The sequence below is a fragment of the Stenotrophomonas sp. YJH_SMC_106-19 genome (assembly GCF_059368375.1).
In genome coordinates this window covers 452837-568179 of record NZ_JCAFRQ010000002.1, presented here as the reverse complement: position 1 = coordinate 568179, position 115343 = coordinate 452837, and the positions used below count along the sequence as shown (strand labels likewise).

Below are 115343 nucleotides of genomic sequence, written 5' to 3'. Positions count from 1 at the left end.
AAGCCGATGGCCTGCGCCTGACCGCCACACCCGGCCAGCACTTCTCCGGCCGCGGCCTGGGCGACAGCGACCGCAGCCTGTGGGCCTCGTGGGTCATCCAGGACGGCGACTTCCGCATCTTCTTCAGTGGTGACACCGGCTACTTCGATGGCTTCAAGGCCATCGGCGAGAAGTACGGCCCGTTCGATCTGACCATGATCGAAACCGGCGCATACGATCCGCGCTGGGCATTCGTGCACATGCAGCCGGAGCAGACGCTGCAGGCCCACCTGGACCTGCGCGGCAAGTGGCTGCTGCCGATCCACAACGGCACCTTTGACCTGGCCCTGCATGACTGGCAACAGCCCTTCGAGCGCATCACCGCGCTGGCAGCCGCGCACGATGTGCCGATCGCCACGCCGATGATGGGCGAGGCGCTGGACATGCAGGCGCCGCAGGCAGGCACGCGCTGGTGGGAACAGGTGGCGCTGCGCTGAGCTTGCCTGGGCGCTGCTGTCACGGGGCGCCGGTTCGTGCAGGCAGTGACGTTGCGGACGATGGCTGTCGCGACGCCTTGCAGGGCGTCGCGCCACGCGTCCGCACTCTCCCCTATTGCAGCGCGTCATGTAAACGATTACACCCCCTGCTAGCGTAGCGCCTGCCCGATCCTGGCCGAACCTCCAAGGCTGTCGACATGACGCTGCGTGCTGATCGCTTCCGCCCCTCCTGGGCATGCCTGCGCTACGTCGCGCGCGCTCTGCTGCCGCTGGCCGTGATGGCCTCCGCCGCGCAGGCGCAGACACTGCCACCGCGCAGCCAGTGGCAGGCCAGCAGCTCATCACAGCAGGTCCCGGCGATGGCCATCGGCCATCTGATCGACAACGACCCGAAGACGGTCACCGGCGGCGCCTTCAGCCCCGGACACTGGTTCCAGATCGATCTGGGCGCACCGGCCCTGCTCGGCGGTGCACGCCTGACCTGGGACGTCTCCAATCCCGAGGGTTACACGCTGCAGACCTCGATGGACGGCCGGCAGTGGCAGACCGCATACACCATGGCCGACTCGCTGGGCGATGTGGAGACGCTGTACTTCGAACCGCGCCAGGCGCGCTATCTGAGGCTGGCCAGTCCCCAGCGCACGTCGGACTGGGGGGTCTCCATCTTCGAGATGGAACCCTTGGACGCCACGCTCAGTGCACGCGTGCACGGACTCGACAGCGCACAGGCAGCCGCGTTGTGGCAAGGCGGTAGCGGCGTCGCCCTCCCTACCGATGGCAAGGGCAGCCATGTGCTTGAAATCACCCTGCCGCGCGCTCAGCCGGGCACCGGCCTGGCGGTGGAGTGGGCGGGCCAGCGTGGCGCCGCACGCCTGCAGGCCCAGGATGCGCAGGGGCGCTGGCAGCCGCTGGCGCAGGACACGCAGGCCGCCAGCCATGCCCAGAGTTGGTTGGCCAGCGATACGGTGCACGATGTGCGTGCCCTGCGGCTCATCGTCGACGGGCCCTCGCCACAGGTCACGCGCCTGCGCCTGCTCGGCCCAAAGGCCGTGATGACGCCGATGAAGCAGTACCAGATCGCCGCCAGCGGCGCGCAGCGTGGCTTGTTCCCGGCGTCGTTGCAGATGCAGCAGACGTACTGGACGGCCGTGGGCGTGCATGCCGGACGGCAGAAGTCGATCTTCGACGAATACGGCAACATCGAGGCATTCAAGGGCGCACCGCTGGTGCAGCCGATCTGGCGCAATGCCGATGGGCGTGCCGCCGGTGCCGCGGAACAGACCGTGCAGCATGCCCTGCGCGACGGCTGGAAGCCGATGCCCTCGGCCGCCTGGTCGCCGCAGCCCGGTCTGGAACTGCGCAGCGAAGCGTTCGCGATCGAACGCGACGGCCAGCCCGTCACCTTCCTCCGGCATCGACTGCGCAATACCGGTACCACGCCGGTCGAGGGTATGCTGAGCCTGGTGGTGCGGCCGATGCAGATGAACCCGCCGTGGCAGAACGGTGGCCTGTCGCCGATCCGCGACGTGGCCATCGACGGCCAGAGCGTGCGCGTCAATGGTCGTACCCTGCTGCACTCGCTGTCGGCGGTCAGCGCCTCCGGCGCGGCACCGTTCGGCCCGAACGGCGAAACCGAGATCACCTCCGCCATCGCGTCGGGCCGGTTGCCCGGCGCACGCCAGGCCACCGATGCGCGTGGGCTGGCGGCGGCGGCGCTGGACTACCGGATCACACTGGCGCCCGGCGCCAGCCAATCCGTGGTCGTCGCCTTCCCGCTGGGTACGGCGGCGGCCGACGCCAAGGGTGTACTTCCGGAGCCACCGGCACTGGACCTCGCGCGCCTGCCAGGCGATGCCGATGCCGGCTTCGAGACGCTGGCCGCCGAAGCCTCCGCGGACTGGCAGGCACGATTGGGCCAGGTCGGCCTGCGCCTGCCCGATCCGTCGCTGGTCGACATGCTGCGTGCCCAGGCCGCGTATATGCTGATCAACCAGACCGGCCCGGCCATGCAACCCGGCCCACGCAACTACAACCGCTCCTTCATCCGCGACGGCATGGCCACCTCGGCGGTACTGCTGCGGATGGGCGAAGCCAAGGTCGCGCGCGACTACCTGGCGTGGTACAGCGAACACGGGGTACATGCCAACGGCCTGGTGTCGCCGATCCTCAATGACGATGGCAGCGTCAACACCGGCTTCGGATCGGACATCGAGTACGACAGCCAGGGGCAGTACGTCGCGTTGGTGGCCGATGTCGCGCGCCTCGACGGTGGCCCCGAGTCCGTGCGTGCATACCTGCCGAAAGTGAAGGCCGCGCTGCGCTTCCTGCAGGAACTGCGTGAGCGCACGCTGGTACCCGGTTACAAGGCCGATCAACCGGCGCCGGAACGCTTTGCCGGCATCCTGGCACCGTCGATCAGCCACGAGGGCTATCCCTCTCCCACCCACAGCTACTGGGACGACTACTGGGGCCTGAAGGGCTGGCATGACGGCGCATGGCTGGCTGAATCACTCGGCGACCACGCCACCGCCACCTGGGCACGCGGGCAGTACAAGGCGCTGTATGACGCACTGCACGCTTCGATCCGCGCGACGATGGCGTGGAAAGGCATCGATTTCATTCCCTCCTCCGCCGATCTTGGCGATGGCGACCCGACCGGCGTCTCCATCGCGCTGGATCCCACCGGTGCGCAGAGCGTGCTGCCGGCTGATGCGCTGCGCACCACCTTTGCCCGCTATCTTGACGACGTCCGCAAGCGCAACCAGCCCGGTGCGCTGTATGCGTACACCCCTTATGAAATCCGCAACGTCCTGAGCTATGTGCATCTGGGCCAGCCCGCAGCGGCCGACGAACTGCTGCAGGGCCTGCTGCGCGACCGTCGCCCGCTGCAATGGCAGGTGCTGGCCGAAGTCGTGCACTCACGGCTGCGTTTTCCGCGCTACCTGGGCGACATGCCGCACACCTGGATCGGTGCCGAATACGGCCGCACCCTGTTCGGGATGCTGATGCGCGAGGACGACGATGCCCTGTCACTGCTGCCGGGCACGCCGCCCTCCTGGCTGGCCGGCGATGGCCTTGCGGTGGAGCGCCTGCCGACGGCGTACGGCACGCTGCGGATGCAGGCACAGCAACGCGACGGTACGCTGACCGTGACGCTCGGCGAAGGGCTGCGCAGCGCCACGGCCGTCAAGGTCTGGTGGCCCACGCGCACGGCACCGAAGCAGGTGCGCGTGGACGGCCGTAGCGTTTCCGACTTCGATGCCGAGGGTGTGCGGTTGGCGAAGCCGTTCAGGACGCTGGAGGCGCGTTGGTAGAGCAGCCGAGCATGGCTCGGCTCTACAGAAGCAGCCTTGATGCCGGGGCATGCCCGGCGTCAGAGATCCGGCAAGCCCGGCGGGTTGGTCTGCGACTGCGGCACGGCTTCCTCGGTCACGTTCCAGCGCGCCAGTGCCTGTGCGTAGGTGCCGCTGCCGATCTGGGTATTGAGCGCCTGGGTCACCGCATCGGCCAGGCCGCTGCCCTTCCGCGTGGTGACCGAGATCGCAGCAGCGTTCGGCCAACCGCCCGGAAACAGGCCAACGCGCCGCACCTTGCCATCGCGCGCGGAGTACGCGCCGGTGGCGTTGGGTTCGAACGACACATCGGCCCGGCCGGTGATCACGGCCAGGCGGCCGACCACCGAATCATCGAAGTACTGGTATTGCACCGGCTCCAGCCCGGCCGCGATGTTCTGTGCATCCCACTGCCGCAGGATCTGGTCCTGGTTGGTGCTGGCACCGACCACCACCTTCAGGCCAGCGACATCGGCCGGCTTCTCGATCTTCTGGATGGGCCCGTCGGTGCGCGTATAGATGCCGAGCAGGTCATAACGGTAGCTGGAGAAGTCGAACTTCTTCTTGCGCTCTTCGGTCACGGTTACGTTGGACAACACTGCGTCGTACTTGCCCGACTCCAGTCCCAGCGGCCAGTCGGCCCAGGCGACCGGCACCACCACCAACTTCAGGCCCAGCGCATCGGCCACCAGCCGTGCGATATCCGGCTCGATGCCGATCACTTCCTTGCTGTCGGCACCATAGTCGGCCAGCGGCAACTGACCGGGATGCGTCGCGACGGTCAACGTGCCCGGCGTCACGAAGCGGAAGTCCGCCGGAACCAGCGCCTGCGCTTTCGGATCCACGGTCCCCCGCAGCGCTGGCGCGCCGGCACCGGCCAGGCTGCTGGTCGCTGCGGGCACGGCCTCCGGTCCCTGCCGTGCACGGGAATAGACGATGCCGGCAATGCCGATGACCAGCACAGCGATGACCAGCAGGGTGCTGCTCGAGGGACGACGGGACGTTGCAGGACTCATGGGGGTCACATCCGGATCAGAGGGTCTTGGCGAGAAAATCGGCGGTGCGCTGCTGGCGCGGGTGTTCAAATATGGCCTCGGGCGTGCCCTGCTCGATCACCCGGCCCTGGTCCATCATCACCACGTGATCGGCAACGCGGCGGGCGAAGCCGAGTTCGTGGGTGACGATCACCAGCGTGGTGCCGGAACGGGCGAGCTCTTCGATCACACTGAGCACTTCGGCCACCAGTTCCGGGTCCAGCGCCGACGTCGGCTCATCGAACAGCAGCACCTTCGGCTGCAGGGCCAGTGCACGGGCGATGGCGATGCGCTGCTGCTGGCCACCTGACAGCTGGCGCGGGAACGCATCGGCCCTGTCCGCCAGGCCGACGCGCTCCAGCAGCACGCGCGCCTGCTGTTCGGCCTGCGTACGCGGCACACCGCGCACCGCCATCGGCGCCTCGATGATGTTCTCCAGCGCGGTCAGGTGCGGGAACAGGTTGAAGCCCTGGAACACCATGCCCACCTCGGCACGACGGCGGCGGATCTCGCGCTCCGGCAGCTCGTACAGGGTGTCGCCGTCACGGCGATAGCCGATCAGCTGGCCACCGACGCTGACGAAGCCGGTGTCGGCGCGCTCCAGGTGGTTGATCAGCCGCAGCAGCGTCGACTTGCCGGCACCGGACGGGCCGATCAGCACCGTTACGCTGCCGCCGCGCAGTTCCAGGGTGATGTCCTCCAGTACCGGCTGCCCGTCGAACGCCTTGCCGACACCGTGCAGCGATATCGGCGCTCCCTGTCCGGCCTCGGCCGCGCTCGCGATGCGCGGCCGCACCGCAACCGGCGATGCCGCACGCGGCGCGGGCGAGGATACCCGCGACACGCTGCGCTCACGCTGCAGCTGGCCACGCGCGAAGCGCTGCTCCACGCGCCGCTGCAGCAGCGACAGCACGGTCAGGATCACCAGGTACCAGACCGTGGCCACCATCAGCAGTGGCACCACCTCCAGGTTGCGGCGGTAGATCACCTGCACGGTGTAGAACAGCTCCGGCAACGCCAGCACGTAGACCACCGACGTGCTCTTGGCCAGGCCGATCACATCGTTGAAGGCGGCCGGCAGGATCGAGCGCATCGCCTGCGGCAGGATGATGCGCCGCACCTGGCGGCCGCGCGGCAGGCCCAGCGCGGCCGCTGCTTCATACTGGCCGTGATCGACCGAGAGGATGCCACCGCGGATCACCTCGGCCGAGAACGCCGCCTGGTTCAGTGTCAGGCCCAGCACCGCAGCCGTGAACACACCGATCAGCTGGGTGGTGGGATACGAGAACAGGCTGATGCCGGTGAACGGAATGCCCAGTTCGATCGTGCTGTACAGATAGCCCAGATTGTTCAGCAGCAGCAACAGCACCAGCAGTGGAATCGAACGGAACAACCAGACGTAGCCCCACGATACCGCCGACAGCAACGGCGAGCCGGATACCCGTGCCAGCGCCAGCAGCGTGCCCAGCGCGAAGCCCAGGCCGGTGCCGAGCGCGGTCAGCAACAGCGTGCGACCCAGCCCTTCCAGCACCGGGCGGGCGAAGAACCACTCGGCGAAGGTGCCCCAGCCCCAACGTGGATTGCCGAGTACCGACTGCAGCCCGATCAGGATCAACGCCAGCGCCAGGACCGTGCCGAACGCCTGCAGCGGATGCCGCGCCGGCACGATCTTCAATGCCGGTGCCGGACGCACGGCCAGACCCTCGATCGCGGTGGACGGCGTACTCATGCTTGGACTCCCTGCACGGCGGCAGTGCTTGATGCCGGCGGACGCGCCGGTGCCCGCAGCTGCTTCTCGAACGGCAGATGGGCGATCGATTCCGGGTCGGCAGACAGATCGAACAGTGCGGTGTAGCCATGGCTCAGGTACAGGCCGACCGCCTCAGGCTGACGGAAGCCGGTGGTCAGGTACACGCGGCGATAGCCCTGGCGTGCGGCCTGGTCTTCAAGCTCCTGCAGTACCCGCCGGGCGATGCCCTGGCGGCGCAGGCCAGGCAGTGTCCAGATGCGCTTGAACTCGGCCGTATCCGGGTCGCGGTGAGGCATGAACGCGCCGCCGGAAATGGCCACGCCCTCACGCAGCAGCAGCACGAACGCTCCCACCGGCGCAGCGAATGCCTGCGCCGGGTAGCGTTGCAGCTCCTCGCGCGCACTGCCACCGATGCGTCGCCGCACATCGGCGTAACGACTGTCGTACTCCTGTTCGAGACCATCGAACAGCGGCCGCGCCAGTGGATCGTCCACCGATGTGTAGAGGAAGCGCTCCTCGAATGGTGCCGTACTCATGCTGCGTCCTCCACCAGATAGTGTTCGGCCAGCCGCGCCCAGAGGCTGGCGGCAGGGGCGATGGCCGCATCGTTGAACACGTAGCGCGGGCTGTGCAGCGGCGCACTGTCACCGTTGCCGACGAACACGAAGCTTCCGGGCCGGGCCTGCAGCAGGAAGGCGAAGTCCTCGCTGGCGGTGCGCGGCGCGAAGGCATCCAGCACCTGCCCTGCGCCGAATCCCTGCAGCGCCACCTCACGGATATAGGCGGTCTGCTGCGGATGGTTGATCACGCTCGGGAAGCCACGCGGGAACTCGATCTCGGCGCGCGCCCCGAACGCGGCGGCGGTCTGCTCGGCAAGCTCGGTCACGCGACGGCGCAGCGTGTCGCGAACGTCGGGCAGATAGGCGCGTACGGTCAGGGTCAGCTCCACCACATCGGGAATCACGTTGGCCGCCTGCCCACCGTGGATCGAACCGACCGTCACCACGCCCATCTGCCGCGGGTCCACATTGCGCGACACCACACTCTGCAGTGCGGTGACGATGTGCGCGGCGGCGAGGATGGGATCCACGCTTCCCTGTGGTTCCGCACCATGCCCGCCCTTGCCGATCACCCTCAACCGTGCCCAGTCCACCGATGCCATCGCCGGTCCGTCGACGAAGCCGAAGTGCCCCACCGGCACACCCGGCCAGTTGTGCAGTCCGTAGATCGCATCCACCGGAAAGCGCTCGAACAGACCGTCGGCGAGCATCCTTGACGCACCGGAGCCGGTTTCTTCCGCCGGCTGGAACACCAGTTGCAGGGTGCCATCGATGCGCCCGTGCCGGGCCAGGTAATGCGCCGCCGACAGCAGGATCGCAGTGTGGCCATCATGACCGCAGGCGTGCATCCGTCCTTCGTTCTGGCTGGCATAGGGCAGCCCGGACGCCTCTTGGATCGGCAGCGCATCGATGTCGGCGCGAAGCCCGAGCCTTCGGCTGCCCTGACCCCGCTGCAGCGTTCCGACCACACCGGTTCCACCGACGCCCGTGGTCACCGTATAGCCCCACTGCTGCAGGAGTTCGGCTACGCATGCGCTGGTGCGATGCTCCTCGAAGGCGAGCTCCGGGTGTCGATGCAGGTCGTGGCGGATGGCGATGGCCTCATCGGCGCGTGCGGCTATTTCAGGCAGCACGCCCGTCGGCCCGGTGGGCGCCACAGTCAACGATGCCCGGCGCAGTACGTTCATCGCCTCACCCCACCTTCCGCGCCGGTTCGGCGGCCGTCGAATGACGGCTGGCCTTGTAGGGCAGGCCCAGGTGGTCGCGCAGCGTCTTCCCTTCCAGCTCGCGCTGGTGATACCCGCGCGCCTGCAGGATCGGCAGTACCAGGGTCACGAAATCGTCCAGCCCCTCGCGCTGCGCCGCAAACCCGAGAATGAAGCCATCGCTGGCGCCCGCCTCGAACCAGCGGATCAACTCGTCGGCCACGTGCTCGGGTGTACCGATGAAGTTGGGCCGCGGGCTCACCGCCTGCAACGCGACCTGGCGCAGGCTCAAGCCCTGCTCGCGGGCGTCCTGCTTGATGCGATCGGTGGTGGAGCGGAACGAATTGCTGCCGATCTCGCCCAGCTCGGGGAACGGCGCGTCGGGATCGTACTGGGTGAAATCGTGATGGTCGAAGAAGCGCCCGAGGTAGGCCAGCGCATCGTCCAGGCCTGCGAGTGCGGCAATCGCCTGGTACTTGGCTTCGGCCTCCTCGGCGGTGTGGCCGACAATCGGCCCGATGCCCGGAAAGATCTTCACGTCATTGCCGCTGCGCCCGTGGGCGATGGCCGAATTCTTCACCTTCTGGGTGAAGGCACGGGTTTCTTCCAGCGAGGGCGAGTGGGTGAATACCGCATCGGCATACTTGCCGGCCAGCGCGATGCCGTCGTCGGACGAGCCCGCCTGGAAGATCACCGGCTGGCCCTGCGCCGAGCGCTGGATGTTCAGTGGGCCTTCGACCTGGAAGAAGCGGCCCTTGTGGTCGAGGCGGCGGAACTTGTCGGCGGCGAAGAAGGTGCCCTGTTCGCGGTCGCGGATGAAGGCATCGTCGTCCCATGAATCCCACAGGCCCTGCACCACCTCCAGGTATTCGTCGGCGATCTGGTAGCGCAGCGCATGTTCCGGATGCGGGCGGCCGTAATTGCGGCCCGATCCTTCCAGCGGCGAGGTCACCACGTTCCAGCCGGCGCGCCCACCGCTGATCAGGTCCAGCGAGGCGAACTGCCGGGCCACGGTGAACGGATCGCTGTAGGAGGTGGACAGCGTGCCGGCCAGGCCGATCTTCTTCGTCGCCGTGGCCAGCGCGGACAACAGCGAGATCGGCTCGAAGCGGTTGAGGAAGTGCGGGATCGATTTCTCGTTGATGTACAGCCCATCGGCAACGAAGCCGAACGCGATGCCGTTGTCTTCGGCCGTGCGCGCGATGTCGATGTAGAAGTCCAGGTTCACGCTGGCATCGGCCGGGTTGGACGGATGCTTCCACGCATGCATGTGGCTGCCCGGTCCCTGCAGCATGATGCCGAACGGGATGGGGCGCGGTGTCTTGCTCATGGGTATCGCTCCTGCAGGTCAGGCCACCGCCGCGCGTGGCGCGGGCGACAGCAGTTCAAGGGATGCCAGGCGTGCGTCGAGGTCGGCCACCGGCGCATCGAGGATGAATTCGCCCACGCCGAAGCGGCGGTGCAGTGCGTCCAGTTCCCCGCGCACCTGCTGCGCGTCGCCCGACAGCACGCTGGGCCGCGTCTCTTCGATACGGAAGTCGGTCACGCCCACCTGGCGGGCATACTCGGCCGCGGCGTCCGGGCTGGGCAGGTTCACCGTCTGCCCCGGGCCGAGGTGCAGCTTGTAGACACGCAATGCGCCGACATGGCGCGCCGCCGCCTCGCTGGTGGGCGCCGCGAAAGCGACGGTGGCCAGCAACGGCGGCTGCGTGGATACGGCGCGATAGGCCTCGAACGCCGCTTCGATGTGCTTCGGGTCGCCGTCGAAATGGGCGGCATAGACGAAGCGCCAGCCCAGCTCCGCCGCCTGCCGTGCGCTCTGCGGGCTGGCGCCCAGCAGGAAACGCTCGGCCGCCACCTGCGGCACCGGCCGCGCCTGCGCATTGGCATGCGCATGATCTTCGGCCAGCGAGCCGGACAGGAATCCTTCCAGATCGCGCAGCTGCTGATCGAAATCGGCGAAGGCCGGCCGCCCCGCGGCCAGCGCTGCGGTGGACGCCGGCAGGCCACCGGGTGCCTTGCCCACCCCCAGGTCGACGCGTCCGGGCGCCAGCGCCGCCAGCAGGTTGAAGTTCTCGGCCACCTTGTACGGCGCATAGTGGCGCAGCATCACGCCACCGCTGCCGATGCGGATGCGCCGGGTCTGTGCCAGCACCCATGCCGCCAGCACCTCCGGCGCCGGACTGGCCAGGGTCGGTGCGGCGTGATGCTCGGCAAACCAGTAGCGGTGGTAGCCCAGCTGTTCGGCACGCTGGGCCAGCTGCAGGCTGTTGCGCAGCGCCTGCTCGGCGCCTGCGCCTTCGGCCACCGGGCTCTTGTCCAGCACGCTGATGAGGTAGCTCATGTCCGCGTCCTCGCTCAGGGGTGGGCCACAGGAATGCCAAGCAGGCCATTGAGTGCGGCCAGGATCGGCTCGGCACCGGTCACGTACTGCCGGTCCTGGTAGGCACCGTTGGCGTGTTCGCTGCGCACGCCCTGCGGCAGCACCAGCTTCGGCAGCGACTGGTCCTGCTCGCCCACCGCCGCGATCACCTCGCGGCGTGGCCGCGCGAAGCCGATGCGGCGCACGTCCAGCTGTGCATCCAGGCCGTCGATGCTGGACAGCGCGCCTTCCAGCAGCAGGCTGTGCCGGCAGAAGAAGCGCTGGCCCGGCAACTGGCCGTCGACGAACTCGCGATCAAGCAGGAACAGAATGGGTTTGGGGGAGGCAGCTGCAGCCACGGGTTCGTCCTCGTCTGGGCCGGCAATGAAGTGCCGTTTCGCTATCGATGCTAGAGAAGCTGTGCGCCGCGCCCGTACCTGCTGGCGACAATCGCCGGTCGGATCCGGCCACGCAGATGCAGGTTGGCAATAAGCAGACTGCTGGCCGTTATGGGCAGCTCAGGCGATGCGGCGCAGGGGCGCCGGCCCGCTGGCGGCATGCGGCAGCAGATGCCCGGCAGCGCGCTCGGCAGCCAACTGGATGCGCGCCTGCAACGCCGCGCTGTTGATCTGCTCGCCATCGAAATCGGCTGGTGTGGCGTACACGCCGATGGGCAACGTATGCGCCTGCAGGAAGCTGAACAAAGGTCGCAGCTGATGGTCGATCACCAGCGCATGCCGCTCGCTGCCCCCGGTGGCCGCCAGCAGCACAGGGGTGTCCACCAGCGCCTCGAGGTCGATGAAGTCCACCAGGTGCTTGAACAACCCCGGGTACGAGCCACGATGGACCGGTGCGGCCACCACCAGCAGCTCGGCATCCTCGAGGGTGGCCAGCGCCTGTTCCACCGCGGGCTCGGCCTCGCTGCGCGACAGCGTCTGCCCCAGCGCGCGTGCAATCGGCGCCAGCTCCACCAGTGTCACGCTGGCATGCAGGCGCTGCTGCAGCGCCTCCAGCAGGTGCCGTACCAGCAACAGCGTGCGCGAATTCACCGATGCCGTTGGCGAACCGATCAACGCAACAATCTTCAACCCAGATGACATGCCACTCTCCTCGGTAACGCCGGACGCTGGCCGGCGACGCCATGCCTGAACCTCAGAACCGGTAATTGACCCGCCCGTACCAGAACGCGCCGATCCTGCTGAGCACGTCACCGCTGTCCCAGGTGGTCTCGATGCTGGCCACGTCGGTGGCGCTGCGCGCGTACTCCGGCACCTTGCGGGTGCGCTTGTCGAACACGTTGTTGATGCCCAGCGCCGCACTCCAGCCCGCGCCCAGCTCCACACCGCCGGACAGGTTCGTCACCAGCACCGGTGGCTGCCTGTACTCCACGCCGTTGTTGAGGCGCTTGATCGACCCGTAGTAGGTAACGTCCACATTCGAGCGCCAGCGTCCGTTCTGCCAGCCCAGTCCGGCCACCTGGGTGTAGCTGGGCGTACGGAAGCGCAACGCGTACTCGCCGGACTTCGTCAGCAGGTTGATGTTGGGCAGCCCCTGCAGCGCCGCAGGAATGGCGCTGACGCTGCGGATCGTGGTGCGTCCGACGTTGGCGGCATAGCTCCAGCGCAGCTTGCCCCACGATGTGTCCTGGTTCGCCTCCAGCGTCAGCTCCACGCCGCGCGTGCGGGTGTCGCCCACGTTGGTGAAGTAGCTGGCATAGAACGCGTCGCCCGGCAGGATGCTGATGCCGGCCGAACCCAGCAGCGCATCGATCGTGTTCTTCTGCGCGGAGGTCAATACGGTGCCGCTGTTGTCGGTGATGCGCGCCGGATCCTGCGCGTTGTAGCCGATCTGGCTGGACTGGCCGAGCTGGCCGCGGATGTCGATCTGGTAGGCATCCACGGCCAGGTGGAAGGCCGGGCTCGGGTCCCAGGTCACGCCGATGCTGTAGTTGGTGGCCTTCTCCGGTTTCAGCGGGGTGGCACCCAGTGCCACCGCAGCGGGCGAGGACACCTGCGCCACCAGCGTCGTACCGCACGGGCAGCTGCCCGTGGCCTGGTAGAACTGCGCGCCCAGGCTTGGCGCGTGGAAGCCGTTGCTGACCGTCGCACGCACGCCCAGTGCGTCGGTGATGTCGAAGCGGCTGGTCAAGCGTCCGGTCGAGACGCTGCCGAAGTCCGAATGGTCTTCCCAGCGCGCGGCCGCATCCAGGTACCAGCGCGAGGTGACGTTGGTCGCCGCCCCCACGTACACCGCCTTGCTGTTGCGCGTGGCCTTCACCGCGTCGGCGGTGGAGTAGCCGACAAACGCAGCGGCACCGAATCCGGTGTACGACTCCCACTGCCCTGCCCCGCGCTCGTAGCGCTCGTGCTGGTACTCGGCACCGGCACTCACTTCCAGGGGTGAGGCAAAGGCCGCCACCTCAAAGCCCCGGCGCAGGTCCAGGTTGGCAATGCCCTGCTGGTAATCCAGCTTGCCGTCATAGAAGTCGGTGGGCGAGCCCGGGTACGGCAGCGAGTAGTTCACCGAGTTGCGGGTATAGGTGCGCACCGTGCTGCGGTTGCCGGTCAGGCTGGCGTCGTAGTCCCAGCCGGCCAGCTGCCCCTTCACGCCGGCGGTGCCGGTGTACTGCTTCTCCTTGGTCTCCAGCACCGGCAGGAAGCCGTCGGGAAACACGCTCAGCACCCCCGGTGTCCGGTACGTGGTGAAGATCGTGGCCGGCAGGCGGAAGTTCTGGATCGCCTGCGCGGTGCGGTCACTGGCAGTGGCGTTGGCGTAGAACTGCGCGCTCTCACCCAGGCCATGGCCCACGTTCACCGCAAACGCCTTCAGCGCATACGACGGTGAGCTGAGGATGGTGTTGGCTTCGGCATCGCGCGTGGCCTCGGCAGGGTCCGGCGTCGCACCGGCCGGCAGGCGGTTGTTCGGCCGCAGCGCGACCCGGTTGCCATTGGCATCGATCGCCGGATAGCTCAGATAGCCATCGATGTAGCGTCGCGTCCGGATCGCGTGGTGCTGGCGCGTGGTCTCGCCCGAGAGGTTGATGAAGCCGTCCTCGCCCCAGGGCAGGCCGACGTTGGCGCGCACGCTGGTACGCGTACCGTCGCCATCGATGCTCTGCCCGCTCTCCACCGACACCTCACCGCCCTGTGCCTGCGATTTCAGGATGACGTTGACCACACCGGTGATCGCGTCCGAGCCGTAGATGGCGGAGGCACCGTCGCGCAGCACTTCCACGTGGTCGATGGCCGACACCGGAATCAGCGCCAGATCCGCCCAGGCGTGGCCAGGAAAGCCACCGCCGTTGGCACCGCTCACATAGGCACTGGCGTTGCGGCGCTTGCCGTTGACCAGCACCAGCGTGTAGCCCGGTGAAAGATTGCGCAGCTGATAGCCGCGGATCAGGCTCTCCTGGTCGCTCTGGTAGCCACCGATCTGGCTCAGCGACGGCAGGCTGCGCTGCAGCGCTTCGAGCAGGTTGGCCTGCCCGGTCGCAGCAAGATCCTCGGCGGAGATCACGTCGATGGGCGTGGAGCTGTTCTTGACCGTGCGCGTGCTGGTGCGCGAGCCGGTCACCACCACTGCGTCCAGGGTGGATGCAGCGACGTTGGCGGCGGCCGCTGTGGTTGCCGGCTGCGCATCGGCGTCTGCCGCATGCACGGGGGCCGCTACCAGGGCGGCGGCGATCAACACAGCAAGAGGACTCAGGACGGGGGCGTAGGCGGCAGGCATGGGGGCTCGTGGGGTGGGCCGGAAACACGCTTCCATTCAAGGGCCTGTTCACCCGCCACGACAGGCGTGATCGCGTCACCCAGCCGTAACATCCGGCCACCCACATGACCGCTGGTAATGACGTTAGGCAGCGCGCTTGCATGGGGTCGGATCCCTTTCGAAGGAAACGGATCCGACCCCAGCCGCCATATATCCCGCAGGCATCACCTCATGACCGCATGCCACGCGGCGGCATGCACCATCACCGGTAGCATCAGGCCATGCCCATCCACGCTGCCGATCCCACCGCGCCGACCGTCGCCATCGTGGCCTGCCACGGCCAGGGCCTGTTCGAGTTCGGTTGTGCGGTGGGCCTGTTCGCACCGGTGCGTCCGGAACTGGGCGTGGCGTGGTACCGCACGCAGCTGTGCGCGGGCGAACCCGGCGCGCTGCGCATGCTCGGCAATACGCAGGTGCAGTTGCCGCATGATCTCAACGCGGTGGACGATGCGGACATCATCGTCATTCCCGGTTGGCGCGAACCCAGTGAACGCCCGCCGCAGGCGTTGCTTGATGCGCTCGTCCGCGCCCACGCGCGCGGCGCCCGCATCGCCTCGATCTGCTCGGGCGCCTTCGTGCTGGCCTGGGCCGGCCTGCTCGATGGCCGCCAGGCCACCACCCACTGGCGGCTCACCGAAACGCTTGCGCAGCAGTTCCCCCGCATCGGCGTGCGCGACGACGTGCTCTACGTCGACGCCGGCAGCATCATCACCTCGGCCGGTTCGGCCACCGGCATGGACATGATGCTGCACATGGTGCGCAAGGATTACGGCGCGCGCGTGGCCAACCTCGTTGCCGAGCGCCTGGTGCTGGCGCCCTGGCGTGATGCCGGGCGCAGCCAGCGCGTCAGCCGCGCCATTCCCAGCGGCGAGCCGACGCGCCTGGCCAAGCTGATGGAATGGATGCGGCGCAATCTGCGCGAACCGCACTCGCTGGGCAGCCTGGCCGAACAGGCCGCGTTGAGCCAACGCACCCTGCAACGGCAGTTCCTCGACGCCACCGGCCTGTCACCCATCGACTGGCTGATCCGCGAGCGGGTGGCTTTCGCCCGCGAGCTGCTGGAAACCACCGACCGCCCGCTGCACTGGGTCGCCGAGCAGGCCGGTTTCGGCTCACAGGAATCATTCCGCCGCCATTTCCGCGGGCTGGTCGATGCCAGCCCCACCGAGTACCGCAGCCTGCATCGGCAGGGCATCGAAGCCGATCGACTGGTCGGCTGCTGAGGGTAGGCCTGCGGCAACGTCCGCCTTTCCACTCCGCCATCGGACCGGCAAGATATCGCCATGTCCCGCAGGCCGATGGAACGGTGATGACTGACCGCCCTTACAGGAACTACCGCTTCGGGATAGGCGTGTCGCTGGTGCTGGCGGCGTTCATCGCCACCCTTTCGCTCATCGCTGTGGCCACCCCCAATCTGGGTTGGGGCGTTGTGGCGCTGGCCACCCTGGCGATCTGGGTGGGCGTACCGTTGCTGCTGGTGCTTGTGCTGGCGTGGCTGCGCTACATGGTACGGGACCGTGGCCAGGTGCCCGGCCGCGTGCACGCCGTGATGTTCGTGCCCACCGCCGCAGCCATGCTCATCGTTCCGCTGTGGCAGTCCCTGCAGAACACCTGGGACAGCCTCGCCGGCGGCTCGCGTGCCGCCATCGCGGAACTGCACGTCAATCTCAGCGGGCAGCCGCTGTGGCTGGACACCTCGTCGTATGCATCCACCGGCTCTGGCGCTGGGCCGGACCTGCCCATGCAGAGCGACACGCCCGAACGTTTCATCGCCTTCCACCGCTACCCCAACGCGCAGTCCGATGCAGACAGGGCATTCCCGTATGAAGGCGGACGCCTGAAGCGCTCGGTGGACCACTACCGCTACGCCACGCCCTCCGGAGATCGTGCCGTCACCGACGTGCCCTTGCTGCGCCACCCCTATCCGGACCTTGCGCCCTTCAACGCGTCATGGAGGCGCCCGGGCACGCCGGAACTGGTGCACCTCTATTACCACTACCGCGATCATGTGGAGGTCGCGCCCGCGCTCGCACGCCTCAGCGGCACTACCGCAGATGATCTGGAGCGCAGCCGCTTCGAAGGCCTGGTGCTGTTCAAGGTCCACAACTACGGCGGCGCGCCCATCGTGCGGATGGAGGTCAATGGCATCGCACTGGACATCGGAGACGGCGCCATCGCCAGCATCCGGACGCCGCCCGCGGACTGCACCGCGTACGGCTACCCGGACGGCGCCGCGCTGCTTCCGCTCGATCAGCCCCTGCAGGTCCGCTGGCAGACCAGCAGCGAGCCGATGCGCTGGCACAGCGCCCGCGTGCAGGTACCGGCGTTCCGCACGCCGCAGCCCATGGAGGGCCAGTCAACCCTGCAGCGCGTGCTGCTGTATGTGCTGCCTGATGACGCGCTGGCCGCCGAACGCTACGCGGAAATATTCGACCGCGATACGCGGCGCGGCATCCGCGCTACTGGCCTGCCCGCGGCGGCCGCTGCGGTGGCCACCTGCGGCAGCGCCTACGCCACCTATGGCGAAGACGCGCCGCCGCCGCTGGCAGACTGAGCAGCGTCGCCGCGGCGCCTGTTCTCAGCGGCGGCCACGCATCCGCCAGCACTGTGCGATGAAACCGAGCACGAACACCACGAAACACCCCAGCAAGGTCTGCAGCACGACCGGAGCCATCGGCGCGGCCGCAATCGGATGTGCCACCGGGATGCGGGTCAGCGTTTCATTCACGCCCGGCACCAGCGACAGCAGGAAGCTGAACGACAACGCGAAGGTGGACAGATACCGCGCCGCCCGCCCCAGGAAGCGCAGGCGCGCGGCCAGCACGCCGCCGAAAGCAACCAGCAGCACGATCACGCCAAAGGCGTGGCCGGGATTGAGTCCGCCCGTGCTGGACACGGTGAACGAGGTTGCCACCGACAGCACCAGGCCCAGCAGGTAGAGCTTGCCGGCACGCGTGGCCGGATCGATGGCGCGGTGGCGGACGAAGCCATAGAGACCGGCCACGATGGGAAGCAGGCTGACGGCAGTGTGGATGACGCCGAGGGCGGACAGCGGGTGTGGCATGGGAGTGCTCCGTTGGGATTGAACAAACCTACTAGTAGGTAGGCATGGTGGACAAAAAGAAGACCCGCGTTGCCGCAGGCCTTCCGCATACAGTTCTCAGGAGGCGCTCACCCGCGCGATCGCCAGCCGCGCCAGGGCCGCGAAGGTGGCCGCATCGCCAAACCCCCGCGCCGCCAGCATCGCACCATGCACGGACGCCATGAACGCCTTGGCTTCGTCGTCCGCCGGGCCCTGCAGGCGCAGCTGCCCCTGCGCAGCGCCCTTCTGCAGGGTGCGGGTCAGCCACTCGGTCAGGTCCTCGAAGTGGCCGCGCACCTCCTCGGCAATCTCCACCGGGATCATCGGTGCTTCCGCGGCCAGCATCGCGCAGATGCAGAACGACGCCGTTCCGCCGGCAATGCAGCTGGACCAGTAATCGACATAGGCGTTGAGCTCCAGCAGCGGATCACCCAGCTGCCGGTCCAGCAGCGCCAGTCCCTCGCGTGCCTCGGCCCGGTACAGCACCACCACCGTGCGCACCAGATCGGCCTTGCTGGGGAAGTGGTGATGGATGCTGGCCTTGCTGATGTTCACCCGCGCGGACACGTCCGCGTAGCTGAAACCGTTGTAACCACCGGCTTCCAGCAGGGAACGGGCCTGTGCCAGGATCTCCAGCGCCTTCGTGGACAGCGACTCTTTCATGGGCGCAAACCTACTAGTAGGTAGATCGCCTGTCAACGGGCCGACCCGCGCCGTTCAGTGGGAAGACACATACAGCGCACCGGCTGGCGCGGGTGGCACCGCGAAGCTGCGCCGCATCCGCGCCACTTCCGCCGCCGGCGGCAGGCCGAACAGACGCTTGAACTCCCGGTTGAACTGCGACGGGCTGGCATACCCCACCGCCAGCGACGCCGCCTCGGCGGTCATCCCCTGGCGCAGCATCAGCAACCGCGCCTGGTGCAGGCGCGTGGACTTCACGTACTGCATGGGCGAGGTGCCGGTGATGTCACGGAAGTGATCGTGGAAGGTCGCCACGCTCATCCCCGCCTCCGCCGCCAGGCGTGCCACGTCCAGCGCCGTGGCATAGGCCACATGGATCTGCCGCAACGCCCGGCCGATGCTGCCGAAACGGCCGCGCATGGCCAGCGCCTCACGCATCGCAGCGCCCTGCGCGCCGGTCAGCACGCGGAAGTACACCTCGCGCACCAGCGCCGGGCCCAACACCGCCGCTTCCCGTGTGTCGCCCAGCGCATGCAGCAGCCGTATCACCGTGGCCTGCATCGGCGGGTCCATCGGGCTGGCCATCATGCTGCGCGCGTGTGTCTGCCCCGGCGCCTCATGCGCGTCCAGCGCAAGCAGCAGCTCCGCCGCCAGTTGCAGGTCCAGGTGCAGGTAGATCGCCAGCAACGGCGCCTCCGCCGACGCGTCGGTTTCCATGGTGAACGGCACCGGCACCGACACCGCCAGGTAGTGCTGCGCGTCGTACTGGTAGACCTGCCCGCCCAGGTAGCCGCGCTTGACGCCCTGGCAGACGATCACGATGCCCGGGTCGTACAGCACCGGCGTGCGCGCCAGCGGCCGGTTCGAGCGCAGCAGGCGTACGCCCGGCACGGCGGTGAGCGTGTAGCCCTCCTCCGGCGCCAACGCCTGCAGCAGCCCCACCATGCGCGCCTGCGCATCCTGCTGCACCGGATCATCGCCAGACCGCACCGCACACCTCAGAGGAATAGGCAAGATCGGCCGAAGCTTAGGCCTGTAGGGCATCCCCCACAAGCACTACTGTGCAAGCCCGCTTTCCATGAGGCCATCACCATGTCCCCCTCCCGTCTGCTGCTCATCACCGGCGTCAGCAGCGGCTTCGGCCGCGCCCTCGCCGAACAGGCCCTGCAGGCCGGCCACCGCGTGGTCGGTACCGTGCGCAACGAACCGGCCCGCCAGGCGTTTGAATCCCTCGCCCCCGGCCGCGCGTTCGGCCGCCTGCTGGACGTCACCGACCACGCCTCCATCGACGCGCTGGTCGATGCCATCGAAAGCGGCATCGGCGCCATCGACGTGCTGGTCAACAACGCCGGCTATGGCCACGAAGGCATCCTCGAGGAATCCACGCTGGACGAACTGCGCCACCAGTTCGAGGTCAACGTGTTCGGCCCCGCCGCGCTCATCAAGGCCGTGCTGCCGCATATGCGCGCGCGCCGCCGTGGCCACATCCTCAACATCACCTCGATGGGCGGCTTCATCACCCTGCCCGGCATCGCCTGGTACTGCGGCAGCAAGTTCGCACTGGAGGGCATCAGCGAGGTGCTGGGCCAGGAAGTGGCCGCGTTCGGCATCCACGTCACGGCCGTCGCGCCGGGATCGTTCCGCACCGACTGGGCCGGCCGTTCGATGGTGCGTGCACCGCGCAGCATTGAAGATTACGACGCCTTGTTCGACCCCATCCGCCGTACGCGCGAGGCCAAGAGCGGTCATCAGCTGGGCGATCCGGAAAAGGCGGCGCAGGCCATGCTGAAGATCATCGACGGCGACGCACCGCCCAGCCACCTGCTGCTGGGCAGCGATGCCGTGCAAAGTGTGCGTGACAAGCTGCAGGCCATGTCCAGCCGCATCGACCAGTGGGAGGCCGTGAGCCGATCCACCGACGGCGGTTGACATGCAGGTATTTACCTGCCTATTCTGTCCGCCATGGATGCAGACAAGGTGTTCAAGGCCCTGGCCGACCCCACGCGCAGGACGCTGCTGGACCTGCTCTGCGCAGACAACGGCCAGACGTTGGGCCAGCTGTGCGAACACTTGGACATGGCCCGGCAATCGGTCACCCAGCACCTGGGCCTGCTGGAAGACGCCAACCTCATCAGCACGGTGCGCCGTGGCCGCGAGAAGCTGCACTTCATCAACCCGGTGCCGCTGCATGACGTATACGAGCGCTGGGTACGCAAGTTCGAGCAGCAGCGCCTGAGCCTGCTGCATGACCTGAAACGAGAACTGGAAGGAGAATGACGATGTCCGCAGCGTCCACCCGCTTCATCCACGTGGTCTACATCGCTTCCACGCCACAGAAGGTGTTCGAGGCCATCACCCGGCCCGAGATCGCCCGCCGCTACTGGGGCCACGAGAACGTGTCGGACTGGAAACCCGGCTCGCGCTGGCAGCATGTGCGCGCCAACGACACGCGCTCGGTCGAGCTGGTCGGCGAAGTGGTGGAAAGCACCCCACCCTCGCGACTGGTCATCACCTGGGCCGCGGCCTCGCAGGCCGACAACCGGGACAGCTACAGCCGCGTCACCTTCGAGATCGTGCCCTACCAGGACATGGTGCGGCTGACCGTCACCCACGACGATCTGGAACCCGGCAGCGGCATGGATACCGGCATCCGCCAGGGCTGGCCGATCGTGCTGTCCAGCCTGAAATCGCTGCTGGAGACCGGCAAGGGCTTGGATGTGTTTGCGAAGCCGAGCTGACCGGTGGGGTGTCTGGCCGCAGTCACTTCAACGCCGGGTCGATGACCGGAAGCAACCCGAGATCCACCAGGCTCATCTCAACCTGGTTGGCCTGTTGCACGGCATGCGGGTCGGCAAGATCGAGTACGTCGGTGGCGAGGATGAGCGTGCCATTGCCCCGTCGCTCAAGCTTTGCCGCAGCAGGAACCTGATCACGGGTGAGCGCCTCATCCACGTATCCCATCCAGCCCAGGAACTCACGATGGGGAAACGGTGCTCGATGCAGGCTGTAAAGCAGTAGATCAGCACCCACACGCTGTTTCACGTTCGTCTGTATCAAACACACATCGGGCCGCTTGGACATCGCATCCAGAATCGTCCACAGCACGCGCGATGGCCGCTCGAAGACCACCTCCACATCGCTGATGCTGATCCGAATCGAGCCAAAGCTTGGAGAGATCGCCAGCCCAACCCGTCCGCGCGCCCTCCAGCTCGCCTCATCTCCCGCGTTCGTCAACAGCAGACCGGGAGCGCCGGCATGCCGCAGCTCTGGAAACTCTGCCTCGTCCGCTTCCATTCGGGCGACGATCCTTGATCGCTCTACAAATGACACGAAGTGGTCCTTCGGCCCTTTCGGCATGCCCCACCATTGCCGGAAATCAGGCGTCAGCTCTCCGAGATCCTCGATCAATGCAGCCGAATAAGCGTATGCCCCTGAGAGGGACAGCCTCTGTGGGACGAACTTCACGGTCAATGTAGCGATCATCTCAACGTGCACGATGAAACCAAGGCGGTGTCGGCGACACTCAAGCCCCATCAGGCGGTGCAGAGGCAACAGGCATGACGCCGCGACCTGCCAAACCAATGAAAGCAAAGGCAATTTATTCCGCGTTGGCTGAGCAGCCGACCGCCATACCAAGCGCATTGCGACATTCGGCTTAGACTGTATGTATTCACTACCCACTCCGCTCAGAACCTCCCACTTCCCCCCATGCACCCGCACCTGGAAAAGATCGGCGACACCACCTTCCTGCGCGTCCATGACCAAGGCCCCGTGCTGGATGCCAACGGCCTGCGCGACCTCGTCGGCGACGCGCTGGGTCGCCCTGCCGAGTGGATCGTGGTTCCGGTGCAGCGCCTCTCGCCGGACTTCTTCGATCTGCGTTCGGGCGTGGCCGGGCAATGGGTGCAGATGCTGGTGAACTACCGCCTGCGTTTTGCCGTGCTGGGGGATGTCAGCGTCCACCGGGCGCGCAGCGAATCACTGGATGCGTGGATCACCGAGAGCAATCGCGGCCACGAGGGCTGTTTCGTGGCCGACTGGGATGCGCTGCGGGCGCGGCTAGCGGCGCCGGCCCGCTAGCGCGCCGTCCAGCCCCCGTCCACCGGCAGCGCCGTGCCGGTCATCTGCGCCGCCGCGTCCGAGGCCAGAAAGACTACGGTCTGCCCCAGCTGCTCGGGGGTGACGAACTGCAACGAGGGCTGCTTTTCGGCCAGCAGCGCACGCGCGGCGGACTCCTGGTCGATGCCCTCGCGCTCGGCCAACGCGGTGATCTGCTGCTCCACCAGCGCCGTGCGAACCCACCCCGGGCAGATGGCATTGGCGGTGATGCCGGTGCCCGCATTCTCCAGCGCGGTCACCTTGGTGAAGCCCACCACGCCATGCTTGGCCGCCACATAGGCCGACTTGTTCACCGAGCCCACCAGCCCATGCGCCGACGCGATGTTGATGATGCGGCCGGCGCCCTGCTGCTTCATGTGGGGCAAGGCCGCCGCCGTGGCATGGAACACCGCCGAGAGATTCAGCGCCAGGATCGCGTCCCACTTCCCGACGGGAAATTCCTCGATCGATGCGGTGTGCTGGATGCCCGCGTTGTTCACCAGGATGTCGATACGCCCCATCCTCGCGACGGCGTTGGCGATCATGTTCCGTACGGCCTCGCCCTGGGACAGATCGGCCCCGTCATGCGCCACCCGCACACCGAACTCCGCTTCGAGGTTGGCGCGGAGGCTCTCGATCTGCGCCGCATCGCCGAAGCCGTTCAGCACGATGTCGGCGCCCTGTCGCGCCAGCGCCGTGGCGATGCCAAGGCCAATACCGCTGGTGGAACCGGTAACCACCGCGACCTTTCCGTTCAACATGGGCGAGCTTCCATCACGTGCAGGGGGCCAGTGTAGCTCCGCAACTGCACGCCACGCGTGGATGCGCCCCTCTCGGCAGGAATTCATATTGGCTCTATAGTCGGCGCCATCCACCCAAGGATGGCTCGATGAACCCCAGCAAGGCCCTGCTGCCGGCGGCCCTCGCCGCACTGCTCGCTCCTGCCCTCAGCCAAGCCGCATCGCCCGAGCAGCTGGCAACGCCGCTCACCACTGGCAGTGTGCGCCTGGATATCGCCAGTGGCCGCGTGGAGGGCGATGCATGCCTGTCCAATCGCCCCGCCGACGCACAGGGCCACTTCGTGCTCAATGCCGGTCTGAACGTCGCACGGGTCACCGATGACGAGGGCAAGCCGGTCGGGTTCGATGGCTGGTACGACCCGGGCGTGGATGGCGAGGCGCGCGTCTACACTCTGGCCGAGCCCACGGCCACGCTCTGCGTGCAGTACGTGGGCGCGTTCCCGCTGTACCCGAAGCACGATGCCATGGGCGACTTCAAAGGCATGATGGCCTTCAACGGCGACAGCGCCCGTTTTACCGAGCAGTCTGCATGGCTGCCTCAGGCGTTCGACCCCAAGGCCCGCGTGCGCGGCAGCGAAAGCCGCTACGACCTGCAGGTGGACTGCCGCGGCTGCCGCTTCCTGTACCTCAATGGCAGCCCCGCCATCGAAGGCACGCAGGGCCGCTTTCGCAGCGACAACGCGCGGCCCATCCTGCTGTTCGGTGGCAGCGGCCCGATCACCCACACCGCGCAGGTCACCCTCCTCAACGAGAGCCTGCCCACGCCCAAGGTCGACGCGCTGTCCCGCGTCGTGCAGCAGGTGGCCGACGCGCACGCGCGCTACATGGGCGTGCCGCTGGCCGACCGCCCCACCTTCCTGCGCATGGTCACGCTCAACCAGGCCGAGCGCGACCGCGACGGCAGCGAATGGGGCTTTGCCACCTGGCCGACCATCGCCATGAGCGGCAGCATCGGCAACGTGGCCGATTCGCTGCTGGCCGGCGGTGAACAGGCCGAACGGCGCGTGCAGTACATCGCGCACGAAATGGGCCACTACTACTTCGGCACGCTCAACCGGCCGCAGGGGCCGTACTACTGGGTGCTGCTGGAATCCAGCGCCGAATTCCTGTCGATCAAGGCGCTGCGTCAGATCAGTGGTGACGCTGCGGCGGACCACTATGTTGCAAGGTTGCAGGCCACCGTCGATGCGCTCGATACGCCGCTGCCGGCGCTTGACGCCGTCGATGGCCACTCGGACCTGGGCGAGATGTATCGCTACGTCTATGGTCCGTTGCTGCTACTTTCGCTGGAAAAGCAGGTGGGTGAGGCGAAGATGCAGGCCTTCATGCGCGGGCTGCTGGCCGCGCCTTCACCGAAAGACTGGGCGGAGCTGCAGGCCATTGCACTGAAGGCCAGTATCGATGCCGAGGCCTGGCAGCACTGGCAGGCCAGCTGTGTGGCAGGGGGCAGGCCGAGGTGCCAGTAGATCCGCACCATGTGTGGACGGCCCTACCCCAACGCCTCATCACTTCCAGTGATCCGGCCCCAGAAACGGCAGGCTCAACACAAACACCGGAACCGCCACAGGAATCAAAGCGGCACCCAGCACCTTGCCCGCCGCTGCCCCCACGCCCGGCGTGTCCTCCCGCTCCGGCAGGATACGCTCGGCGCGCGCGTTGATCGGCTGCGCCAGCGTAGCCTTCTCCGCCAGCGCCGCAGCGTCCGGCAACTGCACGCGTTCGCCATCGCCCTCGAACAACGCGCTGTAATAGCTGCCACCCTTCTTTGAAAGGTCGCAGGCGCGATCAAAAGCCAGCGAGTAACGGCTCCGCTCCAGCGGCAGGTAGTAGCGCGCGCGCTCATCGACCACCTTGGCTTCGCGCGGTGTGACGTCAATCCGCTCCAGCCTGAACTGCACCGCCTGTTGCGGCGTCACCTGCTCCGGCCGCAGCAGCAGCGCGTAGCTGCCATGCACCTTGGCCTTGTTGGCCGGGTCGCGCCAATCCTCGTGGAAGTACATCTGCGCGCACACCACCGCCTCGCGCAGCGGGCTGTCCATCAGGGCGCGGTAGTCACGGAACGGCGCCGCGTCGAAGCGCATCGGTTCGTCGTAGCGCGGCAGCAGGTACAGCTGCCCATCGTTGGCCACGAAGGCACCGGTAATCTCGCGGATCGAGGTGTGCTGCTCCGGGCCGCTGGCGCACCCGGACAGCAGGCCCAGGCACAGGGCGGAGAGAATGAAGAAGGACGTTCGCATGTCGTGTCGAGGGCTTCCCTGGCAAAGGGCCTCGCCAGAACGCGCGAGGCCAATCCGCCATGGTGCCACGCCGGCCATCACACGCCCAATCAACCGGCTTACTTCAGCCGTTCAAGCAGCCGCTGCCCCACTTCCAGCGCCGAGGCCGGGTTCTGGCCGGTAATCAGCTCGCGGTCCACCACCACATGGCCGGTCCACGGCGTGGTGTTGCTGCTGAACTTCGCACCCGCCCGCTGCAACGCGGTCTGCGGGTAGAACTTCATCTCGCCGCCGCCCAGCAGCGGCTTGGCCTGTTCTTCTTCCTGGTTGCTGATCACCGTCATCCGGTAGCCGCTGTAGATCCACTTCGGCGTGGCCGGCGTGGCCGGCGTCGCCCCCGCGTCCAGCTTCGCCACGAAACCATCGGCGTCCGACAGCGTGGACAGCAGCGCGATCGGCCCGTGGCAGACCAGCGCGGTGGTCTTGCTGCGCTGGTGGAAGTCGGCCAGCAGCCGGCCCAGCGCCGGGCTCTTCAGGAGGTCCTGCATCGGCGCGTGGCCACCGGGAATGTAGACCGCATCGAAGCGCGCGTAGCCCTGCTGCTCCACACGCGCCAGGCTGACCACCGGCGAGGCGGTCGGCGAGGTCAGCGCCAGTTTCTCCAGCAGGTCCTTGTGCAGGGCCAGCTGCGCGGCATCGTTGCCGAAGTACGCCGCCGTCACCGAGGACGCATCCACCGTCGGCGCCCGCCCCTGCGGCGTGGCGAAGGTCACCGCGTGGCCGGCGTCCAGCAGCAGCTTGACCGGCTGCATCAGCTCATTGAGATAGAAGCCGGTGGACAGCACCTTGCCGTCCTTCAGGTCCAGGTGGTTTTCGTCGGACAGCACCACCAGCACGTTGGCGGCGTGGGCACCGCTGGCGGCCAGGGTCAGGGCCAGCGCTGCGGCCAGCCGGGTCATCAGGTTCATGGGGAGCTCCTGTTCGGGGAATGGCGGCCACTTTATTCATCGCCCCAGCGGCGATAAATTGGCCCCATCGAAAAACATCTGTTCCCCGGAGAGCCAAATGAGCCGCAAGTTCGACTACCTGGGCGATGTGGAGGTGTTCCTGGCGGTGGTGGAGCACGGCTCGTTCACGGCGGGCGCAGTGGCGCTGTCCACCACGCCGTCGGTGCTGAGCCGCGCGGTCACCCGTCTGGAAGCGCGGCTGGGCCGGCAGCTGCTGCAGCGGACCACCCGCCGCGTGGGCCTGACCGACGCCGGGCGGCTCTATCGGGAACAGGTGCGCACGGCCTTTGGCCTGCTGGACGACGCCGAGCGCGACGTACTGGCCCAGGACGGCGCGCTGGCCGGCCGTGTGCGCCTGAGCGTGCCGACCACCTACGGCCACTACCGGCTGCCGCCCGTGCTGGCGCGCTTTGCGCAGCAGTACCCGCAGGTGCAGGTGGAGCTGAACATCACCAACCGCAACGTGGACCTGGTGGCCGAAGGCTTCGACCTGGCCATCCGCCTGGGCCAGCTGCCGGACAGCGGGCTGGTGGGGCGGAAGCTGGAAGACGCGCCGCTGCTGCTGGTGGCCGCGCCGGACTACCTGCAACGCCGTGGCACGCCGCAGACGCTGGACGACCTGTAGCAGCACCTGTGCCTGCCCTTCGTGATGCCGCGTACCGGGCGGCTGGCGCCGTGGATCTTCCGTGACGACGGGCGCGACGTGGACTGGCTGCCGCGTTCGTCCATCGAGACCTCCGACGATGTGCTGGGCGTGGTGTCGCTGGCCGAACAGGGCATCGGCATCTGCCAGAGCTATGAGTTCATCGTGCGCGAGCGGTTGCAGCGTGGGCAGCTGGTGGAGGTGCTGCCGCAGTTGCGGGGAAGGTCGCGGCCGTTCTCGGTGATCTATGCGCCGCATCGGCGGCAGTCGGCGGCGGCGCGGGCGATGATTGAGTTGTTGGTGGGGAATGCGGGCGCGGTTGAGGGCGGCGTCGCTTGAGGGTGCGATGCCTGCTGGCCGTGTCGTGATTGAACCGATTTTTGAGGTGCGCGGGTGATCGGGCAGCGTCGCCAGCCGATTTTGAGCCGAAAGGGATGTTAAGAAGGCTGTCGCGCTATTCGCTTGTGGCGTGGGCGATTGCGCCAGTTTGATTCGCAATCAGCAGGGTGACTGCGCGAATGCGTCTGGCGATGTCGCGTGCTGCACGAATGGCGCGTGCCACAATAGTTCTTCGCTCTCGATTCCTGCGATTTCTTCGGGAATTTCTATTGGCATTCGGAGCGACGGCGTAAACACCATGGCGCGCCACCGACAACGGGTGGCTACGGGTCTGCAAACCCGTGACGATTGCTGTGCCTGTTGTTTACGCTTGCCCGTCGGCACCGTACTTGAACGGTGCCGGCGGGCAATCCGTCGGCCTCTATGGCGGGCGGTGCGTGGGGGTCTTCGGACCCACCGGTCATGGCACTACTTCGTCCCGGTTTGCAGCCACGCATCGTCCGCCACCCCGCCTACGCGGTGGCGCTGTCAAACACAGCCAGGGAAACCGACGCCATGAACGATTCCGAGAACTTCTCCTCGTATACATCCGTTGAGCCCATCAACGACGACACCCCGCCGCCCGACCTCAACTCCCTCATTGGCATCCTCAAGCGTATCCGTCGCTGCGAAGGCGCGGATGGGTTGCCTTGGCCGGAGAACGATGTGTCGCCTGGACGGCGCGTCAGTCTGGCCAGGAGCGAGCGCGCGATGGTGGGGGCGCTGACGGTGCTGGAGGTGCTGCACGCCGCGGACCGCTGCCGGGTGGCTGCGGACCCGGAGCGGCATTTGGATGAGGGGGTGGTGGATGGGCTGTTTCTAGCGTGCCGGGGGTTGGTTGAGTGGGCTTGTCGGGAGGTTAGGCCGGAATGACTAGCCCTAAGCCAAATTAAAGGTTAAGAGTCGAGTACTCCGACTGACCCCAGTAGGACGCCAGCCCCCAAACATTCGTGCAGTGTGCTCCAGAAATTGTTCTGGTCACATTTCCAATGCCCAGAGCCGACGGAAGACGAGATTGGACTGTACGCCCTGCATCTGCCGCTGCCTCCGCCGAATAGTTGCTAACCACAATCGATGCTCGCAAGAACGACTACACCCTTCACGTTTGCCTAACGATGCGTTACTGTTCCACGTCTGCTATCAGGGGGAAGAGATGTGGCGAAGGGAGCCAAGCAACCATCAGACGCAGCAATCTGGCCGTTGCTAGACAAGGATGTAGATCTTCGAAAAGAATTCAGACTTAGGTCGAAGAAATTTGATCAGAAGAGGGTGATCAGTGATGAGATCGCTGATAACCTCGATAATGGATGGATCATCCACAAGAAAGAGAAAGGCAAGGCATCTCTGCGCAAGGATAAATGCCTTGACGAGAGAGTAGAGAACATTTGGTGGACCCTTCTATATAAGATGGGCTATCGAGAGCTGAACTCCGGGCGCAATTTCAGAATTCTGACAAAGAAGCGGAAAGAAGAGGTCGTCGAGCGCCCCTTTTCCGTGTTCGCGGCGGATGATGAAACTGTTATTGTGACTCGCGTCAAGACCTCTGAGCGCCTCAAAAGAGCCAGCGTCTCGAAGGAGTTGGCAGACTTCACGTCCTGCAAGGGAGAGGTCGCTACAGCGGTAAAGAATTTTTATAGCGGATTCAAACCTAAAATTCTTTGGTTCTATCTAACCGAGAACATCGTCTGGTCTGAGTCCGACATTGAATTTGCCACCAAGCAGAATATTAAGAGAGTCACAGAGCAAGAGCTCCCTTACTTCACCCAGATTGCAGAGCTTCTGGGCAAGGCGGCTAGATTCCAGTTCCTAGCGGAGTTCCTGAAGGATCAGCCCATCCCAGAGATGACCGGGGTGACAGTCTCTGCCACGCGGTCAAAGTTGGGTGGGAGATATTTTTACTCCTTCGTATCAACCCCAAGACAGCTTCTAAAAATATCGTTCGTCAATCACCGAACGCTCGACGATCCGGAAGGCCACCCAACCTACCAGCGACTTGTTCAGAAAAGCAGGCTAAAGTCAATTGCCACTTACATTCTGAACGGAGGAATATTCCCCAACAATTTGCTAATTAATTTTAGCAAACCGCCGCGCTTTGATATCACCAATAAGGACACCGGAACCGAAGTCCATTTCGGGACACTCTATCTGCCAAACACTTACAAATCCGCATGGATTATTGACGGTCAGCATCGACTTTACGGCTACGCCTCCTTACCAGACCCTTATCTCGACCAACGACTTGTAGTGGTCGCCTTCGAGGGAATATCGAAGGAAGAAGAGGCTGAAATGTTCGTGACCATCAATCATGAGCAGAAGTCCGTCCCCAAAAACTTGCTTGATGATTTGGAAGGCCAACTAAAATGGGGATCGGATAACCCAGGAGAGCGCATTGGAGCCCTAGCGGCACGCGCGATTCAAACCATGAATAAGGATCCCTCCAGCCCCCTTCATGCGCGTTTCTCCGCGGAAGGCATCAAAGGGAGCAATCGTGCATGCCTGACCGTTCCTCAAGTGAAGATTGGCCTCAAGCGTTCCGGAATATTTGGGACTGCTCAAAAGGGAGACTATTTGCCTGGACCACTAGGCACCGGTACTGACAACGCCACTCTCCAACGGGCCACCAAGGTCCTTAACGGATTTTTGCGTCAGTTCCAAGAGGCGGACGTGGCACGATGGGAAATCGGCCGAACTGGAAAACTTTGCACAAATGACTCCATTCAGGCACTAAGTTTGTTGCTCGGTGAAATTACACGACATTTGCAGAAATCCGGCCAAGTAAAAGTTAAAGCTAGTGATACAGATCTCTTGGAGAAGGTAATAGACTTTGCTGCCCCCCTCCTAGACTATATAAAGGATAGCGCTCCAGACAAGGTCGACGCCACGCTCTCCGCTGGATATGGGAGCGGCGCACCCAGAACATTGTTCTTGCGCTTTTCTCAAATCCTTCGCCAGAAGCATCATTCCTTCTGTCCTGACGGCTTGGAAGATTGGGAGAAGACTCAATCGGAGGAACTGAAGAACACTGCAGATCAACAGGTTCAGCAGATCAATATTCTAGCAATCGACCATATATTTAAAGTTTTCCGAGCCAAGTTTGGCGAGGAAAACAACAACTATTGGGAAAAGGGAATTGTCCAAGGAAAGATAAAGACCTCTGCGTATAGCAAGTCGCAGGATGTTGAAGTTGGCGCCCGACTTCCTCTCGAGGCCTATCTCGACTTTATCGATCTAAAGCAAATTGTTGAAGAGAAATCAAGGTGGCCACTTTTTAAAGACGTCATGGATATTCCACTTGACGGCCAAAAGGGTCACGCCAAGAACGTAAAGTGGATGGATAGATTCAACGAGATTCGGCGAATCCCCGCTCATGCAGCACCAGGCCGGGGCTATAGCTTGGACGACCTCGACCTTTTGGAGCTTGTGGCAAATACCCTCCAGTCTCGGATTAGCGCATACGACTATGATCAAATCCAGCCAGAAGACTGAAGGACCGATAGTGCTGCCCTTTCTGAAGTGGGCCGGCGGCAAGCGCTGGTTGACGCGAGAGTCCGAGGTCATGCAAATGATCCCGGCGAACGCTCGGTACGTTGAACCTTTCCTTGGAAGCGCTGCGATGTTCTTCCATTCGCGCCCGACGTGCGCGCTCCTTAATGACTTCAATGCGGACCTAATCGCCACTTATCAAGCCATCAAGGATGACTGGGAAAGCGTCTTCACTCTGCTGCAGACTCATCAGCGAAAGCATCTGAAGGACGACAGCTACTATTATTCAGTACGCAGCTCCACGCCAAATGAATCAGCGGCGAGGGCCGCGCGTTTTATATATCTGAACAGAACTTGCTTTAACGGCCTGTATCGCGTAAATCGCAAAGGACAATTCAACGTTCCCCGCGGCACGAAAGATGCAGTAGTCATGCCCACTGATGACTTTGAATCGATTAGCAAGATGTTAGAAGGCGCCACTCTAACGCACGGCGATTTCGGAAAAGTAATAAAAGAATGTGGGCAGGGTGATTTTATATTCTGCGACCCACCCTACACCGTCAAACATAATCACAACGGATTTATTCTTTACAACGAACAATTATTCTCGTGGGCAGATCAGGTCAGACTTAGAGATGAACTCGCGGCAGCTGCTTCGCGGGGCGCATCTGTGATGGCAACCAATGCCGACCATCCTTCCATCCACGAGCTCTACTCAGACTTTGACATTTCAGTAGTTGAGCGATCAAGTGTGATGTCTTCTATCGCCACTAGGCGAAAGAAGACCACAGAAGTGGTCATCTCACTGAATCTTTAGCCGCGTCGTAGAACAAGCTACAGGCTCCGCGTTCTTCGGCCTTCGCAGCACGCTGAGTGAGGGAACATAGAACTTTTCAGCAAGCCCCCTCTCTATTGACCAGAAACAACAAGGGCGCCTCCCGGCGCCCTCGTTCTTTCAACTCATTCCCACTCAATAGTCGCCGGCGGCTTCCCCGAGATGTCATAAACCACCCGCGACACCCCCCGCAACTCATTGATGATCCGGTTGCTCACCGTCCCCAGGAACTCATACGGCAGATGCGCCCAGTGCGCCGTCATGAAGTCGATCGTCTCCACGGCACGCAGCGCAATCACCCACTCATAAGCGCGCGCGTCGCCCACCACACCCACCGACTTCACCGGCAGGAACACGGCAAACGCTTGGCTGGTCTTGTCGTACAGGTCGGCCTTGCGCAGCTCATCAATGAAGATGGCATCGGCCTTGGCCAGCAGTTCGGCGTATTCCGGCTTTACCTCGCCCAGAATGCGCACGCCCAGGCCCGGGCCCGGGAACGGATGACGGTAGACCATGGTGCGCGGCAGGCCCAGCTCGACGCCCAGGCGGCGCACTTCGTCCTTGAACAGCTCGCGCAGCGGCTCCACCAGGCCCAGCTTCATGTGCTCTGGCAGGCCGCCCACGTTGTGGTGGCTCTTGATCACATGCGCCTTGCCGGTCTTGCTGCCGGCCGACTCGATCACGTCCGGGTAGATGGTGCCCTGCGCCAGCCACTTGGCGTTGCTCAGCTTGTTCGACTCTTCGTCGAAGATCTCAACGAACAGGTTGCCGATGATCTTGCGCTTGGCTTCCGGGTCGCTCACGCCTTCCAGCGCCTTGAAGTAACGGTCGGCGGCATTCACGCGCACGACCTTCACGCCCATGTGCTCGGCGAACATCGCCATCACCTGGTCGCCTTCCTGCCAGCGCAGCAGGCCGGTATCCACGAACACGCAGGTCAGCTTCTCGCCGATGGCCTTGTGCAGCAGCGCAGCCACCACGGACGAATCGACGCCGCCGGACAGGCCCAGGATCACTTCGTCATCGCCCACCTGTTCGCGCACGCGGGCGATCTGGTCGTCGATGATGTTGGCGGCGGTCCACAGGGTCTGGCAGCCGCACACGTCCACCACGAAGCGGCGCAGCAGCGTCTGGCCCTGCAGGGTGTGGGTTACTTCCGGGTGGAACTGCACGCCGTACCAGCGCTTTTCTTCGTTGGCCATGGCGGCCACCGGAATGCGGTCGGTGGTGGCGGTGATGGTGAAGCCCGGCGGCGCAACGGAGACGTGGTCGCCGTGGCTCATCCAGACATTCAGCTTCGGCTCGCCGCCGTGGTCGCTCAGGCCCTTGAACAGCGCATCCGGGTTGATGACATTCACTTCGGCGTGGCCGAACTCGCGCTGGTCAGCCGCTTCGGTGGCACCGCCCAGCTGGGCAGCCAGAGTCTGCATGCCGTAGCAGATGCCGAAGATCGGCAGGCCGCTGTCGAACACTTCCTGCGGTGCAGCCGGGGCACCCGGCAGCGTGGTCGATTCCGGTCCACCGGACAGGATGATGCCCTTGGCGCCGAAGCCGGCGATCTCGGCCGGGTTGTGGTCCCACGCCCAGATTTCGCAGTAGACGCCCAGCTCGCGGATGCGGCGGGCAATCAGCTGCGTGTACTGCGCGCCGAAATCGAGAATCAGGATCTTGTCGTTATGGATGTTGGTCATGGCGCCCTGGCAATGCAGTAGGGAAAACGAAGTCGGAATTTGCGGCGGCAGATGGAGAAAGAGGAACGGGAATCAGCTTCCTCGTTCCTCTTTGCTCGGCCCGCGTCAGGCGCGGTAGTTCGGCGGCTCTTTGGTGATCGTCACGTCGTGGACGTGGCTCTCACGCTGGCCGGCGCCGCTGATCTTCACGAACTTGGGCTTGCTGCGCATCTCGTCGATGGTGGCGCAGCCCACGTAGCCCATGGTGGCGCGCAGGCCGCCCATCAGCTGGTGGATGATGCCGCCCACCGGGCCGCGGTACGGCACGCGGCCTTCGATGCCTTCCGGCACCAGCTTGTCGGCGGTGGCGGCGTCCTGGAAGTAGCGGTCCTTGGACCCCTTCTCCATGGCAGCCAGCGAACCCATGCCGCGATAGCTCTTGTACGAACGGCCCTGGTACAGCTCGGTCTCGCCCGGCGATTCCTCGGTACCGGCCAGCAGGCCACCGACCATGATGGTCGAGGCACCGGCAGCCAACGCCTTGCCGATGTCGCCCGAGTAGCGGATGCCACCGTCGGCGATCAGCGGGATGCGGTCCTGCAGCGCTTCGGCCACCAGGTCGATGGCGGTGACCTGCGGCACGCCGACGCCGGCGACGACGCGGGTGGTGCAGATCGAGCCCGGGCCGATGCCGACCTTCACCGCGTCCGCGCCGCTGTCCAGCAGCGCCAGTGCGGCTTCGCCGGTGCAGATGTTGCCGCCGATGACCTGCACCTGCGGGAAGTTCTTCTTGACCCAGCTGACACGGTCCAGCACGCCCTGCGAGTGGCCGTGCGCGGTATCGACCACGATCACGTCCACCCCGGCGGCGACCAGCGCTTCCACGCGGCGATCGGTATCGCCACCCACGCCGACGGCGGCGCCGACCAGCAGGCGGGTCGACAGATCCTTGGCGGCGTTCGGGAAGTCGGTGTTCTTCTGGATGTCCTTGACGGTGATCAGGCCACGCAGTTCGAACGAGTCATTGACCACCAGCACCTTCTCGATGCGGTTGCGGTGCAGCAGCTGCAGCACTTCGTCGGACGCGGCGCCTTCCTTGACCGTGATCAGGCGATCCTTCTTGGTCATGATGTGGCGGACCGGATCGTCCAGCTCGGTCTCGAAGCGCATGTCGCGGTGGGTCACGATGCCGGCCAGCAGGCCGTCGCTGCCCACCACCGGCACGCCGGAGATGTTGTGCGCCTGGGTCAGGGCCAGCACGTCACGGATGGTGGTTTCCGGGCCGACGGTGATCGGGTCGCGGATGACACCGGCCTCGAACTTCTTCACCTTGGCCACTTCCGCGGCCTGCTGTTCCAGGCTGAGATTCTTGTGGATGATGCCCATGCCGCCGAGCTGGGCCATGGCGATGGCCAGGCGGGCTTCGGTGACGGTGTCCATCGCGGCGGACAGGATCGGAAGCTTGAGCTTCAGGTCTCGGGTCAACCGCGTTTCGAGGTTGACGTCCTTGGGCAGGATGGTCGAGTGGGCGGGGACGAGCGAGACGTCGTCGTAAGTGAGTGCTTCAGCCTGGATGCGCAGCATCGGCATACCCGAGATGTGGGGAAGCGCGACATTTTACCTTGTTTTCGCGCCGCGTGGCAGGGGGTGGATGCGACGCAGTGTCGCGCGGGCGGCGGTCCATTCAGGGGGCCGGCTACCGCTTCGGTGGGTGCCAACCTTGGTTGGCACAAACAAAGAGTCCTCCGCCCCATCTGGGGTCCAGGCACCTGACGGATCGTGCCAACCAAGGTTGGCACCCACCACAGGCAAGCCGACAACCGGCTCCTGGTAGGTGCCAACCTTGGTTGGCACAAACAGAGAGGCCTTCACCCCATCTGGAGTCCAGATGCCGGACGAAGCGTGCCAACCAAGGTTGGCACCCACCACAGGCAGGCCGACGACGGTTGGCACCTACCAACAGCCGCTCGCTGCGATCAGCTCACCGCTTCCGCCGCTTCCAGGGTGTTCTGCATCAGCGTGGCCACGGTCATCGGGCCCACACCGCCCGGCACCGGGGTGATCCAGCTCGCCCGCTGCGCCGCCGCATCGAAGCCGACGTCGCCCACCAGGCGGCCGTCATCCAACCGGTTGATGCCGACGTCGATCACCACCGCGCCCGGCTTCACCCACTCGCCCGGCACGATGCCCGGGCGGCCCACCGCCACCACCAGGATGTCGGCGTTGCGCACGGCCTGTTCCAGCACGTCCTTGGGGGTGAACTTGTGGCAGCTGGTGACGGTGCAGCCGGCAATCAGCAGTTCCAGGCCCATCGGGCGGCCAACGTGGTTGCTGACACCGACGATGGTGGCGTTGCGGCCGCGCACCGGCTGATCGGTGTGGCCCAGCAGCGTGGTGATGCCGCGCGGGGTGCACGGGCGCAGGCCGAACTCGCGCAGGGCCAGATGGCCGACGTTTTCCGGGTGGAAGCCATCGACGTCCTTGCGCGGGTCGATGCGCTGGATCAGCCGGCGCGCATCGGGGATGCCCGGCAGCGGCAGCTGGATCAGGATGCCGTTGATCTTCGGATCGGCATTGAGCTGGTCGATCAGGTCCAGCAGCTCGGCCTCGGTGGTGCCGGCCGGCAGGTCGTAATCGTGTGCTTCGATGCCGACCTTCTCGGCGGCACGGCGCTTGTTGCGCACGTACACGGTCGAGGCCGGGTCGCCGCCCACCAGCACCACGGCCAGGCCCGGACGGCTGCCACCGGCCGCGATGCGGGCGTCGACGCGCACCTTCAGGCTGTCGAGCAGGTCTTCAGCGATGCGGCGGCCATCGAGGATGCGGGCAGGATGCGGGGCGGCGGAATCGTTCATCGAATGCGGGGGCGGCGGCGGTGGGGAGGCTATTGTCCCCGATTCAGGCCCCCTCGCCCACCGCCAATGCGGCCGCTGCGCTCGCCGGGCATGGCCCGGCGCTACCTTGGAACGCTGACCCCGGGTGACGTTACGGGTCGCATCCCTCATTCTTCCTCTTCGGGCACGTCCTGCGGGTTCAAGGTCTTGCTTGCCCGCTTCGGCGCGGTGAACGGGGTCGGCGTCGGTACGCCCTGGCCGGAGTTGCCAAACACCATCTTGGCGCCGGCGTTCAGGCCGCCGCCGGCGATTTCCAGCTCGAAACGCTCGGCGTCGCGGCGACGGATCTGTTCGGCGATCTCGATCGCGTCGTCCTCGTCGGCGCCCAGCTCCACCAGCGCGGCCTGACCGAACAGCACGGCCGATTCAAAGGTCTCGCGGATCTGGAAATCGACGCCGGCATGGATCAGCCGCAGCGAGTGCTCGCGGTCGAACGAGCGCACCATCAGTTTGGCCTGCGGGAATTCGTGCGCGACCAGCTCGACGATGCGGTCGGCGGCGTCGGCCTTGTCCACGCACACCGCGATCGCGCGCGCGGTCGCCGCGCCGGAAGCATGCAGCACGTCCAGGCGGGTGCCATCGCCGTAGTAGATCTTGAAGCCGAACCGCGCCGCGCTCTGGATCATCTCCACATCGTTGTCGATGATGGTCACGTCCACGTCGCGCGCCAGCAGCGACTGGCTGGCCACCTGGCCGAAGCGGCCGAAGCCGATCAGCAGCACGCTGCCGGACAGGCCGTCGGCTTCGTCCACGCCCTCCAGGTTCACCGTCGGCTTCGGCGCCACGCGCTTGTAGACCAGCACCACCAGCGGGGTCAGCGCCATCGACAGCACCACCACGGCGGTGAAGTTGGCATTGATGTCCACGTCGATCACACCGGCGGCCGCCGCTGCGGAGAACAGCACGAAGGCGAACTCACCGCCCTGCGCCATCAGCACGCCACGGTCCAGCGCCTGCGCGTGGTCGCTGCCCATCAGACGCGCAACGACGTAGATGCACAGTGCCTTGGCCGCCATCAGCGCCAGCACCAGGCCGGCGATCAGCTGCCAGTGCGAGGCCACTACGCCCAGGTCCAGCGCCATGCCGACGCTGAGGAAGAACAGGCCGAGCAGGATGCCGCGGAACGGTTCGATGTCGGCTTCGATCTGGTGGCGGAAGGTCGATTCGCTCAGCAGCACGCCGGCCAGGAACGCGCCCATCGCCATCGACAGGCCGGACAGCTGCATCAGCAGTGCCGCGCCCAGCACCACCAGCAACGCGGCGGCGGTCATCACCTCGCGTGCCTTCGATTCGGCCAGCAGGCGGAACAGCGGGTTGAGCAGGAAGCGGCCGACCAGCACCAGACCGACGATGGCACCGACACCGATCACCACCGACAGCCAGCGCGAGCCCTCGCCATCGGAGCTGCCCGCGCTGGGCGCCATCCACGCCACCAGGGCCAGCAGCGGCACGATCAGCAGGTCTTCGAACAGCAGGATGGAGACGATCTTCTGCCCCGAAGGCAGCGCGATATCACCGCGCTCGGCCAGCAGCTGCATCACCACGGCGGTGGAGGTCAGCACGAAGCCGGTGGCACCGATGAAGGCCACCTGCCACGGGAAGCCGAACAGCTTGGCGATACTGGTCAGCACCAGCGCGCAGGTGACGATCTGCAGCGTGCCCAGCCCGAAGATTTCCTTGCGCAGGCTCCACAGGTGCGAGGGCCGCATCTCCAGGCCGATCACGAACAGGAACATCACCACGCCGAGTTCGGCGGTATGCAGGATGGCCTGCGGATCGGAGAACCAGCCCAGCCCGAACGGTCCGATCGCCAGGCCGGCGGCGAAGTAGCCCAGCACCGACCCCAGGCCCAGCCGCCGGAACAAGGGCACCATCACCACCGCCGCGCCCAGCAGGGCAACCACCTTGACCAGCTCGCTGGTCGCTGCTTCTACCGCCATGCGGTGCTTTCCCCGGAATCCAGAATCGCTCACCACGATAGAGCAATGTGGATGACGGCAATAGCACGCATGTTGCGCCGGATTGTCTTGGAGGTAGAACGATGCCGGCAGCCACCCCATACATCATTCTGAAACGATCAACGGTAGCGCCGGGCCATGCCCGGCGGATATGCCTGCCCGTGCCGCTGCGCTCGCCGGGCATGGCCCGGCGCTTCCGGAATCACCCGCCCCGGCAGAAGGCGGCGTAATCGATATAGCCCGGGAACGGCACGCCCGGCGCGCAGACCGGGCACTGCGGGTCCGGGCCGATGCCGGTCTCGCGGAAGCGCATGCCCAGTGCATCGAAACGCAGCAGACGCCCCACCAGGGGCTCGCCGATGCCCAGCAGCAGCTTCAACACCTCGGTGGCCTGCAGCACGCCGGCCAACCCTGGCAGCACGCCCAGCACGCCGGCCTCGGAACAGTTCGGCGCGAACTCCGGCGGCGGGGGCTCCGGGAACAGGCAGCGGTAGCAGGGCGCGACGCCGCGCTGGCGGCCGGCGTCGAACACGCTCACCTGGCCGTCGAAGCGCTCGATTGCCGCATACACCAGCGGCAGCCGGTGCTTGATGCAGGCATCGTTGAGCAGATAGCGCAGAGGGAAGTTGTCCGAGCCATCCAGCACCACGTCCACCCCGTCCAGCAGCGCGTCGACGTTGTCGGAGGTGACCCGCTGCGGCACGGCTTCAATGTCGATGGCGGGATTCAGCGCCAGCAGGCGCTCGCGTGCGGAGTCGACCTTGAGCTGGCCGACACTGGCTTCGGTATGCACGATCTGGCGGTGCAGGTTGCTGCGTTCGACGCGGTCGTGGTCGGCAAAGCGCAGGTGCCCGACCCCGGCCGCGGCCAGGTAGAAGCCGGCCGGCGCGCCCAGCCCGCCCGCCCCCAGCACCAGCACACGCGACTGCTGCAGGCGACGCTGGCCCGCCTCACCCACCTGCGGCAGCAGCAGGTGACGCGAGTAGCGATCGAAGAAATCGCGGTCGGCAGCGCTGGCCACGGGCTGCACCAGCGGCAGCGCCTGCTCGCGCCAGGCCACGGTGCCCCCGGCGACCGACGCCACGTTCGCGTAGCCAGCGTCGAGCAGGGCCTGCGCGGCGTCGGCCGAACGCTTGCCGGTCTGGCAGATCAGCAGGATTTCCTGTTCCGGGCGTGGCAGGTGCGCGGCCGGGTCGGCCCGCAGTTCCGCCCCGGCCACACCACGGGCGCCTTCGGCCATGCCACCGGCGCGCTCGTGCGCCTCCCGCACATCGATCAGCACGGCGCCATGGGCCAGGCGGTCATGCGCCTGCGCCGGGGAAAGCTCTCGGATGCTCATGGCGCCATTATCGCGCAGGCCCTGCCCGCCGAGCGTCCCAGGGGTCAGATCGCTGTTCCGAAGGAAAAGGGATCTGACCCCATTCCCCGTCAAACGAAAAAGGCGGCCCTGCGGCCGCCTTTCCGGTTACTTGCCCTTGACGTGTTTCATCAAGCGCCGCTTGGCCTTGATCTGCCGTTCGGTCAGCACGTTCTTCTTGCCCTCGTACGGGTTGGCACCTTCGCGGAACAGGAACACCACCGGCGTGCCGATCAGCTTGAAGCGCTTGCGGAAGAAGTTCTCCAGGTAGCGCTTGTACGACTCCTGCAGCTCCTTCAGGCGCGTGCCATGCACGATGAAGGTGGGCGGGTTGGCCCCGGCCGGGTGCACGTAACGCAGCTTGGAGACGTGGCCGCGGATGGTCGGCGGCGGGTTGGTCTCGTAGGCCACTTCCAGCGCCTTGTTCACTTCGCTGGTGGTGAACGTCTTGTTCGCCGATTCGTGGGCGCGGTGCACCGCACGGAACAGCTCACGCAGGCCCGAGCCATGCTTGGCCGAGATGCGTACCGATTCCGCCCACGGCACGAAGCCCAGCTTCAGCGACAGCATGGTTTCGGCCTGCTCGCGCTGGTACTCGGTCAGGCCATCCCACTTGTTGATGGCGATCACCAGGGCGCGGCCGGCGTCGAGCACGGCCCCCAGCACGGTGGCGTCCTGGTCGGTCACGCCTTCGGTGGCGTCCAGCATGAGCACGGCCACCTGGCACTGCTCGATGGACTGCATGGTCTTGACCACCGAGAACTTCTCGACCACCTCGTCCACCCGCGAGCGGCGACGCAGGCCGGCGGTGTCGATCAGGCGATATTCGCGGCCATCGCGTTCCAGGTCCACCGCGATCGAATCGCGGGTGGTGCCGGGCACGTCGGAGGCGATCATGCGCTCCTCGCCGAGGATGCGGTTGACCAGGGTCGACTTGCCCACGTTGGGGCGGCCGACAAAGGCGATGCGCACACGGTTCGGATCGTTGTCCAGCTCTTCGCCACTGCCCTCTTCCGGCAGACGCTGGATCACTTCATCGAGCAGATCGTCCAGGCCCTGACGATGCGCGGCCGAAACCGTCAGCATCTCGCTGAAGCCGTAGCGCGCGAATTCCGAGCGCACGGCCATCTCGTCGGTGCCGTCGATCTTGTTGATGAGCAGCAGGGTCGGACGCGACAGCTTGCGCAGCCACGACAGGATCTCGTCGTCCAGCGCCGACGTGCCCTCGCGGGCATCGACGACGAACAGGATCAGGTCGGCTTCGGCGGCAGCGGCCCGGGCCTGACGCGTAGTAGCGCCCGCCAGGCCCTCGTCTTCCCCGGCGATACCGCCGGTGTCCACGACGAGGAAATGATTGTCCTCGTCGAGGCGGCAGACGCCGTAGTTGCGATCACGGGTGACGCCGGGCTGGTCATGGACCAGGGCGTCACGGGTGCGGGTCAACGCATTGAAAATGGTCGACTTGCCGACATTCGGCCGTCCAACCAGGGCGACCAAAGGCAGCATCGCGATTACTCCGTATTAATTTGCCAACCGGAAGGCGGTCAGCTTGCCATCCACGTTCTGCACCAGCAGCACCCCGTCGACGACGATCGGCTGGGCCAGCAGAGCTTCACCGCCGCTCTTGGCCCGCGCCGCCATCGCGCCATCGGACGTCTGCAGCCAGTGCACGTATCCCTTGTAGTCGCCGACCACCACGTAGTCGCCGTGCAGTGCCGGGCCGGTCAGCAGGCGCCGGGCGAGCCCGGTCTGCGACCACATCGCCGCGCCACTGGCCTTGTCCAGGCCGAACACGCCACCCTTGTTGTCGGTGACGAACACATTGCCCGACGAGACCGCCACGCCACCGGCACCGCCGTGGTCGCGCGCCCACAGCGGGCGACCGGTCGGGCCTTCGATGGCCATCGTCTGGTTCTTGAAGCTGCTCACGAACAGCGTGTTGCCATCGAGCACCGGCGCACCGTCGATGTCGGCCATGCGCTCCAGCTCGGTGCGCCCTTCGGCGCTGCCCACGTTCTGTTCCCACAGGGTGCGGCCATCCTGCATGGCCAGCGCGGCGATGGCGCCGTCATCCCTGCCGATGAACAGCACGCCCGGACCGGTCACCACCGGCGCATTGCCACGCACGGTCAGCGCCGGCAGTTCGCTCGGGTTGAACCAGCGCTGGGTGCCGTTGCCCACGTCGAAGGCGGTGATGCGGCCGTCGTTGCTGCGCACGAACACCATGCCCTGGGCCACCGCCGGCGCGGCGATCACTTCGCCGGGCACGCGGGCGCGCCACTTCTCGCTGCCGTCATTGATGTCCAGCGCGATGACCTGGCCGTCGAGCGTGCCGATCACGACGAGGTTCTCGCCAACACCCGGGCCACCGGACAGGCGCAGCTTGTCCTTCTTCTTTTCCTTCTTCGGCTCCCAGGTCCAGACCTTCTTGCCGGTCTGCAGGTCGATGGCGTGCACGCCACCGGTGATCGCCGCAGCGAACACGTGACCGTTGGCCACCGCCGGGCCCTGGCGCACGCCGATGCGACGCTCACCCTTGCCCAGATTGACCGACCAGGCCTTGTTGACCTTCAGGGTCGGCTCGAACTTGACCAGTTCGGCCGGCTCCTGCGCCTTCTTCGCTTCCGCGTCCTTGCCGGCGAACCAGCCCTTCATGGTGCTGCAGCCGGACAGCGCCACGCCGAGCAGCAGCACGGTGGCGACGCGGGTGATCATGACCTTCTGACTCATCAAACCGACTCCGCAGGGGCGGCGACGGTGCCGCCGGCGTCCATAACCTTGGTTTCCAGCAGGCGCCGCTGCGGCGCCGCCACGTCCAGCGTCTTCAACGCCTTCTCGTACTGTTCGCGGGCGGCATCACGCTTGCCCTGGGCCATCAGCGCATCGCCATGGATCTCCAGGCTGCCGCTGTCGGTGGCGCTGCCCAGCAGGGAGATGGCCTCGTCGGCCTTGCCGGTAGCGACCAGCAGGCGGGCCACGCGCTGGTCGACCACGCGCTGCAGGTCACCTTCGACCTTCACGCTGCGCAGCGTCGCCAGGGCTTCTTCATTCTTGCCGGCGTCGACCTGGGCCTTGGCCAGCTGCAGCGCCGCGAGGTCGCCGTAGATGCTGGAGGGACCGGCTTCGAGCGCCTTCACCGCCTTGGCGGCGTCGTCGAGCTTGTTCTGCTGCAGACCCACCAGTGCCTTCTGGTACTCGACATTGGCCGAGGCCAGCTTGCCGCCCTGCTGCGTCTGCCACCACTGCCAGCCGGCGATGGCGCCGATGGCGATGGCCACGCCACCGATGATGCTGGCGCCATTCTTCCGCAGCCAGCTGCGGACGCGTTCACTTTGTTCGTGCTCGTCGAGCAGATCGTCGATCGCCATGCGTACTCTCGCCCCGCCCATCGGGAGGGACCATTGGGATTATCGAAGGTGGTGAAACCGCGCCTCAGTGCGAAACCGGGACCACGGAGCCTTCAGAGGATACCTGAAAGCGTGCCACGTTGGCTCGCTGGTAGGGCGCCAGATCGACGATAGCGCCGTTCTGCTGAACCTGGACCGCCGAGGCGTTGCCCAGAGTGACCCGGGTCACCTGGCCCGGGGTGAAGCTGCGGCTCTCGCCCGACCGGATCAGCGCCTTCTCGACGGTGCTGCCATCGGGGCCGCCGATGTCGACCCAGCTGTCTCCGTTGAACTGCATCTCCAGGGTGGTGCCGGCACCCGCCGCAGCGGCGGCCGGACGCGGTACCGGCGCCAGCGAGGCGACGTAGGGGGTCGCGGCCGGCTTGGCGGTGGACGCCACCGAGGTCTCCGTCGATGCCACCGGCTCGCCGCCATCGGCGGCGGGGGTGACCGGCACGGTCGCCGGGATCACGTCCAGCGAGGCGGTGTTCGGCGACGGCGTGCCGCCATCGAAATGGCCACGCGTGGCGAACCACACCGGCACGGCCAGCACCGCGGTGATGCCGACATACAGCACGCGCCGGCCGAGGTTCTCGGCGATCCGGCGCGCACGCGGGGTATGGGTATGGCTGACCAGGGTCGGCGGGACCACCGGGCCCACCTGGGCCTGCTCCAGCAGTTCGCTCACATCCACATTCAGCAGGCGCGCATAGCTGCGCAGCTGGCCGCGGACGAACACCGGCGCACCGAGCTTCTGCCACTGTTCTTCTTCCAGCGACCTGACCACCTGGACCGGCATGCGCAGCCGCTGTCCGACGTCGTCAAGGGTCAGTCCGGCCGCCTCGCGGGCCTGGCGAAGGCGGGTGCCACAGCCGGCCGCAGTCTCGAGAGCGCTCACAGTCTGGTCATCAATCACAATGCATCAACCCTGGAGTTAGGAGCCCGCATCCTGCGGAAATTCCTGTCGAATCCGCTGCAGATAGCGATCGGATGCTGCGTGATCGCCCAGCCGCGCCTCGATTTGAGACGCAAGTTGTAACACGGAACGTGTTGCGGGTGCAGCCGAAATCCTGCGCTCGGCGAAGGCCCGGGCCTCCATGTAGCGGCCCTGGCGGAAGCTCAGCTGGGCCATCGCCTCCAGGGCGACCGGGTTGGCCGGAGCCACCGCGAGTGCGGCACGCAGGTCGCGCTCGGCCCGTTCGGGCTGCCCCGCGTCAAGCGCACAGCCCCCCGCGTTGGCCTGCGCCTCGGCCGGCGTGGCATAGCCCGGCGCCTGCAGCGCACGATCGAACCACACCAGCGACTCGGCGGCCTGCCCCTGCTGGCACAGCCAGGCGCCATAGTTGTTGAGTACGTCACCGCGCTGCGGGGCCAGCTCTGCGGCCCTGCGGAAGCCCTCGCCCGCCTGCCGGGTGCGGCCGCGGCGGTCATCGATGCCGGCCAGCAGGACCAGTGCGTCAGGCTCGTCGGGCTGCAGCTTCAGCACCTGGCGGGCCTTGCTCTCGGCACCGTCCAGATTGCCCAGCTGCATGTCGCGCGAGGCCAGCACCAGCAGGTCGTTCACGCGCACCTGGCGACGCACGCCGTCCGGGTCACGCACCGAATAGACCGGCGCTTCGCTGGGACCGAGCCGGCCCTTGGGCGTGGAGGAGCAGGCACCGACCGCCATGGCCAGCACGCCCGCAAGCAGCGCCAGCCGGAAGCGGTCAGGCGGCCGCATCGCTCCCCTTCCCCGCCTGCAGCGTCTTGTTGAACTCCGCCTGGCGGCGGGTGCGGTCCATCACCTGGCCCTTGAGCTGGCCACAGGCGGCGTCGATGTCGTCGCCGCGCGTGCGGCGGACCATCGTCAGCACGTTGCTGTCGAGCAGGATCTTCTGGAACGCGCGGATGTCGGCTTCCTCGGAACGCTCGTAACGGGTACCCGGGAACGGATTGAACGGGATCAGGTTGACCTTGCCCGAGTCTTTGGCCTGCACCGCGTTGTCGAACTGGCGCATCAGCCGGGCCAGCTGCCGGGCATGCTCGGGCTGATCGTTGATGCCCTTCATCAGGGTGTATTCGAAGGTCACCGACTCGCGACGCTTGTTGGCGCGCAGGTAGCGCGCGCACGAGGCCATCAGCTCGGCGATCGGGTACTTCTTGTTCAGCGGCACCAGCGTCTCGCGCAGCTCGTCGTTCGGTGCGTGCAGCGACACCGCCAGGGAGACATCACTCTCGCTGGACAGGCGGTCGATCTGCGGCACCAGGCCGGACGTGGACAGCGTCACGCGCTTGTTCGCCAGGCCATAGCCCAGATCGTCGCGCATCACGCTCATGGCACGCACGACGTTGTCGAAATTCATCAGCGGCTCGCCCATGCCCATCATCACCACGTTGGTGAGACGGCGCATCTGGTGCGGCACGTTGCCCAGGTGGCGCGCAGCCACCCACACCTGGCCGATGATCTCGGCGGTGGTCAGGTTGCGGTTGAAGCCCTGGGTGGCGGTGGAGCAGAACGTGCAGTTCAGCCCGCAGCCGACCTGCGAGGACACGCACAGCGTGCCGCGGGTCTTGTCCGGGATGTACACGGTCTCGATGGCGTTCTTGCCATCCACGCCCATCGCCAGCAGCCACTTGTGGGTGCCGTCGGCGGAGGGCTTGTCGAACACGATGTTGGGAACGACGACCTCGGCATGATCCTGCAGTTTGGCGCGCAGGACCTTGCCGAGATCGGTCATCTCATCGAAGTCGGTGACGTAGCGGTGGTGGATCCACTTCATCACCTGGTGGGCACGGAACTTCTTCTCGCCGAGAACCTCGACGAAAAACGTCTCCAGGCCCGCGCGATCGAGGTCGAGCAGGTTCTGCTTGCCGGCCGTGGGTGCCGACTTCGGCAGCGGCTGGATGGCGGGTGTCTGTACGACCTCGTTCACGGCATCACTCTCAGCGCGAGACGACTTCGGTCGCGGCGAAGAAGTAGGCGATTTCGATCGCGGCATTCTCGACCGAGTCCGAGCCGTGGGCGGCATTGGCATCGATGGATTCAGCGAAGTCGGCGCGGATGGTGCCCGGCGCGGCTTCCTTCGGATTGGTGGCGCCCAGCAGGTCGCGGTGGGCCAGCACGGCGTTCTCGCCTTCCAGGGCCTGGATCATCACCGGGCCGGAGATCATGAACTCGACCAGAGCGTTGAAGAACGGACGCTCGCGGTGCACGGCGTAGAAGCCTTCGGCTTCACGGCGCGACAGCTGCTTGTACTTGGCGGCGACGACCTTCAGGCCGGCCTTTTCAAAGCGGGCGTAGATTTCGCCGATGACGTTCTTGGCAACGGCGTCCGGCTTGATGATCGAAAGGGTGCGCTCCAGCGCCATGGGATGTCTCCAATGGAATCGGGCCGCTGATGGCCCGAAGGGTACATGAAAAAAACCCGCGTCGGAACGCGGGCTTAGCCTGATAAACGTAGGCGAATTGTAAGAGATCCCATTAAGTAGTGCCAGCCCATGGCTGGCAGGCCTCATGCCGGCCGGGGTCAGGCCCCCGCAGGGGCCCTGACCCCATCCCCCAGCCCGACAGGGGTCGGAGCCCCTTCGGGGATCCGGCCCCGCACCCGGGGGTGAATGCCCTCTGACTGGCCCGGCAATTTTGCTGCACTGCAAAATGCCATACGCTGCCGTCTGGTTCTAGTATCAAACAATCGTTTGATTAAGGTCCGCCTGCCCGATGGCCAAGCCCGCCCACTTCTCGACCAAGGACCGGATCCTCGGTGCCGCGGAGGAGCTGTTCGCCCTGCACGGCTTTGCCGGCACGTCGCTGCGCCAGGTCACCAGCCAGGCCGACGTCAACATCGCCGCCGTCAACTACCACTTCGGTTCCAAGGAAAACCTGGTCAACGAGGTGTTCCGCCGTCGCATGGACGAGATGACCGGCGCCCGCATGGCCCAACTCGAACGCGCCCGCAGCGAACACCCCGGTGAACTGCGCCCGGTGCTGGCCGCCTTCGTGGAGCCGGCGCTGGCGCTGGCCCAGGACCGCCAGAGCGGCGGCGCCTTCGTCCGCGTGATCGCCCGCGCCTACGCCGAGAAAAACGACAACCTGCGCAAGTTCCTGTCCGACCACTACGGCCACGTGCTGCGCGCGTTCGGCAAGGCCATCGCCGAGTGCGTGCCCGACCTGAGCAAGGAAGAGCTGTACTGGCGGCTGGATTTCCTGGCCGGCTCGCTCACCTACGCCATGGCCGATTTCGGGCTGATCAAGCGTCCCGCCGGTGTCACCGAAGCGGCGCATCGTGCCCAGGCGGCCCACGAGCTCATCCATTTCGCCGAAGCCGGGTTCCGCGCCGCCGCACGCAGCGGCAGCGCCCTGCCCGCCTCCGCCTGATTCCACCCAGTAACTGCTGACCAACAAAGGCCCTTACACCATGTCCAATTCCCTGCTAGTCCGCCGCGCCGCCGTGCTGGGTGCCGGCGTCATGGGTGCCCAGATCGCCGCCCACCTCACCAACGCCGGCGTCGACACCGTGCTGTTCGACCTGCCCGCCAAGGAAGGTCCGGCCGATGGCATCGTGCTGAAGGCAATCGCCAACCTGGGCAAGCTCAGCCCGGCGCCGCTGGCCAGCAAGTCGCTGGCCGAAGCGATCACCCCGGCCAACTACGAGTCGGGGCTGGAGCAGCTGAAGGACTGCGACCTGATCATCGAGGCCATTGCCGAGCGCATGGACTGGAAGCAGGACCTTTACAAGAAGATCGCACCGTTCGTGGCCGATCACGCCGTGCTGGCGTCCAACACGTCCGGCCTGGGCATCAACAAGCTGGCCGACGTGCTGCCGGAACAGCTGCGCCACCGCTTCTGCGGCGTGCACTTCTTCAATCCGCCGCGCTACATGCACCTGGCCGAGCTGATCCCGGCCTCGACCACCGATGCCGCCGTGCTGGAAGGCCTGGAAGAGTTCCTGGTCACCACCCTGGGCAAGGGCGTGGTCTACGCCAAGGACACCCCGAACTTCATCGGCAACCGCATCGGCGTGTTCTCGATCCTGTCGACCATCCACCACACCCAGCAGTTCGGCCTGGGCTTCGATGAAGTCGATGGCCTGACCGGGCCGCTGGTCGGGCGCCCGAAGTCGGCGACCTACCGCACCTCCGACGTAGTCGGCCTGGACACCATGGCGCACGTGATCAAGACCATGGGCGACACCCTGCCGAACGACCCGTGGCATGAATTCTTCAAGTCGCCCAAGTGGCTGGATGCGCTGATCTCCAAGGGCGCGCTGGGCCAGAAGACCGGTGCCGGCATCTTCCGCAAGGTCGGCAAGGACATCGTCGTGCTCGATCTGGAAAAGCAGGACTACCGTCCGGCCGACCGCAGCGCCGCACCGGAGGTGGTCGAGATCCTGAAGATCAAAAACCCGGCCGAGAAGTTCGCCAAGCTGCGCGAGAGCCAGCATCCGCAGGCACAGTTCCTGTGGGCGACCTTCCGCGATCTGTTCCACTACAGCGCCTACCACCTGGCCGACATCGCCGAGACCGCGCGCGACGTCGATCTCGCGATCCGCTGGGGCTACGGCTGGTCGCTGGGCCCGTTCGAGACCTGGCAGGCCGCGGGCTGGAAGCAGGTCGCGCAGTGGATCGCCGATGACATCGTCGCCGGCAAGAGCATGAGCAACGCCCCGCTGCCGGACTGGGTCTTCGATGGCCGCGACGGCGTGCACGCCGCCGAGGGCAGCTACAGCCCGTCGCGCAACGCCAAGCTGCCGCGCTCGTCGCTGCCGGTGTACCAGCGCCAGCGCTTCCCGGATCCGCTGCTGGGCGAAACGTTCGCGCCGGGCGAGACCGTGTTCGAGAACGATGGCCTGCGCATGTGGCACGACGGCGACGGTATCGCCGTGGTCAGCTTCAAGACCAAGATGAACACCGTCTCCGACCAGGTGCTCGATGGCCTGCAGGAATGCGTCTCGCGCGCCGAGAAGGACTTCCAGGGCCTGGTGATCTGGCAGCAGAAGGAACCGTTCTCCGCCGGTGCCGATCTGGCCGGCGCCCTGGGCCTGCTGCAGGCCGGCAAGGTCGACCAGTTCGAGCAGATGGTCGCCAACTTCCAGCGCACCAGCCAGCGCATCAAGTACTCGCTGGTGCCGGTGGTGGCTGCCGTGCGCGGCCTGGCCCTGGGCGGTGGCTGCGAGTTCCAGATGCACAGCGCCAAGACCGTGGCCTTCCTGGAAAGCTATATCGGCCTGGTGGAAGCCGGCGTCGGCCTGCTGCCGGCCGGTGGCGGCCTGAAGGAACTGGCCGTGCGCGCCTCGCAGGCGGCCGGCCCGGGCGGCGACGTGTTTGCCGAACTGAAGAAGACCTTCGAGACCGTGGCCATGGCCAAGGTGTCCAACTCGGCGGTCAATGCCAAGGAGCTGGGTCTGCTGCGCAGCACCGACAAGGTGGTGTTCAACAGCTATGAGGCGCTGTACATCGCCAAGGCCGAAGCCCGCGCGTTGGCCGAAGCCGGCTACCGTCCGCCGCTGCCGGCACGCCGCATCCAGGTGGCCGGCGACGTCGGCATCGCCACCTTCAAGATGATGCTGGTCAACATGCTGGAAGGTCGCTTCATCAGCCCGTACGACTACGAGATTGCAGAGCGCATCGCCACCGTGCTGTGCGGCGGCAAGGTCGATCGCGGCACCCTGGTCGACGAAGAGTGGCTGCTGACCCTGGAGCGCAAGCACTTCGTCGAACTGGCCCAGCAGGAAAAGACCCAGGCCCGCATCGCGCACATGCTCAAGACCGGCAAGCCGCTGCGCAACTGATTGATGGCGGATGCCGGCCCCGGGCCGGCATCACCTGCTGTGGCAGTCGAGCATGGCTCGACTCTACAAAACCTATTCGAGAGATCACTGCAATGACCAAGCAAATCCAGGACGCCTACATCGTCGCCGCCACCCGTACCCCGGTGGGCAAGGCGCCCAAGGGCATGTTCCGCAATACCCGCCCCGACGACATGCTTGCCCACGTGCTGCGCAGCGTTGTCGCGCAGGCGCCGGGCGTGGACGTCAACCGCATCGATGATGCGATCATCGGCTGCGCGATGCCGGAAGCCGAGCAGGGCATGAACGTGGCGCGCATCGGCGTGCTGCTGGCCGGCCTGCCGAACACCATCGCGGCGCAGACCGTCAATCGCTTCTGCTCCTCCGGCCTGCAGGCCGTTGCGCAGGCCGCCGATGCGATCCGCCTGGGCAACGCCGACCTGATGCTGGCCGGCGGCACCGAGTCGATGTCGATGGTGCCGATGATGGGCAACAAGATCGCGATGGCACCGAGCGTGTTCGACAACGACCATGTCGCCATCGCCTACGGCATGGGCATCACCGCCGAGAAGGTGGCCGAAGAGTGGAAGGTCTCGCGCGAAGAGCAGGATGCCTTCGCCCTGGCCTCGCACCAGAAGGCGATGGCTGCGATCCAGAAGGGCGAGTTCAAGGACGAGATCAGCCCGTACGAGATCGTCTCGCACCTGCCGGACCTGGCCGATGGCCAGCGCATCATCACCCGCAACAAGGTTGCCGATACCGACGAAGGCCCGCGCCCGGATTCCTCGGCCGAAGGCCTGGCCAAGCTGCGCCCGGTGTTCCGCAATGGCCAGTTCGGTGGCACCGTCACTGCCGGCAACTCGTCGCAGATGAGCGACGGCGCCGGTGCCGTGCTGCTGGCGTCGGAACAGGCAATCAAGGACTACGGCCTGACCCCGCTGGCGCGCTTCGTCAGCTTCTCGGTGGCCGGCGTGCGCCCGGAAGTGATGGGCATCGGCCCGATCGCCGCGATCCCGAAGGCACTCAAGCAGGCTGGCCTGAACCAGGATCAGCTGGACTGGATCGAGCTCAATGAAGCCTTCGCCGCGCAGTCGCTGGCGGTGATCCGTGACTGCGGCCTGGACCCGGACAAGGTGAACCCGCTGGGTGGTGCGATCGCCCTGGGCCACCCGCTGGGTGCCACCGGTGCGATCCGTACCGCGACCCTGCTGCACGGCCTGCGTCGTCGCCAGCAGAAGTACGGCATGGTGACGATGTGCATCGGCACCGGCATGGGCGCGGCGGGTATTTTCGAGGCGCTGTAAGGTTCAAAGCGTTGCCGGCTGATTGCTGATGGTGGGGCCCGGGTGGGTGAGACTGCCCGGGACACGCCGTAAACCCGTCCTTGGGGGCTTGGCAGCGGCATCCATGCCGCTGACAGTCCCGGCCAGCCTCACCCACCCGTGCCACCCAACATTCCGCGCGGCGGAGGGATGAGCAAGAGCTGGGGTCAGATCCCTTTGCTGCGCAAAGGGATCTGACCCCAACAAGCAAAAAGGCAGCCGATGGCTGCCTTTTTGCTTTTGCTCTTGTCTTTGATTCCGCCCTTCCCGTCCGCGCCCGCAGGAAACTGTCGAGAGGGGGCGGATGGCACTCTCCAAAACCGTTGGCGCCATGGGCCCGAGGCATGCCTCGGGCGGGTTGGGCAGGACGCCCAACCCCGGTCTTGCCGTGTGCGCAGGACAGCGCACACGAGCAAGGCGCCATCGAGCCCCCATGGATGGGTTTACGGCGTGTCCTGCAAAGGCCCACCCGTACCGCCCACCACGTATCAATCAAGGCGCCGCGAACGGAGCGCTTGATAAACCTTATTCCGCCAGCATCGCCGCCAGCTTCTCGCGCGCCGGGCCCGCCAGCTTCGGGTTGTCCAGCGCGAAGCGGATCGTCGCCTCGACCAGCCCCAGGTGCGTGCCGCAGTCGAAACGGGTGCCCTCGAAACGGTAGGCATCGACCTGCTCGGTCTTCAGCAGCTGCGCGATCGCATCGGTCAGCTGGATCTCGCCACCGGCACCACTGCCGGTCTGCTCCAGCAGATCGAAGATCTTCGGGCTCAGCACATAGCGGCCGACCACCGCCAGATCGCTGGGGGCATCCTCCGGCTTCGGCTTCTCCACGATCTGCGAGATACGGCCCTTGCGGCCATCGAAGGCCTCGGTGGCCACGATGCCGTAACTGGCGGTCTTGTCGTGCGGCACGTCCTCGACGGCGATCACGCTGGCACCGCTGGCCTCATTGAGGTCGGCCATCTGCTTCAACGCACCGTCGCCGCGGTTCCAGATCAGATCGTCCGGCAGCAGCACGGCGAACGGCTCGTCACCGATCACGGCCTTGGCACACAGCACCGCGTGGCCCAGACCCAACGCTTCGGCCTGCGTCACGAAGACCGCACGCACGCCGTTGGGCAGCACGTGGCGGATCATCTCCAGCTGCTCCTGCTTGCCGGCGCGCTCGAGCTTCTGTTCCAGCTCATACGCCTTGTCGAAATAGTCGGCGACGGCGTGCTTGTAGCGGTTGGTGATGAACACCAGCGTGTCACAGCCGGCTTCTATGGCCTCATCAACAGCGTACTGGATAAGCGGACGATCGATGATCGGCAGCATTTCTTTCGGCACCGTCTTGGTCGCCGGCAGGAAGCGCGTCCCGAGCCCTGCCACGGGAAAAACTGCTTTACGAATTCGCTTGCTCATTAGTGCCTGTTGGCCTCGCGTGTCGGAAACGGCACGACTTTAGCGGATGAGATGTAAGCATCCTGTTCGATTGGAGAAAACTCCGGCATCGTCGCGAACAGGATCTCCTGGATGGTGTCGATGTCGTAGCTGCTGATCGCTTCGCGCAGCTTCGGAACGTTGCCGAGCACCATGTCACGCGAGAACGTGCGCACGCCGGCTTCGAGGATCTTGGGGTGCGCGGTCGAACGATAGTCCTCGTCGGAATAGAACAGCGTCTCGTGCAGCTTCTCACCCGGGCGCAGCCCGGTGTAGATGATCGGAATATCCTTGTACGGCTGCTTGCCGGCCAGCCGGATCATCTGCTCGGCAAGCACCCGGATCGGCACCGGCTCACCCATGTCGAGCGTGTAGATGGCGCCATGCGACGCCGAGGCGGCCGCCTGCAGGATGAGCTGGCAGGCCTCGGGGATCGTCATGAAATAGCGGCTGACCTCCGGGTCGGTGACCGTGACCGGCCCGCCCTTGAGGATCTGCTCGCGGAACAACGGCACGACGCTGCCCGCCGACGCCAGCACGTTGCCGAAGCGCACGGTGACGAAGCGGGTATGCGTGGACTTCTGGTCCAGGCTCTGGCAGATCATCTCGGCGTAGCGCTTGCTGGCACCCAGCGCATTGACCGGATCGACCGCCTTGTCGGTGGAGATGAACACGAAGTGCTCGACGTGTGCCTCCAGGCAGGCACGGGCGACGTTCTCCGTGGCCAGGATGTTGTTGCGCACCGCCTCGCGTAGCTGCCGTTCCAGTACCGGCACATGCTTGTAGGCGGCAGCATGGAAGGCCGTATCCACCGGGTGCAGCGACAGCGCATGGCGGATCACTGCGGGGTCACCGCAGTCACCCAGCACGGCTTCGATCTCGATGTCGGGAAAACTGCGGCGCAGTTCGCCTTCGATGGTCAACAGCAGCAGTTCGCTGATCTCCAGCAGGACGATGCGGCCTGCACCGTGGCGCGCGCACTGGCGGCAGAGTTCTGAACCGATCGAACCACCGGCGCCGGTCACCATCACAGTGCGCCCGCCCAGCCAGCCACGGATCAGGTTCCAGTCCGGCATGATCGGCTTGCGGCCCAGCAGATCCTCGATCGCCACTTCCTTCAGCTGACCCGGCAGCGACTGCCCCTGCAGGATGTCACTGAGCTTGGGCACGGTGCGGAACGGAACCCCGGTGCTCTCGCAGATGGCGACCACGCGCTGCATGCCGGCGGCATCCAGCGACGGAATGGCGATGACCAGCAGCTTGGCTGCGGTTTCGCGGGCCACGGCCGGCGCATCGTCCAGCGTGCCCAGGATCGGCAGGCCCTGCAGTTTCGCGCCGCGCAGGTGCGGGGCGTCATCGAGCAGGCCGACCGGCTCGAAATTGCCGGAACGACGCAGATCGCGGACCAGCGTTTCAGCGGCCTGGCCGGCGCCCAGGATCAGCACCCGGCGCGCGCTCGAATCGGACTGCAGCGCTTGGTAGTCCTTCCATGCGCGATACAGCAGGCGCGGGGCACCCAGCAGGGCCGACAGCGCGAAGGGATAGATCACCAGCACCGACATCGGCACGCCGTTGAAGCGCTTCCACATCAGCACCAGGACGATGGCGACCATGCCGATGAAGCTGGCTTTGAAGATGTTCAGCAGGTCGCTGACGCTGGCAAACCGCCACAGGCCGCGATACAGGCCGACGCGCCAGAACACCAGTCCCTGCAGCAGCAGGACCAGGGTGGTATCGACATTCCACAACGGCAGCGCAGGCGCGTCCGGCAGGATCGAGTAACGACCGGCGTGGAGCAGCTGCCAGCATGCCCAGACCATGAACAGGTCGTGGCAGACAATGGCCGTACGCGGCAACAGGCCGAGGATTCTATCCCGCCAGGGTGAAGACATATTTCAAGGAGTTCCTTGTCGGAGGCGCATTCCATTGCGCAGGAGGAGCCACAGCATGCTCAGCGTGATGAACCAAGCAATTGCCACGACAGCCTCCCACCTCGGCTGCAGATTCGAACTGACATTGAACACTGTAATACTGAATAGGCCCAAAACAAAGTACATCCCTGTCACCTGGGCGTGGCTGGCTCCTGCCTGCACAGCGCGCTGGTAGACGTGCTGGGTGTGGGGTTCCATCCAGCGTTGCCCGGAAATGATGCGCGCCAGCAGTGTGAAGCCCGCGTCCACGAGGAACGGCGACAGCGGCACCAGCAGCAGGATCCAGTTGATGTCCGTGCGCAGGCTGGCCACGGCCACAACGGCCGCCACCGCGTAGCCCAGCGCTCCGCTGCCGACATCCCCGAGGAAGATGCGTGCGCGCGGAAAGTTGAAGGGCAGGAAACCCACGCAGGCCAGCCCGAGGGCGATGGCCAGCAATGACCACGGCCAGGGCAGCACCGGAGCGAACCCCAGCGCGACCACGATGGCCTGGCTGCTGGCAATGCCGTTGATGCCATCCATGAAGTTCCAGATGTTGATCAACGAGGCGGTGAAGAACAGCACCAGCAGGGCAAGCAGCCAGCTGCCGCCGTGGATCTTCACCAGCCCGGCCAACAGGCCGGCAGCAATGAAATGAACAAGCAGCCTGCGCATGGCCGGCAGCGGGCGATGGTCGTCCCACCAGCCGATGCCGGCGACCAGCAGCAGGCCGGCAGCGGCGACCAGCAGGCTCGGCATGGCCTGCGGCCACGCCCACATGGCCACGGCTGCGGTGGCCAGCAGACTGATGACAATGGCGATGCCGCCGCCACGTGGCGTGGCGACGCTATGGCTGCGGCGTTCCCCGGGGTGGTCCATCAGCTGCCGGCGCAGCGCGTAGCCGCGCGCCGCCCAGGTCAGGGCGGCGCTCAGCAGGGCCAACGCCAGCAGCGCGCCCATCACGAGCCAGGGCATGATTCAGAGCACCGCGTAGTTCAGCAGCGGCTTGACCGTACCCCATTCCTTGCAGCTCGGGCACTGCCAGTGGTGGGTGCGCGCACCGAAGCCGCAGCGTGTGCAGCGGTAGGCCGGATTGCGCACCAGCAGCTGGTCGGTGATGTGCTTGAGATCGTGCAGGGTGGCCGTGGAATCGGCACCTTCGGCGAGGGTCAGGTCGATCAACGCCGATTCGCCGCGCACCGAGGGGCGGTCCTTGAGCTGGCGGCCCAGATAGGCGCGCGCAGGGGCGACACCTTCCTGTTCCTCCATCAGCCGGGTCAGCGCCAGCACCGGCGCGATACCGCGGTAGTGCTCGGTCATTTCCGAAAGGAAGGCGCGGGCGCCGCCCAGGTCGCCGACCTTGCGGTAGTTCTGCATCAGCGCCGGCAGCAGTTCCGGCAGATACTCCGGGTCATTGCGCGCAGCACGCTCGAAGGCTCGCACCGCCGCTTCGGGATTGCCGGCATCGCTCTCCAGGCGTCCTTCGATGATGCCGGCGCGCACCGACATCGCATCGGCCTGGTAGGCACGGGCAATGGCCGCCCTCGCCTCTTCCAGCTTGCCGGCGCCACGGAAGCGTTCGGCCAGCTCGCACTCGAACTGCCCGATCAGCTTGCCCATCGGCTCGCCGGTGACATCCTCGAAGCGGGTGGCGTTGTCGATCGCCTTCTCCCAGTCGCGCTCGGCCTGGTAGATCCCGATCAGGTGCTTGAGCGCCTGCGGCGCACGCTGGTCCAGCTGGGCCAGTTCGGTGAACACGGTCTCGGCGCGGTCCAGCAGGCCGGACTTCATGTAGTCCTCGCCCAGCGCCAGCAGCGCCTGCACGCGCTGCGCATCGCTCAGATCGTTGCGGTTGACCAAGCCCTGGTGCAGGCGGATGGCGCGGTCCACTTCGCCGCGGCGACGGAACAGATGGCCCAGCGCGACCTGGGTCTCGAAGGTTTCCTTGTCGAGCTCGGCAATGTGCAGGAACAGCTCGATGGCCTTGTCCGGCTGCTCGTTGAGCAGGTAGTTCAGGCCACGGAAGTAGGTGCTGGACAGTCGGCTGACCTGGTTGTCACCGTGGCGCTGACCGCCACGCCGTCCGATCACCCAGCCGGCCAGGGCGGCCAGCGGCACGAACAGGAAAAACCAGAACCACTCGGTGACGAAATCCATCTTCGATCAACGTCCGTCAAAAGATTGGGGGGAAGCGGCCGGTGCCGGCGTCGCGGCAGCGGACTTGTTGGCGCGGCGCAGCTGGCTGTAGAGCGGAACGACCACGCTCACCAGCACCAGGCCGGCGCCGACCACCACGCCCACCAGCAGGGCGGCGATCAATGCCACGCCGACGGAGGTATGCAGCTCGGTGAACAGCAGGTTGATCGACATCGCGGTCATGTTGACCGCACCGATGATCAATCCAAGGATCAGCACCGCCAGCAGGACCAGCAGACGAAAGACCTTCATGCGACAGCTCCAGGGGCGGGAGACCGTAGCTTATCCGACTCGCGGCTGGATTCGCACGCGGTGGCGCGACGGGACGCTCAGGCGGGATCGGCGTCCAGCGGCAGCACGCTGCTGACCCGCTCGCGCAGTTCCTTGCCCGGCTTGAAATGGGGAACGTGCTTGCCCGGCAGGGCAACCGATTCGCCGGTCTTGGGGTTGCGACCCAGGCGCGGCGGGCGGTAGTGCAGCGAGAAGCTGCCAAAACCGCGGATTTCGATGCGATCCCCGACAGAGAGGGAACCGCCCATCATTTCCAGCAACGACTTCACCGCCAGATCGACATCATCGGCCTTCAGGTGCGCCTGACGGCGCGCAAGGATTTCGATCAGTTCGGATTTGGTCATCACCGGCTCACATCAGGGGCATTTCAGCCTGAAACGGCCCGGGCAGTGCCCGGGCCGTCCAGGAAACAACGAACAACGGGCCCGATTACTCGGACTTGCTACCGTTCAGCTGGGCACGCAGCAGCGCGCCGAGCTGGGTGGTGCCACCCGAAGCGGACTGGTATTCCTCCAGCACTTCGCGCATTTCCGCGTCGTCCTTGGCCTTGATCGACAGCTGCAGGGTACGGCCCTTGCGGTCCATGCCCACGAACTTGGCTTCGACCTTGTCGCCGACCTTCAGGTGCTGGGTGGCGTCGTCAACGCGCTCGTTGGCGATGTCGCGAGCCGAAACGTAGCCTTCGATGCCGTCGGCCAGTTCGATCACGGCGCCCTTGGCGTCGACTTCCTTCACCACGCCTTCGACCTTGGAGCCCTTCGGATTGGCCGCCATGTACTGGCCGAACGGATCCTGCTCCAGCTGCTTCACGCCCAGGGAGATGCGCTCGCGCTCCGGGTCGACGGCCAGGACGACGGCGTCCAGGGTATCGCCCTTCTTGAAGTTGCGAACGACGTCTTCGCCGGTGGTGTTCCAGCTGATGTCGGACAGGTGGACCAGGCCATCGATGCCGCCGTCCAGGCCGATGAAGATGCCGAAGTCGGTGATCGACTTGATCTGGCCGGACACCTTGTCACCCTTCTTGTGGGTGGCAGCGAAGGTTTCCCACGGATTGGCGGCAACCTGCTTCATGCCCAGCGAGATGCGGCGACGCTCTTCGTCGACGTCCAGCACCATCACTTCGACTTCGTCACCGACCTGCACGACCTTGGACGGGTTGACGTTCTTGTTGGTCCAATCCATCTCGGAGACGTGCACCAGGCCTTCGACGCCCGGCTCGATCTCGACGAACGCGCCGTAATCGGTGACGTTGGAGACCTTGCCGAAGACGCGGCTGTTGGCCGGGTAACGACGGGCGATGTTGTCCCACGGATCTTCGCCCAGCTGCTTCAGGCCCAGCGAAACGCGGTTGCGCTCGCGGTCGAACTTCAGCACGCGCACGTCCAGCTCGTCGCCGACGTTCACGACTTCGGACGGATGGCGCACGCGCTTCCATGCCATGTCGGTGATGTGCAGCAGGCCGTCGATACCGCCCAGGTCCACGAACGCGCCGTAGTCGGTCAGGTTCTTGACGACACCCTTCAGGATCGCGCCTTCCTGCAGCTTGTCCATCAGCTGCTCGCGCTCTTCCGAGTGCTCGCTTTCGACGACAGCGCGGCGCGAGACCACGACGTTGTTACGCTTGCGGTCCAGCTTGATGAGCTTGAATTCCAGCTCCTTGCCTTCCAGGTAGGCCGGATCGCGCACCGGGCGCACATCGACCAGGGAACCCGGCAGGAAGGCGCGGACATCCTTGATGTCCACGGTGAAACCACCCTTGACCTTGCCACTGATGCGGCCGGTGATGGTTTCGTTCTTTTCCAACGCTTCTTCCAGCTCGTCCCACACCATCGCGCGCTTGGCCTTCTCGCGCGACAGGACGGTTTCGCCGAAGCCGTTCTCGATGGAGTCGAGGGCGACCTTGACGATATCGCCTTCGGCGACATCGATCTCGCCAGCGTCGTTACGGAACTGTTCGATCGGCACGATGCCTTCGGACTTCAGGCCAGCGTTGATCACCACGACGTCGCCGCGGACTTCAACAACGGTACCGCTGACGATGGCGCCCGGCTTCAGCTTGGCCAGATTGGCCTGGCTGGCTTCAAACAGTTCGGCAAATGATTCGGTCATTAGATTTACTCTGTTGGACACATGGGTCGGTGGCGTCCCTTCGGGGATGGGCGACCGCCCGCCTGTTGGTCGACCCCGGAAAAGCAGGTCGTGTGTGAAGTAGGAAAACCGCCACGCATCATTGCGCGACGGAGCTTGTACAGCACTGCTATTGCGCGACCACCACCGATGCGGCTGGCAGTGCTCCCGCGCGAACGGATCAGGCAGCCGGAACCGGAAGCAGATCCATCACTCGGGCAACGACATCTGCGATGCCGATGCCTGTGGTGTCGATGAGGACGGCATCGTCTGCCGGCTTCAGGGGCGCCACGGTACGCTGAGCATCACGGGCGTCGCGGGCCATGATCTCGCGCAGGAGGTCATCAAAGTTAACAGAAACCCCCTTGTCTTTCAACTGCTTATGCCGGCGCTCGGCGCGCTCTTCGGCACTGGCGGTCAGGAACACCTTGTAGGGGGCATCCGGGAAGATCACCGTACCCATGTCGCGACCGTCCGCGACCAGGCCCGGCAGCTCCCTGAATGCGCGCTGCCGCTCCTTCAGGGCCGCCCGGACTTCGGGAATGGCCGCGATGGCCGACGCCAGCGCGCCGGTGGTCTCCAGCCGCAGTTCGTCGGTGGCATCGCTGCCATTGACCAGGACCCGCATCGCATCACCCTGTTCAACAAACTGAACATGGGTATCGAACGTGCACCGCACCAGTGCCGAGGCGTCGGAGGTATCGATGTCGGCCCAGCTGGCGGCCACGCCCACCGCCCGGTACAGGGCGCCTGAATCCAGGTAATGCCAGCCCATCCGGCGCGCCACGATGCGGCTGATGGTACCCTTGCCGGCCCCTGATGGGCCGTCGATGGTCAGGACGGGAGCGAGTGGATTCATGGGGGTCCCAGTACGTGTGAAGGGGGCATTCTAGCCCCTGCCAGACACCCCGCGACGGATCTTTTGTGCAACCACTTGAAGCCATGAGGAAAAGCCCGGTAGAATGGCGGGCTTGAACGAGCGTCAACTGCCGATTGTCTTTCGCATATCGCGGCCACGCTCCACCCGAACAACTACTGTTTACGCCGAGGTATGCCATGAAAGTCCTGTCCTCCCTGAAGTCGGCGAAGGCCCGTCACCGTGACTGCAAGGTCGTCCGTCGCCGTGGCAAGATCTTCGTGATCTGCAAGTCGAACCCGCGTTTCAAGGCGCGTCAGCGCTGAGCCCAACAGCCTTCGTGGCTGCGGCTGGTCCCGCGCGGGACCGACCCGATGCAAAAAGCCGCCTTCGGGCGGTTTTTTGTTTATGCGGCTTTTTCCTGCCGATTTTGCTGTAATCGCCTTTCTTGACCACTGGGGAGTAGATCGAGATGAAGCGTTACCTGTCCACCCTGGCCGTGCTGGCCACTCTGGCTGCCGCCACGCCGGCCCTGGCCGACACTCTGCTTGTCGACCGCGCCCGCGAGAAGCCGGCCGGCGCCCTGCCCCTTCGTGGCCAGTCCATGCAGCAGGTGCAGAGCCAGTTCGGTGCGCCCAGCGAGCAGCTGCAGCCGCGCGGCGGGCAGAAGCGGCAATGGCCGACCATCAACCGCTGGGTGTACCCACAGTTCACTGTCTACTTCGAGAAGCAGAAAGTGATCGACGTGGTGGCCAACCAGGCGGACCCGAACGAAATCGGCCCGAAACCGCCGATCCGTTGACCCCTTTACCCGCCCCGGGCGGGCCTGTGTAGCGAGACCATGAACCAGACCCTTCGTTTTCCTGCCGAGTGGGAAGCCCAGAGCGGCGTCCTGATTGCCTGGCCCACCGCCGATACCGACTGGGCCGACCGCCTGGGACAGGTGGAGGAAACCTATATCGCACTGGTTGCAGCGATCACCCGCTTCCAGCCGGTGCTGATCTGCGTGGCCGATGACGATGTGGAGACCTATGCCGAAATGCGGCTGCGCTCCAACCGCATCGACATGGACAGGGTGCACTTCACCACGGCGGCCTACGACGACACCTGGCTGCGCGACTCGGGCCCGATCACCCTGCGCCGTGCCGACGGCGGTTTCCAGCTGCTGGACTTCCGCTTCACCGGCTGGGGCGGCAAGTTCGATGCCACCCTCGACGATCAGCTGGTGGGCGCGCTCGACCAGGCCGGCGTTTTCAACGACGCGCCGGTGCGCAGCATCCCGTTCGCGCTGGAAGGCGGCGCCATCGAAACCGACGGTGAAGGCACCCTGCTGACCACCTGGAAGTGCCTGCACGAACGCCACCCGGATCGTGACCGCGCCAGCCTGAGCACCGACCTCGCCGACTGGCTGCAGCAGGAGCGCGTGCTGTGGCTCGACCACGGCTACCTGGAAGGCGACGATACCGATGCCCACATCGATACCCTCGCCCGCTTCGCCTCGGCGGACAGCATCGTCTACCAGGCCTGCGACGACGAGAACGACTCGCACTACGCCGAGCTGCAGGCGATGGGCAGGGAACTGGCTGCGCTGCGCACCCGTGACGGTCAGCCATACCGCCTGTTCCCGCTGCCGTGGGCACAGCCGGTAATCGACGAAGGCCGCCGCCTGGCGGCCTCGTACGCCAACTACCTGATCGTCAACGGCGCGGTGCTGATGCCGGCGTACGGTGATCCGGCCGACGATCTGGCCCGCGACGTGCTGGCCAAGGCCCATCCGGGCCGCGAGATCGTCCAGGTGCCCTGCCGCTCGCTGATCTGGCAGAACGGCAGCCTGCACTGCATCACCATGCAGCTGCCGGAAGGCCTGCTGAAGGCGTAGCACGATGCGGTAGCGCCGGGCCACGCCCGGCGAGCACAGCGGCATTCGGTTCGTACGCCGGGCATGGCCCGGCGATACCGGCTGCGTGCACCTGTTCAGCGGCCGACACGCTGCGGCATCGCATACGCGCTAACATGCGGGTTTTCCCCCGCAGGAACACCCGCATGAACTCGCGCAGCCCGCTTACCGTCGCCCTGATCCAGGAGCGCAACCACGGCGATGCCGCCGCCAATCTGGCGGTGATCGAGGCTCGCGTGGCCGAAGCGGCAGCGCAGGGCGCCAAGCTGGTGCTGCTGCAGGAACTGCACAACGGCCCCTACTTCTGCCAGCACGAGTCGGTTGACGAGTTCGATCTGGCCGAACCGATCCCGGGCCCGAGCACCGAGCGCCTGGGTGCGCTGGCGAAGAAGCATGGCGTGGTGCTGGTCGGTTCGCTGTTCGAGCGCCGCGCCGCCGGCCTGTACCACAACACCGCGGTGGTGTTCGAGAAGGACGGCACCCTGCTCGGCAAGTACCGCAAGATGCACATCCCGGACGATCCGGGCTTCTACGAGAAGTTCTACTTCACCCCGGGCGACATCGGCTTCACCCCGATCGACACCTCGGTGGGCCGCCTGGGCGTGCTGGTGTGCTGGGACCAGTGGTATCCGGAGGCGGCGCGCCTGATGGCGCTGGCCGGCGCCGAGCTGCTGCTGTACCCGACTGCGATCGGCTGGGACCCGGACGACGTGCAGGACGAGAAGACCCGCCAGCGCGATGCCTGGGTACTGAGCCACCGTGGCCATGCCGTCGCCAACGGCCTGCCGGTGCTGAGCTGCAACCGCGTCGGCCATGAGGCCTCGCCGCTGGGCGCGTCGGGCATCCAGTTCTGGGGCAACAGCCACGTGCTCGGCCCGCAGGGCGAGTTCCTGGCCGAAGCCGGCACCGATGCCGCTGTGCTGGTATGCGACGTCGACCTGCAGCGCAGCGAGCACGTGCGCCGCATCTGGCCGTTCCTGCGCGATCGCCGCATCGATGCCTACGGCGATCTGCTCAAGCGCTACATCGACTGAACCGGAGCCGCGCATGGCCGTCCTCATCCGTGATGCCGGCCCGGCCGACATCGCCGCGATCACCGCGATCTACGCGGTCGAAGTGACCGACTTCGTCAACACGTACGAGTACGACATCCCGGACCAGGCCGAGATGCTGCGCCGCATGCGCGACATCATCGACCGCGGTTTTCCCTATCTGGTCGCCGAGATCGACGGCCAGGTCGCCGGCTACGCCTACGCCAACACCTACCGCACGCGCATTGCCTACCAGTGGACCGTGGAGAACTCGGTCTATGTCGATGCACGGTTCCAGGGCCAGGGCGTCGGCACCGGCCTGTTGCAGGCGCTGATCGACGCATGCGTCGCACGTGGCTTCCGGCAGATGGTGGCGGTGATCGGCGAACCGACCAATACCGCTTCGATCAGGCTGCACGAGCGTTTCGGCTTCGAGCTGGTCGGCGTGTTCCGCGGCCTCGGCCGCAAGCACGGCCGCTGGCTGGACACCGTGCAGATGCAACGCGCGCTCGGCGACGGCGCCGACACCGCACCTTCCAATGAATGACTCCATGACCGAAATCCTTCCCGAGACCGGCGACGATCTGTTCGCCGGCCAGCCGGTGCGCGTCGTTGAACGCGACGGCGTGCGCTACACCCTGCTGGGCACCGCCCACGTTTCCCACGCCAGCGTCGAGGCGGTGGAGAAAGCAATCAACAGCGGCCGCTTCGATGCCGTCGCGGTCGAACTGGACCCCCAGCGCCTGCAGGCCCTGAGCGATCCGGACACGTTGGCCAAGCTGGACCTGGTCGAGGTGATCCGCAAGGGTCGCGTTGCCCTGTTCGCCGCCAACCTGGCGCTTTCCGCCTACCAGCGTCGTCTGGCCGAACAGCTCGGCATCGAGCCGGGTGCGGAACTGAAGCGCGCCGTCGAACTGGGGCGTGAGCGCGGCCTGCCCGTCCACCTGATCGACCGCGAGGTGGGCCTGACCTTCCGCCGCGCCTCGCAGCGGCTGGGCTTCTTCGGCAAGCTGAAGCTGGTTGCGGGCCTGGGCGCCGGCCTGTTCTCATCGGAAGAGGTGGGCGAAAACGAAATCGAGAAGCTCAAGCAGGGCGACATGCTGGAGTCGAGCTTCGGCGAGTTCGCGACCGAGAATCCCGCGCTGTACGAAACCATCATCGGCGAGCGCGACCGCTACATGGCCACGCGCCTGCGCGAAGAACACGACCCGCGGCAGCGCGAAGTGCTGGCGGTGGTCGGCGCCGGCCATCTGGCAGGCCTGGCGCGATACCTCGAAACGGATACCGATGCACCGGCACCGTTGCGCGCCGAACTCGAAGCCGTGCCGAAGAAGCGCAACATCCCGTGGTTCACGCTGGGCATCCTTGCCATCGTCATCACCGGCATCGCCGTCGGCTTCTACCGCGGAGGCCTGGGCGTGGGCACCGAACTGCTGGCCACGTGGGCGATGTACACCGGCGGCCTGGCCGGCCTCGGCTGTCTGCTGGCCGGCAGTCACCCGCTGAGCATTCTCACGGCGATCGTGGTCGCCCCGTTCAAGCCGTTCCGGCTCAGCATTCCCACCGGCGCGTTCTCGGCGCTGGTCGAGGCACGCCTGCGCAAGCCGGCGTACCAGGATTTCCTGCAGCTGCGCGACGATGCACAGTCGTTGAAGGGCTGGTACCGCAATCGGGTCACCCGCGTGGTGCTGACGTTCATGCTGACCAATCTCGGCAGCATGCTCGGCCTGTGGCTGACCGGCTTCCAGGTGTGGGGCAAGGTCGCAGGTTGATTGCAACGCCCCGCCGGGCATGGCCCGGCGATACCGTGTGGCGGTGATGGTAGCGCCGGGCCATGCCCGGCGAAAAAAAAGGGAGGCCGCCCCACTACGACCGGCCTCCCCACACCACAACACGTTGTCGTTCCCCGTAGTCGGGCAAGCTCGACGCTAGGCGGCCGTTGCCGCCACCTTTTCCAGGCCGCGCGCGCGGCGGATCAGCCGCGTCACGGCATTGCGCAGGTCGTCCAGCACCGCGTAGATCGTCGGCAGGAACAGCAGGCTGACCACGGTCGAGAACGCCAGTCCACCGGCGATGGCTCGGGCCATCGGCGCGTACTCCGGGCCGTCGCCGAACATCTGCGTGTTGGTCAGCGAAATCGGCACCATCGCCAGGATCGCCGTCCCCATGGTCATCATGATCGGGCGCAGCCGCTCGCGTGAGCCCTCCACCAGCGCCTGGGTACGCCCCATGCCGCTGCGCCGGAGGTTGTTGATGTGCTCGATCATCACGATGCCGTTGTTCACCACCACGCCCATCAGCACCAGGATGCCGATGAAGGACATGATTCCGAACGAGGTGCCGGTGATCCAGAACAGCCAGAACACGCCGAAGATCGAGAACAGCACGCCGCTCATGATCGCCGCCGGGAACAGCAGCGATTCGAACACCGCCGCCATCACCACGTAGATCATCACCAGCGCAATGAGCAGGTTGAACACCATCTGCTGCATCGCCTCGTCATCGTTGCCATAGTCGCCGCCATCGAAGGTGTAGCCATAGCCGGCCGGGAAGCTCATCGGCTTGAGTACGGCCTCGATCGCCTTGCGTCCGTCCGGTGCGGTGATCTTCTCGGCCAGGTTGGCCTTGATCGTCAGCGTGGTCTGCCGGTTGGTGCGGCCGATCTGGGTGGCGGACGAACCGACATCGACGCTGACCAGACTCAGCAGCGGCACGCTGCGGCCGTCGCCGGTACGCACGCTGAAGCCGGCCAGGTCCTCCGGACTGCTCTGCTCGGCTCCGGCGAAGCGCACCCAGACCGGCACCTCGTTGTCGCCTCGCCGGAACTCACGCATCGGTGCACCGCGCAATGCCAAGCCGACAAAGCTGGCCACCTGCTCGGCGTTGAAGCCGAAGGCGGCGGCACGCTCGCGATCGACGCGCACCTTGAGTTCACCGCCCTTCTCGCCATTGTCGATGCGCACGTCGCGCAGCTCCGCACGCTGGGCCAGCAGGGGCAGCACTTCCTGGCCGATTTCCTGCAGCATGCTGCTGGAATCCCCGATCAACTGCACCTGCACGCCCTGGTTGCCGCCACCACCATCACCGCCCTGGTTGCCGACGAAGTAGTCGGTACGCGCGGACTTCGGCAGGCCCTTGCGCAGCTCCTCCTGCAGTGACTTGATGTCCTTGGCGTACTTCTCGTCCAGGGTGACGACCGTCGAGCTGCCTTCCTGCTCGCTGTACCAGGAGTACACCTGCTTGACGTGCAGGCGCTCACGGTTCTCGTCGATCCAGTTCTCCACCCGAGCCACTTCCTCGGACATCTGCCGGTAGGTGTAGGCACCCTTCCACATGTAGCCGATGAAGATGTCCTTGCCACCTTCACCACCGAACATGTCCACCTTGGTCAGTTTCATCGGCACCAGGCTGACGGCCACCACCAGCACGATGCCCAGCAGGCTCCAGCCACGATGGTGCAGCGACCAGTCCAGCACCTGCGCGTAGCGCCGCTGCAGGCGCGCGATCAGGCCGGTCTGCGAGTGCACGAGCTTGGGCGTGGCCATGCGCGCAGACAGCATCGGAATCAGGCTGACCGCCACCAGCCAGGACGCCAGCAGCGATACCGAAATGGTGATCGCGATCTGTGCCATGAAGATGCTGATGTTGTTGGTCTCGCCGAACAGGTTCGGCACGAACACGATGCAATGGCACAGGGTGCCAGCGCTGAGCGCGATGGCGACGTTGCGGGTGCCGATGATCGAGGCCAGCCGTGGCTGTCCCGGCATGCGCTCGCGCTCCTGGTAGATGCTCTCCACCACCACCACGGCGTTGTCCACCAGCATGCCCACCGCCAGCAGCAGGCCCATCATGGTCAGGATGTTCAGCGTCACCCCGACGAAGTACATGAAGCCCAGGGTGATGGTGAAGCAGATCGGGATGGCCAGCGTCACCATCAGCGTGGACGGCCAGTGGCGCAGGAAGAAGAACAGCACCGTCACCGACAGGATCAGGCCCACCGCACCGGCTTCGGCCAGCTCCAGCAGCGAGGAGGTCACCGCCTTGCCCTGGTTGTCGATGACCTTGATCTGCACATCGCGCATCGAGGCCTGTGCGCGGATCGCTTCGACTTCGGCCAGCGCCGCGCGCGAGACGTCGACCAGATTGGCGCTGCGCTCCTTGAAGATGTCCAGGCCCACTGCCGGGTTGCCATCCAGGCGGCGGCCATAATTCATCCGCGCCGGCTTCAGCCGCACATCGGCGATGTCACCCAGCCGCAGGCCCTTGGCGTTGATCACCAGGTCGCGCAGTTCCTGCAGGTCGGTGATCTCGCCGACCGGTTGCACGCGCACACGCTGGCCGTTGTCATCGATCTGCCCGGCCGAGATCGAAAAGTTCAGCGTGCGCAACCGTTCGCTCAGCTCGTTGATGCTCAGCCCGTGCGCGTTGAGCCGGTTGGGATCGATCGCGATCTCGACTTCATTCGGCGGTGCACCGGTGATGTCCACGCGCGCAACGCCCGGAATGCGCTCGATGCGCCGCTTGAACTCGCGGTCGAGCATGTCATAGGCGGTCGTCAGGTCGGTGGTGCTGGCCAGGCGCACCTTCAGCACCGGCTGGTCGCTGCTGGACCACTTGAACACGTTGTAGCGCTGCAGGTCGTCAGGCAGGTCGCTGCGGATCGCATCGATACGTTCGCGCGCGTCGGAAGCGGCGATGGCGATGTCACGGTCCCAGTCGCTGAACTCGATGAAGATCAGCGCCGCTTCGGACGTGGCCGAGGAGCGCATGCGCTTGATCCCGGTCATCGTTGCCAATGACTCTTCCACCGGCCGGATGATGGTCCGCTCCACTTCTTCCGGTGTCGAGCCCGTGTACGGAATCTGCACGAACAGGAACGGCGCGGAGATGTCCGGCAGAGCCTCCAGTGGCAGCCGGAATGAAGCGATCAGGCCGATCACCACCAGCGATACGAAGCACATGATGGTGGTGACCGGACGGCGGATGGAGAACTCGGCGACACTCATGCCGGCTCCTCGCCGCCGACGCGGCCACCTTCTGGGATTCGCAGTCCGTCGCCGGCGTGCTTGCGGCCGCGTTCGCGGTAGTAAGCGTCGCCGCGGCGATCCATCAGGTCGTAGACCACCGGGATCACCAGCAGGGTCAGCAGGGTGGAGACCAGCAGGCCGCCGATCACGGTGATCGCCATCGGCGCACGTACTTCAGCGCCCTCGCCCATCGCCACCGCCAGTGGCAGGAAGCCGAACAGCGTGCACAGGGTGGTCATGATGATCGGACGCAGGCGCGAGCGCGCGCCTTCCACCAGCGCCTCGTGCTTGGCCACACCGGCCTCGCGCAGCTGATTGACCTTGTCGATCAGGATGATCGCGTTCTTGGTGACCAGTCCCACCAGCAGGATCAGGCCGATGAACACCACCACCGAGATCGGCTTGCCGGTCAGCATCAGCGCCAGGATCGCGCCGACCAGCGCCAGCGGGATGGTGAACAGGATCACGAACGGATGCAGCAGCGATTCGAACTGCGACGCCATCACCAGGTAGACCAGGAAGATCGCCAGTCCGAAGGCGAAGATCAGCGACGTTGCCGCCTGCGCCAGCTCCTCGCCCTGGCCACCGATATGCAGGCCGACGCCCGCACCAAGCGGCTGTTCGGCGACCATCTGCTGCACTTCGCGCATGGCCGCGCCCAGATCGATGTCACGCAGGTTGGCCGAGACCACCGCGACGCGGGTCTGATCGGCACGGTGGATCTCGCTCGGACCGGTGGTGGCCACCACGTCGGCCACGGCGTCCAGGGTGACCGGACGGGTACTGCCCGGGTTGACGATCAAGCGGCGGATGCTCTCCACGCTGGCCCGGTCGCCTTCCTGTGCCCGTACCAGCACGTCGATCTTGCGGTCGCGGAAGCTGTAGCGGGTGGCCACATCGCCGCGCACCTTCTTCACCACGACGTCGGCGATCTGGCGGGTGGTCAGGCCCAGCGCACCGGCGCGCTCCTGGTCGAAGCGGATCTGGATCTCCGGGAAGCCCTCCTCCACCGTCGACTTCACGTCGGCGTAGTGTGCATTGCCGCGCAGCAGGGCAGCCAGCCGCTGGCCAGCCTGCTCCAGCGTGGCCATGTCCTGACCACGCAGTTCGATTTCCAGCGGGGTGGAGAAGCTGAACAGTGCCGGCCGCGCGAAGTCGACCTGCGCGCCGGGGTGCCCGGCCATGGTGCCACGCAGGCGCTCGGTGATGGCCGCTTCGGTGCGCGCATCCCCACCGCCTTCCATCACCACGGTCAGCTTGCCGATGTTCTCACCGCTCTCGGTCGGGCTTGCGTCCAGCCGGGTACCGCTGCCACTGACGCCGTACAGCGAGGCCACGCCCTCGCCCTTGCCGTGCGCCAGCTGCAGTTCGCGGACCAGTGCATCGGTCTGCTTCAACGGCGTGCCGGCCGGCAGCTTGACGGTCATCTCGAAGCGGTCCTGGGCCAGCTGCGGGATGAGGTCGGCGCCCAGCATCGGCACCAGCGCCAGGGTGGCTGCAAACGCCAGCGCGGCCAGGCCCAGCACCTTGCCGGGGTGCGCCAGCGCGCTCGGCAACAGCCGCAGGTAGCCACGTTCGGCCCCCGCATACGGCTTCATCGCGATATCGCTGGCCTTGCGCATGACCGGACCGATCACGGCGGCAACGCCGCGGCAGGCACGCACCACCAGCCAGGCCAGCGCATAGAAGGTCCAGCGCACCGCAGCGACGAAGCCACGACGGCCGGCTGCAACGGGCTTCTGCCAGCGACGCTCCGGCTGCCACGCCTCGCTGGCGGGCTCTTCGGGGAACGCCAGCGGCGGCCGCCCCTTCAGCGAGCTGAGCATCGGAATCAGTGTCATCGATACCAGCAGCGAAATGGCGATGGCGATCGCCACGGTCAGCGCCTGGTCGCGGAACAGCTGGCCGGCGATACCGTCGACGAACACCAGTGGCAGGAACACCGCGATGGTGGTCAGGGTGGAGGCGACCACCGCCATGCTCACTTCGCGGGTGCCTTCGATCGCGGCCTGCAGGATGCCCAGCCCGCGCTCGCGCGCCTTGGCGATGCTCTCCAGCACCACGATCGAATCGTCCACCACCAGGCCCGTCGCCAGCGCCAGGCCGCCCAGCGACATGACGTTCAGGCTGAGACCCAGCTGGCCCATGAAGAAGAACGTGGCGATGATCGACACCGGCAGCGACAGGCTGATGACGAACGTGCTCCAGCCATCGCGGAGGAACAGGAAGATGATCAGGATCGCCAGCAGGCCGCCGATCACCGCATCCTTCTTGACGTCGCTGATCGCATGCTCGATGAAGCGCGACTGGTCCTCGATGGTGGTCAGTTCGGCATCGCCGGGGAACGTGCCCTTGATCTGCTCCAGGCGCTTGCGCAGCGCTTCGGCGGTGGCGACGGTGTTGGCGTCGCCTTCCTTGTAGATCGCCAGCTCGACCGATTCCTTGCCGCCGAGGCGGATGATCGCTTCACGCTCCTTGTAGCCCTGGCGTACGGTGGCCACGTCCTTCAACCGGACAGGAACGCCATTTGCGACCACGCTGGAGCCACCGCCGGACGATGCGCTCTGTGCGGCCGAGGCTGCGGCGATGGCCGCAGCGGAACCGGTGGAGGCGGCAATGTTGAACATCTGCTGCAGCGCGGAGTCCGCCGCACTGCCATTGGACGCCTGGGTGGTGACCAGCAGGTTGCGGATCTCCTCCAGGTCGGCGAACTGGTTGACGGTACGCACCAGGAAGCGCTGCGAGCCCTCTTCCAGCCGACCGCCGGAGATGTTGATGTTCTCGTCCTTCAGGCGCTTGATGACGGTATCGATCGGCAGATTCAGCTGCGCGAGCTTCTGCTGGTCGATGTCGACCTGGATCTCGTCCTCCAGGCCGCCGCCGACCTTGACCGCCGCCACGCCGGTGACCGGTTCCAGCTTCTTCTTCAGATCCTCGTCGGCGTAGCGGCGTAGGATGGTCAGCTCGCGGATGGCGTCGGCATCGCTGGACGGGGCCGCCTTGCTGGACAGCACCAGGCGCATGATCGGCTCGGTGGACGGATTGAAGCGCAGCAGCACCGGGGCTTTCGCCTCCAGCGGCAGGTTCAGCGCTTCCATCTTGTCGCGCACTTCCAGGCTGGCCTGATCCATGTTGGTGCCCCAGGCGAACTCCAGCACCACATCGCTCTGGCCGGTGCGCGAGACCGACTTCAGCTTGCGCAGGTTCTTGACCACGCCCACGGCTTCTTCCACCGGCTGGGTGATCAGGGTTTCGATCTCGGTCGGTGCCGCACCGGTGTATTCGGTGCGTACCGTCAGCGTCGGGTAGCTCAGGTCCGGCAGCAGGTTGACCTTGAGACTGCCCAGCGCAATCAGGCCGAACAGCAGCAGGGTGACCGTGCACATGGCAATGGTGACGCGGCGGCGGGTAGCGAACTCCACCAGGCCGCCGCGCATGCCGGCGGCGGCGCTTTCGCCGTGGGGCGAAGCACCGTGGTCGTGGTCAGGATGGCTCATTGCCGGCTCCCGGCCTTGTCTGCCGGCTTGGCCGAGGCCGTCGCCGTCTTCGCTTTCGGATCAGCGATCACCTGCACGGCGGTGCCGTCGCGCAGCGCGACCTTGCCTGCGGTGACCACCTGGTCTCCGGCCGCCAGGCCATCACGGATCTCCACCCATGGCCCCTCGGCGTAACCCAGCTTGACCGGAACGCGCGCGACCTTGCCGTCGCGCACCCGGAACACCGCCGGCTCACCATCGTCGAGCAGCGCCAGGCGCGGCACGACCAGGGCGTCGGCACGCTGGTCGTAATCGATGCGGATCCGGCCGAACATGCCCGGCTGCAGGGAATGGGCAGTGCCGTCGAAGGCACTGACAACACGGAACGTGCCGCTACCCGAATCCACCACCGGTGCGATGCGATCAACGATGCCGGTGAAGCTCTGGCCCGGCAGTGCATCCGCCGACAGGGTCACCGGCTGGCCGGCACGCAGCGTTGCCAGCTCGCGTTCGGGAACGTTGAGCGTGGCTTCCAGGCGCGAGTTGTCGACGATGCGGAAGATCGGCGTGTTGATCTGCACGAAGTTGCCGGTCTTGATCGAGCGCGAGGCGATCACGCCGGAGATCGGTGCGACCACCGTGGTGTACGACAGCTCCAGCGTGGCCAGGCGATACTGCGCGCGCACGTTTTCCAGATCGAAGCGCAGCTGGTCGACGTCGGCGGCACTGACCATCTGCTGGCCGACCAGCTTCTGTGCGCGCTGGTAGTTGTTCTCGAGCTTGCGCATCTGTGCCTCGCTCTGGGCAACCGCCAGGCGTGCGCGGTCCGGATCGAGCCGCACCAGCGGCTGCCCCGCGCTGACCCGCTGGCCTTCCTCGACCAGCACCGCCAGCGCCACGCCAGAGGTCTTGGCAACCACCTGCGACTCGGCGCGCGGCTCCAGCGCGGCGGTGCCGGTGTAGCTGGCCGCCACCGCGCGGCGGCTGGCCACCGCGACCTCGACCGGCACGGACTCGACTTTTTTCTCATCCTTGGTTTCGGCGGCCTTGGCCTCGCTGTTGGGGCCCGCGGCGCAACCGCCCAGCATCAGCGTGGTGGAGATCAGCAGGGCGGCGGCGCAGAGTCCGCTGCGGCGGCCATGCAGGAAGATTGGGTGCGACATCGTCAGGTCCCTGGAGGATGCGTGGGCAGGTGTGGTAGCAAAGTAATGCACCACTTCACGGCAACACCATATCCCAAAGGTCATGGTGTCTTCACGCCGCTGGTCGGCCCACCCCCATTTCAGCTAGATGAAACCTGAGGCTATACTCGGGTCGTTCCGTACCCCACGCCGGAACGACCAGACCCGAATCCCCGGAAACGACATCATGCGCCCGCAGCCGCTCGCCGCTTGTCTCGCTCTGGCCGTCCTCCTGCCCCTCGGGGCCGCCGCACAGCCCGCTCCAGCTACCACGACCGCAGCACCCGCCCCAGCCCCGGCACCCGCCGCTGCTGCCGCCGCCGCACCTGCCGGCAATTACGACAATGGCCGGGTGCTGGCCTACACCTGCCAGGGGTGCCATGGCATCACCGGTTACAAGAACGCCTACCCGAGTTACCGGGTACCGAAGATCGGTGGCCAGACCCAGCAGTACCTGACCCAGGCCCTGACCGAGTACCGCCAGGGCAAGCGCCGGCATCCGACGATGCAGGCCCAGTCGATGAGTTTCAGCGAACAGGAGATCGCCGATCTCTCTGTTTACCTGTCCACCGTCAAGTAAGGCCCGCCCATGTCGAAAGCCGCGCATCCACTGCGTCATGCCATCGCCCTGTCCGTCGCCCTGCTGCTGGCGGCCTGCTCGCAGTCACAGGTGGAGAACAGCGAGAAATCCGCCGCCGATCCGGGCCATGCCAGCGGCGAGCACGGCTCTTCATCGTCGGCAGGCCTGCCCACCGGCCGTGAGGCTGCCGGTGAAGCCCGGGCCAAGGTGAAGGGCAAGGCCACCAACCAGAGCTGCATCGATTGCCATGGTGCCGACGGCAACGCCCCGATCGATCCGACCTACCCGAAACTGGGTGGGCAGTACGGTGATTACCTCGCGCATGCGCTGCAGGCCTACCGTTCCGGCGACCGCCAGCACGCGTTGATGACGCCGCAGGCGACGGACCTGAGCGATCAGGACATCGCCGACCTGGCGGCGTACTTCGGCAGCCGGCCAAGCCAGCTGCGGGATCTGCACGGGGTCAAATAGGATCAGGGCGCCGTGGCGCCCTTGCATCCCTGGCGCCGGGCCATGCCCGGCGGAACGCCAGAAGCCCGCGCTGTGCGCCCGCGGGGCATGGCCCCGCGCTACCGCGCACCGTCAGCGTCGGTCAACGATCAGCCTTCCAGCTCTTCCCAGCGCGCGTACGCGGCGTCCAGTTCGGCCTGCACCTTGGCCAGCTGCTGCGTGTGTGCCGTCACCTCGGCGCTGCTGCGGGTGTAGAACGAGGGATCATTCATCGCTGAGGTGAGGCCTTCGACGTCACCTTCCAGCTTCTCGATCATCTTCGGCAGCTGCTCCAGTTCGCGCGCTTCCTTGTAGCTGAGCTTGCGCTTGGCCGCGGCAGGTTCCGCGGCAGCCACAGGCGCAACCGCTGCCGCCGGCCTGGCAGCGGCGGGCACTGCTGCCGCTGCGGTACTGGCCGCGTAGCGCTGCCAGTCGGTATAGCCTCCAACGTACTCGCCGATCACGCCGTCGCCCTCCATCACCAGCGTGGACGTCACCACGTTGTCGATGAAATCACGATCGTGGCTGACCAGCAGCAGCGTGCCGGTGTACTCGCCAAGCAGCTCTTCCAGCAGCTCAAGCGTTTCCACGTCCAGGTCGTTGGTGGGTTCGTCCATCACCAGCAGGTTGGACGGCTGCGCGAACAGCTTGGCCAGCAGCAGGCGGTTGCGCTCCCCACCGGACAGCCGGGTGATCGGCGCGCGCGCGCGCTCGGGCGTGAACATGAAGTCCTGCAGATAGGCATGCACGTGCTTGCGCTTGCCGTTGAACTCGAGGAAATCACGGCCTTCGGCCACGTTCTCGATGGCGCTCCAGTCTTCGCGCAACACGGCACGATACTGGTCGAAATAGGCGACCTGCAGGTTGGTGCCGGCGTTGACCTCGCCCTTCTGCGGCTGCAGTTCACCCAGCAGCAGCTTCAACAGGGTGGTCTTGCCGCTGCCGTTGGGGCCGATCAGGCCGATCCGGTCGCCGCGCAAGATGGTGGTGGTGAAGTCGCGGACCATGGTGCGGTCGCCGAACGCGAACGAAATGTCCTTGACGTCGATGACCTTCTTGCCGGAGCTCACGCCCTGTGCCGCTTCCATCCGGACATTGCCGCTCAGCTCGCGTCGCTGCGACCGTTCGGTGCGCATCGCTTTCAGCCGGCGCACGCGACCTTCATCGCGGGTGCGGCGCGCCTTGATGCCCTGCCGGATCCACACTTCTTCCTGTGCCAGCAGCTTGTCGAAGCGCGCGTTCTCCTGCGCCTGCGCGTTGAGGCGCTCTTCGCGGCGGCGTTCGTAGTTGGCCCAGTCGCCGGGCCAGCTGGTGACCTGGCCGCGATCGATCTCGACGATGCGGGTGGCCAGCGCACGCAGGAAACGGCGGTCATGGGTGACGAACACCACGCTGCCGCTCCAGCCCTTCAGGAATGCTTCCAGCCAGTCGATGGCTTCGATGTCCAGGTGGTTGGTCGGCTCGTCCAGCAGCAGCAGGTCCGGGCTGGAGACCAGCGCGCGGCCCAACAGGACGCGGCGCTTCATGCCACCGGACAGGCGCGCGAACTCCGCATCGCCATCCAGGTCGAGCTTGGTCAGTGTCTCGGCCACGCGCTGGTCCAGACCCCAGCCATTGGCCGCGTCGATCTTGGCCTGCACCCGGCCGAGCGCATCGCCGTCGAACTCGTCGGCATGGCTGAGGTGGTGGAACTCGGCCAGCCACTGGCCCAGCTCACCCAGGCCATCGGCCACCACGTCGAACACCGAGCCGGCCGCGCCGTGCGGCACTTCCTGTTCCAGGCGGGTCACACGGACGCCCTGCTGGACGCGTACTTCGCCATCATCGGGCTTGTGGTCGCCGGACAGCAGCTTGAGCAGGGTGGATTTGCCGGCGCCGTTGCGGCCGATCAGGGCGATGCGTTCACCCGGCTCGATCGACAGTTCGGCTTTTTCCAGCAACAACGGGCCGCCGACGCTGAAGTCGACGTTCTGCAGAGTAATCAGAGGCATCCGGATATTGTACGGGTTGGGGGCGCCGGCCGGGCTGCTCCCGGAGATCGATCAGCCCACCTCCCCCAGCAACGCCTGCAGACCCGGCAACCATTGCTTGCCAGGGTGGCGCACCAGCCACAGCGTGCGCTGCAGCGCGGGTAGTGGTGTATCCAGCACACGCAGGCGACCCAGTGCCAGCGGCTCCTCCAATGCGTGACGTGACAGGCAGGCCACGCCGAGGCCGGCGATCGCGGCTTGCTTGATCGCCTCGGTGTTGCCCAGCTGCAGGGTCTGCGCGAAGCCGCGCAGATGCGGCAGAAGCGCCTGCTCCACGGCCTCGCGGGTGCCGGACCCGGGTTCGCGCAGCAGCCAGCGCGCCGCGCGCAGATCCTCCAGCGACCAGCGCGCCGCCGCGTCGGCGGCGGCAACGATCACCAGCGGATCCTGCTGCCACGCGGTCACCTGCAAACCCCGCTCGTGGCATGGCCCCTCGATCAGGCCGGCATCCACATCCAGCCGCTGGACGGCGGCGACCACGCCGGCGCTGTTGTCGATGCGCAGATCGACTTCCGCCTGTGGCGCCTGCCGCAACAGGTCGGCGATGCGCGCCGGCAGCAGGTAGTTGCCGATGGTGGTGCTGGCCGCCAGCACCAGCCGCAACGGTGCCCCCTGCGCGGGGTCCCCGCCGGCAGCGAGCTGGCGCTCGAGATCAACGGCATTGACCAGCAGCGCGCGGGCCGGTTCCAGCAGCGCGCGGCCATGGCCGTTCAGCACCAAGCGGCGACCGACACGGTCGAACAGGGGCGTGCCGAAGTGCGCCTCCAGCTCCTGCAGGGCGGCACTGCTGGCCGACTGCGAGAGCGCGATGGCCTGGCCGGCCGCGGAGGTACTTCCGTGGTCGGCAATGGCGACGAAGACCTGTAGCTGGCGCAGAGTCAGGCGCATGGCCTTTACCTATAAAGCAGGTAGATTCTACTTATATTATTCGTTTTACAGGTCATTGGCGCAGGCGCACGCTTTTGATCGTTCCCCACACCGGTCCCGCCATGAGCACCTCCGCCCCCTCCGCCTGGTCCCTGCCCGTTCTGCGGCAGCGCTGGCAGCCGCGCCTGCCCGGGCTGCTGCTGGCAGCCCTGCTCGCTGCGGCATCGCTTCATCTGGCGGACCTGCCATGGCTGCAGGCGCATGGCCTGAGCGCGCTGACCGTGGCGATCGTCGCCGGTATCGCGGTCGGCAATACCCTCTACCCGCGGCTGGCGCCGCGCAGCGCGGCAGGCATCGGCTTCGCCAAGCACTGGCTGCTGCGTGCCGGCATTGTGCTGTATGGCCTGCGCCTGACGTTCCAGGACATCGGCCATGTCGGCATCGCCGGCGTGCTGATGGACGTGCTGGTGGTCGCCAGCACATTTGGCCTGGCCTGTTGGCTGGGCACGCGCGTGTTCAGGATGGAGCGTGAGGCGGCGATGCTGATCGGCGCCGGCAGTGCCATCTGTGGCGCGGCGGCAGTGATGGCGGCCGAGCCGGTGGTGCGTGGTCGTGCGGCACAGGTAACAGTGGCGGTATCGACCGTGGTGGTGTTCGGTACGCTTGCCATGTTCCTGTATCCGGCGCTGTATGCGTTGCTGCAGTCGCACGGCTGGCTGGCGATGGACGCGCGGCAGTACGGCCTGTTCACCGGGGCGACCGTGCACGAAGTGGCGCAGGTGGTGGCTGCCGGCCGTGCCGTGGGTGAGGCGGCTGCCGATACCGCCGTCATCACCAAGATGGTCCGGGTGATGCTGCTTGCGCCCTTCCTGGTCGTGCTGTCGCTCTGGCTGGCACGCGGCAGCAAGGCAACGCCCGAGGGCAGCAAGGCCCGCATCGTTGTGCCGTGGTTCGCGTTCGGTTTCGTCGCCGTGGCCGGCATGAACTCGCTGCAGCTGCTGCCCGCCGGACTTCACGCAGCGCTGGTGCAGCTGGACACGGTGCTGCTGGCGATGGCGATGGCGGCGCTGGGCGTGACCACCCATGTCTCCGCGCTGCGCCAGGCGGGCCTGAAGCCGCTGCTGCTGGCGCTGCTCCTGTTCGCCTGGCTGCTGTTCGGTGGCCTGGCGATCCACCAGGGCGTGCTGGCGATGCTGCACTGAGCGCAGGTCTGCCGATACGGCCGCTGCCCCGGGAGACGGGGACGGCCGCGCGCGCAGGTACAATGCGCCATGACTGACTTCTCGACCCTGCCGCTGAGCCCGGCCCTGCAGCCCGGCCTGGATGCCCTCGGCTACACCACCCTGACCCCTGTGCAGGCCCAGAGCCTGCCCGCCATCCTCGATGGCCGCGACGTGATCGCGCAGGCTCCGACCGGCAGCGGCAAGACCGCTGCGTTTGGCCTGGGGCTGCTGCAGGCGATCGATCCGAGCCTGATCCGCGTGCAGGCGCTGGTGCTGTGCCCGACCCGCGAACTGGCCGACCAGGTCGGCAAGCAGATCCGCAAGCTGGCCACCGGCATCCCCAACCTGAAGCTGCTGCTGCTGGTCGGCGGCGTACCGCTGGGACCGCAGCTCGCCTCGCTGGAAGGCCACGACCCGCACGTGGTGGTCGGCACCCCTGGCCGCGTGCAGGAGCTGGCACGCAAGCGCGCGCTGAATCTTGGCGCGGTGCGCACGCTGGTGCTGGACGAAGCCGATCGCATGCTCGACATGGGCTTTGAAGAGCCCATCCGCGAAATCGCCGGACGCACCCACAAGGACCGGCAGAGCCTGCTGTTCTCGGCCACCTTCCCCGACAGCATCCGTGCCATTGCACGTGATCTGCTGCGCGATGCCGTTGAAGTCACGGTGGAAGGCGCTGACCAGGCGCCGGCCATCCGCCACCTGTTCTGCGAGGTCGAGCCGGCCCATCGGCAGAAGGCGCTGGCCGGCCTGCTGCTCAAGTACACGCCCGAATCGGCAGTGGTGTTCTGCAATACCCGCAAGGACGTGGATGAGGTCGCCCATTCGCTGCAGCAGTTCGGCTTCTCGGCGCTGGCCCTGCACGGTGACATGGAGCAGCGTGACCGTGAGGAAGTGCTGCTGCTCCTGGCCAACCGCAGCTGCAACGTGCTGGTCGCAAGCGACGTCGCCGCGCGCGGTCTGGACGTGGAAGAGCTGGCGGCGGTGATCAACTACGAGCTGCCGACCGATGTCGAAAGCTACCAGCACCGCGTTGGACGTACCGGCCGTGCCGGCGCCAGCGGCCTGGCCATCAGCCTGGTGGCGGGCCGCGAAAAGACCCGCGCCGAAGCGATCGAAGCACAGATGGGGCACGCGCTGGACTGGCAGAAAACGCCGCTGGCGACGTCACGTCCCGCCGAGTTGCCGCAGGCAGCGATGCGCACCCTGCGCATCGACGGTGGCAAGACAGACAAGCTTCGCCCGGGCGACATCCTCGGCGCCTTGACCGGCGACGCAGGACTGTCGGGCAAGTTCATCGGCAAGATCGCGATCTTCCCGACCCGCTCCTACGTGGCGATTGCGCGCGAGCAGGCCAGCAAGGCCCTGGCGAAACTGGAGGCCGGCAAGATCAAGGGCCGCCGCTTCCGCGTACGGATGATGTAAGGCCCAGCGACAGGTAGCGCCGGGCCATGCCCGGCGACAGTTCCAAAGCCGGTAGCGCCGGGCCATGCCCGGCGACAGTTCCAAAGCCGGTAGCGCCGGGCCATGCCCGGCGGCAGTCTCAGAACACCAGCTCGGTGTGCAGCGGCAGGTCCGCCTGCCAACGGGCGCGGCCACCCAGGCCATCCAGCTCGACCAGGACGCCAGCACCGACCACGTCCACGCCCAGCCGGCGCACCAGCGACAATGCGGCCACCAGCGTGCCGCCGGTCGCCAGCACGTCATCGATGATCGCCACGCGCGCGCCGGCCGCCAGCGCATCGGCATGCACTTCGATGCAGTCGCTGCGGTACTCCAGTGTGTATTCCTCGCGCAGCACCTGGCCGGGCAGCTTGCCCGGCTTGCGCACCGGCACGAAGCCGACGCCCAGTTCCAGTGCCATCGCGGCGCCCAGGATGAAACCACGCGATTCGATACCCACCACCGCGTCCAGCTTCTGGTCGCGCCAGCGGTCGGCCATCGCGCGGATGGCATCACGGAAGTCCTCGCCGTGCGCGAGCAGCGGCATGATGTCCTTGAACAGGATGCCGGGCTTGGGGAAATCGGCGATGTCGCGCAGGCGCGAGGCCCACGCGGGGACGGCCACGGTGGCGTCGGTCATTGCAGCTACCAGCTTGTATGGCGGCATAGGGTAACCGGTTCGTCCGTACGCTGCCCGTTCCCGGCATCTTCGCGCCGCTGCGTTCCATCAATGGCGCCACAGCATCACGCAAAAATCGCACACGCGTGCGATAATCGCCGTGATCGGTAATTCACCCGCCTTGCGTCATAAGCAGATCGACGCCTGCACGCCGTCACGGCCCGCAGCCGCCCTGGATGCCGTCGGCCCCCGCCACGCCTGGCGCGTGCGGGGCTTCCCCGCCTCCGCGCGGGTTCCTGCAATGAGGTTCATGCAACGTGGACGAGACGACGAAGGTTCCGGCCCTGTGCCGTGTGCTGGTGATCCTGCTCGGCATCCTGGTGACGCTGTTCGGCCTGGCTCTGCTGGTCGGCGGCGTACGCCTGGTGCAGCTGGGGGGCAGCTGGTACTTCCTGCTGATGGGTGTGGCGTCTGCCGTGGCCGGCGTGCTGCTGGTGATGCGCCGGCCGAATGGTGCGCTGCTGTACGGCCTGGCGTTCGTGGCCACGCTGCTGTGGGCGCTGGTGGATGCCGGCTGGAATTTCTGGCCGCTGGTTTCGCGCCTGGTGATGCCCGCCGTGCTCGCCCTGCTGGTCGCCTTGGCCTGGCCGGTGCTGCGCCGCAGCCGCGGCCAGGTGGCCGGTCGCGGCGCCTATGGCGTGGCTGCAGTGCTGCTGGTGGGTCTGCTGGGTACTGCATTCGCAGCGTTCCAGCCGCGTCCCGTGCAGGCGGCGCAGGGCACCACACCCCCCGTAGTGCCCGTGGCCAAGGGCGCTGAGCAGCGCGACTGGATGCACTGGGGCAATACCACCGCCGGTACCCGCTTTGCCGCACTGGACCAGATCACCCCGGCCAATGTGAAAGAGCTGCAGGTGGCCTGGACCGCGCGCACCGGCGATGTACCGGAAAGCAACGGCTTCGGCGCCGAAGACCAGAACACCCCGCTGCAGATCGGCGACACCCTGTACCTGTGCACCCCCCACAACCAGGTGATCGCCGTTGATGCCGATTCGGGCAAGCAGCGCTGGGCCTTCGATCCCAAGGCCACTGCACCGAACTGGCAGCGTTGCCGGGGCCTGGGCTATTTCGATGCGACCACCGCACCGGCCGCCGCGACGACGGCTGCACCGGCACCAGTGCCGGCCACTGACGTGGCGAGCACTGGCCCGGCGCTGTGCGGGAAGCGCATCCTGATGACCTCCATCGACGCCCGCCTGTTCGCGCTGGATGCGAACACCGGTGCCCTGTGCCCGGACTTTGGCAGCAACGGGGTGGTCGACCTGAAGGTCGGCATGGGCGAGATCAAGCCCGGCTTCTACACCCTCACCGCCGCGCCGCTGGTGGCGGGCGAGCTGATCGTGGTCGGCGGCCGGGTGGCCGACAACATCGAAGTAGGTGAACCGTCCGGCGTGGTGCGTGCGTACAACGTGCGCACCGGTGCGCTGGTCTGGATCTGGGATCTTTCAAAGGAGACCCCGGACGTGCCGCTGGATCCGTCGATCCACTACACCCGTGCGACACCGAATGTGTGGACGTCGATGGCCTACGACCCGCAACTGGGCCTGGTCTACCTGCCCACCGGCAACACCACGCCGGATCAGTGGGCCGGCGAACGCACGCCGCAGGACGACAAGTACAGCTCTGCCGTGGTCGCGCTCGACGTCGCCACCGGCAAGGAACGCTGGGTGTACCAGACCGTACACCACGATCTGTGGGACTACGATCTGCCCGCACAGCCGACCCTGATCGATGTACCCGACGGCAAGGGCGGCACATTGCCGGCGCTGCTGCAGGTCACCAAGGCCGGGCAGATCTTCATGCTCAACCGGCAGACCGGCGTGCCGATCAGCGAAGTGCGCGACATTCCGGCGCCGCAGGGCAACGCCGAGGGCGAGCGCTACGCCGCCACCCAGCCGCTGTCGGTGGGCCTGCCGCAGATCGGCGCGGAAACGCTGACCGAGTCGGACATGTGGGGAGCCACCCCGATCGACCAGATGCTGTGCCGCATCCAGTTCAAGCAGTTCCGCTACGACGGCATGTACACGCCACCGGGCGAAGACCTGGCGCTGCAATGGCCGGGTTCGCTGGGCGGCATGAACTGGGGCAGCGCCTCGGTCGACCCGACCACGGGCTATCTGTTCGTCAATGACATGCGCCTGGGCCTGTGGACCAAGCTGATTCCGCGCGCGCAGATGAGCAGCGGCGACGGCGGCGTGGAAATGGGCGCGGCCTCGCAGACCGGCACGCCCTATGGTTCGCTGCGCGACCGCTTCCTGTCCAAGCTTGGCATTCCCTGCCAGAAGCCCCCGTTCGGCACGATGTCGGCGATCAACCTGGCGACCCGCAAACTGGTCTGGCAGGTACCGGTGGGCACGGTGAAGGACACCGGTCCGATGGGCATCAAGATGGGCCTGTCGATCCCGATCGGCATGCCGACCCTGGGCGGTTCGCTGGCCACCCAGTCAGGCCTGCTGTTCTTCGCGGGCACGCAGGATTACTACCTGCGTGCTTACGACAGCCGTACCGGCGATGAGCTGTGGAAAGCACGCATGCCGGTGGGCAGCCAGGGCACACCGATGACCTATGTCTCGCCGAAGACGGGCCGTCAGTACGTGGTGATCTCCGCCGGTGGCGCCCGCCAGTCGCCGGACCGCGGCGATTACGTGATTGCCTACGCGCTGCCCGAGCGCAGGTGAACCCTGCCGCGTAGCGTCGCCTGCCGGGCGGCGCTACCCGGGTACCGGTTGCTGGTGCGAGCGCTTACCATGCAAGGTCGAACCCGATGAAAGCTGCTGCCATGCCTGCCGCCGATCCTCCCAGCCGTCGCCCCAAGCGCGCACCTGCTCCGCCGCAGGACCGTGGCCTGGCCCATGAGCTGATGCAGCAGATCCAGGACAACCAGGGCGATCCGGACTTCATGACATCGCTCGGTCGCGGTCTGGCCGTGCTGAGCGTGTTCTCGCAGCACCCGCGCGAAGTGACCATGTCACAGATCAGCACCGATACCGGCATCTCGCGTGCCGCGGTGCGGCGCGTGCTGTATACGCTGGAAAAGCTGGGCTATGTCGGCGAACAGGGCCGTGGCTACGTGCTGCTGCCGCGCGTGCTGGGCATGGGCGGTGCCTATGTGGCGTCGTCGTCGATGACCGCCGCAGCGCAGCCGGTGCTCGATGCCCTGCGCGACGACGTGCATGAATCCTGCTCGCTGGGCGTGCTGGACGGCGACGACATCCTGTACGTGGCACGTGCGGAAACCGTACGCATCATGTCGATTGGACTGCGCGCGGGCAGCCGTCTGCCTGCCTACTGCACATCGATGGGCCGCGTGTTGCTCGCGGCGTTGCCGCGCGACACGCTGGAAGGCTATCTGGAACGCAATCCGCTGCGGCCGCGCACCGAGCGCACCATCACCCGCATGGATGATTTCCTGGACACGCTGGAGAAGGTGCGCCGCGAAGGTGTGTCCCTGGTCGACCAGGAACTGGAGATCGGCCTGCGCTCGATCGCAGTGCCTGTGCGTTCGCGCAGCGGTGACGTGATTGGTGCGTTGAACATCGGCACCCAGGCGGGCCGGATCGGTCTGGGCGTGATGCAGACCCAGCTGCTGCCGCGCCTGCGTGAAGCGGCGCAGCGATTGGGCACGTTGTTGAATTGAGGCACGCCGACGGGCATGGCCCGGCGTCATCGTGGGCCGCTGCGCTCGCCGGGCATGGCCCGGCGCTACCACAACGCGGCCAGGTGGCGCCGGGCCACGCCCGGCGGAACCGGCATCAGCCCTCGGCGGCCTGCTCTTCCAGAATCGGCTTAGCCAGCGCGAAGGCGTGGTTGGCCGCAGGCACGCCACAGTAGATCGCAGCCTGCAGCAGCACTTCCTTGATCTGCTCCGGCGTGACGCCGTTGTTGCGGGCGGCACGGATGTGCAGCTTGAACTCCTCGTCGTGGCCCAGCGCCACCATCATCACGATGGTCAGCAGCGAGCGCGTATGCCGCGGCAGCCCCTCACGCGTCCACACCGTGCCCCACGCTGTGCGGGTGATGAAGTCCTGGAATTCGGTGGTGAAATCGGTGCGCGCCTGCAGCGAGCGTTCAACGTGTGCCTCGCCCAGCACCTGGCGGCGCACCGCAAGGCCAGCTTCGTAGCGTTCCTGTTCGTCCATCGTGGTCTACCTGTTATGCGGGGGTCAGTGCTGCGCGGAAAGATGCGCAGCCAGTGCGGAAGTGAATGCCTGCGGCGACTCCAGGTTGCAGATGTGGCGGCCCGGGACAGCGGCGTAGTGGCCATGGGCCACGCCCTCGACGATTGCCTGCAGATCGGTCGGCACGCACACCGGATCATCATCACCGGCAATGGCCAGCAGCGGCACGCCGATGCGGCCCAGCACATCGCGGAAGTCGGCCGTTGCCACAGCGTTGCAGCAGCCGACGTAACCGTCGACGCGGGTCGCCAGGAATACCTGCAGGATCTCTTCCACCTGGCTGGCATGGGTCTGTGCGAAGGCAGCGGTGAACCAGCGTTCGCGGGTGCCATCCACGAGGGGCAACAAGCCATCGTGCTGGACCTGGGCCATACGCGCCTGCCAGCTCTCCAGCGTGCCGATCTTCGCCGCGGTGGCGGCCACGGTGAGCGTGCGCAGCCGGTTGCCCGCATGCACGCCCAGCCACTGCCCGGTCAGACCACCGATCGAAAGACCGCAGAAATGGCTGCGCTCGACGCCCACGTGATCCCACAGCGCCAGCACGTCGGCGCCCAGTTCGGCCACGGTGTACAAGCCCGGCGGAGCGCTGGACTGGCCGTGGCCCCGACGGTCATAACGCAGGATTCGATACTGCGAGGCCAGCGCATCCACCTGCGGCTGCCACATGCCCAGGTCGGTACCGAGCGAATTGCAGAACGTCAGCCATGGCGCGTCTGCACGGCCCTCGGTCTGGTAATGCAGGCGGTGCTGCGGAAGGTCGAGGAAGGGCATGCGTGCTCCAGCGGTGAACGTGGGATCAGCCGCGCGCGAGCACGCGGTCGATCCAGGTATCGGCCATGCCGCGCCAGCTGTCGGCAGCGAACAGGGCATCCAGTTGTGCAGCGGAAAGCTGCGCGGTGACCTCCGGCGTCTGCGCCAGCACGTTGCGAAGATGCTGCGATTGCGCCAGCGCCTGCTTCGCGGCCTGCTCCACCAGGGCGTGCGCGGCCGACTTGCCGATACGCTCGCCCAGGGTGACCGCCACGGCCTCGGCGTAGAGCAGGCCGCCATGGCTGTCCAGATGCTGGCGCATGCGTGCGCGATCCAGTTGCAGGCCCTGCACCACCATCTCAACCTGGGCCAGGCTGCCCGCACACAGGCGGACGATCTCCGGCACGGTCTCCCATTCGGCATGCCACTGCCCGGCCGCGCGCTCGTGCGGCTGCGGCATGGCGCTGAACAACGTGGACAGCAGGCCCGGCACGCGCGTGGCGGCGGCGATGGCCGCCACGCAGCCCACCGGATTGCGCTTGTGCGGCATCGCCGAGGAGCCCCCCTTGCCCTCCCCGGCCGGCTCGAAGGCCTCCGCCACCTCGGACTGCATCAGCAGCACGATATCGCTGGCGATCTTGCCGAGGCTGCCGGTCAGCAGCGCGAACACGCTGCCCAGTTCGGCGATACGATCACGTGCGGTGTGCCAGGGCAGCGCCGGCAGCGGCAACTGCAACTCGGCAGCCAGGGCCTCGGCCACGTCCAACCCGCGCGTCTGCAGCGAGGCCAGCGTGCCCGCGGCGCCACCGAACTGCAGCACCAGAGTGTCTTCGGCCAGCGCATCCAGGCGCCGCTGGCTGCGCTGCAGGGCATCAAGCCAACCGGCGGCCTTCAACCCGAAGGTTACCGGCACGGCCTGCTGCAGCAGCGTGCGTCCCGGCAGACCGGTGCCGCGCTCGGCCTCGGCCAGCCGCGCCAACGCCGTGCACAGCACCTGCAGTCGCGCCTGCACCTGACCGACCGCCGTGCGCAGCTGCAACACGGCGCCGGTGTCGATGATGTCCTGGCTGGTGGCGCCCCAGTGCACCCAGCGCGCGGCTTCGGCATCATTCGCCTTGACCTGCGCAGTGAGCGCCTTGACCAATGGAATGGCCGGGTTGCCGGCCTGCGCGGTGGCGGCCGACAGCGCCGGCAGCGCATACAGATCGGCGCGGCAGGCCGCTTCGATCGGGGCCAGTGCAGTGGCGGGAATCACCCCGCACCGCACCTGCGCGCGTGCCAGCGCGCGCTCGACGTCCAGCATCGCCTGCAGGCGCGCTTGATCACTGAACACGGCGTCGACGGCAGAATCGCCGAACAGACCGCCCAGCAGCGTTGGGGAGAGGCTCATCGGTGCAGTCCATCCTGGGTGGCCACAGCTTACCCGCGCCCGCTGCGTGCGGGCGTGGAGTGGCCGGAAGGCGCGTCGCGCGCGCCGCGATCAGTAGGCGAAGAAGACCGTCTCATCCGGGCCCTGCATGTGCACGTCCCACCGGTACAGACCCTTGCCCTGCGCCTGCGCAACCAGCGTGTGACGGCGCTCGGGCGGTACCAGCGCGAGGATGCCGTCCTCGCCATTGCTGGTCTCGTCGCTGAAGTAGATGCGACCCCGCACAGCCTGCAGCAGGCCACGCATGAACACCAGCACGATCAGGTGCGGTGCCTGCGGCTCGCCGCGCAGGCCCGGCACGCGGCCCGGCTTGACGGTGCTGAAGGCAAACCGCCCCTGCTCATCGGTCGGCACGCGGCCCCAGCCATCGAAGGCCGGGTCGTGGTCGTCGCGGCGCGGGTCTTCGCCATGGGCATAGATGCCCTGTGCGTCGGCCTGCCAGATTTCCAGCACGGCATCGGACACCGGCACGCCATTGCCATCGAACACCTGGCCCTGCACGTGCACGCGTTCGCCCTGCGCGGTGGCCGGGGCGATGTCGGTGCGGTACAGCGGTTCCAGGCCCAGGCGGTAGTACGGGCCGACGGTCTGCCACGGAGTGGATTGGAAACTCATGGTCTTACTCCCAGACGGTCATCTTGCGACCGCGCAGCACGATGTCGAAGCGGTAACCCAGCGCGAATTCGTTGGTAGTGGTTTCCCAATCGAACGAGGACACCATGCGCTCGCGCGCGTTGGCATCGTCCACGCAGTTGTAGATGGGATCGAACGCCAGCAGTGGGTCGTTGGGGAAGTACATCTGCGTGACCAGCCGCTGGCCGATGCCATCGCCATGCAGGGAGAAATGGATGTGCGCCGGGCGCCAGGCGTTGTAGTGGTTACGCCACGGGTAGGCGCCGGGCTTGATGGTGGTGAAGCGGTAACGGCCTTCGCTGTCGGTCAGCACCTGGCCCGTACCCTTGAAGTTGGGATCCAGCGGTGCATCGTGCTGGTCACCCTTGTGCAGGTAACGGCCAGCAGCGTTGCACTGCCATACCTCGACCACGGTGTTGCGCACCGGGCGGCCATTCTCGTCCAGCACGCGGCCGCTGACGATGATGCGCTCGCCCTGCGGCTGGCCGGGGAAACCTGCGGTCAGGTCCGCGGCGTGCTCACCCAGGGTGATGCGGTTGATGCTCGGGCCGGTCACTTCCGAGAGCGTCACCGGGATGGCGATCGGATCGGTACCCGGGCCACGCAGCGCGGTGGAGGCATACGGCAGGTGGATGCGCGGCGGCTGGCTGCCGGGATACGGCGTGCGGTAGCCGCGCAGTTGAGTGGGATCGCTCATGGCGTACTCCTGTTGGCGAGCGGCCCGCAGGCCGCGGCTGTCGTGCAGATCATGGGTTCGTTGGGGCTCACACGCGCTCAATGGCCAGGGCTACACCCTGCCCCACGCCGATGCACATCGTGGCCAGGCCACGCCGGCCCCCGGTGGCTTCCAGCTGGCGCAGCAGGGTCAGGGCCAGGCGCGCACCGCTCATGCCCAGCGGGTGCCCCAGTGCGATGGCGCCGCCGTTGGGGTTCACGTGCGCGGCATCATCGGCCAGGCCCAGCTGGCGCATGCAGGCCAGGCTCTGCGAGGCGAACGCTTCGTTCAGCTCAATGGCATCGAAATCGGCGATGGACAAGCCCAGGCGCGTCATCAGCTTCTGGCTGGCCGGCACCGGGCCCATGCCCATGATTGCCGGCTCCACGCCGGCGCTGGCAAAGCCGAGAATGCGTGCGCGCGGGGTGAGGCCCTGCGCCTTGACCTGCGCACCGGACGCCAGCAGCAACGCCGCGGCACCATCATTGATGCCCGAGGCATTGCCTGCGGTCACCGTTCCGGGTTGCCGGAACAGTGGCTTCAGTCCGGCCAGAGCGTCTGCGGTGGTATCGCCGCGCGGGTGTTCATCGCGGTCGACAGTCACGGTCTCGCCGCGCCTGCGGCCCGGCACCTCCACCGCCTCGATTTCGCCATCGAAGAATCCACCCGCCTGCGCGGCGGCGGTGCGTTGCTGGCTGCGCAGCGCGAACGCATCCTGGTCCTCGCGGCTGATGGCGTAGCGCTCGGCCACGTTCTCGGCGGTCTGGCCCATGGTCTCCACGCCATGCAGCTCGCGCAGGCGGGAGTTGATGAAGCGCCAGCCCATGGTGGTGTCTTCAATCTGCTGGTCGCGGGCGAACGGCGAGGTCGCCTTGCCCATCACGAATGGCGCGCGTGACATCGACTCGACACCACCGGCAATGGCCAGACCCAGCTCGCCCGTGGCGATCCCACGGGCCACCGTGCCGATCGCATCCAGGCCCGACCCGCACAGGCGGTTGATCGTGCTGCCCGGCACCGTCACCGGCAGGCCGGCCAGCAGCAGGCTCATGCGCGCAACGTTCCGGTTGTCTTCGCCGGCCTGGTTGGCACAGCCGAGGTAGACGTCCTCGACCAGCGCCGGATCCAGCTGCGGGTGGCGCGCCAGCAGTGCCTTCAGCGGAATCGCGCCGAGGTCGTCGGCGCGCACGCCGGACAGCGCACCACCATAGCGACCGATCGGGGTACGGATGCCATCGACGATGTAGGTCTCGTGCAGGCTCATCTCAGGCTCCCTCGGCCAGTGCCAGCGGCAGGCCGGTCAGTTCACGCAGTTGTCCGATATCCATCCCTTCCACCATCTCCAGCACGGTCGCGCCATCAGCCCCCAGATCGAACACCGCCACATCGGTGTACACGCGCGACACGCAGCGCAGCCCGGTCAACGGGTAGCTGCACTCGGTCACCAGCTTGCTCTCGCCCTTCTTGGTGAACAGGTCCATCATCACGAACACCTGCTTGGCACCGATGGCCAGGTCCATCGCGCCGCCTACGGCCGGAATCGCATCGGGGGCCCCGGTGCTCCAGTTGGCGAGGTCGCCCTGCACCGAGACCTGGAAGGCACCCAGCACGCAGATATCGAGGTGGCCGCCACGCATCATCGCGAACGAATCGGCATGGTGGAAATAGCAGCCCCCGGTCAGCAGGGTGACCGGCTGCTTGCCGGCATTGATCAGATCCGGATCCTCCCGGCCAGGCGCCGGCGCCGGTCCCATGCCCAGCAGGCCATTCTCCGACTGCAGGAAGATCTCCTTGTCGGCCGGCAGGAAATTGGCCACCGTGGTCGGCAGGCCAATGCCCAGGTTGACGTAGGCACCTTCGGGAATGTCACGCGCCACGCGCGCGGCCATCTGTTCGCGGCTGAGCTTGTTCATGCCTGCACCCCCGCTGCGGCCACCGGCACCACACGCTGCACGAAGATGCCCGGGGTCACCACGGCCTCCGGGTCCAGTTCACCCAGCGGCACCACCTCACGCACCTGCACGATGGCGCAGCGCGCGGCCATCGCCATCAGCGGGCCGAAGTTGCGTGCGGTCTTGCGGTACACCAGGTTGCCCCAACGGTCGCCGCGGTCGGCCTTGATCAGCGCGAAATCAGCGTGCAGTGGGTACTCAAGCACGAAGTGACGCCCGTCGATTTCACGCGTCTCCTTGCCCTGCGCCAGCTCGGTGCCGTAGCCGGTCGGGGTGAAGATCGCCCCCAGGCCGGAACCCGCCGCGTGGATGCGCGCGGCCAGATTACCCTGCGGCACCAGCTCCAGTTCGATCTCACCGGCGCGGTAGGCGGCGTCGAAATGCTGCGAATCGGCCTGGCGCGGAAACGAGCAGACGATGCGACGCACGCGCTTGTGCCTGATCAGCGCGGCCAGGCCGGTATCGCCGTTGCCGGCGTTGTTGTTGATGATGCACAGCTCGCGCGCACCCTGTGCGATGAGCGCGTCGATCAGCTCGTCGGGCATGCCCGCCGTGCCAAAGCCGCCGATCATCACGGTGGCGCCATCATGGATATCGGCCACCGCTGCTTCCACGCTGGCCACGGTCTTGTCGATCACTGCATTGCTCCTTGCCCTGCGCGCCAGCGGTCATCACCGCCTCGCTTCAGAGCCACTGCGAAGGGAAAACACGGCCTCGACATGGTCGCCATGGCACTCCGTCCGGTCAATGCGATATTCGCACTCATGATTCGATAATCGCACATTGAGTCAACGACTCCCTCGCGGTTCAACGCTGGTTCCGGCCCACGCCCACGCGCAGACCCAGGCACGCCCAGGCCGCCAGCAGCAGCGGCAGCGCGCACAGCACATACAACGCGGAGGGCCGCCAGTGGCCATCCACCAGCACACCCACCGTGAGCGGCGAGAGGATCGCACCGACGCGGCCGATGCCGATGGCCCAGCCCAGACCGGTGGTCCGCACTTGCGCGGCGAACACCACCGGCGCCGCGGCATACAGGCCCGCCATCGCGGCGAACAGTGCTGCACCGATCACGAACGCCAACGGGAACGCCATGCCCAGCTGCGTGTTGAAGGCGGCAAAGCCCAGCATCGACACCATCGCCAGCAGCAGCGCACCGGCGGTCAGCTTCGACAGCGACCAGCGCGAGGCCAGCCAGCCGAACAGGCTTCCGCCGACGATGCCGCCCAGGTTCAACAGCACGCCTCCGGTGATGCCCTGCTGGGCGGAGACACCGGCAGAGACCAGCAGCTTCGGCGTCCAGCTCAGCACGAAGTAGAAGGCGAACATGTGCAGGAAGAAGGCCAACGCGATCAGCAGCGCGACGCGCCGCAGGTCACCCACGAACAGCGCCGCATAGCCCTGCCGCTGGCCATCACGCAGCGGCGCCGGCGGCAGCGCCTGCAGCTGCGGCATGCGCATGCGCGAGAGCAGTGCGTTCAGGCGCGGCAGCGCATCGGCCGGGCGACGCGCAACCAGGAAATCCAGCGATTCGGGCAGGCACCTGAGCACCAGCGGAATGCACACCAGCGACGCCGCGGCGCCGATCAGGAACACGCTGTGCCAGGACCAGTGTTCCAGCATCCACGCCGCCAGCAGACCGCCGGCGGTGGCGCCTATCGGATAGCCGGTGGCCTGCAGCGCGACCGCCGTACTGCGCCACTTGGCATTGGCGTACTCGGCGGTGATCACGCCCACGCCGGCCAGCATGCCGCCGATGCCGATGCCGGTGTACACGCGCAGCGCGCCCAGCTGCCAGGCGTTGGCAGCCAGCGCCGACAGCGCCATGCCGCTGGTCAGGATCAGCAGGCAGCACACGATCATCGGCCGCCGGCCCCAGCGATCGGCCAGCGGCGCCAGCAGGAACGAGCCCAGCGCCATGCCGACCAGGCCGGCGCTGAGCATCATCCCCAGCACCTTGCCCGACAGCTCCCAGTCCGCCGACACATGCGGCGCGGTAAAGGCCATGACCATCACATCGAAGCCATCGAGCATGTTCAACAGCACGCAGATGGCGATGGCGGTCCACTGGAAGGGACTCATCCGTTCCAGGACAAGCGAGGGTGCGGGGGCGGCGTGGCTCATGGGGCGGTTTCCTGCAACAGCGTGATGCGGTGGAACGTCCGGCGGGGAAGGTCTCAGTGACCGGCCTGGCTGGATGCATGGATGACCTGCAGGACGTCCTGCAGGCGATCGACTTCGACCTGGCCCGGTGCCGACGGGGTGCCGATCATGCCGAAGGTGAGCGCCTGGCCGAAGGTTTCACCAGCCAGGCGCGAGACCACACCGGTGCCCCCCATCGACATGGTCAGCAGCGGCCTGTCGCTCTGCTGGCGCACCTGCCAGGTGGCATCGAGCAGGGCCAGCACGTCGCCTGCGTCGCGCGGCATCACCGCGATCTTCAGCACGTCCGCACCCAGCGCCTGCTGCCTGAGCAGGCGCGCGACGATCTCATCGCGGGGCGGCGTTGCGTGGAAGTCATGGTTGGACATCACCACCTTCACGCCGGCCTTGTGCGCCTGCGCCACCAGCGCCTGCACCACCTTCGGATCACGGAACATCTCCACGTCGATCAGCTGGGCCACGCCGCCGCGCAGCAGCGTGGCGTAGAGCGCGCCGTAGTCGGCATCGCTGATCGGCTTGGCGCCGCCCTCGGCCTTGGTGCGGAACGTCACGATGACCGGCTTGCCGCCCAGCGTGGCCTGGATGCGCTTGCCCAGCGCGACCAGCGCCTTGCCATCGGTGGCGATGTCCAGGTAGTCGATGCGCCACTCGGCGATGTCGGTGGCCTTGCTGGCAGCGATGGCCGCCGCCTGCTGCAGGGCCACGTCAGCGGTGGCGCCAGTGATCGGCACGATGGTGCGGGGATGCCCCTCGCCGATACGCAACTGGCCGACCTGCAGTACCGCCGGCGGCGGTGCGGCCAGGGCCAGCGCCGGGCCGGCGCACAGTGCACCGGCCAGCACAACCGGAGCGAGCGGAAGCTTCATGGCGGTCACCAGAGCATGGAAGGAGCGCATGGCCATCAGAAGGTCACCTTGGCCTGTACGCCCACGGCCCAGGCGTTGTCGGTACCGCTGTAGTTGAACGTGCCCGGGTTGACGATGTACTGCACATCCGGGCGGATCATCAGCCACGGGTTTACCTGGACGCTGTAGGACAGTTCGAACAGCTCCTCGGCCTGGCTGAGGTTGTACAGCGGCGAATCGCCAGGCACGCCACCGGCGGCCAGCGTGGCCCGGCGCGCATCGACCAGCCGGTTGTTGATGTCGGCGCCTACGTAGCCCAGCGCGATGCTGTCCTGGGCGCGCGAGCCAATGCCCTGGTAAACCCCGCCCAGCGCATACCAGCGTTTGATCTGCGCGGTGTCGGTGTCGGACACCATGTACTGCGCGAACGCAGTCAGGCCGCGGCTGGAATCGGCCGATTCCCGGGTCAGACGCTGCTCGGCGAGCACGTAGGCGCCGTGGCGCCCGGTCGTCGGCGAAGCATCCAGACCGCGCTTGTCCACGCGTGAGGTGTCGTAGTAACCGCCGAACTTGTAGACGCCCGCATAGCGGCTGCCCTTGGCCGGGGTCCAGGTCACTTCCACCGGGAACAGCGAACCGGTGGTACCGGAAGCGAGCGGACGGAACGCGTTGCGTTCGATGTTGCCACCCAGGTTCGGATTCACCTGGAACCAGCCGGTGCGAACGTTGACGGCCGGGCTGACCTGCTGGGCGAACTCACCGCCCCAGCGTGCCACGGGGTAGTTGTACCAGCCGCTGTTGCCCGACATCGCCAGCGGGTGCGCGCAGAACGCCGCATTGACGAAGTGGGTCAGCAGGCTGTGCAGGCCGAACTGGTTGCCCATCGCGTAATAGCCCAGCTTGTAGTACGACTGCCCCGCGTTGAAGGTCTGGTCGTAGCTCAGTTCGGTCAGCCGCGTGTACTGGCCGCCGTACGCTTCCTGGATGGGGAAGCGGTTGCCGACGAAGTCCACCGAGGTGCTGCGGCCGCGACGGTCGTTGAGGGTGAAGTGGAAGGCACCGCCGTTCCAGCCGGCCAGCGTGCCCATGTCCAGGTCCACGCCAACGCGCACCTGCTGCGCATAGCGCGCACCGGTTTCGCCGTAGCCGCCATCGACCACACCCATGGCTTCACCCACGTAGTCGCCGCGGAAGGCGATGCCACGCTCGAACAGATCGGTGCGGGTGCCGCCCCAGTCGCCAGTGAGGGTCCTGCCTTCGTAGCGGTTGCTCGACTGCGCGCTGGCGATGCAGGGCAGCAGCGCGGTGGCCAGGACGGCCAGGGAAACGGGTTTCGCAAGATTCATGATCGCGGTCTCGTGGAGATGATCAGCGCAGCGACAGCGGCGCGCTCAGGGGGGAGGTGGCGCCCTGCGCCGAGGTGACCGTGGCGGTCAGGCTGCCGGCAGCCGCAGCATCTGCCGCGGCGCCGAGCGGGAAGGTGAAACGGCCCTGCCCCTGCGCATCGGTGCGCGCCTGCACGCTGCCCAGCACCCACTCGGCCTCGCTGCTGCTGGCGGCGCGGTTGCCGAACACTTCGACCTGGTAACGGCTGCCGGGCGTACCCTGGAAACGACCGATCAACTGGCGCTGCGTACCCTTGCCCTGCACGCCAGTCAGCTGCGGCGCCGCCTGGCCCAGGTTCGGCAGCGGCTGGCAGTCGGTCTGGCCGGCAGCGGAGCAGATGCGCGCACGCTTGGACGGATCATTGTCGACACCACGACCACGTGAACCGACGAAGCTGGCGTGTTCCAGGCCTGGCACGCCGAACACGATGGCGCCGCGCGGTTGGCCCTTCACGCAGGCGCCGCCGGCCTCGCAGCGCTCGATCGGCAGGCCGTTGCCGAAGATGCGGTTGGCGGTGAAGCGGTTCGGCGCACTGACCGGCTGCGGGCGCACGCCGATGCCGATGCCATTGCCGGTGATGATGTTGCCATCGACCACGTTGCCGCTGCCGGTGATGCTCAGGCCCAGCGAATTGCCGGTGAAGGTGTTGGCGGCGATGTAGTTGCGGTTGCCCCAGTTGATCTGCAGGCCATCGGAGTAATCGACGAAGCGGTTGTGTACCACGCTGTTGTCGTTGCCCCAGAGGATTTCGATGCCCTGCGACGGTTCCGGGTTGGCCTGGGTGGACTGGAACAGGTTGTCGGCCACCAGGTTCCAGGCCGCGCCACGGGTCAGCTCAAGTCCATCGCCGTTGTCGAGGAATTCATTGCGCACGATGCGGTTGTGCACGGTGGTGGTGGCAGTGGACTGCCCTGTGCCGTCGTCCCCGGTGAGCATGATGCCGGCGCCGCCCTTGTTGGCGACGATGCGGTTGTCGTGGATCTCGTTGTGGCTGGAGCGGTTGACCAGCACACCGATGCAGAAATTGCGGATCTCCAGACCGGCCAGTTCAACGCCTTGGGTATCCCGCAGGACCAGCCCCGGCAGCGTGGTGGTGCGCACGTTGGTGCCCGACTGGCCCGGTTCGGCGCCCGGACAGGCGTCGGTGCCGGTGCCGGTGACGTAGGCCGAACCGTCGATGGCGACGAACTGGCCATCGCGGCCCCAGGAGGTGCCGATGATCTGCACCGGCCCCTTGATCTCCGGCAGCGGCGAGGTCGGCTTGATCACATGGGGCGCGGTACCCACCGCGTCGATCTCGATGCGATAGCGACCCGGCGCGGTGTTGGCGGTGGTGATCGCCCAGCGCAGGGAGCCGGGACGGGTGTCGTCGGCGTAGCGGTCCACGCGCAGCACCTGCAGGGGCCCGCGCGGCGGTTCGGCCTGGTAGGCCAACGCCAGGGTCGGCAACTGGGCGAGCAGGAACAGAGAAACAATGGACAAGCGACGGCGCATGCGATCACTCCGCACAGGTGAAGGGAAATCCTGCGGTCTTCCCCTGCACCTGGCTTCAGCACCGGGTCGGGTGCTGCCCTCGCCCCGCCAGGGGTGGATCGCTTGGACTGCTTTGAATCTGCGGAAGTGAAATTAGGTTTATCGCACTGCACCATTCAAGTGCGGTAATCGACTACGCGTGCGAATATCGCACTGAATGGGTACGACCATCGTTGTAGGGAAGGCTGCATTGGCATTTGCCGGGCGAAGCGCACGGCTGCGCCGTAGCACCGGTCAGGAACTGCAGGACAGCATCGAGCAGCCGGCGCGGTCGTCGGCCCAGGCCGGGCGCCTGCTGGCGAAATGCTCACGTCCGGCGCGTTGGGTGTACGGATCGCGCAGCACGTCCTGCAATGCGTGTACGCCGCCCATGTCCCCTTGTTCCGCACGGTCGATCGCTTCCTGCGCCAGCCAGTTGCGCAGCACGTACAGCGGATTGGCCGCGCCCATCTTCGCCAGGCGCTCGGCGGCCGGAAGAGGATCCGCCCGCAATCGCGCGGCGTAGTCCTGCAGCCACTGCCGCAGCGGCACCTGCACGGCCTCCTGCCGCTCCCGGTCGTAGTAGACCTCAGCCAGTGCCGCCGGATCGGGCGATGCCGGATCGATCCGCATCAAGGCGCGCCAGGACAGGGTCATGTCCATGCCACCGTCCTGCAGCAGCTGCTGCCAGCGCTGGTAGAGCTGCAGATCGGCATCATCGGCAGCTGCCAGGCCAAGCTTGGCCGCCGCATCGCGACGCGTGCAGGCGGCAAAGGTGGCCTGATAGGCAGCAAGGCCCGCCTGCAACGGCGCGACGTCGGCAAACAAGGGCGACAGCGCCTGCGCAAGCCGCCCCAGATTCCAGTACGCCACCTGCGGCTGCGTTCCGAAGCGGTAGCGACGGCCCTGTGCGTCAGTCGTGTTCGGGGTCCAGTCCGGATCGAAGTCCTCGACCCAGCCATAGGGGCCATAGTCGAGAGTGAGGCCGAGCACGGAAAGGTTGTCGGTGTTCATTACCCCATGCACGAAACCGACACGCATCCAGTGCGCGACCATCTCGGCGGTGCGCACCGCGATCTGCGCGAACCAGTCACCGTACAGCGCCTCACCCTGCCCCGCCAGTTCGGGGAAATCACGGGCGATGCAGGCATCCACCAGTTGCTGCAGCAGTGACGTCTCACCGCGCGAGGCCGGCAGTTCGAACGAACCGAAACGCAGGAACGAGGGCGACACACGGCATACGATCGCGCCGGGCTCGGCTCGCGGACGGCCGTCATAGAACATGTCGCGCACCACGTGCTCGCCGGTACCGACCAGCGACAGCGCACGCGTGGTCGGTACACCGAGGTGGTGCATGGCCTCACTGCACAGGAATTCACGGATCGACGAGCGCAGCACCGCGCGACCGTCGGCGCCACGGGAGTACGGGGTCGGGCCTGCACCCTTCAGCTGCAGTTCCCAGTGCCGGCCATCCGGCGCCACCAGCTCGCCCAGCGAGATCGCCCGCCCATCGCCAAGCTGGCCCGCCCAGTGACCGAACTGGTGCCCGCCGTAATTGGCGGCCGACGGCTGCATGCCCGGATACAACGCGTTGCCAGCGAATACCTGGGCAAACGTGCCGCTCGACACTTCAGCCACATCGATGCCGAGCAGAGCGGCGACCTCCGGCGACCAGGCCAGCAGGGTCGGCACGGCGACCGGCGTCGGCATCACCGACGACCAGGCCGCCTCTCGGACTTCACGCCGACGGGGCCCGGCTTCCGGGTCGCCCGGCAGGACGGTCAGCAGACGGTTGTCGAATCGCGGGAAGGGGCTGTCCATGGCCCTGACATGGGGATGGACGCCGCCGACCTCAATCGCCGCGCAGCGCCTGCAGCGATCCGCCGTGCGCTTCAGCGCGCTGGTAGGCCGGGCGTTCACCGATGCGCTGGAGAAACACGCGCAGCGCCGGCTTGTCGTCCAGTCCGCCTCCGCGCGCCGCTGCGGCCTGGATCGGGAAGCTCATCTGGATATCGGCCGCGGTGAACCGCTCACCCGCGAACCACGGGCTCTCGGCCAGGCGGCGCTCCATCCAGTCCAGGTGCAGGCGGCGCTGCGGGCCGACGAAGCTCTGCTCGGCCTTGTCGGCAATGCTGCGGGCAATCGGGCGCACGAAGAACGGCACCGGCGCGTTGCGGATGCGGCTCATCACCAGCGTCAGCAGCAGCGGCGGCATCGCCGAGCCTTCGGCGTAGTGCAGCCAGTAGCGATAGGCCATGCGCTCGGCACCTTCGGCCGGTATCGGCGACGGCGACACCTGCCGCTGCGTGTCGTAGCGGTCAGCCAGGTAATCAAGAATGGCGCCGGATTCGGCCAGCACCTGCTCACCGTCCTGCAGCACCGGTGATTTCCCCAGCGGATGTACCTGGCGCAGTGCCGGCGGTGCCAGCAGCGTTCTGGGGTCGCGCGGGTAACGGCGCAGTTCGTAGTCCAGCCCCAGCTCCTCCAGCATCCACAGCACGCGCAGCGAACGGGAATTCTCGAGGTGATGGACGATGCGCATGAAAGGACTCCAGAGGGGTGCAAGCATCGTAACGCGCCTGCACGCATGCGCCTGTGGATTCGATCCGTGCCTGCTCCCGCCGAGGCAAAAAAAAACGCCGGAAGCTTGCGCTTCCGGCGTTCTGGCTACCCGAGGGCAGCAGACGGATTAGACCGCCTGCACCTGGTCAGCCTGCATACCCTTCTGGCCCTGGACGGCGATGAAGGTGACCTTCTGGCCTTCCTGCAGGGTCTTGAAGCCGGTGCCCTGGATGGCGCGGAAGTGCACGAACAGGTCCGGGCCGCTTTCCGGGGTGATGAAGCCGAAGCCCTTGGCGTCGTTGAACCACTTGACGGTGCCGGTCTGACGTTCAGACATATTTACTAACTCCTGAAACACATGTTGAAAAAAATCGCAGCCACCGGGTATCGGGGCCGAGACTGAGTTGCAGGCGTTGGTAAAGCGGATCGATGAGTGGATCGTGAGATCAACTGCACCAGGCCACGATTCACGGTGACCCTAGCAAACACAGTGGGTCGCACGATACGCGTGTTTTCCCCAAAAAGCGATAGCCCCGGCATTCATCGCCACCCCGCCCCCGCTAGGCGTGGCAAGGGCTGGCAGTCGGTCGGGCCCGGATCCGGGGACCCATTCAGGTTTTTCCTACCCTACACTGGGTAAATGACTGAAGCTGAAACCCCGGCTGAACTGCCCCGTCCCCGCATCTGGGTGGACGCAGACGCCTGCCCCGTTGTCATCCGCGACATCCTGTTCCGGGCCGCCGAGCGGGTCGGCCTGGAGTTGACCCTGGTCGCCAACCAGTGGATCCGCACCCCGCCCTCGCGCTGGATCCGCTCCCTCCAGGTGCCGCAGGGCCTGGACGTGGCTGACAGCGCCATCGTCGAACGGGTCGCCGCCGGCGATCTGGTTGTCACCCAGGACATTCCATTGGCCGCGCTGGTGCTCGAACGAGGCGCGCTGGCCCTGCATCCGCGCGGGGAGCTGTTCACCGCCGACACCATCGCCCAGCGCCTGTCGGTACGCAATTTCATGGAAGAGCTGCGCGGCGCCGGCGTCCAGACCGGGGGCCCGCCTCCCCTGCATGCGCGCGACCGCCAGGCGTTCGGCAGCGCGCTGGACCGCTGGCTGGCCCGCATCCGCGTGGCGCGATGAGGCGGGGCCCGGCTCACGCCACCACTGGGCCCAGCTCCAGGCCCAGCTGACGCTGGCTGCTGAACACCCGTCGTTCCCCATTCAGGGGATCGTCGAAGGACAACGCCCGCGCCAGCAGTTGCAGCGGCGCCTGCGCCCCGCTCGCGGCCGGACGCAGCTGCGGATACAGGTCGTCTCCGATGATGGGCGCGCCCAGCGCCGCCATGTGCACGCGCAACTGGTGCTTGCGACCGGTTCTGGGCTGCAGGCGGTAGCGCCAGACCGGACCTGTCGCGTCGATCACCTCGATGCGGGTACTCGCATTCGGCTCGCCCTCCATTTCGCCCATGCGGAAGAACGGCTGTGCCGGGCCGATGCGGCTGTGGCGCTCGAACGGGAAGTCCAGCGCCGGCAGCGCCGGGGCCAGCGCTTCGTAGGTCTTGTCGATGCGGCGCTCGCGGAACAGGCGCTGGTAGGCATCGCGCGACTCCGGTCGCAGCGAGAACAGGACCAGCCCAGCGGTGAGCCGGTCCAGGCGGTGCAGCGGTGCCAGCTGCGCGTTGCCGGTCCGCGCCACCAGCCGCGCCAGCAGGGTTTCGCGGACATGGGCACCCGCCGGGGTCACCGGCAGGAAGTGCGGCTTGTCGACCACCAGCAGATGCTCGTCCTGGTAGAGGATCGTCTCGTTGAACGGAATGCGCGGCTCGTGGCTGACCTCGCGGAAATACAGGATTTCCAGCCCCACCTGCCACGGCTGGTCCGCCGCCAGCGCCCTGCCCTGCGCATCCTGTACCCGTCCGCGCGCGAACCGGTCCTGCCACTGGCTGCGGTCGATGCGCGGAAAGCGTGCGCACAGGCCGTCGAGCAGGGTCGGCCAATGGCCGGGTGGCAGCTGCAGCCGGCTGGGCAGGGTCATCGCGTCCGCTCCGGCGGCAACAGGAACCGCAAGCGTGCCACCGTTGACGCGCGGCAGACACCCCGGCCACGGACACCCCTGCAGCAAACCTCTATCATTGTCCTCTTTAGTCGACGGATCCCCCATGGCCCTCACCGCCACCATCCGCAAGGCCGAGTTGCAGATCAGCGACATGGATCGCGGCTACTACGCGACCCACAACCTGACCCTGGCCCAGCATCCGTCGGAAACCGACGAGCGCCTGATGGTGCGCCTGCTCACCTTCGCCCTCAACGCCGACGACCGCCTGGAATTCGGCCGGGGCCTGAGTACGGATGACGAGCCGGACCTGTGGCAGCACGACTACACCGGCGACATCCTGCAGTGGATCGACCTCGGCCACCCCGATGAATCCCGTATCCGCAAGGCCAGCAATCGCAGCCGCCAGGTGCAGGTGGTCAACTACGGCGGCAATGCGTCCGACATCTGGTGGGGCAAGCAGGGCAAGGGCCTGGCGCGCTTCGACAACCTGTCGGTGATCGACCTCGATGGCACCTTCGTCGAGCAGTGGGGCCAGCAGATCCAGCGTGCCATGCGCTTCAGCGTGCTGATCCAGGACGGCGAGGTGCAGATCCTCAACGACCAGATCCAGCTCGACATCATCCCCACCTGGCGCAAGCGCGCCAAGGCATGAGTACGACGCGCTGCGACGTCGTAGTGATCGGTGCCGGTGCCGCCGGCCTGATGACCGCGATCACCGCCGGCCGGCGCGGCCGCCAGGTGCAGGTGATCGATCACGCCAACAAGATCGGCAAGAAGATCCTGATGTCCGGCGGTGGCCGCTGCAACTTCACCAACACCGGCACCACCCCGGCCAACTTCCTGTCGGCCAATCCGCACTTCTGCAAATCGGCGCTGGCCCGGTATACGCCTTGGCACTTCATCGAGATGGTCGAGCGCCATGCCATCGCCTATCACGAGAAGGAGCTGGGGCAGCTGTTCTGCGACGTTTCGTCCAAGCAGATCGTGAAGATGCTGGTGGACGAGTGCCAGGCAGCGGGTGCGCACATCCGTACCCACTGCAGCGTCGAGCGCATCGAGCACGGGACGGATGGCTTCCGTGTGCACACCACGCAGGGGATGTTCCACTGCGCCTCGCTGGTGGTCGCCACAGGTGGCCTGTCCATCCCCAGCCTGGGCGCAACCGGCTTCGGCTACGAGATTGCACGCCAGTTCGGGCATGCCGTGCTGCCGACCCGCGCCGGACTCGTGCCGCTGACCCTCAGTGGCAGGCACCAGGAGCGCCTGGCCGACCTGAGCGGTGTCGCCCTGCCGATCGAGGCGCGCTGCAACGGCATGCAGTTCCAGAATTCCATGTTGCTCACCCATCGTGGCGTCAGCGGCCCGGCGATCCTGCAGATCTCCTCCTTCTGGCAACCCGGCGATGCACTGGAACTGGATCTGCTGCCCGGCCAGGATGCCGGCCAGTGGCTGCGACGGATGAAACAGGAGCGGCCAGCCGCCGAACTGCGCACGGTGCTGGCCGAGGTCCTGCCCAAGCGCCTGGCCCAGCGCCTGTGCGAACACTGGCTGCCGGACCGCCCGGTACGGCAGCTGGATGAGCCCCAGCTGCGCCAGGCTGCGCAGCTGCTGGGTGCGTTCCCGCTGGTGGCCAGTGGCACCGAAGGCTACCGCACCGCCGAGGTCACGCTGGGCGGCGTGGACACCGCCGACGTTTCGTCCTCCACGATGGAATCCAAGCGCGTGCCGGGCCTGCATTTCGTCGGCGAAGTGCTGGACGTCACCGGCTGGCTTGGCGGCTACAACTTCCAGTGGGCCTGGGCCAGCGGCCACGCCGCCGGCAGCGTGGTGTGAACCGCATCGCCGTTCGGGGTGCGGGATGCCTGCACGCATGGACGGCTCGCCGAGCATCGTGTATCAAGATCCGCAGATTGGGGAGCAGTGCATGCAGAACGCGAACGACATCACCATCCGCCTGCTGATCGTCGACGACAGCGGCGAGAATGCGGAAGCCATCGTCAGCACGCTGCGCAACAGCGGCATCGCCGTGCGCCCCTGGCGCCCGCAGGATTCGGCCGAGCTGTCGCAGGTGCTGGCCAACCAGGCCATCGATCTGGTGCTGGCCTCGCCCTCGCAGGGCATCCCGCTGCCGCTGGTGGCCCAGCACATCGCGGCCAGCGGCAAGGACATTCCGCTGGTGCTGCTGGCCGAGCGCATCGACGAGGATGAGCTGGTCCAGGCCAGCAGCCATGGCATCCGCGCCCTTGCCCTCCGTCAACGGCCGGAGCATCTGCTGGCGGTGGTCCGCGACCAGTGGGTCGACCTGCAGGCGCGCCGCGGGCTGCGTCGCATCGAGGCACAGATGCGCGAGACCGAGCGCCGTTGCGACGCGCTGATTGCCTCCTCCCGCGAACCCATCGCCTATGTGCACGAAGGCATGCACATCCGCGCCAACGATGCCTATCTGGACATGTTCGGCTACGAGCATTTCGACGACATCGAGGGCATCTCGCTGCTGGACATGGTGGCCGCCCAGCATGTTGATGACTTCAAGCAGCTGCTGAAGAGCCTCAGCCGCGGCGAAGCGCCACCACCGCAGTACCAGCTCGATGCACGCCACCAGGATGGCAGTGCGTTTCCGGCAACGATGGAATTCACCGCAGCCACCTATGAGGGCGAATCCTGCCTGCAGGTCGTGTTCCGCCGCCGGATCGAGTTCGACCCGGAACTGGCCCGAGAGGTCGAGGATCTTCGCCAGCGCGACCAGGTGACCGGCCTGCTGAACCGGCCGACCTTCATGCTGCAGGTCGAAAGTGCGGTCGCCCAGGCTGGACGCAGCGAGGGCCAGTTCGGCCTGCTGCTGGTCGAGCCCGACCACTATGCGCGGCTGATGCCGGATATCGGGCTGGCCTCGGCCGATACCCTCATTGGCGCGCTGGCCTCCCTGCTGGCCGATGTCGTGGGGGAGGACGCGCAGCTGGCGCGCTTCGGCGAACACAGCTTCGCCGTGCTGCAGGCCGGCCCCTATGCGCAGACCGTGGCACTGGCCGAACGCATCCGTGAGGCATATGCCGCCCATGTGTTCAGCATCGGCGCGCGTTCGGCCACGGTCACCGTGAGCATCGGCGGTGTCCAGGTCGGCGAGAAGATCGCCAGTATCGGCCAGGTCCTGGCGCGTGCCAGCGAGTGCACGCAGGCGGCCGCCGAGCTGGGCAACACCTGTCGCATCTTCGATCCGGCCGCGGTCGATCGGGTCGAGGAAGAACGTGTGCAGCGATGGGTCGGCCGCATCCGCGAAGCCCTGGACGGCGACGGCTTCCAGCTGCATTACCAGCCGGTCCTGAACCTGCAGGGCGAGCCACTGGAGCTGTACGAAGCCTATCTGCGACTGGAGCACAACGGTGAACTGCTCAGTCCCACCGCTTTCCTTGGCATCGCCGAGGAACACGGGCTGCTGGCCGAGATCAACCGCTGGGTGGTGTCCAAGGCCATCACGGTGCTGGGGCAGCGCGCGCGCGAAGGCAGCGCCACCCAGATGCTGGTGAAGGTCACCCCCGAATCGTTCGACGACCCGCAGATGATTGCCACCCTGCGTGGTGAACTGAAAGCGCACGGGGTTCCGGGCGAGCGCCTGTGGCTGCATGCGCCGGAAGCGAAGGTGTTCACCCACCTGCGCAGCGCCCAGCAGTTCCTGGCCGACGTGGCCCCGCTGGGCTGCCGCATCGGCCTGGAACAGTTCGGGTCCGGCCTGGATTCGTTCCAGCTGCTGGCCCACTTCCAGCCGCAGTTCCTCAAGCTGGACCGTGGATTCACCAGCGACCTGGCGGCGACCCGCGAGAACATCGACCGCATCAGCCAGATCACGGCGCGCGCGCAGGAGGCCGGTATCCGCACCATCGCCGAGTTCGTCAGCGATGCCAACTCCATGACGCTGCTGTTCAGTGCAGGCGTGGACTACGTGCAGGGCGACTTCGTCGGTCCGGCGCTGCCGACGATGAGTTTCGACTTCGGGTGATCCCGCATCGCCGGGCATGGCCCGGCGCTACCAAGGGGCGCCGGGGTAACGCCGGCCCATGCACGACGAGCCTGCTAGCGCCGGGCCATGCCCGGCGAGCACAGCGGCGCGCCCTATGTGAAAAGGCCGGCTTTCGCCGGCCTTTTCGATCAGGTCATATCGACCAGATTGTTGATCTTCACATCCGGATCGACGTCGGCCTCGTAGTCGACGTCTTCAACGCCGAAACCGAACAGGCGCAGGAAGTCCGCCTTGTAGCCGGCCAGGTCGCTGATCTCGTACAGGTTCTCGTTGGTCACCTGCGGCCACAGCGCAACCACCTTGCCCTGCACGTCTGCCGCCATTTCCTTGTAGTCGGCACGCAGGCGGCCTTCTTCATCGACCAGCGCGACGGTATGGCCATCGCCATCGACCAGATCGTGACGCAGGCGGTCGATCGCCACGCCGTCGGCCTTGCCGCCGTAGAGGATGTCGTAGAGCACGTCCAGCTGCTCGATGCAGCCTTCGTGGGTGCCCTTTTCCTTCATCACCTTGAACAGCAGCGACAGGTACAGCGGCATCGTCGGAATGGCCGAGCTCGCCTGGGTGACCACGGCCTTGAGCACCGACACGCGGGCATCACCGCCGATCTTCGCCAGCTTCTCGCGCAGGCCCAGCACCTTGGTGTCGAGATCCTTCTTGGCAGCGCCGATCGAGCCATTCCAGTAGATGGCCTGGGTGATTTCTTCGCCAACGTAGGTGAAGGCGGTGGTGGTGCAGCCATTGGCCAGCACGCCGGCATCGGCCAGCGCGTCGATCCACATCTGCCAGTCTTCACCGCCCATCACTGCGACGGTCCCTGCGATTTCCTCCGGCGTCGCCGGCTGCAAAGTGGTCTCGGTGATCACTTCCTTGTCGGTATCCAGGCCACGCAGCGTGATCGGCTCACCGATCGGCTTCAGCGTGGAACTGATCACTTCACCGGTTTTGGGGTGCTTGCGGCGCGGCGCAGCCAGGCTGTAGACGACCTGATCGACTTGGCCGAGATCGGCCTTGATCATCTCGATGGTGCGCGCCTTCACTTCATCCGAGAACGCATCACCATTGATGCTCTTGGCATACAGGCCCGCCTCATCGGCATAGCGGTGGAACGCCGCCGAGTTGTACCAGCCCGCCGTGCCCGGCTTGGTCTCGCTGCCGGGACGCTCGAAGAACACGCCCAGGGTCGCCGCACCGCTGCCGAACGCGGCAGTGATGCGGGCGGCCAGGCCGTAGCCGGTCGAGGCGCCGATCACCAGCACGCGCTTGGGACCGTTCTGGATCGGCGGGCGGGCGCGGATGTAGTCGATCTGCTGCTTGACGGCGGCGTCGCAGCCGGTCGGATGGGTGGTGACGCAGATGAAGCCGCGGACGCGCGGTTTGATGACCATGGATACCTCGGGTTGGTAGATGCGGCGCGCAGGGCGCTCAGCAGGAATCGGAGGGCGCGCCTGCGCGCGCGAACCGCAGGATCGTAGTGTGCGGGGCACGATTGCACAACCGACGGCGGCGTAGGGTGGTGTTTCTTCTGCAGGGTTGCACCCTGCACCTGCTGCAGGCCGGAGCAACGTCAACGTCAAAGGCTGGCTTGCTGAGGGATGGCGGAGTGGGTCCGGTTGCGGAGGACGCCGTGAATACGTCCCTGCAGGCTCGGTCGCGCCATCCATGGCGCTCACGCCCCCACAACCGGACCCACCCCGCCTTCGACAGTCTTCCGCGTTCTGTCGGAAATGCTCTTGGGGTCAGATCCGTTCTCCACAGGAAAACGGATCTGACCCCGGATTCATTTCGATCAGCCGCCGGAATCTGTCGAAGGTGGGGCGGTGTCAGAGTGCGGGGTGTCAGCCGCAGGACTGCACGCCCTGCCAACAAAAAACCCCGCTTGCGCGGGGTTCTCTGTGCGTTGCGTGCAGCGCGAACGCTTACGGACGGCGGGCCAGAGCCTCGATGTCCTTGGCCTTCGGCAGCAAATCCTGCTTGCTCACGCGCAGGAAGCCGATCGTGAGCATCGGCACCGCGACCAGGATCGACGACATGACCACGATCACCGCACCGATCATGTGCGTTTCGGCCAGGCCTTCCATCGAGCTGCCACCGTACAGGTACAGGGCCAGTGCGGACAGGAAGAACATCACCGCGGTGATCACCGTACGCGACAGCGTCTGGTTGATCGAACGGTTCAGCACTTCCATCGGCTCCACGCGCAGGCTGCGGAAGTTCTCGCGGACGCGGTCGAACACCACGATGATGTCGTTGATCGCAAAGCCCATCACCGACAGCAGGCCGGCCAGCACCGTCAGGTCGAACTCGCGGCCCAGCAGGGACACGTAAGCCACCGTCACGATCAGGTCGAACATGGCCACGATGCTGGCGGTGACCGCGAACTTCCATTCAAAGCGGACGGCGATGTAGATCAGGAAGCCGGCCAGCATGAAGATGGTGGCGTACAGGCCGTTCATCGCCAGATCCTTGCCGATCTGCGGGCCGACGAACTCATTGCGCAGCACCGTCGCCTGGTTGTCGGCCGAGGACAGCGCCTTGACCACGGCCGCCGCGGTGGCCTTGTCCTCGGCGGCGGAATCGCCGGTACCCGGGGCATGCTCACCGTGCGGCGCCAGGCGGATCAGCAGGTCGGTACTGCCACCGACGCTCTGCACCTGGGCGCCGTCGAAGCCGCTCTGCTCGAGCTTGGTGCGGACCTGCTCGACGTCCACCGGGCGCTCGAAGCGGGCCTCGATCAGGGTGCCACCGGTGAAGTCCAGGGCATAGTTGAAGCCCTTGAAGCCGATGATGGCGATCGATGCCAGGAACACGATGATCGTGACGACCATGGCGACATGGCGCCACCGCATGAAATCGATCTTGGTGTCGTTCGGGAGGATGTGCAGCGGAAACAGTTTCATGTGCGTGTCGTCCCGTCAGATGGCCACGTTCTGGAGCTTCTTGCGGCGGCCGTAGATCAGCGTCGCCAGCGCACGCGACACGGTGATCGCGGTGAACATGGAGGCGAAAATACCGATGATCATGGTCAGCGCGAAGCCCTTCAGCGGACCGGTACCGAATGCGAACAGTGCCACGCCGACGATCAGGCCGGTCAGGTTGGCGTCGAGGATGGTGCCGGAAGCGCGCTCGTAACCGGTCACGATCGCGGTCTTGCCCGGAACACCGGCCCGCAGCTCTTCACGGATACGCTCGTTGATCAGCACGTTGGCGTCGACCGACAGGCCGACAGACAGCGCCAGGCCGGCGAAGCCCGGCAGGGTCATGGTCGCGCCGAACAACGACATCACCGCCACCACGATCAGCAGGTTGAACAGCATCGCCACCGACGTGATGATGCCGAACATGCGGTAGTAGATGCTGAAGAACACCAGGGTGAACAGGAAGGCGAAGACCACGGCGCGCATGCCGTTCTTGACGTTCTCGGCACCCAGGCTCGGGCCGACCACGCGCTCTTCGACGAAGTCCATCGGCGCGGCCAGCGAGCCGGACTTCAGCAGCTTGGCCAGATCTTCGGCTTCCTTCTTCTGCAGGCCGGTGGTCTGGAAGTTCTTGCCGAACACGCCATTGATGTTGGCCACCGAGATCACTTCCTCGTTGACCTTGAAGCCGCGCACTTCCTGGCCGTCGACCACGGTCACGGTCGGCACGCGTTCGGTGTACACCACCGCCATCGGCTTGTTCACATTGGCGCTGGTGAAGTCGAACATGCGCTGGCCACCGACGTTGTTCAGCGTCACGCTGACCGCCGGGGCACCGCTGTTGGCGTCGGTCACCGCCTGCGCAGCCACCATCTGGTCGCCGGTGACGATCACGCGCTTGTTCAGCAGGATCGGGCCGCGGCCGTCACGCTGCTGGTAGACCTTGGCTTCCGGCGGGATGCGGCCGGCGTTGATGGCGTCCTGCGCGTTGCCCTCGACCACCGCACGGTATTCCAGGGTGGCGGTCGCACCGATCATGCGCTTGGCTTCGGCCGTGTCCTGCACGCCGGGCAGCTGCACCACGACGCGGTCGGCGCCCTGGCGCTGGATGATCGGCTCGGCCACGCCCAGCTGGTTCACGCGGTTGCGCAGGGTATTGATGTTCTGCTCGATGGCGCCGTTGGCGATCTGCGAGATCTCGGCCTCCGGCACGGTCACCGTGATGCGGCTGCCGCTGACGTCGTAACCGAGGGTCGGCTGCGCCTTGAGCAGGGCCGTGCGGGCGCGCTGCGCGGCGTCGTCACCGGCGGACGGGCTCAGGTTGGCCACGATGCTGTTGTCGGCGCGACGCTCGACCGACTGGTACGGAATACGCGCGTCGCGCAGGGTGCTGCGCACGTCTTCGGTATAGGCATCCAGGCGCTTGTCCAGCGCAGCCTTCTGGTCCACCTGCAGCACGAAGTGCACGCCGCCCTGCAGGTCCAGGCCGAGCGTCATCGGGCGACCGCCAAGATTGGCCAGCCAGTCCGGAACGGTGGATGCCAGGTTCAGCGCGACCGTGTAGTTCTCACCCACGCTGTCGCGCAGCAGGTCGCTTGCCGCGGCCTGGGTCTTGAGGTCCGGCAGGCGGACGATCAGGCTCTCGCCTTCCTTCTCCGCGCCGAGGCTGGCGATGCCGGCCTTCTTCAGGTCAGCCACCACGCGGTCGCGGAGGGCGTCGTCGACCTGTCCGCCACGGTTGGCGGTGATCTGGACGGCCGCGTCCTTCTGGTAGATGTTGGGCAGCGCATACAGCGTACTGAGCGCAAGTACGATCAGGATGACGACGTACTTCCAGCGTGGAAATTCGAGCATTGCTTGGGTCCCGCGCGGCGCCATCCCCGGCGCCGCGGTTGTGCATCGGAAAGGGAGTGGCTTACTGGGCCGACTTCAGGGTACCGGCCGGCAGCACGTTGCCGACAGCGCCCTTCTGCACGCGGATGCGCACGTTATCGGCCACTTCCAGGGTGACGAAGTTGTCGCCGATGTCGGTGACCACGCCGGCGATGCCACCGTTGGTCAGCACTTCGTCGCCACGCTTGATCTTCTCCAGCATGGCCTTGTGCTCCTTCTGCCGCTTCATCTGCGGGCGGATCATCAGGAAGTACATGATGGCGATCAGGATGATCGGGAACAGCAGCGTGGTCAGGCCCATGCCCTGCGGTTGGCCACCGGCGGCCTGGGCGTGGGCGGCGGGAATCAGGAAGGCAAGCAGGTTCATCTTTGGTCCTTTGGTTGGGCGGCGCTCCGGCCCTTTCACGGGCGCGGGGTGTCGACCGCGGATCTGGGTCAGCCTTGAAGTATGCCATGGCCCCGGACGTTCGTCCCCGGGCCGTTCGACAGGGGGGCCCCGGGTTACAGCGGCGGCGGAACCGCTCCGCGTGCCGCATAGAAGGACTCGCGGAACGCCTGGAAGGTTCCCGCCTCGATCGCCGCCCGGATGTCGGCCATCAGCTTCTCGTAGTAGAACAGGTTGTGCAGGGTGCCCAGCATCGGCGCCAGCATCTCGTTGCAGCGGTCCAGGTGGCGCAGGTACGAGCGGGTGTAGCCGCCGGTACAGGCCACGCAGCCGCAGCCCGGTTCGATCGGGTCCATGTCCCGCGCATACTGCGAATTGCGGATGCGGACGGTACCGAACGAGGTGAAGTAATGCCCGTTGCGCGCGTTGCGGGTCGGCATCACGCAGTCGAACATGTCCACGCCGCGTGCGACACCCTCGACCAGGTCTTCCGGCCGGCCCACGCCCATCAGGTAGCGCGGGCGGTCGCCCGGCAGCTCCGGATCCAGGTGGTCGAGCATGGCGTTGCGCTCATGCTCCGGCTCGCCCACGGCCAGGCCACCGATGGCATAGCCATCGAAGCCGATCGCCTGCAGGGCCTCGGCCGAGCGGCTGCGCAGGTCGGTATGCACCCCCCCCTGGACGATCCCGAACAGGGCCGCATCGTTGCCGAGCTCGTCATGCGCGTTGCGGCTGCGCTGGGCCCAGCGCAGGCTCAGCTCCATCGACCGGCGGGCGACGTCCTCGGTGGCCGGGTACGGGGTGCACTCGTCGAAGATCATCACCACGTCCGAATCGAGCACCTTCTGGATCTTCATGCTCTCTTCCGGGCCGAGGAACACCCGGGCCCCGTCGGTCGGCGAAGCGAAGGTCACGCCCTGTTCGGTGATCTTGCGGCGGTGGGCCAGCGAGAACACCTGGAAACCGCCGGAATCGGTCAGGATCGGGCCGTCCCAGCGGCAGAAGCCATGCAGTCCGCCGTGGTCGGCGATGATGTCCAGGCCCGGACGCAGGTACAGATGGAAGGTGTTGCCAAGGATGATCTCGGCACCCAGCGCGCGCACCTGGTCCGGCAGGATGCCCTTGACCGAGCCATAGGTTCCCACGGGCATGAAAGCCGGCGTTTCCACCGTGCCGCGCGGGAAGGTCAGGCGGCCGCGACGGGCACGGCCGTCGCGGGTCTTGAGCTGGAACTGCAGTCGGGACATGGAGCGGTCGTTCAGGCAAATAGTTGCCTATTGTCTCCCAAGAAGGCGGCTGCCGGTAGCGCCGGGCCATGCCCGGCGACCGTCGCACCTCCCCCCCTCTCCGCCGGGCATGGCCCGGCGCTACCGTTATCGTCCCTGCGGGAACAGCAGCATCGCGTCGCCGTAACTGAAGAAGCGATAGCGCTGCTGGATCGCGTGCTGATAGGCCTCGAACACCCGCTCCTTGCCGGCAAAGGCCGAAATCATCATCAACAGGGTGCTTTCCGGCAGATGGAAATTGGTCACCATCGCGTCAACGCTGCGGATCCGATAGCCCGGGGTGATGAAGATCTGCGTCTCGCCGGCGAACGGCAACAGCTCGCCGTCACGCATCGCACTTTCCAGCGCGCGCACCACGGTGGTGCCGACACCGATCACGCGCCCGCCCGCAGCGCGGGTCCGACGCACCTGCTGCACCAGCTCGGCGCCCACGTTCAGCCACTCGCGGTGCATCACGTGGTCCTTCAGGTCATCGGCTCGCACCGGCTGGAAGGTGCCTGCCCCCACGTGCAGGGTGACGTGGCCGAACTCCACGCCCTTGTCCTTCAGCGCGGCCAACAGCGGTTCATCGAAATGCAGGCCGGCGGTCGGTGCCGCCACCGCTCCCACCTCCCGCGCGAACACGGTCTGGTAGCGCTCGCGGTCGTCCACGCCCGGCTCGCGCTGGATGTAGGGGGGCAGCGGCAGGCGTCCGGCGTGCAGCAGCCACTGCTCCAGTGACTCGGGCACATGGAACTGCAGCACATAGAACTCGCCGTCGCGGCCCAGCACTTCGGCTTCGCCACCGGCATCGAGCGCGATGCGGCTGCCGGCCTTGGGCGACTTGCTGGCGCCGACCTGGGCACGCGCCTGCTGGCCGCCGAGCAGGCGCTCGATCAGGATCTCGACCCGCCCACCGCTGGCCTTCTGACCGAACAGGCGCGCCGGGATCACGCGCGTATCGTTGAATACCAGCAGGTCGCCCGGCTGCAGCAGCGAGGGCAGATCACGCACCTGCAGGTCGGTGAAGGCGGCAGGGGCCGGAGGCACCAGCAGCAGGCGGCTGGCGGAACGTTCAGCCAGCGGCGCCTGCGCGATCAGTTCAGCCGGCAGGTCGTAGTGGAAATCGGACTTCTTCAAGGCAGTGGGCGGCAACAGGTCGACAATGGCGCGCATTGTACGGCCAGCGTCTGCGAGCCGGCGTGGTCCGCGGCGAACGTCGCGCAAAATGCTGCTATGCAACAGGTTTCTGCGGGGTTATCGCGCAAAAAAACAAGTGCTAGCATCGAGATGGAAGTCCGCTGCACGAGGCCGCCCAGCGCGCGTGATGACGCGCGTTTTGCTTTTTGATGGCCCGTGCGCCCCATTGTTTCAGGAGATCTGCAATGAGCTTCATCGAACGCCTCGCCCCCCTGCGCAGCCAGCCCGGCACCCGCCTCACCACCGGCCTGGACGACGCCACCCTGACCACCCTGTCCGTCCGCCATCCGCAGCTGGTGGCCGCGGTCGAGGCCGCCGCCGCGGAGTTCGCCCGTGTGCAGGGCGAACTGGGGCCGTTGCTGGCGCAGGACGAACAGGCGCAGATCGATGCCATGCAGGACGGGTTCGTCAATTTCTACGCCGACGACGCCGTTACGCCCTATGTGGCGCTGGCCGCGCGCGGCCCGTGGGTGGTCACCCTCAAGGGGGCGGTGCTGTATGACGCTGGCGGCTACGGCATGCTCGGCTTCGGTCATACCCCCGACACGGTGCTGGAGGCGATGGCCCGACCGCAGGTGATGGCCAACATCATGACCCCCAGCCTGTCACAGCAGCGCTTCATCACCGCCCTTCGCGCCGAGATCGGCCACCGTCGTGGCGGCTGCCCGTTCGCCCGTTTCATGTGCCTGAACTCCGGCTCGGAAGCGGTCGGGCTGGCCGCACGCATCGCCGACGTCAACGCCAAGCTGCAGACCGACCCGGGTGCGCGCCACGCCGGCGCCGCGATCAAGCGCGTGGTGGTCAAGGGCAGCTTCCATGGCCGCACCGACCGGCCGGCGCTGTACTCCGATTCCAGCCGCAAGAGCTACATGCAGCATCTGGCCAGCTACCGTGGCGAGGATTCGGTGATCACCGTGGCGCCGTACGACGAAGCCGGCCTGCGCGCGGTGTTCGAGGACGCCGCCCGCAACAAGTGGTTCATCGAGGCGGTGTTCCTGGAGCCGGTCATGGGCGAAGGCGATCCGGGCCGCTCGGTGCCGCCGTCGTTCTATGCCCTGGCCCGCGAATTGACCCGCGCGCACGGCAGCCTGCTGCTGCTCGATTCGATCCAGGCCGGCCTGCGCGCGCACGGCGTGCTGTCGGTGGTTGACTACCCGGGCTTCGAAGGCCTGGATCCGCCGGACATGGAAACCTACTCGAAGGCCCTGAACGCGGCCCAGTACCCGCTGTCGGTGCTTGCGGTGACCGAGCATGCCGCACAGCTGTACCGCAAGGGCATCTACGGCAACACCATGACCAGCAACCCGCGTGCGCTGGACGTGGCCTGCGCGACGCTGGCACAGCTGACCCCGCAGGTGCGCGCCAACATCGCCGAGCGCGGCGCCGAAGCCGTGCGCAAGCTGGAACAGCTCAAGGGCGAGCTTGGCGGGCTGATCACCAAGGTGCAGGGTACCGGCCTGCTGTTCTCGTGCGAGCTGGCGCCGCAGTTCAAGTGCTACGGCAGTGGTTCCACCGAAGAATGGCTGCGCCGGCATGGCATCAATGTGATCCATGGCGGCGAGAACTCGCTGCGCTTCACGCCCCACTTCGGCATAGACAGCGAAGAGCTGGATCTGCTGGTGGGCATGGTCGGCCGCGCCCTGCGTGAAGGCCCGCGACGCGAGCAGGCTGCGGCGGCGTAAGCCCCCGCTTTTTGTAGAGCCGAAGGCAGCGGCAGGAGCCGCTGCCAACGTCGCTGGCGACGGCCCGAAGGGTGCCGGTCAGGACGACCGGCATAGCCCATGCTCGGCTAGGGCATTGCCGCGATCTGAACGAAGAGCAGCCGAGCATGGCTCGGCTCTACAGAAGGCCTCTCAAGGCCTCATAATCCTTGGACACCCCGTCCCTGACCGCCCTGCGGTCGGCGACGGGGCGTTTTCGTTTCCGGCCAAGAGACAGGAAGATCCATGAAATCGATCTGTGTGTACTGTGGTTCCAACGCTGGCAGCAAGCCGGCCTATACCGAACGCGCCATTGCACTGGGCGACCGCATCGCCCGCGACGGCCTGCGCCTGGTGTATGGCGGCGGCAACGTCGGCCTGATGGGAACCGTGGCCAATGCCGTGCTCGCGGCCGGCGGCGAGGTCACCGGCGTGATTCCCCGCCAACTGGCCGACTGGGAAGTGGCCCATCGTGGCCTGACCGAGCTGGAGATCGTCGGCTCGATGCACGAACGCAAGTCGCGCATGTTCGACCTGGCCGACGGCTTCGTCGCCCTGCCCGGCGGCTTCGGCACCATGGAGGAGATCTTCGAGATGCTGACCTGGCGCCAGCTGGGCATCGGCAACAAGCCCTGTGCATTCCTGGACGTGGACGGCTTCTACGCGCCGCTGATCGGGATGATCGATCGCATGGTGGATGAGCGTTTCCTGCACCCGGACCAGCGCCAGGACCTGTGGTACGGCTCAGACATCGAGCAGATGCTGGAGTGGATGAAGAACTACCAGCCGGCACAGGCCTCCAAGTGGATCGACGAGAAGCGCCGCGCCGCCCTGCGTTGATCGTCCGCCGCGTGGCGTCTCAGGGCGCCACGTCGGCCCAGGGAGCCGGTCGCCCCAGCAGGTAGCCCTGGCCGTAATCGCAGCCCAGTTCGCGCAGTGTCTGCCGCTGGGCTTCGGTTTCGATGCCTTCGCCGATGGTTTCGATGCCCAGCGTGCGCGCCAGCGACAGCACGCCCTGTACCAGCGCGCGGGTGCTCTGCACTTCCGGTCCATGCAGGCCGGCAATGAAGCTCTGGTCGATCTTCAGCGTGCTGATCGGGAAGCGGTGCAGGTACGACAACGCCGAGAAGCCGGTGCCGAAGTCGTCCAGCTGCACCTGGATGCCGCGCTCGCGCAGTCCCTGCAGGATATGCAGCGTGTGCGGGCCGTCATCCAGCAGCGCGACCTCGGTGATCTCCAGGCGCAACCGGCGCGGATCGGCCCCGCAGGCGTCGAGCAGGCCGAACAGGCGCGCACTGAAACCGGCCGAACGGAAATGCCGCGGCGACACGTTCACCGACACATAGCCCTGCCCGCCCGCGGCCAGGCCGGCGATGACCTGTTCGTAGATCAGCCAGTCGACCTGTTCGATCAACCCGCTCTCCTCTCCCAGCTCCAGGAACGCGCCCGGCAACAGCAGGCCACGCCGTTCGTGCTGCCAGCGCAGCAGCGCTTCGTGTCCCACCACTTCCCCGTCGGACAGGCGCACGATCGGCTGGTAGAACGGCACGAAATCCCGGTTATTGATCGCCCGCCGCAGATCCGCTTCCAGATCGAGGCTGCGCATGGCCTGCTCGCGCATATCCTCGTCGAAGATCGCACAGCGATCATGGCCCTGCGCCTTGGCCCGGTACATGGCGGCGTCGGCATCGCGCAGCAGCTCTTCTCCGGTCCGGTAACGCGGATTCCACAGCGCGATGCCGAGGCTGCCGGACGGGAACAGCTCGCGCCCGGCGATCCACATCGACTCCTGCAATGCCAACAGCAGGCGCTGACCGAAATCCAGCGCCTGCGCCAGGCCCAGCGGGCACTGCAGCAGCACCGCGAACTCATCACCGCCCAGGCGCGCCACCACGTCGTCGGGACCCGCCATCGACACGATGCGCTTGGCCACTTCCACCAGCATGTGATCGCCGGCCGCGTGGCCGATGCTGTCGTTGACCAGCTTGAAACGGTCCAGATCCAGGAACAG

General features: G+C 66.5%; 98 protein-coding genes and 1 pseudogene (2 of these 99 running past the window's edge). 34 read left to right on the top strand and 65 right to left on the bottom strand.

Annotation, left to right across the window (positions count from 1 at the left end; translation table 11 throughout):
* Both AC5P5M_RS10200 and AC5P5M_RS10195 read left to right on the top strand, forming a co-directional pair.
* Positions 1-476, top strand: partial view of an MBL fold metallo-hydrolase gene (locus AC5P5M_RS10200; protein ID WP_495205825.1) — the 3' end only. The gene continues 604 nt to the left of window position 1, outside the view; the window shows 476 of its 1080 coding nt (coding positions 605-1080); the start codon falls outside the window, past its left edge; its stop codon occupies positions 474-476.
* Between the two features lie 197 nt (positions 477-673).
* Positions 674-3790, top strand: coding sequence for a galactose-binding domain-containing protein (locus AC5P5M_RS10195; RefSeq protein ID WP_495205824.1), 3117 nt, complete (start codon positions 674-676; stop codon positions 3788-3790).
* A gap of 59 nt (positions 3791-3849) precedes the next feature.
* On the opposite strand, the gene AC5P5M_RS10190 is transcribed toward AC5P5M_RS10195, so the two are convergent.
* The 9 genes from AC5P5M_RS10190 to AC5P5M_RS10150 all read right to left on the bottom strand — a co-directional run bounded on the left by AC5P5M_RS10190 (position 3850) and on the right by AC5P5M_RS10150 (position 14448).
* Complete coding sequence (locus tag AC5P5M_RS10190) at positions 3850-4824, bottom strand: ABC transporter substrate-binding protein (protein WP_495205823.1); 975 nt, start codon at positions 4822-4824, stop codon at positions 3850-3852.
* A 16-nt stretch (positions 4825-4840) separates the two neighbouring features.
* A complete protein-coding gene (locus tag AC5P5M_RS10185) occupies positions 4841-6571 on the bottom strand; it encodes an amino acid ABC transporter permease/ATP-binding protein (RefSeq protein WP_495205822.1) in 1731 nt (576 codons plus the stop codon).
* Positions 6568-7128, bottom strand: a complete 561-nt coding sequence (locus AC5P5M_RS10180) for a GNAT family N-acetyltransferase (protein WP_495205821.1) — start codon at positions 7126-7128, stop codon at positions 6568-6570. Before AC5P5M_RS10180 ends, AC5P5M_RS10185 begins: the two co-directional genes overlap by 4 nt.
* Entirely contained in the window at positions 7125-8339 is a 1215-nt protein-coding gene (locus AC5P5M_RS10175) for a M20 aminoacylase family protein (protein ID WP_495205820.1), read from the bottom strand. The genes AC5P5M_RS10180 and AC5P5M_RS10175 overlap by 4 nt, the downstream gene beginning before the upstream one ends.
* Before the next feature lie 4 nt (positions 8340-8343).
* A complete protein-coding gene (locus AC5P5M_RS10170) occupies positions 8344-9687 on the bottom strand; it encodes an LLM class flavin-dependent oxidoreductase (RefSeq protein ID WP_053517562.1) in 1344 nt (447 codons plus the stop codon).
* An 18-nt stretch (positions 9688-9705) separates the two neighbouring features.
* Complete coding sequence (locus tag AC5P5M_RS10165) at positions 9706-10701, bottom strand: LLM class flavin-dependent oxidoreductase (RefSeq protein WP_053517564.1); 996 nt, start codon at positions 10699-10701, stop codon at positions 9706-9708.
* 14 nt (positions 10702-10715) lie between these two features.
* Positions 10716-11078, bottom strand: coding sequence for a DUF3088 family protein (locus tag AC5P5M_RS10160; protein ID WP_053517565.1), 363 nt, complete (start codon positions 11076-11078; stop codon positions 10716-10718).
* Positions 11079-11237: 159 nt separating this feature from the next.
* Positions 11238-11819 carry an FMN reductase gene (gene msuE / locus AC5P5M_RS10155; protein ID WP_053517566.1) on the bottom strand — a complete coding sequence of 194 codons (582 nt, stop codon included), beginning with the start codon at positions 11817-11819 and terminating at the stop codon, positions 11238-11240.
* Positions 11820-11871: 52 nt separating this feature from the next.
* A complete protein-coding gene (locus AC5P5M_RS10150; protein WP_495205819.1) occupies positions 11872-14448 on the bottom strand; it encodes a TonB-dependent receptor plug domain-containing protein in 2577 nt (858 codons plus the stop codon).
* 260 nt (positions 14449-14708) lie between these two features.
* Between AC5P5M_RS10150 and AC5P5M_RS10145 the strand changes: the two genes are divergently transcribed.
* Together AC5P5M_RS10145 and AC5P5M_RS10140 are read left to right on the top strand one after the other, a co-directional pair.
* Positions 14709-15710: a helix-turn-helix domain-containing protein gene (locus tag AC5P5M_RS10145; RefSeq protein ID WP_065175558.1), complete on the top strand. Its 1002-nt coding sequence runs from the start codon at positions 14709-14711 to the stop codon at positions 15708-15710.
* A gap of 86 nt (positions 15711-15796) precedes the next feature.
* Positions 15797-17041, top strand: coding sequence for a hypothetical protein (locus tag AC5P5M_RS10140; RefSeq protein WP_495205818.1), 1245 nt, complete (start codon positions 15797-15799; stop codon positions 17039-17041).
* A 24-nt stretch (positions 17042-17065) separates the two neighbouring features.
* On the opposite strand, the gene AC5P5M_RS10135 is transcribed toward AC5P5M_RS10140, so the two are convergent.
* The 3 genes from AC5P5M_RS10135 to AC5P5M_RS10125 all read right to left on the bottom strand — a co-directional run bounded on the left by AC5P5M_RS10135 (position 17066) and on the right by AC5P5M_RS10125 (position 19240).
* The gene (locus tag AC5P5M_RS10135; RefSeq protein ID WP_053517571.1) at positions 17066-17551 is read right to left on the bottom strand and encodes a hypothetical protein; all 486 of its coding nucleotides are present in this window, start codon (positions 17549-17551) and stop codon (positions 17066-17068) included.
* 96 nt (positions 17552-17647) lie between these two features.
* Positions 17648-18232 (bottom strand): TetR/AcrR family transcriptional regulator, encoded by a 585-nt coding sequence (locus tag AC5P5M_RS10130; RefSeq protein ID WP_495205817.1) that lies wholly within the window; start codon positions 18230-18232, stop codon positions 17648-17650.
* A 54-nt stretch (positions 18233-18286) separates the two neighbouring features.
* On the bottom strand, positions 18287-19240 hold the full coding sequence (locus tag AC5P5M_RS10125; RefSeq protein ID WP_231107720.1) for an AraC family transcriptional regulator: 954 nt from the start codon (positions 19238-19240) through the stop codon (positions 18287-18289).
* 102 nt (positions 19241-19342) lie between these two features.
* On the opposite strand from AC5P5M_RS10125, the gene AC5P5M_RS10120 reads away from it, so the two are divergent.
* The 3 genes from AC5P5M_RS10120 to AC5P5M_RS10110 are packed head-to-tail and all read left to right on the top strand — an operon-like array spanning position 19343 to position 20988.
* Entirely contained in the window at positions 19343-20179 is an 837-nt protein-coding gene (locus AC5P5M_RS10120) for an oxidoreductase (RefSeq protein ID WP_495205816.1), read from the top strand.
* A 33-nt stretch (positions 20180-20212) separates the two neighbouring features.
* A complete protein-coding gene (locus tag AC5P5M_RS10115; protein WP_053517574.1) occupies positions 20213-20527 on the top strand; it encodes an ArsR/SmtB family transcription factor in 315 nt (104 codons plus the stop codon).
* 2 nt (positions 20528-20529) lie between these two features.
* A complete protein-coding gene (locus AC5P5M_RS10110) occupies positions 20530-20988 on the top strand; it encodes an SRPBCC family protein (RefSeq protein WP_495205815.1) in 459 nt (152 codons plus the stop codon).
* A gap of 22 nt (positions 20989-21010) precedes the next feature.
* On the opposite strand, the gene AC5P5M_RS10105 is transcribed toward AC5P5M_RS10110, so the two are convergent.
* Positions 21011-21892 (bottom strand): hypothetical protein, encoded by an 882-nt coding sequence (locus AC5P5M_RS10105; RefSeq protein WP_495205814.1) that lies wholly within the window; start codon positions 21890-21892, stop codon positions 21011-21013.
* Between the two features lie 66 nt (positions 21893-21958).
* On the opposite strand from AC5P5M_RS10105, the gene AC5P5M_RS10100 reads away from it, so the two are divergent.
* Positions 21959-22330: a DUF4180 domain-containing protein gene (locus AC5P5M_RS10100; RefSeq protein WP_495205813.1), complete on the top strand. Its 372-nt coding sequence runs from the start codon at positions 21959-21961 to the stop codon at positions 22328-22330.
* Here AC5P5M_RS10100 and AC5P5M_RS10095 read toward each other — a convergent pair.
* Positions 22327-23109 (bottom strand): 3-hydroxybutyrate dehydrogenase, encoded by a 783-nt coding sequence (locus tag AC5P5M_RS10095; protein WP_495205812.1) that lies wholly within the window; start codon positions 23107-23109, stop codon positions 22327-22329. The genes AC5P5M_RS10100 and AC5P5M_RS10095 overlap by 4 nt on opposite strands.
* A gap of 128 nt (positions 23110-23237) precedes the next feature.
* Between AC5P5M_RS10095 and AC5P5M_RS10090 the strand changes: the two genes are divergently transcribed.
* Positions 23238-24614, top strand: a complete 1377-nt coding sequence (locus AC5P5M_RS10090; protein WP_495205811.1) for a M1 aminopeptidase family protein — start codon at positions 23238-23240, stop codon at positions 24612-24614.
* Positions 24615-24653: 39 nt separating this feature from the next.
* Here the strand turns inward: AC5P5M_RS10090 and AC5P5M_RS10085 are convergent, their stop codons facing one another.
* Both AC5P5M_RS10085 and AC5P5M_RS10080 read right to left on the bottom strand, forming a co-directional pair.
* On the bottom strand, positions 24654-25385 hold the full coding sequence (locus tag AC5P5M_RS10085) for a hypothetical protein (RefSeq protein WP_197571523.1): 732 nt from the start codon (positions 25383-25385) through the stop codon (positions 24654-24656).
* Positions 25386-25483: 98 nt separating this feature from the next.
* A complete protein-coding gene (locus AC5P5M_RS10080; protein WP_495205810.1) occupies positions 25484-26332 on the bottom strand; it encodes a type 1 glutamine amidotransferase domain-containing protein in 849 nt (282 codons plus the stop codon).
* Positions 26333-26429: 97 nt separating this feature from the next.
* Between AC5P5M_RS10080 and AC5P5M_RS10075 the strand changes: the two are divergent.
* The 4 genes and pseudogenes from AC5P5M_RS10075 (at position 26430) to AC5P5M_RS10060 (ending at position 31692) form a co-directional block, all read left to right on the top strand.
* Positions 26430-27353: pseudogene (locus AC5P5M_RS10075) on the top strand (LysR family transcriptional regulator).
* Between the two features lie 555 nt (positions 27354-27908).
* A complete protein-coding gene (locus AC5P5M_RS10070) occupies positions 27909-28265 on the top strand; it encodes a hypothetical protein (RefSeq protein WP_065175061.1) in 357 nt (118 codons plus the stop codon).
* Positions 28266-28547: 282 nt separating this feature from the next.
* The gene (locus AC5P5M_RS10065) at positions 28548-30878 is read left to right on the top strand and encodes a DGQHR domain-containing protein (RefSeq protein WP_495205809.1); all 2331 of its coding nucleotides are present in this window, start codon (positions 28548-28550) and stop codon (positions 30876-30878) included.
* Positions 30853-31692 (top strand): DNA adenine methylase, encoded by an 840-nt coding sequence (locus tag AC5P5M_RS10060; RefSeq protein ID WP_495205808.1) that lies wholly within the window; start codon positions 30853-30855, stop codon positions 31690-31692. The genes AC5P5M_RS10065 and AC5P5M_RS10060 overlap by 26 nt, the downstream gene beginning before the upstream one ends.
* A 143-nt stretch (positions 31693-31835) precedes the next feature.
* On the opposite strand, the gene guaA is transcribed toward AC5P5M_RS10060, so the two are convergent.
* The 12 genes from guaA to ndk form a co-directional block, all read right to left on the bottom strand.
* A complete protein-coding gene (gene guaA / locus AC5P5M_RS10055; RefSeq protein WP_049483147.1) occupies positions 31836-33401 on the bottom strand; it encodes a glutamine-hydrolyzing GMP synthase in 1566 nt (521 codons plus the stop codon).
* 105 nt (positions 33402-33506) lie between these two features.
* On the bottom strand, positions 33507-34964 hold the full coding sequence (gene guaB / locus AC5P5M_RS10050; protein ID WP_053517615.1) for an IMP dehydrogenase: 1458 nt from the start codon (positions 34962-34964) through the stop codon (positions 33507-33509).
* Positions 34965-35356: 392 nt separating this feature from the next.
* Positions 35357-36235 carry a bifunctional methylenetetrahydrofolate dehydrogenase/methenyltetrahydrofolate cyclohydrolase FolD gene (gene folD, locus AC5P5M_RS10045; RefSeq protein WP_495205807.1) on the bottom strand — a complete coding sequence of 293 codons (879 nt, stop codon included), beginning with the start codon at positions 36233-36235 and terminating at the stop codon, positions 35357-35359.
* 146 nt (positions 36236-36381) lie between these two features.
* Positions 36382-38214, bottom strand: a complete 1833-nt coding sequence (locus AC5P5M_RS10040) for a monovalent cation:proton antiporter-2 (CPA2) family protein (protein WP_495205806.1) — start codon at positions 38212-38214, stop codon at positions 36382-36384.
* A gap of 220 nt (positions 38215-38434) precedes the next feature.
* A complete protein-coding gene (gene moeB, locus AC5P5M_RS10035; protein ID WP_495205805.1) occupies positions 38435-39571 on the bottom strand; it encodes a molybdopterin-synthase adenylyltransferase MoeB in 1137 nt (378 codons plus the stop codon).
* Between the two features lie 126 nt (positions 39572-39697).
* On the bottom strand, positions 39698-41095 hold the full coding sequence (gene der, locus AC5P5M_RS10030; RefSeq protein WP_053520183.1) for a ribosome biogenesis GTPase Der: 1398 nt from the start codon (positions 41093-41095) through the stop codon (positions 39698-39700).
* A 15-nt stretch (positions 41096-41110) separates the two neighbouring features.
* Positions 41111-42319: an outer membrane protein assembly factor BamB gene (bamB, locus tag AC5P5M_RS10025; RefSeq protein WP_053520184.1), complete on the bottom strand. Its 1209-nt coding sequence runs from the start codon at positions 42317-42319 to the stop codon at positions 41111-41113.
* A complete protein-coding gene (locus tag AC5P5M_RS10020) occupies positions 42319-42957 on the bottom strand; it encodes a YfgM family protein (RefSeq protein WP_053520185.1) in 639 nt (212 codons plus the stop codon). The genes bamB and AC5P5M_RS10020 overlap by 1 nt, the downstream gene beginning before the upstream one ends.
* A gap of 64 nt (positions 42958-43021) precedes the next feature.
* The gene (locus AC5P5M_RS10015; RefSeq protein WP_065181338.1) at positions 43022-43891 is read right to left on the bottom strand and encodes a RodZ domain-containing protein; all 870 of its coding nucleotides are present in this window, start codon (positions 43889-43891) and stop codon (positions 43022-43024) included.
* Positions 43892-43909: 18 nt separating this feature from the next.
* Positions 43910-44695 (bottom strand): type IV pilus biogenesis/stability protein PilW, encoded by a 786-nt coding sequence (gene pilW, locus AC5P5M_RS10010; RefSeq protein WP_065181337.1) that lies wholly within the window; start codon positions 44693-44695, stop codon positions 43910-43912.
* Positions 44682-45887 carry a dual-specificity RNA methyltransferase RlmN gene (gene rlmN, locus AC5P5M_RS10005; RefSeq protein WP_053520188.1) on the bottom strand — a complete coding sequence of 402 codons (1206 nt, stop codon included), beginning with the start codon at positions 45885-45887 and terminating at the stop codon, positions 44682-44684. Before rlmN ends, pilW begins: the two co-directional genes overlap by 14 nt.
* Positions 45888-45897: 10 nt before the next feature.
* Entirely contained in the window at positions 45898-46323 is a 426-nt protein-coding gene (ndk, locus tag AC5P5M_RS10000; protein ID WP_005409295.1) for a nucleoside-diphosphate kinase, read from the bottom strand.
* 349 nt (positions 46324-46672) lie between these two features.
* Between ndk and AC5P5M_RS09995 the strand changes: the two genes are divergently transcribed.
* The 3 genes from AC5P5M_RS09995 (at position 46673) to AC5P5M_RS09985 (ending at position 51043) form a co-directional block, all read left to right on the top strand.
* Complete coding sequence (locus AC5P5M_RS09995) at positions 46673-47329, top strand: TetR/AcrR family transcriptional regulator (protein ID WP_065175050.1); 657 nt, start codon at positions 46673-46675, stop codon at positions 47327-47329.
* Positions 47330-47369: 40 nt separating this feature from the next.
* Positions 47370-49742 carry a 3-hydroxyacyl-CoA dehydrogenase/enoyl-CoA hydratase family protein gene (locus AC5P5M_RS09990; protein ID WP_065175049.1) on the top strand — a complete coding sequence of 791 codons (2373 nt, stop codon included), beginning with the start codon at positions 47370-47372 and terminating at the stop codon, positions 49740-49742.
* 92 nt (positions 49743-49834) lie between these two features.
* On the top strand, positions 49835-51043 hold the full coding sequence (locus tag AC5P5M_RS09985) for an acetyl-CoA C-acyltransferase (RefSeq protein ID WP_053520191.1): 1209 nt from the start codon (positions 49835-49837) through the stop codon (positions 51041-51043).
* 543 nt (positions 51044-51586) lie between these two features.
* Here the strand turns inward: AC5P5M_RS09985 and galU are convergent.
* From galU to cmk, 8 genes are all read right to left on the bottom strand, one after another.
* Positions 51587-52465 (bottom strand): UTP--glucose-1-phosphate uridylyltransferase GalU, encoded by an 879-nt coding sequence (galU, locus tag AC5P5M_RS09980; protein WP_053517730.1) that lies wholly within the window; start codon positions 52463-52465, stop codon positions 51587-51589.
* On the bottom strand, positions 52465-54375 hold the full coding sequence (locus AC5P5M_RS09975) for a polysaccharide biosynthesis protein (protein WP_262101284.1): 1911 nt from the start codon (positions 54373-54375) through the stop codon (positions 52465-52467). The genes galU and AC5P5M_RS09975 overlap by 1 nt, the downstream gene beginning before the upstream one ends.
* A gap of 3 nt (positions 54376-54378) precedes the next feature.
* Positions 54379-55368: an MraY family glycosyltransferase gene (locus AC5P5M_RS09970; RefSeq protein ID WP_065175048.1), complete on the bottom strand. Its 990-nt coding sequence runs from the start codon at positions 55366-55368 to the stop codon at positions 54379-54381.
* 3 nt (positions 55369-55371) lie between these two features.
* On the bottom strand, positions 55372-56550 hold the full coding sequence (lapB, locus tag AC5P5M_RS09965; RefSeq protein ID WP_053517734.1) for a lipopolysaccharide assembly protein LapB: 1179 nt from the start codon (positions 56548-56550) through the stop codon (positions 55372-55374).
* A 6-nt stretch (positions 56551-56556) separates the two neighbouring features.
* Positions 56557-56841, bottom strand: a complete 285-nt coding sequence (locus tag AC5P5M_RS09960; RefSeq protein ID WP_053517736.1) for a lipopolysaccharide assembly protein LapA domain-containing protein — start codon at positions 56839-56841, stop codon at positions 56557-56559.
* Positions 56842-56918: 77 nt separating this feature from the next.
* The gene (locus AC5P5M_RS09955) at positions 56919-57224 is read right to left on the bottom strand and encodes an integration host factor subunit beta (protein ID WP_053517737.1); all 306 of its coding nucleotides are present in this window, start codon (positions 57222-57224) and stop codon (positions 56919-56921) included.
* Between the two features lie 85 nt (positions 57225-57309).
* Positions 57310-58989, bottom strand: coding sequence for a 30S ribosomal protein S1 (rpsA, locus tag AC5P5M_RS09950; protein ID WP_053517739.1), 1680 nt, complete (start codon positions 58987-58989; stop codon positions 57310-57312).
* 199 nt (positions 58990-59188) lie between these two features.
* Positions 59189-59866, bottom strand: a complete 678-nt coding sequence (gene cmk, locus AC5P5M_RS09945) for a (d)CMP kinase (RefSeq protein ID WP_053517740.1) — start codon at positions 59864-59866, stop codon at positions 59189-59191.
* Positions 59867-60063: 197 nt separating this feature from the next.
* On the opposite strand from cmk, the gene ykgO reads away from it, so the two are divergent.
* The 6 genes from ykgO to AC5P5M_RS09915 all read left to right on the top strand — a co-directional run bounded on the left by ykgO (position 60064) and on the right by AC5P5M_RS09915 (position 64563).
* On the top strand, positions 60064-60189 hold the full coding sequence (ykgO, locus tag AC5P5M_RS09940; RefSeq protein WP_005409283.1) for a type B 50S ribosomal protein L36: 126 nt from the start codon (positions 60064-60066) through the stop codon (positions 60187-60189).
* 146 nt (positions 60190-60335) lie between these two features.
* Positions 60336-60665 (top strand): hypothetical protein, encoded by a 330-nt coding sequence (locus tag AC5P5M_RS09935; RefSeq protein ID WP_053517741.1) that lies wholly within the window; start codon positions 60336-60338, stop codon positions 60663-60665.
* A gap of 39 nt (positions 60666-60704) precedes the next feature.
* Positions 60705-61742 (top strand): agmatine deiminase family protein, encoded by a 1038-nt coding sequence (locus AC5P5M_RS09930; RefSeq protein ID WP_180877199.1) that lies wholly within the window; start codon positions 60705-60707, stop codon positions 61740-61742.
* Positions 61743-61906: 164 nt separating this feature from the next.
* Positions 61907-62794 carry a carbon-nitrogen hydrolase gene (locus tag AC5P5M_RS09925; RefSeq protein ID WP_053517744.1) on the top strand — a complete coding sequence of 296 codons (888 nt, stop codon included), beginning with the start codon at positions 61907-61909 and terminating at the stop codon, positions 62792-62794.
* Between the two features lie 13 nt (positions 62795-62807).
* On the top strand, positions 62808-63338 hold the full coding sequence (locus AC5P5M_RS09920; RefSeq protein WP_065175046.1) for a GNAT family N-acetyltransferase: 531 nt from the start codon (positions 62808-62810) through the stop codon (positions 63336-63338).
* 4 nt (positions 63339-63342) lie between these two features.
* The gene (locus AC5P5M_RS09915; protein ID WP_053517747.1) at positions 63343-64563 is read left to right on the top strand and encodes a TraB/GumN family protein; all 1221 of its coding nucleotides are present in this window, start codon (positions 63343-63345) and stop codon (positions 64561-64563) included.
* Between the two features lie 156 nt (positions 64564-64719).
* Here AC5P5M_RS09915 and AC5P5M_RS09910 read toward each other — a convergent pair whose 3' ends face one another.
* Genes AC5P5M_RS09910 through AC5P5M_RS09900 form a run of 3 tightly spaced genes read right to left on the bottom strand, consistent with a single transcriptional unit; the run spans position 64720 to position 72457 of the window.
* Entirely contained in the window at positions 64720-67797 is a 3078-nt protein-coding gene (locus AC5P5M_RS09910) for an efflux RND transporter permease subunit (protein ID WP_065181330.1), read from the bottom strand.
* Complete coding sequence (locus AC5P5M_RS09905) at positions 67794-71255, bottom strand: efflux RND transporter permease subunit (RefSeq protein WP_495205860.1); 3462 nt, start codon at positions 71253-71255, stop codon at positions 67794-67796. The genes AC5P5M_RS09910 and AC5P5M_RS09905 overlap by 4 nt, the downstream gene beginning before the upstream one ends.
* Positions 71256-71311: 56 nt before the next feature.
* On the bottom strand, positions 71312-72457 hold the full coding sequence (locus AC5P5M_RS09900) for an efflux RND transporter periplasmic adaptor subunit (protein WP_053517749.1): 1146 nt from the start codon (positions 72455-72457) through the stop codon (positions 71312-71314).
* Between the two features lie 205 nt (positions 72458-72662).
* On the opposite strand from AC5P5M_RS09900, the gene AC5P5M_RS09895 reads away from it, so the two are divergent.
* Both AC5P5M_RS09895 and AC5P5M_RS09890 read left to right on the top strand, forming a co-directional pair.
* The gene (locus tag AC5P5M_RS09895; RefSeq protein WP_053517750.1) at positions 72663-73055 is read left to right on the top strand and encodes a c-type cytochrome; all 393 of its coding nucleotides are present in this window, start codon (positions 72663-72665) and stop codon (positions 73053-73055) included.
* Between the two features lie 9 nt (positions 73056-73064).
* Entirely contained in the window at positions 73065-73526 is a 462-nt protein-coding gene (locus tag AC5P5M_RS09890) for a c-type cytochrome (RefSeq protein WP_053517751.1), read from the top strand.
* A 128-nt stretch (positions 73527-73654) separates the two neighbouring features.
* Here AC5P5M_RS09890 and AC5P5M_RS09885 read toward each other — a convergent pair whose 3' ends face one another.
* A complete protein-coding gene (locus AC5P5M_RS09885) occupies positions 73655-75535 on the bottom strand; it encodes an ATP-binding cassette domain-containing protein (RefSeq protein ID WP_253118807.1) in 1881 nt (626 codons plus the stop codon).
* 51 nt (positions 75536-75586) lie between these two features.
* On the bottom strand, positions 75587-76462 hold the full coding sequence (locus tag AC5P5M_RS09880; protein WP_065181327.1) for a LysR family transcriptional regulator: 876 nt from the start codon (positions 76460-76462) through the stop codon (positions 75587-75589).
* A gap of 101 nt (positions 76463-76563) precedes the next feature.
* Here AC5P5M_RS09880 and AC5P5M_RS09875 point away from each other — a divergent pair, with 101 nt between their 5' ends.
* Together AC5P5M_RS09875 and dbpA are read left to right on the top strand one after the other, a co-directional pair.
* Positions 76564-77643 (top strand): YeiH family protein, encoded by a 1080-nt coding sequence (locus AC5P5M_RS09875; protein ID WP_053517756.1) that lies wholly within the window; start codon positions 76564-76566, stop codon positions 77641-77643.
* A gap of 69 nt (positions 77644-77712) precedes the next feature.
* A complete protein-coding gene (gene dbpA / locus AC5P5M_RS09870) occupies positions 77713-79089 on the top strand; it encodes an ATP-dependent RNA helicase DbpA (RefSeq protein WP_253118808.1) in 1377 nt (458 codons plus the stop codon).
* 118 nt (positions 79090-79207) lie between these two features.
* Here dbpA and AC5P5M_RS09865 read toward each other — a convergent pair whose 3' ends face one another.
* Positions 79208-79747: an adenine phosphoribosyltransferase gene (locus tag AC5P5M_RS09865; RefSeq protein ID WP_053517758.1), complete on the bottom strand. Its 540-nt coding sequence runs from the start codon at positions 79745-79747 to the stop codon at positions 79208-79210.
* Positions 79748-80043: 296 nt separating this feature from the next.
* Here AC5P5M_RS09865 and AC5P5M_RS09860 point away from each other — a divergent pair, with 296 nt between their 5' ends.
* Both AC5P5M_RS09860 and AC5P5M_RS09855 read left to right on the top strand, forming a co-directional pair.
* Positions 80044-82461 carry a membrane-bound PQQ-dependent dehydrogenase, glucose/quinate/shikimate family gene (locus tag AC5P5M_RS09860; protein WP_253118809.1) on the top strand — a complete coding sequence of 806 codons (2418 nt, stop codon included), beginning with the start codon at positions 80044-80046 and terminating at the stop codon, positions 82459-82461.
* A 101-nt stretch (positions 82462-82562) separates the two neighbouring features.
* Positions 82563-83420 (top strand): IclR family transcriptional regulator domain-containing protein, encoded by an 858-nt coding sequence (locus AC5P5M_RS09855; RefSeq protein ID WP_053517761.1) that lies wholly within the window; start codon positions 82563-82565, stop codon positions 83418-83420.
* Positions 83421-83535: 115 nt separating this feature from the next.
* Here the strand turns inward: AC5P5M_RS09855 and pcaC are convergent, their stop codons facing one another.
* The 15 genes from pcaC to AC5P5M_RS09780 form a co-directional block, all read right to left on the bottom strand.
* On the bottom strand, positions 83536-83922 hold the full coding sequence (pcaC, locus tag AC5P5M_RS09850; protein WP_065181323.1) for a 4-carboxymuconolactone decarboxylase: 387 nt from the start codon (positions 83920-83922) through the stop codon (positions 83536-83538).
* A 24-nt stretch (positions 83923-83946) separates the two neighbouring features.
* Complete coding sequence (pcaD, locus tag AC5P5M_RS09845; protein WP_180876336.1) at positions 83947-84732, bottom strand: 3-oxoadipate enol-lactonase; 786 nt, start codon at positions 84730-84732, stop codon at positions 83947-83949.
* Between the two features lie 25 nt (positions 84733-84757).
* On the bottom strand, positions 84758-86101 hold the full coding sequence (locus AC5P5M_RS09840) for a 3-carboxy-cis,cis-muconate cycloisomerase (RefSeq protein ID WP_495205804.1): 1344 nt from the start codon (positions 86099-86101) through the stop codon (positions 84758-84760).
* A 90-nt stretch (positions 86102-86191) separates the two neighbouring features.
* On the bottom strand, positions 86192-86755 hold the full coding sequence (gene pcaG / locus AC5P5M_RS09835) for a protocatechuate 3,4-dioxygenase subunit alpha (RefSeq protein ID WP_495205803.1): 564 nt from the start codon (positions 86753-86755) through the stop codon (positions 86192-86194).
* Between the two features lie 4 nt (positions 86756-86759).
* The gene (gene pcaH, locus AC5P5M_RS09830; RefSeq protein WP_053517767.1) at positions 86760-87470 is read right to left on the bottom strand and encodes a protocatechuate 3,4-dioxygenase subunit beta; all 711 of its coding nucleotides are present in this window, start codon (positions 87468-87470) and stop codon (positions 86760-86762) included.
* Positions 87471-87537: 67 nt separating this feature from the next.
* Complete coding sequence (gene pcaF / locus AC5P5M_RS09825; protein ID WP_429000968.1) at positions 87538-88752, bottom strand: 3-oxoadipyl-CoA thiolase; 1215 nt, start codon at positions 88750-88752, stop codon at positions 87538-87540.
* A gap of 1 nt (position 88753) precedes the next feature.
* On the bottom strand, positions 88754-89401 hold the full coding sequence (locus AC5P5M_RS09820; protein WP_053517768.1) for a 3-oxoacid CoA-transferase subunit B: 648 nt from the start codon (positions 89399-89401) through the stop codon (positions 88754-88756).
* Positions 89398-90078, bottom strand: a complete 681-nt coding sequence (locus tag AC5P5M_RS09815; RefSeq protein ID WP_053517770.1) for a 3-oxoacid CoA-transferase subunit A — start codon at positions 90076-90078, stop codon at positions 89398-89400. Before AC5P5M_RS09815 ends, AC5P5M_RS09820 begins: the two co-directional genes overlap by 4 nt.
* Positions 90079-90247: 169 nt before the next feature.
* Positions 90248-91564, bottom strand: a complete 1317-nt coding sequence (locus AC5P5M_RS09810; protein ID WP_193396263.1) for an MFS transporter — start codon at positions 91562-91564, stop codon at positions 90248-90250.
* Positions 91565-91617: 53 nt separating this feature from the next.
* Positions 91618-92469, bottom strand: a complete 852-nt coding sequence (gene aroD, locus AC5P5M_RS09805) for a type I 3-dehydroquinate dehydratase (protein ID WP_253118813.1) — start codon at positions 92467-92469, stop codon at positions 91618-91620.
* Between the two features lie 35 nt (positions 92470-92504).
* A complete protein-coding gene (locus AC5P5M_RS09800) occupies positions 92505-93794 on the bottom strand; it encodes a carbohydrate porin (protein WP_053517773.1) in 1290 nt (429 codons plus the stop codon).
* A 22-nt stretch (positions 93795-93816) separates the two neighbouring features.
* Positions 93817-95328: a NosD domain-containing protein gene (locus AC5P5M_RS09795; protein ID WP_495205802.1), complete on the bottom strand. Its 1512-nt coding sequence runs from the start codon at positions 95326-95328 to the stop codon at positions 93817-93819.
* Between the two features lie 273 nt (positions 95329-95601).
* Complete coding sequence (locus AC5P5M_RS09790; RefSeq protein WP_495205801.1) at positions 95602-97167, bottom strand: protein adenylyltransferase SelO; 1566 nt, start codon at positions 97165-97167, stop codon at positions 95602-95604.
* 31 nt (positions 97168-97198) lie between these two features.
* Positions 97199-97888 (bottom strand): glutathione S-transferase, encoded by a 690-nt coding sequence (locus AC5P5M_RS09785; RefSeq protein ID WP_495205800.1) that lies wholly within the window; start codon positions 97886-97888, stop codon positions 97199-97201.
* Positions 97889-98035: 147 nt separating this feature from the next.
* Positions 98036-98245 carry a cold-shock protein gene (locus AC5P5M_RS09780; protein WP_005416210.1) on the bottom strand — a complete coding sequence of 70 codons (210 nt, stop codon included), beginning with the start codon at positions 98243-98245 and terminating at the stop codon, positions 98036-98038.
* A 303-nt stretch (positions 98246-98548) separates the two neighbouring features.
* Between AC5P5M_RS09780 and AC5P5M_RS09775 the strand changes: the two genes are divergently transcribed.
* A complete protein-coding gene (locus tag AC5P5M_RS09775; RefSeq protein ID WP_053517778.1) occupies positions 98549-99040 on the top strand; it encodes a YaiI/YqxD family protein in 492 nt (163 codons plus the stop codon).
* 13 nt (positions 99041-99053) lie between these two features.
* On the opposite strand, the gene AC5P5M_RS09770 is transcribed toward AC5P5M_RS09775, so the two are convergent.
* Positions 99054-99935 (bottom strand): pseudouridine synthase, encoded by an 882-nt coding sequence (locus AC5P5M_RS09770; protein ID WP_065181315.1) that lies wholly within the window; start codon positions 99933-99935, stop codon positions 99054-99056.
* A 124-nt stretch (positions 99936-100059) separates the two neighbouring features.
* On the opposite strand from AC5P5M_RS09770, the gene AC5P5M_RS09765 reads away from it, so the two are divergent.
* The 3 genes from AC5P5M_RS09765 (at position 100060) to AC5P5M_RS09755 (ending at position 103950) form a co-directional block, all read left to right on the top strand.
* A complete protein-coding gene (locus tag AC5P5M_RS09765; protein WP_053517781.1) occupies positions 100060-100608 on the top strand; it encodes a YaeQ family protein in 549 nt (182 codons plus the stop codon).
* Positions 100605-101789 carry a BaiN/RdsA family NAD(P)/FAD-dependent oxidoreductase gene (locus AC5P5M_RS09760; RefSeq protein ID WP_111185616.1) on the top strand — a complete coding sequence of 395 codons (1185 nt, stop codon included), beginning with the start codon at positions 100605-100607 and terminating at the stop codon, positions 101787-101789. The genes AC5P5M_RS09765 and AC5P5M_RS09760 overlap by 4 nt, the downstream gene beginning before the upstream one ends.
* A gap of 91 nt (positions 101790-101880) precedes the next feature.
* On the top strand, positions 101881-103950 hold the full coding sequence (locus AC5P5M_RS09755; protein WP_065181393.1) for an EAL domain-containing response regulator: 2070 nt from the start codon (positions 101881-101883) through the stop codon (positions 103948-103950).
* A gap of 149 nt (positions 103951-104099) precedes the next feature.
* On the opposite strand, the gene fabV is transcribed toward AC5P5M_RS09755, so the two are convergent.
* From fabV to queA, 6 genes are all read right to left on the bottom strand, one after another.
* Positions 104100-105359: an enoyl-ACP reductase FabV gene (gene fabV / locus AC5P5M_RS09750; protein ID WP_495205799.1), complete on the bottom strand. Its 1260-nt coding sequence runs from the start codon at positions 105357-105359 to the stop codon at positions 104100-104102.
* Positions 105360-105890: 531 nt separating this feature from the next.
* Complete coding sequence (gene secF / locus AC5P5M_RS09745) at positions 105891-106871, bottom strand: protein translocase subunit SecF (RefSeq protein ID WP_053519778.1); 981 nt, start codon at positions 106869-106871, stop codon at positions 105891-105893.
* 15 nt (positions 106872-106886) lie between these two features.
* A complete protein-coding gene (secD, locus tag AC5P5M_RS09740) occupies positions 106887-108743 on the bottom strand; it encodes a protein translocase subunit SecD (RefSeq protein WP_053519779.1) in 1857 nt (618 codons plus the stop codon).
* 61 nt (positions 108744-108804) lie between these two features.
* The gene (gene yajC / locus AC5P5M_RS09735) at positions 108805-109149 is read right to left on the bottom strand and encodes a preprotein translocase subunit YajC (RefSeq protein WP_495205798.1); all 345 of its coding nucleotides are present in this window, start codon (positions 109147-109149) and stop codon (positions 108805-108807) included.
* Between the two features lie 134 nt (positions 109150-109283).
* Positions 109284-110414: a tRNA guanosine(34) transglycosylase Tgt gene (tgt, locus tag AC5P5M_RS09730; RefSeq protein ID WP_065181313.1), complete on the bottom strand. Its 1131-nt coding sequence runs from the start codon at positions 110412-110414 to the stop codon at positions 109284-109286.
* Between the two features lie 126 nt (positions 110415-110540).
* Positions 110541-111608: a tRNA preQ1(34) S-adenosylmethionine ribosyltransferase-isomerase QueA gene (queA, locus tag AC5P5M_RS09725; RefSeq protein ID WP_128988967.1), complete on the bottom strand. Its 1068-nt coding sequence runs from the start codon at positions 111606-111608 to the stop codon at positions 110541-110543.
* Between the two features lie 209 nt (positions 111609-111817).
* Between queA and AC5P5M_RS09720 the strand changes: the two genes are divergently transcribed.
* Both AC5P5M_RS09720 and AC5P5M_RS09715 read left to right on the top strand, forming a co-directional pair.
* On the top strand, positions 111818-113314 hold the full coding sequence (locus AC5P5M_RS09720) for an aminotransferase class III-fold pyridoxal phosphate-dependent enzyme (RefSeq protein ID WP_495205797.1): 1497 nt from the start codon (positions 111818-111820) through the stop codon (positions 113312-113314).
* 264 nt (positions 113315-113578) lie between these two features.
* A complete protein-coding gene (locus tag AC5P5M_RS09715) occupies positions 113579-114172 on the top strand; it encodes an LOG family protein (protein ID WP_065175031.1) in 594 nt (197 codons plus the stop codon).
* Positions 114173-114191: 19 nt separating this feature from the next.
* Here the strand turns inward: AC5P5M_RS09715 and AC5P5M_RS09710 are convergent, their stop codons facing one another.
* Positions 114192-115343: the 3' portion of a bifunctional diguanylate cyclase/phosphodiesterase gene (locus AC5P5M_RS09710; RefSeq protein WP_495205796.1), read on the bottom strand. It continues 1644 nt past the right edge of the window; the window shows 1152 of its 2796 coding nt (coding positions 1645-2796); its start codon lies off the right edge, out of view; its stop codon occupies positions 114192-114194.

Coding starts and splice junctions, on each gene's coding strand:
- AC5P5M_RS10080 (WP_495205810.1), bottom strand. CDS start 26,332: ATGAACCTGATGACCCGGCTGGCCGCAGCGCTGGCCCTGACCCTGGCC.
- AC5P5M_RS10040 (WP_495205806.1), bottom strand. CDS start 38,214: ATGGCGGTAGAAGCAGCGACCAGCGAGCTGGTCAAGGTGGTTGCCCTG.
- AC5P5M_RS10130 (WP_495205817.1), bottom strand. CDS start 18,232: ATGAAAGAGTCGCTGTCCACGAAGGCGCTGGAGATCCTGGCACAGGCC.
- AC5P5M_RS09755 (WP_065181393.1), top strand. CDS start 101,881: ATGCAGAACGCGAACGACATCACCATCCGCCTGCTGATCGTCGACGAC.
- AC5P5M_RS09890 (WP_053517751.1), top strand. CDS start 73,065: ATGTCGAAAGCCGCGCATCCACTGCGTCATGCCATCGCCCTGTCCGTC.
- pcaF (WP_429000968.1), bottom strand. CDS start 88,752: ATGAGCCTGCACGAGACCTACATCGTCGATGGCATCCGTACCCCGATC.
- AC5P5M_RS09990 (WP_065175049.1), top strand. CDS start 47,370: ATGTCCAATTCCCTGCTAGTCCGCCGCGCCGCCGTGCTGGGTGCCGGC.
- AC5P5M_RS09985 (WP_053520191.1), top strand. CDS start 49,835: ATGACCAAGCAAATCCAGGACGCCTACATCGTCGCCGCCACCCGTACC.
- AC5P5M_RS09765 (WP_053517781.1), top strand. CDS start 100,060: ATGGCCCTCACCGCCACCATCCGCAAGGCCGAGTTGCAGATCAGCGAC.
- AC5P5M_RS10145 (WP_065175558.1), top strand. CDS start 14,709: ATGCCCATCCACGCTGCCGATCCCACCGCGCCGACCGTCGCCATCGTG.
- AC5P5M_RS09820 (WP_053517768.1), bottom strand. CDS start 89,401: ATGAACAAGCTCAGCCGCGAACAGATGGCCGCGCGCGTGGCGCGTGAC.
- AC5P5M_RS10165 (WP_053517564.1), bottom strand. CDS start 10,701: ATGAGCTACCTCATCAGCGTGCTGGACAAGAGCCCGGTGGCCGAAGGC.
- yajC (WP_495205798.1), bottom strand. CDS start 109,149: ATGAACCTGCTTGCCTTCCTGATTCCCGCCGCCCACGCCCAGGCCGCC.
- cmk (WP_053517740.1), bottom strand. CDS start 59,866: ATGAATCCACTCGCTCCCGTCCTGACCATCGACGGCCCATCAGGGGCC.
- AC5P5M_RS09960 (WP_053517736.1), bottom strand. CDS start 56,841: ATGAAGGTCTTTCGTCTGCTGGTCCTGCTGGCGGTGCTGATCCTTGGA.
- secF (WP_053519778.1), bottom strand. CDS start 106,871: ATGAAACTGTTTCCGCTGCACATCCTCCCGAACGACACCAAGATCGAT.
- lapB (WP_053517734.1), bottom strand. CDS start 56,550: ATGGATTTCGTCACCGAGTGGTTCTGGTTTTTCCTGTTCGTGCCGCTG.
- galU (WP_053517730.1), bottom strand. CDS start 52,465: ATGAGCAAGCGAATTCGTAAAGCAGTTTTTCCCGTGGCAGGGCTCGGG.
- AC5P5M_RS09885 (WP_253118807.1), bottom strand. CDS start 75,535: ATGCCTCTGATTACTCTGCAGAACGTCGACTTCAGCGTCGGCGGCCCG.
- folD (WP_495205807.1), bottom strand. CDS start 36,235: ATGAACGATTCCGCCGCCCCGCATCCTGCCCGCATCCTCGATGGCCGC.
- tgt (WP_065181313.1), bottom strand. CDS start 110,414: ATGTCCCGACTGCAGTTCCAGCTCAAGACCCGCGACGGCCGTGCCCGT.
- AC5P5M_RS09880 (WP_065181327.1), bottom strand. CDS start 76,462: ATGCGCCTGACTCTGCGCCAGCTACAGGTCTTCGTCGCCATTGCCGAC.
- AC5P5M_RS09975 (WP_262101284.1), bottom strand. CDS start 54,375: ATGTCTTCACCCTGGCGGGATAGAATCCTCGGCCTGTTGCCGCGTACG.
- AC5P5M_RS09900 (WP_053517749.1), bottom strand. CDS start 72,457: ATGTCGCACCCAATCTTCCTGCATGGCCGCCGCAGCGGACTCTGCGCC.
- AC5P5M_RS09970 (WP_065175048.1), bottom strand. CDS start 55,368: ATGCCCTGGCTCGTGATGGGCGCGCTGCTGGCGTTGGCCCTGCTGAGC.
- ykgO (WP_005409283.1), top strand. CDS start 60,064: ATGAAAGTCCTGTCCTCCCTGAAGTCGGCGAAGGCCCGTCACCGTGAC.
- ndk (WP_005409295.1), bottom strand. CDS start 46,323: ATGGCGCTGGAGCGCACCCTTTCGATCATCAAGCCGGACGCCGTTGCC.
- AC5P5M_RS09790 (WP_495205801.1), bottom strand. CDS start 97,167: ATGGACAGCCCCTTCCCGCGATTCGACAACCGTCTGCTGACCGTCCTG.
- queA (WP_128988967.1), bottom strand. CDS start 111,608: ATGCGCGCCATTGTCGACCTGTTGCCGCCCACTGCCTTGAAGAAGTCC.
- AC5P5M_RS09930 (WP_180877199.1), top strand. CDS start 60,705: ATGAACCAGACCCTTCGTTTTCCTGCCGAGTGGGAAGCCCAGAGCGGC.
- dbpA (WP_253118808.1), top strand. CDS start 77,713: ATGACTGACTTCTCGACCCTGCCGCTGAGCCCGGCCCTGCAGCCCGGC.
- AC5P5M_RS09715 (WP_065175031.1), top strand. CDS start 113,579: ATGAAATCGATCTGTGTGTACTGTGGTTCCAACGCTGGCAGCAAGCCG.
- pcaG (WP_495205803.1), bottom strand. CDS start 86,755: ATGAGTTTCCAATCCACTCCGTGGCAGACCGTCGGCCCGTACTACCGC.
- AC5P5M_RS09840 (WP_495205804.1), bottom strand. CDS start 86,101: ATGAGCCTCTCCCCAACGCTGCTGGGCGGTCTGTTCGGCGATTCTGCC.
- msuE (WP_053517566.1), bottom strand. CDS start 11,819: ATGTCATCTGGGTTGAAGATTGTTGCGTTGATCGGTTCGCCAACGGCA.
- AC5P5M_RS09905 (WP_495205860.1), bottom strand. CDS start 71,255: ATGCGCGGCGGCCTGGTGGAGTTCGCTACCCGCCGCCGCGTCACCATT.
- AC5P5M_RS10090 (WP_495205811.1), top strand. CDS start 23,238: ATGAACCCCAGCAAGGCCCTGCTGCCGGCGGCCCTCGCCGCACTGCTC.
- aroD (WP_253118813.1), bottom strand. CDS start 92,469: ATGAAGCTTCCGCTCGCTCCGGTTGTGCTGGCCGGTGCACTGTGCGCC.
- AC5P5M_RS09795 (WP_495205802.1), bottom strand. CDS start 95,328: ATGCGCCGTCGCTTGTCCATTGTTTCTCTGTTCCTGCTCGCCCAGTTG.
- AC5P5M_RS09780 (WP_005416210.1), bottom strand. CDS start 98,245: ATGTCTGAACGTCAGACCGGCACCGTCAAGTGGTTCAACGACGCCAAG.
- secD (WP_053519779.1), bottom strand. CDS start 108,743: ATGCTCGAATTTCCACGCTGGAAGTACGTCGTCATCCTGATCGTACTT.
- AC5P5M_RS09875 (WP_053517756.1), top strand. CDS start 76,564: ATGAGCACCTCCGCCCCCTCCGCCTGGTCCCTGCCCGTTCTGCGGCAG.
- AC5P5M_RS09995 (WP_065175050.1), top strand. CDS start 46,673: ATGGCCAAGCCCGCCCACTTCTCGACCAAGGACCGGATCCTCGGTGCC.
- AC5P5M_RS09760 (WP_111185616.1), top strand. CDS start 100,605: ATGAGTACGACGCGCTGCGACGTCGTAGTGATCGGTGCCGGTGCCGCC.
- AC5P5M_RS10180 (WP_495205821.1), bottom strand. CDS start 7,128: ATGAGTACGGCACCATTCGAGGAGCGCTTCCTCTACACATCGGTGGAC.
- fabV (WP_495205799.1), bottom strand. CDS start 105,359: ATGGTCATCAAACCGCGCGTCCGCGGCTTCATCTGCGTCACCACCCAT.
- AC5P5M_RS10120 (WP_495205816.1), top strand. CDS start 19,343: ATGTCCCCCTCCCGTCTGCTGCTCATCACCGGCGTCAGCAGCGGCTTC.
- AC5P5M_RS09810 (WP_193396263.1), bottom strand. CDS start 91,564: ATGAGCCACGCCGCCCCCGCACCCTCGCTTGTCCTGGAACGGATGAGT.
- AC5P5M_RS09775 (WP_053517778.1), top strand. CDS start 98,549: ATGACTGAAGCTGAAACCCCGGCTGAACTGCCCCGTCCCCGCATCTGG.
- AC5P5M_RS10140 (WP_495205818.1), top strand. CDS start 15,797: ATGACTGACCGCCCTTACAGGAACTACCGCTTCGGGATAGGCGTGTCG.
- AC5P5M_RS10105 (WP_495205814.1), bottom strand. CDS start 21,892: ATGCGCTTGGTATGGCGGTCGGCTGCTCAGCCAACGCGGAATAAATTG.
- rpsA (WP_053517739.1), bottom strand. CDS start 58,989: ATGACCGAATCATTTGCCGAACTGTTTGAAGCCAGCCAGGCCAATCTG.
- AC5P5M_RS09920 (WP_065175046.1), top strand. CDS start 62,808: ATGGCCGTCCTCATCCGTGATGCCGGCCCGGCCGACATCGCCGCGATC.
- AC5P5M_RS10150 (WP_495205819.1), bottom strand. CDS start 14,448: ATGCCTGCCGCCTACGCCCCCGTCCTGAGTCCTCTTGCTGTGTTGATC.
- pcaD (WP_180876336.1), bottom strand. CDS start 84,732: ATGCCCTTCCTCGACCTTCCGCAGCACCGCCTGCATTACCAGACCGAG.
- AC5P5M_RS09955 (WP_053517737.1), bottom strand. CDS start 57,224: ATGACCAAATCCGAACTGATCGAAATCCTTGCGCGCCGTCAGGCGCAC.
- pcaC (WP_065181323.1), bottom strand. CDS start 83,922: ATGGACGAACAGGAACGCTACGAAGCTGGCCTTGCGGTGCGCCGCCAG.
- AC5P5M_RS10020 (WP_053520185.1), bottom strand. CDS start 42,957: ATGGCGATCGACGATCTGCTCGACGAGCACGAACAAAGTGAACGCGTC.
- AC5P5M_RS10170 (WP_053517562.1), bottom strand. CDS start 9,687: ATGAGCAAGACACCGCGCCCCATCCCGTTCGGCATCATGCTGCAGGGA.
- guaA (WP_049483147.1), bottom strand. CDS start 33,401: ATGACCAACATCCATAACGACAAGATCCTGATTCTCGATTTCGGCGCG.
- AC5P5M_RS09865 (WP_053517758.1), bottom strand. CDS start 79,747: ATGACCGACGCCACCGTGGCCGTCCCCGCGTGGGCCTCGCGCCTGCGC.
- AC5P5M_RS10100 (WP_495205813.1), top strand. CDS start 21,959: ATGCACCCGCACCTGGAAAAGATCGGCGACACCACCTTCCTGCGCGTC.
- AC5P5M_RS10195 (WP_495205824.1), top strand. CDS start 674: ATGACGCTGCGTGCTGATCGCTTCCGCCCCTCCTGGGCATGCCTGCGC.
- AC5P5M_RS10175 (WP_495205820.1), bottom strand. CDS start 8,339: ATGAACGTACTGCGCCGGGCATCGTTGACTGTGGCGCCCACCGGGCCG.
- AC5P5M_RS10185 (WP_495205822.1), bottom strand. CDS start 6,571: ATGAGTACGCCGTCCACCGCGATCGAGGGTCTGGCCGTGCGTCCGGCA.
- bamB (WP_053520184.1), bottom strand. CDS start 42,319: ATGAGTCAGAAGGTCATGATCACCCGCGTCGCCACCGTGCTGCTGCTC.
- AC5P5M_RS09770 (WP_065181315.1), bottom strand. CDS start 99,935: ATGACCCTGCCCAGCCGGCTGCAGCTGCCACCCGGCCATTGGCCGACC.
- der (WP_053520183.1), bottom strand. CDS start 41,095: ATGCTGCCTTTGGTCGCCCTGGTTGGACGGCCGAATGTCGGCAAGTCG.
- AC5P5M_RS09855 (WP_053517761.1), top strand. CDS start 82,563: ATGCCTGCCGCCGATCCTCCCAGCCGTCGCCCCAAGCGCGCACCTGCT.
- AC5P5M_RS10095 (WP_495205812.1), bottom strand. CDS start 23,109: ATGTTGAACGGAAAGGTCGCGGTGGTTACCGGTTCCACCAGCGGTATT.
- AC5P5M_RS09935 (WP_053517741.1), top strand. CDS start 60,336: ATGAAGCGTTACCTGTCCACCCTGGCCGTGCTGGCCACTCTGGCTGCC.
- moeB (WP_495205805.1), bottom strand. CDS start 39,571: ATGAGCATCCGAGAGCTTTCCCCGGCGCAGGCGCATGACCGCCTGGCC.
- AC5P5M_RS10135 (WP_053517571.1), bottom strand. CDS start 17,551: ATGCCACACCCGCTGTCCGCCCTCGGCGTCATCCACACTGCCGTCAGC.
- AC5P5M_RS09915 (WP_053517747.1), top strand. CDS start 63,343: ATGACCGAAATCCTTCCCGAGACCGGCGACGATCTGTTCGCCGGCCAG.
- AC5P5M_RS10115 (WP_053517574.1), top strand. CDS start 20,213: ATGGATGCAGACAAGGTGTTCAAGGCCCTGGCCGACCCCACGCGCAGG.
- pcaH (WP_053517767.1), bottom strand. CDS start 87,470: ATGAGCGATCCCACTCAACTGCGCGGCTACCGCACGCCGTATCCCGGC.
- pilW (WP_065181337.1), bottom strand. CDS start 44,695: ATGCGGCCGCCTGACCGCTTCCGGCTGGCGCTGCTTGCGGGCGTGCTG.
- AC5P5M_RS10060 (WP_495205808.1), top strand. CDS start 30,853: ATGATCAAATCCAGCCAGAAGACTGAAGGACCGATAGTGCTGCCCTTT.
- AC5P5M_RS10085 (WP_197571523.1), bottom strand. CDS start 25,385: ATGCGAACGTCCTTCTTCATTCTCTCCGCCCTGTGCCTGGGCCTGCTG.
- AC5P5M_RS09720 (WP_495205797.1), top strand. CDS start 111,818: ATGAGCTTCATCGAACGCCTCGCCCCCCTGCGCAGCCAGCCCGGCACC.
- AC5P5M_RS09895 (WP_053517750.1), top strand. CDS start 72,663: ATGCGCCCGCAGCCGCTCGCCGCTTGTCTCGCTCTGGCCGTCCTCCTG.
- AC5P5M_RS09800 (WP_053517773.1), bottom strand. CDS start 93,794: ATGAATCTTGCGAAACCCGTTTCCCTGGCCGTCCTGGCCACCGCGCTG.
- AC5P5M_RS09925 (WP_053517744.1), top strand. CDS start 61,907: ATGAACTCGCGCAGCCCGCTTACCGTCGCCCTGATCCAGGAGCGCAAC.
- AC5P5M_RS09785 (WP_495205800.1), bottom strand. CDS start 97,888: ATGCGCATCGTCCATCACCTCGAGAATTCCCGTTCGCTGCGCGTGCTG.
- AC5P5M_RS10190 (WP_495205823.1), bottom strand. CDS start 4,824: ATGAGTCCTGCAACGTCCCGTCGTCCCTCGAGCAGCACCCTGCTGGTC.
- guaB (WP_053517615.1), bottom strand. CDS start 34,964: ATGCTGCGCATCCAGGCTGAAGCACTCACTTACGACGACGTCTCGCTC.
- AC5P5M_RS10070 (WP_065175061.1), top strand. CDS start 27,909: ATGAACGATTCCGAGAACTTCTCCTCGTATACATCCGTTGAGCCCATC.
- AC5P5M_RS10110 (WP_495205815.1), top strand. CDS start 20,530: ATGTCCGCAGCGTCCACCCGCTTCATCCACGTGGTCTACATCGCTTCC.
- AC5P5M_RS09910 (WP_065181330.1), bottom strand. CDS start 67,797: ATGAGTGTCGCCGAGTTCTCCATCCGCCGTCCGGTCACCACCATCATG.